Origin of the sequence: Flaviramulus multivorans, assembly GCF_021728415.1 — a bacterium.
GTDB classification, from domain to species: Bacteria; Bacteroidota; Bacteroidia; order Flavobacteriales; family Flavobacteriaceae; genus Sabulilitoribacter; species Sabulilitoribacter multivorans.
Map to the genome: position 1 here is coordinate 1 of NZ_JAKKDV010000005.1, position 115,343 is coordinate 115,343.

General features: G+C 32.8%; 105 protein-coding genes and 1 pseudogene (1 of these 106 running past the window's edge). 33 read left to right on the plus strand and 73 right to left on the minus strand.

Going from position 1 to position 115,343, the window contains the following annotated elements:
• A pseudogene (locus L3X39_RS11455) lies at positions 1–151 on the plus strand (fructose-6-phosphate aldolase); the annotation flags it as partial.
• A gap of 348 nt (positions 152–499) precedes the next feature.
• On the opposite strand, the gene L3X39_RS11460 reads toward L3X39_RS11455, so the two are convergent.
• On the minus strand, positions 500–1,345 hold the full coding sequence (locus L3X39_RS11460; RefSeq protein ID WP_237231927.1) for an AraC family transcriptional regulator: 846 nt from the start codon (positions 1,343–1,345) through the stop codon (positions 500–502).
• A gap of 134 nt (positions 1,346–1,479) precedes the next feature.
• On the opposite strand from L3X39_RS11460, the gene L3X39_RS11465 reads away from it, so the two are divergent.
• The 5 genes from L3X39_RS11465 (at position 1,480) to L3X39_RS11485 (ending at position 8,143) form a co-directional block, all read left to right on the plus strand.
• Positions 1,480–2,403, plus strand: a complete 924-nt coding sequence (locus L3X39_RS11465) for a dihydrodipicolinate synthase family protein (RefSeq protein ID WP_237231928.1) — start codon at positions 1,480–1,482, stop codon at positions 2,401–2,403.
• A gap of 101 nt (positions 2,404–2,504) precedes the next feature.
• Positions 2,505–4,088, plus strand: a complete 1,584-nt coding sequence (locus L3X39_RS11470; RefSeq protein WP_237231929.1) for an aldehyde dehydrogenase (NADP(+)) — start codon at positions 2,505–2,507, stop codon at positions 4,086–4,088.
• 75 nt (positions 4,089–4,163) lie between these two features.
• Positions 4,164–5,894 (plus strand): DUF885 domain-containing protein, encoded by a 1,731-nt coding sequence (locus L3X39_RS11475; RefSeq protein WP_237231930.1) that lies wholly within the window; start codon positions 4,164–4,166, stop codon positions 5,892–5,894.
• Entirely contained in the window at positions 5,887–6,894 is a 1,008-nt protein-coding gene (locus tag L3X39_RS11480; RefSeq protein ID WP_237231931.1) for a 4-hydroxyproline epimerase, read from the plus strand. Before L3X39_RS11475 ends, L3X39_RS11480 begins: the two co-directional genes overlap by 8 nt.
• Before the next feature lies 1 nt (position 6,895).
• Complete coding sequence (locus L3X39_RS11485) at positions 6,896–8,143, plus strand: NAD(P)/FAD-dependent oxidoreductase (protein WP_237231932.1); 1,248 nt, start codon at positions 6,896–6,898, stop codon at positions 8,141–8,143.
• Between the two features lie 117 nt (positions 8,144–8,260).
• Here the strand turns inward: L3X39_RS11485 and L3X39_RS11490 are convergent, their stop codons facing one another.
• The 4 genes from L3X39_RS11490 to L3X39_RS11505 all read right to left on the minus strand — a co-directional run bounded on the left by L3X39_RS11490 (position 8,261) and on the right by L3X39_RS11505 (position 11,955).
• Positions 8,261–8,989 carry a head GIN domain-containing protein gene (locus tag L3X39_RS11490; protein ID WP_237231933.1) on the minus strand — a complete coding sequence of 243 codons (729 nt, stop codon included), beginning with the start codon at positions 8,987–8,989 and terminating at the stop codon, positions 8,261–8,263.
• Between the two features lie 104 nt (positions 8,990–9,093).
• The gene (locus tag L3X39_RS11495; RefSeq protein WP_237231934.1) at positions 9,094–10,893 is read right to left on the minus strand and encodes a PspC domain-containing protein; all 1,800 of its coding nucleotides are present in this window, start codon (positions 10,891–10,893) and stop codon (positions 9,094–9,096) included.
• Positions 10,890–11,231 carry a PadR family transcriptional regulator gene (locus L3X39_RS11500; RefSeq protein WP_072402494.1) on the minus strand — a complete coding sequence of 114 codons (342 nt, stop codon included), beginning with the start codon at positions 11,229–11,231 and terminating at the stop codon, positions 10,890–10,892. Before L3X39_RS11500 ends, L3X39_RS11495 begins: the two co-directional genes overlap by 4 nt.
• 277 nt (positions 11,232–11,508) lie before the next feature.
• On the minus strand, positions 11,509–11,955 hold the full coding sequence (locus L3X39_RS11505; protein ID WP_237231935.1) for a DUF4870 domain-containing protein: 447 nt from the start codon (positions 11,953–11,955) through the stop codon (positions 11,509–11,511).
• A 159-nt stretch (positions 11,956–12,114) separates the two neighbouring features.
• Between L3X39_RS11505 and L3X39_RS11510 the strand changes: the two genes are divergently transcribed.
• The 3 genes from L3X39_RS11510 to L3X39_RS11520 all read left to right on the plus strand — a co-directional run bounded on the left by L3X39_RS11510 (position 12,115) and on the right by L3X39_RS11520 (position 13,757).
• Positions 12,115–12,570 carry a DUF4442 domain-containing protein gene (locus L3X39_RS11510; RefSeq protein WP_237231936.1) on the plus strand — a complete coding sequence of 152 codons (456 nt, stop codon included), beginning with the start codon at positions 12,115–12,117 and terminating at the stop codon, positions 12,568–12,570.
• Between the two features lie 66 nt (positions 12,571–12,636).
• Positions 12,637–13,437 carry a TIGR00266 family protein gene (locus L3X39_RS11515; RefSeq protein ID WP_237231937.1) on the plus strand — a complete coding sequence of 267 codons (801 nt, stop codon included), beginning with the start codon at positions 12,637–12,639 and terminating at the stop codon, positions 13,435–13,437.
• Between the two features lie 122 nt (positions 13,438–13,559).
• Positions 13,560–13,757, plus strand: a complete 198-nt coding sequence (locus L3X39_RS11520) for a hypothetical protein (protein WP_237231938.1) — start codon at positions 13,560–13,562, stop codon at positions 13,755–13,757.
• 26 nt (positions 13,758–13,783) lie between these two features.
• Here L3X39_RS11520 and L3X39_RS11525 read toward each other — a convergent pair whose 3' ends face one another.
• The 8 genes from L3X39_RS11525 to L3X39_RS11560 form a co-directional block, all read right to left on the minus strand.
• A complete protein-coding gene (locus L3X39_RS11525) occupies positions 13,784–14,725 on the minus strand; it encodes a LysR family transcriptional regulator (RefSeq protein ID WP_237231939.1) in 942 nt (313 codons plus the stop codon).
• 157 nt (positions 14,726–14,882) lie between these two features.
• Positions 14,883–15,305 carry a DUF2141 domain-containing protein gene (locus L3X39_RS11530; protein WP_237231940.1) on the minus strand — a complete coding sequence of 141 codons (423 nt, stop codon included), beginning with the start codon at positions 15,303–15,305 and terminating at the stop codon, positions 14,883–14,885.
• A 131-nt stretch (positions 15,306–15,436) separates the two neighbouring features.
• Complete coding sequence (locus L3X39_RS11535) at positions 15,437–16,768, minus strand: DUF58 domain-containing protein (RefSeq protein ID WP_237231941.1); 1,332 nt, start codon at positions 16,766–16,768, stop codon at positions 15,437–15,439.
• A gap of 44 nt (positions 16,769–16,812) precedes the next feature.
• Positions 16,813–17,169 (minus strand): DUF805 domain-containing protein, encoded by a 357-nt coding sequence (locus L3X39_RS11540; RefSeq protein WP_237231942.1) that lies wholly within the window; start codon positions 17,167–17,169, stop codon positions 16,813–16,815.
• A gap of 26 nt (positions 17,170–17,195) precedes the next feature.
• Positions 17,196–18,263: an AAA family ATPase gene (locus L3X39_RS11545; RefSeq protein WP_237231943.1), complete on the minus strand. Its 1,068-nt coding sequence runs from the start codon at positions 18,261–18,263 to the stop codon at positions 17,196–17,198.
• 2 nt (positions 18,264–18,265) lie between these two features.
• Positions 18,266–19,471 (minus strand): DUF4350 domain-containing protein, encoded by a 1,206-nt coding sequence (locus tag L3X39_RS11550; protein WP_237231944.1) that lies wholly within the window; start codon positions 19,469–19,471, stop codon positions 18,266–18,268.
• The gene (locus L3X39_RS11555; protein ID WP_237231945.1) at positions 19,471–20,196 is read right to left on the minus strand and encodes a hypothetical protein; all 726 of its coding nucleotides are present in this window, start codon (positions 20,194–20,196) and stop codon (positions 19,471–19,473) included. The genes L3X39_RS11550 and L3X39_RS11555 overlap by 1 nt, the downstream gene beginning before the upstream one ends.
• Positions 20,193–21,182, minus strand: coding sequence for a stage II sporulation protein M (locus tag L3X39_RS11560; protein WP_237231946.1), 990 nt, complete (start codon positions 21,180–21,182; stop codon positions 20,193–20,195). The genes L3X39_RS11555 and L3X39_RS11560 overlap by 4 nt, the downstream gene beginning before the upstream one ends.
• 158 nt (positions 21,183–21,340) lie before the next feature.
• Between L3X39_RS11560 and L3X39_RS11565 the strand changes: the two genes are divergently transcribed.
• Entirely contained in the window at positions 21,341–22,060 is a 720-nt protein-coding gene (locus L3X39_RS11565) for an RDD family protein (RefSeq protein ID WP_237231947.1), read from the plus strand.
• Positions 22,061–22,142: 82 nt separating this feature from the next.
• Entirely contained in the window at positions 22,143–22,745 is a 603-nt protein-coding gene (locus tag L3X39_RS11570; protein WP_237231948.1) for a trimeric intracellular cation channel family protein, read from the plus strand.
• Between the two features lie 136 nt (positions 22,746–22,881).
• Here L3X39_RS11570 and L3X39_RS11575 read toward each other — a convergent pair whose 3' ends face one another.
• Positions 22,882–23,394 carry a VOC family protein gene (locus L3X39_RS11575; protein ID WP_237231949.1) on the minus strand — a complete coding sequence of 171 codons (513 nt, stop codon included), beginning with the start codon at positions 23,392–23,394 and terminating at the stop codon, positions 22,882–22,884.
• Between the two features lie 156 nt (positions 23,395–23,550).
• Here L3X39_RS11575 and L3X39_RS11580 point away from each other — a divergent pair, with 156 nt between their 5' ends.
• Complete coding sequence (locus tag L3X39_RS11580) at positions 23,551–23,820, plus strand: winged helix-turn-helix transcriptional regulator (protein WP_237231950.1); 270 nt, start codon at positions 23,551–23,553, stop codon at positions 23,818–23,820.
• Positions 23,821–24,079: 259 nt separating this feature from the next.
• Here the strand turns inward: L3X39_RS11580 and L3X39_RS11585 are convergent, their stop codons facing one another.
• Complete coding sequence (locus L3X39_RS11585) at positions 24,080–24,592, minus strand: hypothetical protein (protein WP_237231951.1); 513 nt, start codon at positions 24,590–24,592, stop codon at positions 24,080–24,082.
• A 159-nt stretch (positions 24,593–24,751) separates the two neighbouring features.
• On the minus strand, positions 24,752–25,456 hold the full coding sequence (locus tag L3X39_RS11590) for a peptidylprolyl isomerase (protein ID WP_237231952.1): 705 nt from the start codon (positions 25,454–25,456) through the stop codon (positions 24,752–24,754).
• Between the two features lie 3 nt (positions 25,457–25,459).
• Here L3X39_RS11590 and L3X39_RS11595 point away from each other — a divergent pair, with 3 nt between their 5' ends.
• Positions 25,460–26,101 (plus strand): NUDIX hydrolase, encoded by a 642-nt coding sequence (locus L3X39_RS11595; protein WP_237231953.1) that lies wholly within the window; start codon positions 25,460–25,462, stop codon positions 26,099–26,101.
• A 50-nt stretch (positions 26,102–26,151) separates the two neighbouring features.
• Positions 26,152–26,955, plus strand: coding sequence for a lysophospholipid acyltransferase family protein (locus L3X39_RS11600; protein ID WP_237231954.1), 804 nt, complete (start codon positions 26,152–26,154; stop codon positions 26,953–26,955).
• Positions 26,956–27,079: 124 nt separating this feature from the next.
• On the opposite strand, the gene L3X39_RS11605 is transcribed toward L3X39_RS11600, so the two are convergent.
• From L3X39_RS11605 to L3X39_RS14740, 4 genes are all read right to left on the minus strand, one after another.
• Entirely contained in the window at positions 27,080–29,320 is a 2,241-nt protein-coding gene (locus L3X39_RS11605) for a TonB-dependent receptor (protein WP_237231955.1), read from the minus strand.
• Between the two features lie 10 nt (positions 29,321–29,330).
• Entirely contained in the window at positions 29,331–30,623 is a 1,293-nt protein-coding gene (locus tag L3X39_RS11610; protein ID WP_237231956.1) for a tetratricopeptide repeat protein, read from the minus strand.
• Positions 30,624–30,710: 87 nt separating this feature from the next.
• Positions 30,711–31,268 (minus strand): DUF4331 family protein, encoded by a 558-nt coding sequence (locus L3X39_RS14735; protein ID WP_262910984.1) that lies wholly within the window; start codon positions 31,266–31,268, stop codon positions 30,711–30,713.
• Between the two features lie 25 nt (positions 31,269–31,293).
• Entirely contained in the window at positions 31,294–31,944 is a 651-nt protein-coding gene (locus L3X39_RS14740; protein ID WP_262910985.1) for a DUF4331 family protein, read from the minus strand.
• Between the two features lie 156 nt (positions 31,945–32,100).
• Here L3X39_RS14740 and L3X39_RS11625 point away from each other — a divergent pair, with 156 nt between their 5' ends.
• The 3 genes from L3X39_RS11625 (at position 32,101) to L3X39_RS11635 (ending at position 35,052) form a co-directional block, all read left to right on the plus strand.
• Positions 32,101–33,273, plus strand: coding sequence for an LETM1-related biofilm-associated protein (locus L3X39_RS11625; RefSeq protein WP_237231957.1), 1,173 nt, complete (start codon positions 32,101–32,103; stop codon positions 33,271–33,273).
• A gap of 60 nt (positions 33,274–33,333) precedes the next feature.
• The gene (gene lpxD / locus L3X39_RS11630) at positions 33,334–34,326 is read left to right on the plus strand and encodes a UDP-3-O-(3-hydroxymyristoyl)glucosamine N-acyltransferase (RefSeq protein WP_237231958.1); all 993 of its coding nucleotides are present in this window, start codon (positions 33,334–33,336) and stop codon (positions 34,324–34,326) included.
• Between the two features lie 93 nt (positions 34,327–34,419).
• Complete coding sequence (locus tag L3X39_RS11635; protein WP_237231959.1) at positions 34,420–35,052, plus strand: Pr6Pr family membrane protein; 633 nt, start codon at positions 34,420–34,422, stop codon at positions 35,050–35,052.
• A gap of 58 nt (positions 35,053–35,110) precedes the next feature.
• On the opposite strand, the gene L3X39_RS11640 is transcribed toward L3X39_RS11635, so the two are convergent.
• The 5 genes from L3X39_RS11640 to L3X39_RS11660 all read right to left on the minus strand — a co-directional run bounded on the left by L3X39_RS11640 (position 35,111) and on the right by L3X39_RS11660 (position 38,643).
• On the minus strand, positions 35,111–35,866 hold the full coding sequence (locus L3X39_RS11640; RefSeq protein WP_237231960.1) for a LytR/AlgR family response regulator transcription factor: 756 nt from the start codon (positions 35,864–35,866) through the stop codon (positions 35,111–35,113).
• A gap of 116 nt (positions 35,867–35,982) precedes the next feature.
• Positions 35,983–36,297: a 2TM domain-containing protein gene (locus tag L3X39_RS11645; RefSeq protein WP_237231961.1), complete on the minus strand. Its 315-nt coding sequence runs from the start codon at positions 36,295–36,297 to the stop codon at positions 35,983–35,985.
• Position 36,298: 1 nt separating this feature from the next.
• Positions 36,299–36,646 carry a 2TM domain-containing protein gene (locus tag L3X39_RS11650; RefSeq protein ID WP_237231962.1) on the minus strand — a complete coding sequence of 116 codons (348 nt, stop codon included), beginning with the start codon at positions 36,644–36,646 and terminating at the stop codon, positions 36,299–36,301.
• A gap of 12 nt (positions 36,647–36,658) precedes the next feature.
• Entirely contained in the window at positions 36,659–38,005 is a 1,347-nt protein-coding gene (locus tag L3X39_RS11655; RefSeq protein ID WP_237231963.1) for a histidine kinase, read from the minus strand.
• Between the two features lie 14 nt (positions 38,006–38,019).
• Entirely contained in the window at positions 38,020–38,643 is a 624-nt protein-coding gene (locus L3X39_RS11660) for a tetratricopeptide repeat protein (protein WP_237231964.1), read from the minus strand.
• A gap of 154 nt (positions 38,644–38,797) precedes the next feature.
• Between L3X39_RS11660 and L3X39_RS11665 the strand changes: the two genes are divergently transcribed.
• A complete protein-coding gene (locus L3X39_RS11665) occupies positions 38,798–39,196 on the plus strand; it encodes a hypothetical protein (RefSeq protein WP_237231965.1) in 399 nt (132 codons plus the stop codon).
• Between the two features lie 74 nt (positions 39,197–39,270).
• Here L3X39_RS11665 and L3X39_RS11670 read toward each other — a convergent pair whose 3' ends face one another.
• Positions 39,271–40,002: an energy transducer TonB gene (locus tag L3X39_RS11670; protein WP_237231966.1), complete on the minus strand. Its 732-nt coding sequence runs from the start codon at positions 40,000–40,002 to the stop codon at positions 39,271–39,273.
• 164 nt (positions 40,003–40,166) lie between these two features.
• Positions 40,167–40,643 carry an Hsp20/alpha crystallin family protein gene (locus tag L3X39_RS11675; RefSeq protein WP_237231967.1) on the minus strand — a complete coding sequence of 159 codons (477 nt, stop codon included), beginning with the start codon at positions 40,641–40,643 and terminating at the stop codon, positions 40,167–40,169.
• A gap of 273 nt (positions 40,644–40,916) precedes the next feature.
• On the opposite strand from L3X39_RS11675, the gene L3X39_RS11680 reads away from it, so the two are divergent.
• Positions 40,917–42,746, plus strand: coding sequence for a glycoside hydrolase family 2 protein (locus L3X39_RS11680; RefSeq protein WP_237231968.1), 1,830 nt, complete (start codon positions 40,917–40,919; stop codon positions 42,744–42,746).
• A gap of 3 nt (positions 42,747–42,749) precedes the next feature.
• On the opposite strand, the gene L3X39_RS11685 is transcribed toward L3X39_RS11680, so the two are convergent.
• Positions 42,750–44,903: a TonB-dependent receptor gene (locus L3X39_RS11685; protein ID WP_237231969.1), complete on the minus strand. Its 2,154-nt coding sequence runs from the start codon at positions 44,901–44,903 to the stop codon at positions 42,750–42,752.
• Positions 44,904–45,376: 473 nt separating this feature from the next.
• Between L3X39_RS11685 and L3X39_RS11690 the strand changes: the two genes are divergently transcribed.
• Together L3X39_RS11690 and L3X39_RS11695 are read left to right on the plus strand one after the other, a co-directional pair.
• Positions 45,377–45,871 carry an RNA polymerase sigma factor gene (locus tag L3X39_RS11690; RefSeq protein ID WP_237231970.1) on the plus strand — a complete coding sequence of 165 codons (495 nt, stop codon included), beginning with the start codon at positions 45,377–45,379 and terminating at the stop codon, positions 45,869–45,871.
• Positions 45,872–45,878: 7 nt separating this feature from the next.
• On the plus strand, positions 45,879–46,520 hold the full coding sequence (locus L3X39_RS11695; RefSeq protein ID WP_379840376.1) for a DUF8845 family protein: 642 nt from the start codon (positions 45,879–45,881) through the stop codon (positions 46,518–46,520).
• On the opposite strand, the gene L3X39_RS11700 is transcribed toward L3X39_RS11695, so the two are convergent.
• The 8 genes from L3X39_RS11700 to rsfS all read right to left on the minus strand — a co-directional run bounded on the left by L3X39_RS11700 (position 46,517) and on the right by rsfS (position 54,289).
• Positions 46,517–47,074, minus strand: a complete 558-nt coding sequence (locus L3X39_RS11700; RefSeq protein WP_237231972.1) for a pseudouridine synthase — start codon at positions 47,072–47,074, stop codon at positions 46,517–46,519. The two genes, L3X39_RS11695 and L3X39_RS11700, sit on opposite strands and share 4 nt — an antisense overlap.
• A 19-nt stretch (positions 47,075–47,093) precedes the next feature.
• On the minus strand, positions 47,094–49,385 hold the full coding sequence (locus L3X39_RS11705; protein ID WP_237231973.1) for a type IA DNA topoisomerase: 2,292 nt from the start codon (positions 49,383–49,385) through the stop codon (positions 47,094–47,096).
• An 86-nt stretch (positions 49,386–49,471) separates the two neighbouring features.
• On the minus strand, positions 49,472–49,738 hold the full coding sequence (locus L3X39_RS11710; protein ID WP_237231974.1) for an acyl-CoA-binding protein: 267 nt from the start codon (positions 49,736–49,738) through the stop codon (positions 49,472–49,474).
• Entirely contained in the window at positions 49,728–50,387 is a 660-nt protein-coding gene (locus tag L3X39_RS11715) for a phosphatidylserine decarboxylase family protein (RefSeq protein WP_237231975.1), read from the minus strand. The genes L3X39_RS11710 and L3X39_RS11715 overlap by 11 nt, the downstream gene beginning before the upstream one ends.
• A complete protein-coding gene (locus L3X39_RS11720) occupies positions 50,377–51,198 on the minus strand; it encodes a phosphatidate cytidylyltransferase (protein ID WP_237231976.1) in 822 nt (273 codons plus the stop codon). The genes L3X39_RS11715 and L3X39_RS11720 overlap by 11 nt, the downstream gene beginning before the upstream one ends.
• 1 nt (position 51,199) lies before the next feature.
• The gene (locus L3X39_RS11725) at positions 51,200–51,808 is read right to left on the minus strand and encodes an LUD domain-containing protein (RefSeq protein WP_237231977.1); all 609 of its coding nucleotides are present in this window, start codon (positions 51,806–51,808) and stop codon (positions 51,200–51,202) included.
• Positions 51,809–51,928: 120 nt separating this feature from the next.
• On the minus strand, positions 51,929–53,908 hold the full coding sequence (ftsH, locus tag L3X39_RS11730) for an ATP-dependent zinc metalloprotease FtsH (protein ID WP_237231978.1): 1,980 nt from the start codon (positions 53,906–53,908) through the stop codon (positions 51,929–51,931).
• A gap of 9 nt (positions 53,909–53,917) precedes the next feature.
• A complete protein-coding gene (gene rsfS / locus L3X39_RS11735) occupies positions 53,918–54,289 on the minus strand; it encodes a ribosome silencing factor (RefSeq protein WP_237231979.1) in 372 nt (123 codons plus the stop codon).
• Between the two features lie 93 nt (positions 54,290–54,382).
• On the opposite strand from rsfS, the gene L3X39_RS11740 reads away from it, so the two are divergent.
• A complete protein-coding gene (locus L3X39_RS11740; protein WP_237231980.1) occupies positions 54,383–55,111 on the plus strand; it encodes a biotin--[acetyl-CoA-carboxylase] ligase in 729 nt (242 codons plus the stop codon).
• Here L3X39_RS11740 and L3X39_RS11745 read toward each other — a convergent pair.
• Together L3X39_RS11745 and pyrE are read right to left on the minus strand one after the other, a co-directional pair.
• Complete coding sequence (locus L3X39_RS11745; RefSeq protein ID WP_237231981.1) at positions 55,108–55,503, minus strand: SRPBCC family protein; 396 nt, start codon at positions 55,501–55,503, stop codon at positions 55,108–55,110. The two genes, L3X39_RS11740 and L3X39_RS11745, sit on opposite strands and share 4 nt — an antisense overlap.
• 80 nt (positions 55,504–55,583) lie before the next feature.
• Positions 55,584–56,228 (minus strand): orotate phosphoribosyltransferase, encoded by a 645-nt coding sequence (gene pyrE, locus L3X39_RS11750; RefSeq protein WP_237231982.1) that lies wholly within the window; start codon positions 56,226–56,228, stop codon positions 55,584–55,586.
• Between the two features lie 131 nt (positions 56,229–56,359).
• On the opposite strand from pyrE, the gene L3X39_RS11755 reads away from it, so the two are divergent.
• Entirely contained in the window at positions 56,360–56,941 is a 582-nt protein-coding gene (locus L3X39_RS11755; protein WP_237231983.1) for an NUDIX hydrolase, read from the plus strand.
• Between the two features lie 71 nt (positions 56,942–57,012).
• On the opposite strand, the gene L3X39_RS11760 is transcribed toward L3X39_RS11755, so the two are convergent.
• Entirely contained in the window at positions 57,013–58,749 is a 1,737-nt protein-coding gene (locus tag L3X39_RS11760) for a M14 family metallopeptidase (RefSeq protein ID WP_237231984.1), read from the minus strand.
• A 167-nt stretch (positions 58,750–58,916) separates the two neighbouring features.
• Here L3X39_RS11760 and L3X39_RS11765 point away from each other — a divergent pair, with 167 nt between their 5' ends.
• Together L3X39_RS11765 and L3X39_RS11770 are read left to right on the plus strand one after the other, a co-directional pair.
• Positions 58,917–59,306: a hypothetical protein gene (locus L3X39_RS11765; protein WP_237231985.1), complete on the plus strand. Its 390-nt coding sequence runs from the start codon at positions 58,917–58,919 to the stop codon at positions 59,304–59,306.
• A gap of 81 nt (positions 59,307–59,387) precedes the next feature.
• Positions 59,388–61,001 (plus strand): SulP family inorganic anion transporter, encoded by a 1,614-nt coding sequence (locus L3X39_RS11770; RefSeq protein WP_237231986.1) that lies wholly within the window; start codon positions 59,388–59,390, stop codon positions 60,999–61,001.
• A gap of 35 nt (positions 61,002–61,036) precedes the next feature.
• On the opposite strand, the gene coaD is transcribed toward L3X39_RS11770, so the two are convergent.
• Together coaD and L3X39_RS11780 are read right to left on the minus strand one after the other, a co-directional pair.
• On the minus strand, positions 61,037–61,492 hold the full coding sequence (gene coaD, locus L3X39_RS11775) for a pantetheine-phosphate adenylyltransferase (RefSeq protein ID WP_237231987.1): 456 nt from the start codon (positions 61,490–61,492) through the stop codon (positions 61,037–61,039).
• An 18-nt stretch (positions 61,493–61,510) separates the two neighbouring features.
• On the minus strand, positions 61,511–62,485 hold the full coding sequence (locus tag L3X39_RS11780) for a D-alanine--D-alanine ligase (protein WP_237231989.1): 975 nt from the start codon (positions 62,483–62,485) through the stop codon (positions 61,511–61,513).
• Positions 62,486–62,728: 243 nt separating this feature from the next.
• Here L3X39_RS11780 and L3X39_RS11785 point away from each other — a divergent pair, with 243 nt between their 5' ends.
• Positions 62,729–63,181 carry a PASTA domain-containing protein gene (locus L3X39_RS11785; protein ID WP_369411660.1) on the plus strand — a complete coding sequence of 151 codons (453 nt, stop codon included), beginning with the start codon at positions 62,729–62,731 and terminating at the stop codon, positions 63,179–63,181.
• Positions 63,182–63,183: 2 nt separating this feature from the next.
• Positions 63,184–64,224 (plus strand): RluA family pseudouridine synthase, encoded by a 1,041-nt coding sequence (locus L3X39_RS11790; RefSeq protein ID WP_237231992.1) that lies wholly within the window; start codon positions 63,184–63,186, stop codon positions 64,222–64,224.
• A 154-nt stretch (positions 64,225–64,378) separates the two neighbouring features.
• On the opposite strand, the gene L3X39_RS11795 is transcribed toward L3X39_RS11790, so the two are convergent.
• The 3 genes from L3X39_RS11795 to L3X39_RS11805 form a co-directional block, all read right to left on the minus strand.
• Positions 64,379–65,182: an anti-sigma factor gene (locus tag L3X39_RS11795; RefSeq protein ID WP_237231995.1), complete on the minus strand. Its 804-nt coding sequence runs from the start codon at positions 65,180–65,182 to the stop codon at positions 64,379–64,381.
• Position 65,183: 1 nt separating this feature from the next.
• The gene (locus tag L3X39_RS11800; protein WP_237231996.1) at positions 65,184–65,714 is read right to left on the minus strand and encodes an RNA polymerase sigma factor; all 531 of its coding nucleotides are present in this window, start codon (positions 65,712–65,714) and stop codon (positions 65,184–65,186) included.
• Between the two features lie 87 nt (positions 65,715–65,801).
• Entirely contained in the window at positions 65,802–66,371 is a 570-nt protein-coding gene (locus tag L3X39_RS11805; RefSeq protein WP_237231998.1) for a superoxide dismutase family protein, read from the minus strand.
• Between the two features lie 126 nt (positions 66,372–66,497).
• Here L3X39_RS11805 and hemN point away from each other — a divergent pair, with 126 nt between their 5' ends.
• Both hemN and L3X39_RS11815 read left to right on the plus strand, forming a co-directional pair.
• Complete coding sequence (hemN, locus tag L3X39_RS11810) at positions 66,498–67,862, plus strand: oxygen-independent coproporphyrinogen III oxidase (protein ID WP_237231999.1); 1,365 nt, start codon at positions 66,498–66,500, stop codon at positions 67,860–67,862.
• A 79-nt stretch (positions 67,863–67,941) separates the two neighbouring features.
• Entirely contained in the window at positions 67,942–68,775 is an 834-nt protein-coding gene (locus L3X39_RS11815; RefSeq protein WP_237232000.1) for a universal stress protein, read from the plus strand.
• A gap of 25 nt (positions 68,776–68,800) precedes the next feature.
• Here L3X39_RS11815 and L3X39_RS11820 read toward each other — a convergent pair whose 3' ends face one another.
• The 13 genes from L3X39_RS11820 to L3X39_RS11880 form a co-directional block, all read right to left on the minus strand.
• Positions 68,801–70,195 carry a TolC family protein gene (locus L3X39_RS11820; protein ID WP_237232001.1) on the minus strand — a complete coding sequence of 465 codons (1,395 nt, stop codon included), beginning with the start codon at positions 70,193–70,195 and terminating at the stop codon, positions 68,801–68,803.
• Positions 70,195–71,550: an HlyD family secretion protein gene (locus tag L3X39_RS11825; protein ID WP_237232002.1), complete on the minus strand. Its 1,356-nt coding sequence runs from the start codon at positions 71,548–71,550 to the stop codon at positions 70,195–70,197. The genes L3X39_RS11820 and L3X39_RS11825 overlap by 1 nt, the downstream gene beginning before the upstream one ends.
• Positions 71,543–73,213, minus strand: coding sequence for a peptidase domain-containing ABC transporter (locus L3X39_RS11830; RefSeq protein ID WP_237232004.1), 1,671 nt, complete (start codon positions 73,211–73,213; stop codon positions 71,543–71,545). The genes L3X39_RS11825 and L3X39_RS11830 overlap by 8 nt, the downstream gene beginning before the upstream one ends.
• A gap of 3 nt (positions 73,214–73,216) precedes the next feature.
• Complete coding sequence (locus L3X39_RS11835; RefSeq protein ID WP_237232006.1) at positions 73,217–73,891, minus strand: TetR/AcrR family transcriptional regulator; 675 nt, start codon at positions 73,889–73,891, stop codon at positions 73,217–73,219.
• A 228-nt stretch (positions 73,892–74,119) separates the two neighbouring features.
• Complete coding sequence (locus tag L3X39_RS11840) at positions 74,120–74,572, minus strand: pyridoxamine 5'-phosphate oxidase family protein (RefSeq protein ID WP_237232007.1); 453 nt, start codon at positions 74,570–74,572, stop codon at positions 74,120–74,122.
• A 79-nt stretch (positions 74,573–74,651) separates the two neighbouring features.
• Positions 74,652–75,353 carry a sulfite exporter TauE/SafE family protein gene (locus tag L3X39_RS11845; protein WP_237232008.1) on the minus strand — a complete coding sequence of 234 codons (702 nt, stop codon included), beginning with the start codon at positions 75,351–75,353 and terminating at the stop codon, positions 74,652–74,654.
• 2 nt (positions 75,354–75,355) lie between these two features.
• On the minus strand, positions 75,356–75,802 hold the full coding sequence (locus L3X39_RS11850; RefSeq protein WP_237232009.1) for a FixH family protein: 447 nt from the start codon (positions 75,800–75,802) through the stop codon (positions 75,356–75,358).
• A gap of 129 nt (positions 75,803–75,931) precedes the next feature.
• Entirely contained in the window at positions 75,932–77,356 is a 1,425-nt protein-coding gene (gene ccoG / locus L3X39_RS11855; protein WP_237232010.1) for a cytochrome c oxidase accessory protein CcoG, read from the minus strand.
• A gap of 92 nt (positions 77,357–77,448) precedes the next feature.
• The gene (locus L3X39_RS11860) at positions 77,449–78,372 is read right to left on the minus strand and encodes a cbb3-type cytochrome c oxidase N-terminal domain-containing protein (protein ID WP_237232011.1); all 924 of its coding nucleotides are present in this window, start codon (positions 78,370–78,372) and stop codon (positions 77,449–77,451) included.
• The gene (locus L3X39_RS11865) at positions 78,369–78,554 is read right to left on the minus strand and encodes a CcoQ/FixQ family Cbb3-type cytochrome c oxidase assembly chaperone (protein ID WP_237232012.1); all 186 of its coding nucleotides are present in this window, start codon (positions 78,552–78,554) and stop codon (positions 78,369–78,371) included. Before L3X39_RS11865 ends, L3X39_RS11860 begins: the two co-directional genes overlap by 4 nt.
• Positions 78,555–78,565: 11 nt before the next feature.
• Positions 78,566–80,755: a cytochrome-c oxidase, cbb3-type subunit I gene (ccoN, locus tag L3X39_RS11870; protein ID WP_237232237.1), complete on the minus strand. Its 2,190-nt coding sequence runs from the start codon at positions 80,753–80,755 to the stop codon at positions 78,566–78,568.
• 11 nt (positions 80,756–80,766) lie between these two features.
• Positions 80,767–80,952 (minus strand): cbb3-type cytochrome oxidase assembly protein CcoS, encoded by a 186-nt coding sequence (gene ccoS, locus L3X39_RS11875; protein ID WP_237232013.1) that lies wholly within the window; start codon positions 80,950–80,952, stop codon positions 80,767–80,769.
• A 73-nt stretch (positions 80,953–81,025) separates the two neighbouring features.
• Positions 81,026–83,401, minus strand: a complete 2,376-nt coding sequence (locus tag L3X39_RS11880) for a heavy metal translocating P-type ATPase (RefSeq protein WP_237232015.1) — start codon at positions 83,399–83,401, stop codon at positions 81,026–81,028.
• A 107-nt stretch (positions 83,402–83,508) separates the two neighbouring features.
• On the opposite strand from L3X39_RS11880, the gene L3X39_RS11885 reads away from it, so the two are divergent.
• Complete coding sequence (locus L3X39_RS11885; RefSeq protein WP_237232016.1) at positions 83,509–84,186, plus strand: Crp/Fnr family transcriptional regulator; 678 nt, start codon at positions 83,509–83,511, stop codon at positions 84,184–84,186.
• 39 nt (positions 84,187–84,225) lie between these two features.
• On the opposite strand, the gene L3X39_RS11890 is transcribed toward L3X39_RS11885, so the two are convergent.
• Entirely contained in the window at positions 84,226–86,166 is a 1,941-nt protein-coding gene (locus tag L3X39_RS11890) for a S9 family peptidase (protein ID WP_237232017.1), read from the minus strand.
• Between the two features lie 116 nt (positions 86,167–86,282).
• On the opposite strand from L3X39_RS11890, the gene L3X39_RS11895 reads away from it, so the two are divergent.
• Positions 86,283–87,410, plus strand: coding sequence for a vWA domain-containing protein (locus tag L3X39_RS11895; protein WP_237232018.1), 1,128 nt, complete (start codon positions 86,283–86,285; stop codon positions 87,408–87,410).
• A 3-nt stretch (positions 87,411–87,413) separates the two neighbouring features.
• Complete coding sequence (locus L3X39_RS11900; RefSeq protein WP_237232019.1) at positions 87,414–88,880, plus strand: MoxR family ATPase; 1,467 nt, start codon at positions 87,414–87,416, stop codon at positions 88,878–88,880.
• A 7-nt stretch (positions 88,881–88,887) separates the two neighbouring features.
• Here L3X39_RS11900 and L3X39_RS11905 read toward each other — a convergent pair whose 3' ends face one another.
• The 5 genes from L3X39_RS11905 to L3X39_RS11925 form a co-directional block, all read right to left on the minus strand.
• Positions 88,888–90,177: an OmpA family protein gene (locus L3X39_RS11905; protein ID WP_237232020.1), complete on the minus strand. Its 1,290-nt coding sequence runs from the start codon at positions 90,175–90,177 to the stop codon at positions 88,888–88,890.
• A gap of 18 nt (positions 90,178–90,195) precedes the next feature.
• Entirely contained in the window at positions 90,196–90,918 is a 723-nt protein-coding gene (locus L3X39_RS11910) for a hypothetical protein (protein ID WP_237232021.1), read from the minus strand.
• Between the two features lie 12 nt (positions 90,919–90,930).
• The gene (locus L3X39_RS11915) at positions 90,931–91,977 is read right to left on the minus strand and encodes a leucine-rich repeat domain-containing protein (RefSeq protein WP_237232022.1); all 1,047 of its coding nucleotides are present in this window, start codon (positions 91,975–91,977) and stop codon (positions 90,931–90,933) included.
• Between the two features lie 310 nt (positions 91,978–92,287).
• Positions 92,288–95,215: a response regulator gene (locus L3X39_RS11920; protein ID WP_237232023.1), complete on the minus strand. Its 2,928-nt coding sequence runs from the start codon at positions 95,213–95,215 to the stop codon at positions 92,288–92,290.
• Between the two features lie 185 nt (positions 95,216–95,400).
• The gene (locus L3X39_RS11925; RefSeq protein WP_237232024.1) at positions 95,401–95,976 is read right to left on the minus strand and encodes a YdeI/OmpD-associated family protein; all 576 of its coding nucleotides are present in this window, start codon (positions 95,974–95,976) and stop codon (positions 95,401–95,403) included.
• A 303-nt stretch (positions 95,977–96,279) separates the two neighbouring features.
• Here L3X39_RS11925 and L3X39_RS11930 point away from each other — a divergent pair, with 303 nt between their 5' ends.
• The gene (locus L3X39_RS11930; RefSeq protein ID WP_237232025.1) at positions 96,280–99,501 is read left to right on the plus strand and encodes a RemA C-terminal-like gliding motility protein; all 3,222 of its coding nucleotides are present in this window, start codon (positions 96,280–96,282) and stop codon (positions 99,499–99,501) included.
• On the opposite strand, the gene L3X39_RS11935 is transcribed toward L3X39_RS11930, so the two are convergent.
• The 10 genes from L3X39_RS11935 to L3X39_RS11980 all read right to left on the minus strand — a co-directional run.
• Positions 99,502–101,142 (minus strand): M1 family metallopeptidase, encoded by a 1,641-nt coding sequence (locus L3X39_RS11935; RefSeq protein ID WP_237232026.1) that lies wholly within the window; start codon positions 101,140–101,142, stop codon positions 99,502–99,504. It abuts the gene before it with no gap.
• A 1-nt stretch (position 101,143) separates the two neighbouring features.
• Positions 101,144–102,478 carry a M28 family peptidase gene (locus L3X39_RS11940; protein ID WP_237232027.1) on the minus strand — a complete coding sequence of 445 codons (1,335 nt, stop codon included), beginning with the start codon at positions 102,476–102,478 and terminating at the stop codon, positions 101,144–101,146.
• Between the two features lie 197 nt (positions 102,479–102,675).
• Positions 102,676–104,484, minus strand: coding sequence for an acyl-CoA dehydrogenase FadE (locus tag L3X39_RS11945; RefSeq protein WP_237232028.1), 1,809 nt, complete (start codon positions 104,482–104,484; stop codon positions 102,676–102,678).
• 21 nt (positions 104,485–104,505) lie between these two features.
• Positions 104,506–105,696: an acetyl-CoA C-acyltransferase gene (locus L3X39_RS11950; RefSeq protein WP_237232029.1), complete on the minus strand. Its 1,191-nt coding sequence runs from the start codon at positions 105,694–105,696 to the stop codon at positions 104,506–104,508.
• Positions 105,697–105,700: 4 nt separating this feature from the next.
• Positions 105,701–108,109: a 3-hydroxyacyl-CoA dehydrogenase NAD-binding domain-containing protein gene (locus L3X39_RS11955; RefSeq protein ID WP_237232030.1), complete on the minus strand. Its 2,409-nt coding sequence runs from the start codon at positions 108,107–108,109 to the stop codon at positions 105,701–105,703.
• Between the two features lies 1 nt (position 108,110).
• Positions 108,111–108,566: a MarR family winged helix-turn-helix transcriptional regulator gene (locus L3X39_RS11960; RefSeq protein ID WP_237232031.1), complete on the minus strand. Its 456-nt coding sequence runs from the start codon at positions 108,564–108,566 to the stop codon at positions 108,111–108,113.
• Positions 108,567–108,684: 118 nt separating this feature from the next.
• The gene (locus L3X39_RS11965; RefSeq protein ID WP_237232032.1) at positions 108,685–109,077 is read right to left on the minus strand and encodes a DUF1761 family protein; all 393 of its coding nucleotides are present in this window, start codon (positions 109,075–109,077) and stop codon (positions 108,685–108,687) included.
• A 130-nt stretch (positions 109,078–109,207) separates the two neighbouring features.
• Complete coding sequence (locus L3X39_RS11970; RefSeq protein WP_237232033.1) at positions 109,208–110,980, minus strand: AMP-dependent synthetase/ligase; 1,773 nt, start codon at positions 110,978–110,980, stop codon at positions 109,208–109,210.
• A 111-nt stretch (positions 110,981–111,091) separates the two neighbouring features.
• Entirely contained in the window at positions 111,092–114,754 is a 3,663-nt protein-coding gene (purL, locus tag L3X39_RS11975; RefSeq protein ID WP_237232034.1) for a phosphoribosylformylglycinamidine synthase, read from the minus strand.
• A gap of 144 nt (positions 114,755–114,898) precedes the next feature.
• Positions 114,899–115,343, minus strand: partial view of an endonuclease gene (locus L3X39_RS11980; protein WP_237232035.1) — the end only. The gene runs 542 nt beyond the window's last position; 445 of the gene's 987 nt are visible here — the last part of the coding sequence; the start codon falls outside the window, past its right edge; it ends in the stop codon at positions 114,899–114,901.

The window sequence follows — 115,343 nt, forward strand, 5'->3', positions numbered from 1 at the left end:
ACGTCATACAATGCACATTATAGATTGTGCTAAATTAGGTAGTGATGTTATGACAGGACCACTTTCAGCAATAAAAGGGTTATTAAAACACCCATTAACAGATATTGGTTTGGCTAAATTTTTGGAAGACTATAAAAAAGGAAATCAATAGTTAATTTTTGTAAAACCGTTACTTTACTCAAATTATAACAATAATATAATTAAAACTATTAGAGGAAAGTACTAGGTAAATAAATTTAACGTTTTTTATAACCATTTAACATCAATTGTATTACTTTTATATTAGAAAGCTAAAGAACTGTAAAAAGGTGTCTAAATAGGTGTCTAGTCATAAAAACAACAACATAACTTATTGAAATATAAATAGTTGTGTTTGTTGTTCTGAGGCTGTCATCCCGACAATCTAAAATGGAAGCCTTGTTTAGAAAGTTTACTCTCTTTAGCAAGGTTTTTACTTTAATTTGATATAAACGCGGCGTAAAGAGATGATAGCTCCATTTTACACACCAACTTTTCTGTATTTAGATGGCGAATGCTTTTTTATAAACTTAAACTGTCTGTTAAAATTCGAAATATTATTGAATCCAGATTGTTCTGCAATATAAGCTATCGATAAATCTTGGTTTTTAATTAAAAGTTTGCAAGCATTTTCAATGCGTAATTCGTTTAAAAATTGAAAATAGGTTTTATTAGTTCTTTTTTTAAAGTACTTGCAAAATGCATTTTTGGTCATGTTTGCAACGTCGGCAATGGTTTGTAATGAGATATCTTTTTCAAAATGGTTCATAGTATATTCAAATATATTTCGCATTCTTTCTCCTTCATTATCAGTATACTTTTTATTGTATTGAAAGGACGATAAATTTACGGACTTTGCGTAAGTACATATTTTTAAAATTTCTAGAAGAATAATAAACCTCTCTAGCTTCGAAACTTTGTGGAGTTTTGAAAAATAGTCAGCAAGTAATTTATTTCTTGATAAAACTTTAAACCCGTGAATGGCTTTTTTAAAAAGGGGTTTAATTTCCTTTAATTCTTCTAAATAAAAAAAATGATCTCCGAATGACGATTCAGTAAAAAAGAGAGAAAGCATATATGATTGTTCAGAAGCATTTAAATCACTTTTAAATACATGAGGTAAATTACCTCCAATTACCAAAACATCACCTTTTTTATAGTAGTTAACGCGATCACCTACCAGCAAAGTACCTTCACCTTCCACAACAAAACTTATTTGAATTTCTTCATGTTGATGCAACTTATCGTAAAATTTAATGTCTTTGTCAACTTGAAAAATTAAAGAATCTGAATCTGGTTTTGGTATTTTAAATGGCAATACTTTCATTTATATTATGCATATAATATTCAAAAATTTGTTAAATATACTATTAAAGGATAATATTTCATAAATATTGGATAATCATTCATTATTTCTGAAAGTTATTTACTTGTAATTTTGAAGAATTAAATTGCAAGACTATGAGTATGATATGGAATGGCGTAATGCCTGCGGTTACAACACAATTTACAGCTAATGATGAATTGGACCTAGAAATGTTCAAAATCCATATTAAAGCACAATTAGATGCTGGAGTCCATGGTATAGTTTTAGGGGGTACACTTGGTGAAGCTAGTACATTAACCGACGAAGAAAGGCGTATTTTAACACGTGAAGCCGTTAAATTTGTAAATGGGAAAGTGCCTGTATTAATGAATATTGCAGAACAAACCACTAAAGCTGCAATTAATTTAGCTAAAGTTGCCCAAGAAGATGGTGCTAAAGGTTTAATGATGTTACCACCTATGCGTTATAAGGCGAGCGACGAAGAAGTTGTTGAGTATTTTAAAGCTGTTGCAAATAGTACATCATTACCAATTATGATTTACAACAACCCTGTAGATTATAAAATAGAGGTGACTTTAGATATGTTTGAGGAACTTATAGATGCCTGTCCAAACATACAAGCAGTAAAAGAATCTACCAGAGATACTACAAATATCACCAGAATTAAAAACCGTTTTGGAAATAGGTTAGCCATTTTAACAGGTGTAGACACGCTGGCTCTAGAAAGTTTACTTATAGGTGCAGATGGTTGGGTAGCTGGTTTAGTGGATGCATTTCCCGCAGAAACCGTAGCTATTTACGAATTGCAAAAAGCCGGCAGAATAAAAGAAGCAATAGAAATTTATCGTTGGTTTATGCCTTTGTTAGAGTTAGATATAAACCCTAAATTAGTACAGTACATAAAGTTAGCATCGGTTTACACCAAAATTGGTTCTGAATATGTAAGAGCACCACGATTGGTTTTAAGAGGCAAGGAGCGCAAGAAAATTACTAAAATAATTGAAGACGCCATTGCGATAAGACCAACGTTACCAGAATATAAAAATTTAAATAATTAGGGTGTTCCCACGCGTAGCGTGGTCTGGCTTTCGGCGCTCACTTCCCAATAAATATTGTGAGAGCTCAAACAACTGCCTTAATCCCTAACACAAAAAAAACTATGATTACAGGAAAAAACTATATAGGAAATCAACTATCTGCAAAAGGAAGCAAAACATATAAAACGTTTAATCCGCAATTAAATAGTGAAAATAAGCACGTTTTTACTGAAGCAACCACCGTAGAAATTCAAGAAGCACTCAGTTTAGCTACGTCAGCATATAAAAAGTTTAAAGATGTCTCAGGACAAGATAAAGCGGAGTTTCTAAATGCCATTGCCGACGAAATTTTAACTTTAGATGATGCGCTTATAAAAGCCTATTGCGAAGAATCAGGATTACCAGAAGGTCGTGCGAAGGGCGAACGTGGGCGTACCGTTTTTCAGTTGCATATGTTTGCTGACTTAGTAAAAGAGGGCTCTTGGGTTGAAGCATGTATAGATACTGCTGTTCAAAATAGAGAACCAGCACCAAAACCCGATTTACGAAAAATGCTAATTCCTCTTGGTCCAGTAGTTGTTTTTGGAGCAAGTAATTTCCCTTTAGCTTATTCAACTGCAGGAGGCGATACAGCAGCAGCTTTAGCAGCGGGTTGCCCTGTTATTGTAAAATCACACCCTATGCATGCTGGAACTGGTGAGTTGGTAGCATCTGCAATTATTAAAGCAGCAGAAAAAACTGGAATGCCCAACGGAGTATTTTCAAACTTGAACAGTAGCGGTATTGAAGTTGGGTCACAATTAGTAAAGCACCCGCAAGTTAAGGCGGTTGGCTTTACTGGTAGCATAAAAGGCGGTCGTGCATTATATGATTTAGCTTCACAGCGCAATGAACCTATTCCAGTATTTGCTGAAATGGGAAGTATAAATCCCGTTATTATTTTGCCCGAAGCTTTAAAAGTACGCTTGGAGTCTATTGCTAAAACCTATGCTAGCTCTATTACATTAGGTACAGGTCAGTTTTGTACAAACCCAGGACTTATATTGGGTATAAAAGGAGAATCCTTAGATAAATTTATTAAAAATTTATCCGATGAGATTTTAAAAATTGAACCTACTTGCATGTTGCATTCAAATATTGCTCATGCCTTCGAAAAAAATAAAAGTAAAGCCTTATCTGAAAGCAAGGTACAGGTTGCGGCGAATTATGATTCTGATGTACCAGCAAATTATGCTAAACAAACGATTGCAACGGTTAATGGTCAAGTGTTTTTAGAAAATCCAACATTGCATCATGAGGTTTTCGGACCTTATTCTATAGTAGTTCAATGTGATAACGAAGTACAACTTAAAGATATAATTTCTAAACTTGAAGGCCAATTAACAGGTACTATGATTGCTGAAGAAAGTGAAACCTCTAAATATTCTGAAGTTATTTCAGCATTACAAAATAGAGTTGGACGACTTATATATAATGGTGTTCCAACAGGTGTGGAGGTGTGCCCTTCCATGACTCATGGAGGTCCATATCCAGCATCTACGGATAGTCGTTTTACAGCAGTCGGGATTCATTCTATAAAGCGTTGGGTACGACCGTTTAGTTATCAAGATTGGCCAAATTCAATGTTACCAAATGCTCTTAAAAATGAGAACCCTTTAAAAATTACAAGACTGATAAACAATAAACAAACCAAAGGCAGTTTATGAAATATCTGTTAATTAAGACCAATTAAAATAATGGTGATTAGAAATTATTATGACTTAAAAAATAAATATTTACAGATGAAATTTATAAAATTTATTCCTTTATGCTGTTTATGTTTAGTAATTAGCTGCGGAAAAGATAAACATAAAACTGAGTCATCTAGATTAGAAGCTATTATTGATAATTATCACGATCATAAAGGCTATGACGAAGAATTATATCCCTTGGGTATTTTTACAAAAGAATATTACAAAGCAGAGGCTGAATATGCTCAAGAAACTTTAAGCAAACTATCGAAAATAAACTCTGATTATCTAAGTGAAACACACCAAATTTCCGTTGAGCTTTTAAAATTTGTACTTCAGGACAAAATAGATTTTTATGAGTTTGAAAGGTATTTAAATCCCATTTTATCCGATGCTGGATTTCATAGTAATTTAACATACCAAGTAAGACCACTTACGAATTATCAACAAGTTAAAGATTATATTAATACACTTAATGCAATTCCAGAGTTTGTAGATCAACACTTTTCAAATTTGCGAGAAGGTTTAGAAAAAGGGGGCTCGCAACCAGTAGTTATTTTTAAAGGATATGAGTCTACTTATGATAATAATATCGTCGAAAATTATGAGGAAAGCTTTTATTATTCCCCATTTAAGGATTTGCCGAGTGATTTGTCTGAGTTTCAAAAGGATTCGGTGCTTGCAGTAGCTAAGGAGCTTATTGAACAAAAAGTAACGCCTCAGTTTAAGCGCATTAAAACATTCTTTGAAACCGAATATTTCCCAAAAACAAGACGAACTCTTGGTGTTTTTGAAACGCCTAATGGCAAAGCTTTTTACCAAAATAGGATTAATTTTTATACAACTAGCAGTGAATATACGGCTGAAGATATCCATCAAATAGGATTAAAAGAAGTGGCGCGTATAAAATCAGAAATGGAAAAAATTATAAAAGAATTAAATTTCGAAGGTAGTTTTGAAGATTTCTTTAAGTTTTTAAGAACGGATGCGCAATTCTTTGCAAAAACACCTGAAGAATTATTAATGATTGCGCGTGATATATCAAAACGTGCAGATGCGCAATTACCAAGATTTTTTAAAACGTTACCCAGAAAACCGTATGGAGTAGCACCTGTTCCCGATGCCATTGCACCTAAATATACTAGTGGACGATATATTGGAACTAAAAAAGAAAGCACAGATCCGGGGTATTATTGGGTAAACACTTACGATTTACCAAGTAGAACCTTATACACGTTACCAGCTTTAACGGTTCATGAAGCCGTTCCAGGACATCATTTACAAGGTAGCTTAAACAATGAGTTGGGTGATAGTATTCCAAAGTTTAGAAAAAACCTGTACTTATCCGCCTATGGAGAAGGCTGGGGTTTATATTCAGAATTTTTAGCCGATGAAATGGGTATGTATAGAACTCCTTATGAAAAATTTGGACAATTAACTTATGAGATGTGGCGTGCCTGTCGTTTAGTAGTTGATACGGGGATTCATGCCAAAGGATGGACTAGAGAGCAAGTTGTAAACTATATGGCGTCCAATACGGCTTTGTCGTTGCATGAAATTAATACCGAAACAGATCGTTATATTTCATGGCCAGGTCAAGCATTATCGTATAAAATGGGTGAGCTTAAAATTAGGGAATTACGAAAGCTTGCAGAAGCGAAATTAGGTTCAAAATTTGATATTAGAACATTCCACGAAGTTATTCTTGAACAAGGTACCGTGACATTGTCAATTCTAGAAAATCGAGTTCAAAATTATATTGAAAGAGTAAAAAATGAATAAGAGTACATTTGTTTGTATTGATGCGCATACTTGCGGGAATCCAGTAAGGGTTATAACTGAAGGAGGTCCAAAGCTTTTCGGTAAGAATATGAGTGAAAAGCGTCAGCATTTTTTAAAAGAATATGATTGGATTCGGAAGGGCTTGATGTTTGAACCTCGTGGACATGATATGATGAGCGGTAGTATTTTATATCCACCTCATAATCCTGAAAACGACTTTGCTATTCTGTTTATTGAAACTTCTGGATGTTTACCTATGTGTGGACATGGAACTATTGGAACCATAACAATAGCGATTGAAGAGGGTTTGGTAACTCCGAAAATACCTGGAAAAATAAAGATGGAAGCTCCTGCTGGTTTAGTAAATATTGAATACCAACAAACAGGAAATAAAGTAGATTGGGTAAAACTAACTAACGTTAAAAGTTATTTGGCTGCTGAAGAATTAACGGTTGAATGCCCCGAATTAGGTGAGATATTTTTTGATGTTGCCTATGGCGGTAACTTTTATGCAATTATTGATCCACAGAAAAATTTTGAAGGCATTCATGCGTTTTCGGCTTCAAAAATTGTTCAGTATTCACAAGTTATTAGGGAACGAATTAATGAGAAGTATTTAAATATGTTTGTACACCCAGAGAATGACTCTATCAGAGATGTAAGCCATTTGTTGTGGACAGGTAATACTATAGATCCAACATCATCAGGCAGGAACGCTGTTTTTTATGGTGATAAAGCTATTGACAGAAGTCCTTGCGGAACAGGAACTTCGGCACGTTTGGCTCAGTTATATTTTAAGGGTAAATTAAAAAACGGAGAACCTTATATTCACGAAAGTTTTATTGGTAGTAAATTTATTGGTTGTGTAGAGGAGGTAACCGAATTAAATGGAAAACCAGCTATTATTCCTAGTATTAAAGGTTGGGCAAAAATTTATGGACACAATACCATTACAATTGATGAAGATGATCCTTATGCTTACGGTTTTCAGGTAATTTAATATGAGTAAAAAAGTAATTGTTATAGGTGGCGGAATTATAGGATTATGTTCTGCATACTATCTTCAAAAAGAAGGACATCAAGTTATTATAGTTGACCAATCTAATCTTGATTCAGGAGCTTCTTATGTTAATGCGGGCTATTTATCACCCAGTCATATTATTCCTTTATCGGCACCAGGAGTTATGAGGAAAGGATTTAAATGGATGTTTAACCCTTCTAGTCCTCTCTATATAAAGCCTCGATTGAATATCGATTTTTTAAAATGGGTATGGGCTTTCAATAAATCTTGCTCCCAAAAGCACGTAAATAAAGCTATTCCGGTAATAAAAGATATTTCTGTATGGAGTCAAGATTTATATGACGATATAAAGCATAATGAACATTTTTCATTTCATTATGAGAAAAAGGGTTTGCTCATGTTGTGCCAAACGGATAAAATGCTTGAGGAAGAAATAAAAACGGCTCATTTGGCAAAACGGGAAGGCCTTGAGGCTACAGAAATAAGTTTATCTGAACTTAAAAAAATAGAACCTAAAGTTAATATAGATGTAAAAGGAGCTATTTATTTTAAATGTGATTCACACAGTACGCCACATGAATTTATGAAAGAGATGAAAGCATATCTAAAAGATGCAGGTGTTATTTTTTATACAAATGAAAAAGTTGAAGATATAGAAGTGACTAATAAAGCTATTGCTTCAATAAAAACAAATAAACAAGTTTTAAAAGCGGATGAGTTTGTACTGGCAGCAGGTTCGTGGAGCCCTATTTTGAGTAAAAAACTAGGTTTGAATCTTTTATTACAAGCAGGTAAGGGTTATCGAATAAATGTAGAAAGAGAAACGAATATTTCTATTCCAGCCATTTTATGCGAATCGAAAGTGGCAGTTACACCTATGAATGGATTTACACGTTTTGCAGGTACTATGGAAATTGCGGGTATTAGCCATGAAATTAATAAAGTTAGAGTGGATGCCATCGCCAAAGCCGCATCAAAATACTATCCTGAAATAAAAATAACTGATTCTGAAAAAGAACAGGCTCAATGTGGGTTACGACCTGTTTCACCAGATGGATTGCCATATATTGGCAAATCCTCAAAATGTAAAAACCTAACAATAGCAACGGGTCACGCAATGATGGGGTGGAGTATGGCTACAGCAACAGGTAAATTAGTTTCAGAGGTCATTTCAGAGACTAAAACTACACTAAACTTACAAACATTTAATCCAGACAGAAAGTTTTAATTAGTTATAATAACTCTCATTGAATTATTCTAAAGAGTGTCTTAACAGGTAAAATTATAAAAGGTTCAAATTAGTACTAATTTGAACCTTTTTTTGGTTGATTAATATGGTTGGTTTTTATTGTTGTCTTACACTACCTGACGAGCTATCACTCTTATTAACCTTTTCAGGGTTTCCGTAATATCTAACATCGCCGCCACTTGTAGCTTTGGCAGTTAACTCTTTTGAGGTATTTACCGTAATATCAGCACCACTCGTAGCTGTAACTTCACTCGATTCTGCAATTAAATCAGCTGCTTTAATATCACTACCACTAGTAGCTGAAGCTATTAATTTAGTGGTTTTGCCCGATAATCGCATATCGCTTCCGCTAGTTGACTTGCAATTTAAAACAGATGTGTTTACATCTAATTTCATATCGCTACCGCTTGTAGAAGTTAATTGTAAATTTTCTACACTTATAGTATTTGTAGAATAAACGTCGCTTCCACTGGTTGAAATGATACTTGAAATATCTTTAAAGCTTACCTTAACTTTTTTAGAAGAAGCTTTACCGATGTTTTTTTTGGTGTGAATTTTTAAAACACCATTTTCTATTTCAGTAAGAATCAAATCATGTAGGTTTTCATCAGCTTCAACAGTTAAACTCTCACTATCACTTTGCGTTAAGTAAACATCTAAACCTTCAGAAGCAGATATGGTACTAAAAGGCTCATTTAAGGTTCTGTTTTCTGTTATTACATCGCCGTTTCCTGTAACTCCCGAGTTAAGGTTAATATCAAAATTGCATGAAAAAAGCGTTAAGCTTAATACTGCGGCTACAATGAATTTAATTAGTGTTGTCATAATATTTTTGTTTTGATTGATTTTATTTGTAATTCAAATATCTTATAAATTGCGTTTGATGAATAACTTAAATATCTGAATTGTTGTTTTTTAATGATGAACTGTTAATTATCTGATTTTATTTCAATGCCGTTAGAATCGATATTCACTTTTACATCTTCGGATTTTGCTTTTAGGCCTTTTCCGTCAATTTTTAAGCTACCATCTTCTGACTTAACTTCAACACCTTCTTTATTGATTTTTAATCCAGGTGTATCAACGTTTACATTAAAGTCATCTTCAGGACAATCTAAACATTCGGCCTCATCAAACAGAATTTTCATGTAATGATTAGTGTTTTCTCTCGAAATAATATTGCCTTCATAATTTCTGTAATAAAGAAATGGTTTTGTACTGCTATTAAAATAAACCACACTGTTTTCAGGTAAATATAAAACCACGTCTACCTCTTGATCACTAAATTTATTTTCAGGGTTTGTTGTAAGATATGAATCCAATAATAACGTATTATTCCTAAAATCGAAATTGTAATTTATATTTTTAGCACGTTCTCTAGCAATTTCATAACTCCTACCATCTGCGCTTTTTTCAATAGCGATAGTTGCGACAGAATCTGTAGTAGATTTAACTCGGATATCTACATCTGATGAGTATATAGTTTTATTACCATCATCGTCATGCGCAAGTTTAAAACTATGATTGTTTCTGTAAAAGTTAGGGTTAAAATTGTCATTACCTACCATTCTAATGTTTAAGGTATCATTAGCCATAATAGGCAACTCTGTTTTTTCAATATAACTTTCATCAAAAGCATATTCACTAGCTTGTCTGATTCCTACTATAATTAATGATATAATTGATATTAACCATATACCTAATAAGGTAAACTTTGCAATATTGCCTATGGATTTTAGGTTGTTTATTAAAATTTTTAAGCCTAAATAGAATAGGAAAAAGAACGGAATTCCTACGACAAAAAACGCTAATAAAGATATTAACCAAATAGGTGTGTTGCCTGCATTAGCAATATCAACTAAGTCTAAACCTGGAACATGAATAATGTCCGCAACTCCTACTGAAAACAGACCAATAATCAACCCAATTAAAGCTGATGCGCCAACGATGATAAGTATGATGCCAATAAATTTGGCAAATACTTTAAAGAAAAACATAATAATATCACCTATAGTATCAAAAAAAGTTCTTGAGGATGATTTTATACTATTAGCTCCTTTTTTTACATCGATACTTTTAGCTGCACTTGATACTGATTCTGAAACATTTTTTGCTACATCGCTAACCGTTTCAGTAACGTTTTCTAAGCTATCTTTTATTTTTTTTTCAATGTTACTAATGTTCACTGGCTCACCAGTCATCATTATTTTTTCGGCAGTGGTTTTGGCTTCGGGTACTAATATCCAAAGCAAAATGTAAAGTAAAATACCTGTACCTGCTCCAAAAATTAAAAGAATCCAAGCTAAACGAATCCATATGGCGTCAATACCAAAATAATGCGCTAAACCAGACGAAACACCACCTACATAAGAATTGTCGGTATCCCTAAAAAGTTTTCTGTTGGATGTAGATGAGGATGATTTTTTTGAATACGATGCATTTGGCTCATCTTCAAATATTTCGTCATCAACTAAGTAGTCTTCGGGTTGTCCCATAATAGAGATAACTTCATCTACTTCCTTTATACGTATAACTTGTTTGTCGTTTTCTACACGCTCGCTAAAAAGTTCTGCAATACGAGCTTCTATATCTGCTATAATTTCAGATCGACCTTGAGAGTCAGTGAATGAACGTTTTATAGCCTCAAGATAGCGCTGCAATTTTAAGTATGCATCTTCATCTATATGAAAAAATATACCTGCTAAATTTATGTTGACTGTTTTATTCATTTTTTTGTTGTTTTTTGGCTTGTTACTATTGTTACTGCATTGTGTAATTCACTCCAAGTTGTATTCAATTCTTTTAAAAACAGCTTACCTGTTTCTGTTAAACCATAATATTTTCTTGGAGGTCCCGAGGTCGATTCTTCCCATCGGTAATTTAAAAGACCTGCATTTTTAAGTCGTGTAAGTAGCGGATAAATGGTTCCTTCTACTACTAGCAACTTAGCGTCTTTAAGTGTGTCTAAAATTTCTGCTACATACGCATCTTCATCTTTTAAGACCGAGAGTATGCAGAATTCTAAAACGCCTTTACGCATTTGTGCTTTTGTGTTTTCTATCTTCATAGTGTCATTCGTTTAATGTGGTGAAACTGTTCATTTTTTGATTGATTTGATTGATGATTATTGATGAAATTCTTATTGTCTTGTCATTTCGAGTGATTCTGATTTTTATCAGAATTGTATCAAGAAATGGGCGTTACACTATCGGGTCGGGCTTTTATTCATGCTTTATTATTTTATATTTTTGAATTCATGAACATAAATGTTACGCTATATCTTTTTCTTGTTCCTTAAAAAAGGATGTCGCTTCAATCCCTAACGCATATTTTAAACATTACTATTATTTTAAAAAATTAATGGTTAATGGGTATTTATAAACTTCACCATCCCTCGCTTTTAAACTGGCTATTACAATTAAAACCAATTCAATAATAAAGGCTAAAATGGCAAAAGCACCAAGTATACCACCTATATATAGTAATGGTGATGGCTTGCCAATATTTATGCTAAAATTTTCAAAACCATGAAAATCTATAAAGTCAATACCGTTAAAAATTTTAAAAATGAAAACCGGAATAGTTAAGGTTCCAATAATAATGGCGTAGAGCAAAATACTCATTTGAAAATTTATTACCTGCTTTCCATTAGCATCTATAAACTCCGATTTGTCTTTATTTGCAACCCATAATATAATAGGACCTATAAAGTTTCCAAACGGAATAAAAAACCTACTAAATGTAGAAAGGTGAATAAAAGTGGCAATGTTTTTTTGATGATTGTCTAACATGATTTTTTTCGATTGATTTAAAACATATAATAGTTTCTTATACAAATATATGTCTAAAAACAGGTACTTTGTTACACATAGTACTAAAAATTAACATATATTTAACATTTTAAGATGAAAGATTATTTCATAACTTAGTCAAAAAATTAACCAGTAACAATGAAAATAACTCCCAGAAAACTTAACACTTTTACTATTTTTAAATTACCATCAGCTTATTTCTGTGGTGTAAGAACTAAACATATTGATGATAGCAAATGTATTGTTACAGTAAAGCATAAATGGATAAACCAAAATCCATTTAAATCTATGTTTTGGGCAGTTCAAGGTATGGCTGCGGAGTTTTCAACAGGCGCTTTAATGATGAGCAAAATTAAAGAATCAGGAAAACGTATATCAATGTTGGTAACTACTAACAACGCAACATTTACAAAAAAGGCAACAGGCAGAATTACTTTTACGTGTAATGACGGACACTTAATTGACGAAGCCATAAAAAAAACCATAGAAACTGGTGAAGGACAAACTTTGTGGATGCAATCTGTAGGAGTAAACGAAGAAGGTGTTGTGGTTTCTACCTTTAATTTTGAATGGAGTATAAAGAAGAAAAGTTAGCTTTATTTTTTGTAACAAAATTTAAAATAATTCAACATATAAAAGAATCAACAAAAAACATATAAAATGACAGCACACGAAATAGATTATAGAATCTACGGCGAAGAAATGCAATACGTAGAAATAGAATTAGACCCTAACGAAGGCGTTGTAGCCGAAGCAGGAAGTTTTATGATGATGGACGATGGTATTAAAATGGAAACTATTTTTGGAGATGGTTCTCAAAAGGATTCCGGGTTTCTTGGTAAAATATTGGGGGCTGGAAAAAGAATCTTAACAGGGGAAAGTTTGTTTATGACAGCCTTTTATAACACCGTAGTTGGTAAACGCAACGTGTCATTTGCCTCACCGTATCCTGGAAAAATTATACCCATTGATTTAACGGAATTTGGTGGTAAATTCATTTGTCAAAAAGACGCCTTTTTATGTGCCGCAAAAGGAGTAAGCGTTGGCATCGAATTTTCAAAAAAACTGGGACGTGGACTTTTTGGTGGCGAAGGGTTTATTATGCAAAAATTAGAAGGTGATGGTATGGCCTTTGTTCATGCTGGTGGTACCATGGCAAGAAAGGAATTAGCAGTTGGCGAAACGCTTCGAGTTGATACTGGATGTATCGTCGGGTTTGATCAAACAGTGGATTACGATATTGAATTTGTCGGTGGTATTAAGAACACGGTGTTTGGTGGCGAAGGCTTATTTTTCGCAAAACTACAAGGCCCAGGGACTGTTTATGTGCAATCTTTACCATTTAGTAGGCTTGCTGGTCGTGTATTAGCATCGGCTCCTAGAGGTGGAGGAAAAGATAAAGGAGAAGGTAGTATATTAGGTGGTTTAGGAGACTTATTAGATGGAGATAATCGATTTTAAATGTTAAATATCCCATAATTTAAAGGTGGCAAACAATTTTTTATTAAATTTAACAGTTAAATAAAAAAAGGAGCCTATACCAAATTCTACTTTTACATTACAAACCTAAACCTTAAAATAACATGGCTAGAGCAATGCTTGAGTATACCAAAACTGTACTTAATAAAGTTAGTTTTGACGCTACGTTGTTTTGCAAAGAAGTACAAAAGGCCTTAACCCGTTTATTGCCTTATGAGATTGAAGAGCTTAAAATATTTATTCGTTCTCTTGTACAGCAAAACCCAGAATTAAATCAATGTTTAATTTATTTAAAACCATAAAAAAAAGCGACCAATTGGTCGCTTTTTTATTTTGTTGGTAATGGACTAATAATTTTTACATCCTGAAACGCAATAGCACCTCTAATAATACCAGATATTACATCTTGTAATGATTCTATAATTTGCATTTTTAACTCGCTTTTATGGTATATAATACTTACCTCTCTGGCGGGAGCAGGATCGTTGAAATAATGCAAGTTCTCTTTTTCTTCATCATTAATATCTAAAGTATGTAAATAGGGAAGAAGTGTCATACCTAATCCTTCGTTTGATAACTTTACTAAGGTTTCAATGCTACCACTCTCTAGTTGAAACTTGTCATCTAAATGGTTTTTAAAAACCTTACAAATATTTAGTACACCATCACGAAAACAGTGCCCGTCTTCAAGCAATAGCATATCATCAACATCTAAATCATCTACATTTATTTTTTTGTTTGTATAAAGTCTATGCCCTTTAGGTATGTAACTAACAAATGGTTCAAAATATAGAACCCGTTCTTTAATTGATTCATCTTCCAAAGGCGTTGCTGCAATGGCAGCATCTAAATGACCTTCTTTTATCCTTGCTATAATTTCTTCGGTAGTTAACTCCTCTATTTTTAGTTTTACCTTCGGGTGTTTTTTAATAAAAGTTTTTAAAAACATAGGCAATAGAGTAGGCATTACTGTGGGTATAATACCTAATTTAAATTCACCACCAATAAACCCCTTTTGCTGGTCTACAATATCTTGAATTCTATACGATTCATTAACTATATTTCTTGCTTGGTTTACAATTTTTTTTCCAACATCTGTAAGCTCAATGGGTTTTTTACTTCTATCAAAAATTTGCACATCCAACTCGTCTTCTAGTTTCTGAATTTGCATACTTAATGTAGGTTGCGTAACAAAACATTTTTCAGCGGCTTTAGTAAAGTTTTGATTTTCAGCAACTGCTAAAACATAGTATAGTTGAGTAATAGTCATATGTATCAATTTAGGTTATAAAATTACAAAAACTATCAATAATACTTATGGAAACAGATGTTAATAATAAATTAAACTTACTCACTTTGTTGGTAATCGAGCATAAAAAAAGCGACTCTCAAAGTCGCTTTTTTTTTTTTTAATGCTGTTTAAAGGCTTAGAAAACAATTTTCATTTCCAAATCTTCATTTTTTAAATCAAATTTCGCTTGAGCATATTGCGGTGGACCATAGCTTATTGGATTGTTCGACATGCCATATGACTCTTTAGGCATACCGTTTTCTTCAAAATCCATACGTCTATTTTCATTAACGTCATGTAATGCCATAATCGCATAAGTTCTAGGTTCTACATTATCAAAAGTGATAGAAATTTTGCCATCAACAATTTTGCTTTCTAAGTTTTGAATTCCCGGACCTTTCATAAAGGTTTCTTCAGTGTGTAACGATAGCAATACGTTGCCATTGTTGTTAGTAATGTTTTCGATAGTGACAGTGATGGATTGTCCCGTTTTTTCTTCTTGCGAAAAACTAAAAGTTACTGATAATAATAGTGTGATGATTAATGATAGTGCTTTCATGATATATGGTTTATTTTGTTTAACAATTCAAATATCTAACACTAAACTTAAGTTCAATAATTGTTATTACTGAACTGTAGATTTAGTATGATGAAATGTTGTTTAAAGATGAAAGTAAATGCAAATAACTACTAAAGAAGCCCTCGAGCCTTAATTTCCAGATATTTATTAATGGTATCAATAGTTAAATTCTCTGGTGTTGTTAAGATAGAATAGATGCCATATTTTTTTAGCTCATTCACAATAAGGCGTTTTTCAAAAGCGAATTTTTCTGCAATTACCTTATCGTAAACTTGTTGTAAGGTTTCTGCTTTATTTTTAATTAAATCATTCAGCTCGGTATTTTTAAAGAAAATAACGACCAATAAATGGCTTTTTGCAATAGCTTTTAAATAGGGTAGTTGTCGTTCTAAACCATCTAAAGTCTCAAAATTAGTGTACATTAAAATAAGGCTACGGTGTGTAATATGCCTTTTAATATTGCTATATAATCTACTGAAATCGCTTTCAAAAAAATCGGTTTTAACATTGTAAAGCGATTCCAAAATAAGTTGCATTTGCGAGCTCCGTCTTTCTGCAACCACAACATTTTCAATACGTTTAGAAAATGAAAACATACCAGCTTTATCATGCTTTTTTAAAACCACATTACTGATAACTAAGGCGGAATTTATGGCATAATCTAAAAGACTTAATCCATTAAAAGGCATTTTCATGATGCGTCCTTTATCAATTATAGAATAGACAGGTTGCGATTTTTCGTCCTGAAACTGATTTACCATTAGTTGGTTTTTTTTGGCTGTGGCCTTCCAATTTATCGTGCGTAAATCATCACCTAAAACATAATCTTTAATTTGTTCAAACTCCATAGAATGTCCCAAACGGCGCACCTTTTTAAGTCCGTATTCCAAAGAATTTTGATTAATATTTAATAGTTCAAACTTTTTCAATTGCTTAAAACTAGGGTAGGTTGGTACCATAGCACCATTTTCAAAAGTGAAACGTTTTGCTACTATATTTAGAACAGACGAGGCATACACATTTAAATTGCCAAAGTAATATTCGCCACGTTCAGTTGGTTTTAGGCTGTAGCTTATTGACTTTGATTTTCTAGAAGAAATGGTGTCTTTTAACTTGAAATCTCGAACCTGAAATTGCTCAGGTATTTCATCAATGATTTCTAAATGAATAGTAATTGGGTAATTGTTATTGAGATGTAATTTTACCAAATTATTATCACCATTAGAAAATTTATCTGGTAATATTCTGCTGGCTTCAATTTTGTTCTTACCAACAAATATTATAAGGAAATCTAAAACAAAAAGAAGTCCTAAAACTAAAATTGAAAGTTGTGCAATATTAAATAACACTGGGATGAAATAACTTAAAGCAAACAATACCACAATGCCAATACCAGCATAAAAAAAACGGGGTTGTATGTAAAAGGGTTTAAAAAATTTCATTCTAGTTGTTATTGCTTTTTCTTGTTTAAAACGGAATAGTTTTATTAGTTTTCAATAGGTTTTCCAATCTCGTCTATATCTTCATGATTTCCGTGACCTTTTGGATTAGCCCCGTATTCATTAGCGCCATAGTCACTATCTCCAAAAAGCATCCAAAGTCCATAAAATGGTATGATTTGAAACCATCCACTGTTACCTCTATCATGACATCGTTTCGCTCCTTGCGCCAAAAGGAACCATAATAATGGTATCCATATAAAAAAGATTAATATGGAAAAGGAATCATCTAAATTAGCAATGATTGATCCTCCTCCTATGTAAATTAACAAGTAAATTAAATAACTTAATCCGTATTCTGTTCTTCTTATTCTTCCGGTAAATGAAAATGGGTTTTTAAACATGGTTTTTGGTTTTCTTTGGTTAGTATCTATCGTGGTATCTCAACCGTTTCAATAATTTGTTTTATAATTTGTTTGCTAGTTACACCTTCCATTTCACGCTCTGGTGTAACTATAACTCTATGATGTAACACAGGAATAGCCGCTCGTTTTATGTCTTCTGGAGTTACAAAATCACGACCAGACATGGCTGCAAATGCTTTACTAGCTTTTAAAATGGCAATAGATGCTCTTGGTGAAGCGCCTAAGTATAAAAAAGGATTGCTTCTTGTGGCAACAATAAGTTGTGCAATATATTTAAGCAAATGCTCCTCAACCAAAATTTGAGCCACTAAGTGTTGATATTCCGAAATTTGTTTTGCTGTTAAAAACGAGGTGATTTCATCCGTTTTAACTTTGTCTTTCAATTGATGTTCTCTTGTAATAATCTCAATTTCATCATCTAAATTAGGGTAGTCCACATCTATTTTAAACAAAAAACGGTCTAACTGCGCTTCAGGTAATCTGTAAGTTCCCTCTTGTTCTATAGGGTTTTGTGTTGCTAACACCATAAAAGGTGAGTCTAACATAAACTTGTTACCATCAATAGTAATTTGTTGTTCTTCCATAACTTCAAATAAGGCTGCTTGCGTTTTCGCCGGCGCTCTATTAATTTCATCAATCAAAATCATATTGGAGAAAATAGGACCTTTTTTAAACTCAAATTCCGAGTCTTTTAAATTGAAAACCGAAGTTCCTAAAATATCGCTAGGCATTAAATCTGGTGTGAATTGGATACGACTAAATCCTACGCTTAACGATTTTGCCAACAATTTCGCGGTAATGGTTTTTGCAACTCCTGGAACACCTTCAATAAGCGAATGCCCTTTAGCTAAAAGCGATGCGATAAGCATATCCACCATATCTTTTTGCCCAACAATAACTTTTCCTACCTCTTGTTTTATGTTGTTGACACTTTGTTGAAGTTCGGATAAATCCAATCGGTTTTTAAATTGTAAATCCGCATTGTCATCTAAAGCACTGCTATCGATAGATGAAAGCAACTCAGATTCTGGTTTTGTGTCTTTCGGGTCCTGTGATTCTTTATTTTCGTCCATAATTATTTTGAATAAAATGCTTCAATATGTCTGTTTAATTTTACTAAGTTTTCTTCAAAAAACTCGTTTTTAGATTTCAACCAATTTATAAAATCCACAAGCTTTTTAACATCCTCGTGTTTCTTTCCTGTTTTTAAAGTGAGTTTTTCTGTAAATACATCGTCTAAAACGGAAGTGTCTAAATTATAATCGTTTCTTATTTTTTCTAAAAAGTACGTTATTTTTTTATCTATTAGGTTTTTGTGATCTTGAGTTTCGAAGTAAAGATTTGATACCGTTTTAACAAAAGCCACCGTCGTATTTTGTAAAGGTTTAATGATTTTTATGATACGTTGTCGGCGCTTCGCATTAAAAATCATGAAAAGGATTCCGAAAACAAGGGCTGTATACCAAGCCCATTTGAAAGATAATTGCTCTAAAAACCAACTCAGGTTTGATTCTTTTTCAACGTCACCATCATATCCAGTTTGTATCTTAGTATAAGAATCAAAATACACATCGTTTGCGGGTAAATAAGACATTACACCTTCTACATATTTATATCTATCTTCTTTTAAAAGGTTGTAATTAGTAAAGACTTTTGGTTCTAAATGCAGATAAATATTACCATTACCAAAAGGAACTTGTAAAAAATTTGGATGTAAATAATCTATTTTGGAATACCCTAGAATACTATAATTAATTGAATCAAAACTAGAGAAATACATATCACCTTCATTTCTATCAATCAAAATATCATCTATGTTCACATATTTTAAAGATAAATGAGAGATGCTATCTTTCTCGTTTTCTATAAAATCGGTACTTATATAAAGCGTGTCATGCAATTTTTGAGAGAAGCTATAATCTGAAATGAACAAAGTATTACCAGCATCAACAAAATTTAATAACTCGTCAACCGAGTCATCTTCTAAATAATCGGAATTTCCTATAATAATAAAACTCCCTTCGGCAACATGCTCACCATAACCATCTTCCGAATTGGCGATTAAATAACTAGCGGGTTGGTGGTAAACGGTTCTTACTTTATAATCTTTAAAAAGTTTCGGTAATTCCTTGTAAAAAACGCTCACACCATAAGGTTTGTTACTTTTTTCATCATAGGATTCTTCCCAATCAACCGTTTTTGTCCGTTTAATACTAATGGCTAATGACGCCGTAACTATTAAAGCAACTATTATGATAAGTATAGGCAAAACTTTTTTCATTATTTCACCTGATTTAAAAGGGTTATAAAATTGCTTTTCGCTTTATTATACTGCTCTAAATTAACCGAAAATTCACCATACCAAATATAATTGTAGAGGTATGACGTATAAACAAACTTATCATTAAAAGGCGTTGTGCTTACTTCATTTAGATATTCACTATTGGTCTTGTCGTCTTCAAATTTTATGTAGCTTTTTAAACTTAAATTTTTTAAAACCAGTAAGTAATAGTATCTAATGGCTAGCCTGAAGTTATTATTGGTTTCCGCATCTTTTATTAAAGCATCGATATCGGCATTCTCAATATTTTCAGCGGTTATTTCCTCAAAACCATTTACTTTTTTGTGTTGTTTTGATGAAAATAAGCCAGAACCACCTTCATTAAATAATATGTATGCCAAATAAATAACGGCTAATGCTATGGCTAAATAAAACAACCAACTTAACGGACCAAGATTTATTGAAAAATCATCTTGATTATTACGCTCTTTTCTTCGGTCTTCAGCAGTTTTATAGGCTTCATATTTACCAGAACCGGATGGTGTATTGGTTACAATGGCATCACCCTCATAATTATATTTTTCACCTGAATAACGTTCTTTGAAGTCGTTTTCAAACTGTCTAATTTGCTGAGGTTCTTGCGATGTGTTTGCACAGAACAAGCTTTGATAATGACAAAGCATTAAAACCCAAAACCATACTATATGTAACGTTTTTATCTTCAAGAATTAGACAAGATTAGGTGCGGATTTTGAGTAATTTCTTTTTGAACTTTAAAAGGATATATAAGGTAGTAATAACTAATAATGCTTAATGTAATGAGGATAATTCCAACCGATAACCAATGTGGCATAATGTTAGAATAACGTGTAACAAAGCCTTCTAAAAAGCCAGCGAAAAAGGTAAACGGAAAGGTGCTTATTAAAATTTTAATGCCAGTTTTTGCACCCATTTTAAACGATGTATACCTTGAATGTGTTGCTGGAAATAAGATACTTGCGCCCAAAATTAAGCCCGCTGCGGCTTCAATAACAATAGCAAATATTTCCATGGAACCATGAATCCAAATTCCACGAACACTTTCCCAAAACACTTCTTTTTCATAGAAGAAATATTGAAAAGAGCCTAACATAATACAGTTTTTAAACATAATGTATAAGGTGCCAATTCCTAAAAAAACACCAAAAACAAAGGCTATAATGCCAACCCGTAAATTGTTTATGGTAATACCAATAAAGCTGCCCCAATTACTACCGCTTTTATAGACCGCAACGGGGTCGCCTTTTTCAATATTTTCTAAAGACATATTAACATAGTTGTCTCCTAAAACCGAACGTACAAACTCACCATCGTTGGCTGCCGAAATAACACCAATAAACGTAAAGGAAAAAAAGATTATAAACGCTATATAAATAAATTTTCGGTATTGGTAGCAAATTAAAGGCACTTCAGTTTTCCAGAAACCAACAATTCTATTGGTGTCTTCCCGTTTAGTTTTATAAATTTTTTGAAACGCTTTAGCTGCTAACTGGTTAAGGTAAACTATTACTTTGCTTTTAGGATAGTAGGTTTGTGCGTAAGCTAAATCGTTTATTAAATGAATGTATTGCGAAGCCAATTCATCGGGGTCTTTAAAATCATTATTAAAGACAGCTTTTTCAAAGCTTAACCATTTTTCCTTATTTTGTTTGATGAATGAAACTTCCCTCATATATTTCTTCTGTAAAAAACTGAATTTTGCATCTAAAAAACTACAAAATTTAGTTTCACTTCAGCAACCACTTCGTTAATCTATGCAATTTATTCATGCATTCTTTTTAAATTTCCAAATGAATAAATTCATGTATTTTTGATAAATTAAAATATAAAATGTCAGAGTTACAAATTAACACGACCCAAAATGTAAAAATAATGTTCAATGCCGCAGGAGCAGGTGAACGTTTGTTGGCATTCCTAATTGATACCGCTATAAAAATAGGGTATATGCTGGTTTTAAACTGGACGGTTGGCGCTTTTGATAATATGGATGAATGGTCTCAAATTGGCATTAATACCATATTAAGTTTCCCGGTAATGTTTTATACTTTGGCGTTGGAATCCTTATTACAAGGACAAACCATTGGCAAGCGCGTTATGAAAATTAAAGTGGTGAAGATTGATGGCTATCAAGCCTCTTTGGCCGATTATGTAGTAAGGTGGTTTTTTAGAATTGTAGATATATATATATTTGGATTGGGCTTTTTCGTGATGCTTTTCAATAAAAAAACACAACGATTGGGCGATATGGCAGCAGGAACAGCCGTTATCGGATTAAAAGATAGCGTAAATATTAGTCATACCATTCTTGAAAACTTGAAAGAGGACTATAAACCTACCTATCCTAATGTTATAAAATTATCCGATAACGATGCACGTATTATTAAAGAAACGTTTACGGTGGCAAAAGCCTCTAAAGACTACCAAACCCTCATAAAACTCCGGTCTAAGATTATGGAAGTAGTTGGTATAAAAACCATTAAACATAAAACGGATATGGAGTTTATAGATGTAATTTTAAAAGACTATAATTTTTATACCCAAGATATGTAAGCAGAGATCCAATTTTATTAAGCAAAATTGTGTGAATCGCTTATCCTGAACTTTGTCTCAGGATCTTATTAATTAAAAAACTATGTTTTATACTATTGATATTTTAGGAACCATTGCTTTTGCAATTTCAGGTGTTTTAGTAGCTATTCATAAAAAAATGGACTTGTTTGGAATACTCATCATTGCCTTTGTTACTGCCGTTGGGGGTGGAACACTTCGAGATTTATTAATAGGCAATACACCAGTAGGTTGGATGCAAGATATAACGTTTACCTATGTTATTTTAGCATCAGCCATATTCGCTATCCTATTCCGTAGCAAAATTAATTACCTACGCACCTCATTATTTTTGTTCGATACTATTGGTATTGGGCTGTACACTTTAATAGGTATCGAAAAAGGTATCAATGCCGGTTTGCATCCTATAATTTGTATTGCTTTAGGAACCATGACAGCTAGTTTTGGCGGTGTTATTCGCGATATTTTATGTAACGAAATTCCTGTCATTTTTAGAAAAGAAATCTACGCAACCGCCTGTATCTTGGGTGGTATCACCTATTTTTTATTAAGCAAATCACCTATAGAAAACAATATCGTTTTTATAATCGCGGGCGTTGTAGTTATCGTAACCAGAATACTAGCTGTAAAATTTAAAATAGCCTTACCAACTATTTATAAAGAGTAAAATTATTTTGGCGTTACCTAAAGGTCGGGCTTTTTGCGTTCCGCGGTAACTTGCTTCAATCCCTAACGCAAACACATAGAAACTTTTGTTTTATTATAAAGCGTAATTAAATATATACCGCGTTGCCTCTTGGATTTTATTTTGAATAGGCACCTGAAGAATATGTCAGTTCGTAACTATGAGTGTAGATTTCAAAAACAATTCCAAAGGGGTCTTCAACATAGCACATTTTAAAAGGCTTTTCATTCGGATAATATTCTCTGATTGGCATCCTTTGTTTTCCTCTATAAGACAAAATTTTATCAATGAGTTCTTCAATATTTGGGTCTTGTACACAAAAATGAAAGAGACCAGTATTGAAAGGATTAAATTCAGGTGCTTCTTTAATTCCGTTCGGGAAGGAAAATAATTCAATTCCAATACCGTCCGAAGTTGCTAAATGAGCAATTTCAAATTCATCCCAATCGTTGCCAAAAACGTCAATACACATTTGACCAATAGCAGTTTCCTTTTCTTTTTTAACTTTTGAAGGTTGCATAATTATATACCAACCCATTACTTCTGAGTAGAATTTTACTGCTTCTTCGATGTTAGGAACTGTTATCCCTATATGTGAAAATGATTTCGGATAATTTTTATTAATTGTCATAAGTTATATTTTAGATTGCAAAAATAATCTATATTTGTCTAATTGGCAATAACTTACTAAAAAGTAGTATAGTTACCTAAACGAGTAAAATGCAGATAATCAATAATATATAGTTTAATTTTGAATAAAGATAATAGCTGTCCATTAAATTATACGATGAATTTAATAGGAACAAAATGGAAACCTTTAATTTTATTTCATTTATTAGAAGGCGGTTTACGTTCAGGAATATTACAGAAAAAAATTCCAGGGATTTCAAATAAAATGTTTACACAAACAGTAAGAGATTTAGAAAAGGATGGACTTATTTCCAGAAAAGTTTTTCCAGTAGTGCCTCCTAAAGTGGAATATAGATTAACTAATAGAGGAAAATCTCTTGAGGATATTTTAAGACGTTTAGATAAATGGGGTTCTGATGACTATTAGAATTAATTGAGTAGTCTCGATTTCAAATATGTTAACTACATAATATAACTTTTTTCAATCTGAAATAAGTTCAAGATAAACGGGGTCGGGCTTTCTGCGTTACACGGTAACTCGCTTCAACCCCTAACGCGATGCAATCATGTAATCGTATAATTTGGAATATTCGTTTAACGGTCTCGGCTAGAAGTAGTTGCGAGGATTTTTGGAAGTAGGCGATAACAAGCAATTACTTATAGCCATTGTTGGCAACTGGTTTTTTTTAGTCCATTTCAAATCCGTAAATAGTGGTTTGCATTCCAGCAATTTTCCATTCTCCATTTATTTTCTCCATAAGTCTAGTTTCACGTTTTAGTCCTCGAATCGAGTCCTGCTGCTCATAAGTAACCCAAGCTCCATTTCCGTATAGACGTACATTGATTTTGTTCAATAGTTTAGGGACTGGTTCGGGTTCGGGATGTTCCTCTATGAATGTTTTCACGAATTGACTTATCTCTTTCCATCCGATTGATTCCGAAAAAGTGCTGTCCACAAAATTCATATAGACTTTAGAGATGCTTGGGTCGTGTACCCAGTTTTTAGTCCAAGCCTCATAATCTCTTTTGAAGGCATCTTTTGTTTCGTTATTCAGTCTATCCAAAATCGCTTGTTTTTCCAATTCAGGATTTATTTGCTCACCAACAGCCCTATTAGTTTCGGAGTTTTTCTTTTCATTACAACTTGCGAAGATGAAAAGTGTCAATAGTGAGAATGGTAATATATTTCTGATTTTCATTTCCTTGGTTTTAACTTGTTGCCAATGTAATGATATGGACTTTTTTAATACTGAAACAAGTTCAGCACAAGTAAACGAAGCTATAATTTTTTTCTGACAAAACCAAGTGTGTTTTAAGTTTAACAACACAATCTTTTTAGGTTTTGGTGTAAATCCTATTTAATTAATAATTTCAACCTTTCTAATATAAATATTTCGCAAAGGCCAATCGCCATCTTCCGTTTCTACAGCAGCAATTTTATCAACTACATCCATACCATTTATAACGCGTCCAAAAATAGTATAGTCGCCATCTAAAAAATGCGCACCACCTTTTTGGCAAACAATAAAAAACTCATAAGGTGATGCCAATTTATGAGGGTTATCAATTTCACTACTAGGCATCGAAATAACACCTCTGTCGTGTTTAAAACCACGTTTTGTATCTGGTGGCAACAGGTATTTACCTATTTTTCCTCGTTTTCTGGCAGTTTTTCTATCATCACTATTACCACCTTGGATAATAAAATTATCAATTACCCTGTAAAACTGCGTGCCTTCAAAATACTTTTGTTTGGTTAAAAAAATAAAATTAGAACGGTGAAATTTGGTTTCATTAAAAAGTAAGATATCTATGTTCCCAAAATCGGTAACAATGCGTACTTTGTTCTCTTTGTGCTTTTTATCGTATTCTAAAAAAAACTCCATCGCATTTTTTGAGTTCAGTTTAGGAAAGTCACTTTCTTTAGCCTTAACCACTTTTTTGGGAAGCTCTTTTTCAACCGTTTTAGTTGTGTCAATTTGTTGTATTGTTTTCTTTTTAGTTTGTTTATCTTCACAATTCATAAACAATAAAAAAACACTTAATAGCAATATATATTTCATATAATGGATTTCGATATTTTTCTACAATCGCTATCAAAAATAAAAAATATAGAACTACCAGCCGAAACATCTCACTTTAAAATGGTGCCTCCGTTTCGGCAAGAGTTATTAAAGCAGCAATCGTTAGCTATTAAAAAAGCTAAATATGCAGGGGTTTTAGCATTGTTTTATCCCGATTTTAATAAAAAAACAAACTTTGTTTTAATATTAAGAAAAGCTTACAATGGCGTGCATTCTGCACAAGTAGCATTTCCGGGTGGTAAATTGGATAAAGAAGATAAGTCTCTTAAAATAACCGCATTGCGAGAAACTTATGAAGAAGTTGGTGTGCCCATGGAAGCTGTTAGCGTGGTTAGAGAACTATCACAAGTTTATATTCCACCAAGTAATTTTTACGTGCAACCTTATATTGGTTTTACTAATAACACACCCAATTTTATTAAGCAAGATGATGAGGTTGAAGCGGTTTTAGAAATTGCTTTAGAGCATTTTTTAGATGATGCATCTATGATAACGAAAAGAGTGTCAACTTCATATAGTGTTGAGGTCGAGGTGCCTGCATTTAAGTTAAACGGACATGTAGTTTGGGGTGCCACAGCAATGATGTTAAGCGAAATTAAAGACCTATTAAAACAACTTATTTAGTTTTAAGATTTATTACATTTGTAGCAACTAACCAATTTGAAGTGTGATTTATGGGATTATTTAAACGAAATCCATTCGGACATATATTATTTGTAAAAAAGTGGCTCATCAGAATTTTAGGTGTCATGACACACCGACGTTTTAGAGGGTTTAACGAATTGCAAATAGAAGGCTCGGAAATCATAAAAGATTTGCCCGATACCAATGTTCTTTTTATATCAAATCACCAAACCTATTTTGCCGATGTTGTATCGATGTTTCACGTGTTTAATGCGAGTTTAAGTGGGCGTGTAGATTCTATTAAAAATGTAGGTTATCTTTGGAATCCTAAGCTTAATATTTATTATGTAGCGGCTAAAGAAACTATGAAAGCAGGCTTGTTGCCAAAAATATTAGCGTATGTAGGTTCTATAAGTATTGAGCGCACGTGGAGGGCAGAAGGTAAGGATGTAAACCGACAAGTGAAGATGAGTGATATTTCGAACATAGGAAAAGCACTAGATGATGGTTGGGTTATTACATTTCCGCAAGGAACCACAACGCCTTTTAAACCTATTAGAAAAGGAACAGCGCACATAATTAAACGCTATAAACCTATTGTAGTGCCCATTGTTATTGATGGCTTTCGTCGTTCGTTTGATAAAAAAGGACTTCGTATAAAAAAGAAAAACATCCTTCAATCGATGGAAATTAAAGCACCATTGGAGATTGATTATGACAACGAAACTACAGAAGAGATTGTTAAAAAAATAGAGTACGCCATAGAGCAACATCCTTCCTTCCTAAAAGTGATTCCACAACATGAAATAGAAGCTTTGGAAGAGTTGAACAAACTTCGAAGATGGAAGAATTAGTAATAAAATAGAAAACACTTGATTATATTGCTATAACCAAGTGCTTTCACCTAACAAAAAACCTAAAAATCAAACACTTCACTTAGGTTTCAAAAAAATATTATTAACTAATCAAATACTTCCTTTAAAATTTATATGACAGCATTCCTTTAATGTAAAATGGTGTGCCTGGTGTAAAATGAATTTCTTCAACAGGTTGTGTTTCATTTTGTAAACGAGATTCCGTTGCAAATTGCGTTTCATTCCACGCTACATCAAATAAATTTTCAACAACCATCCCTAATGTTACGTTACCTATACTGTAATTAAGGTTAATGTCTGTTACAAAATAACCCTCAGCTACAATACTATTATCTTCATTTGCAGGTCTATCATCAATATATCTATACCTTAAGCCTCCAGAAAAGTTATTCAGATTGTTAACCGATAAACCACCAGCAATAGTAAAATCTGGAGCCAAAGGAATGTAATTTTGTCCATCTAAATCGTCAACGCTTCTTGCCTTTGTTAATGTTGCATCACTATCAAAAAACAACCAATTGTTAAACTGATATCGCAATCCTAAATCTAATCCATAGCGCTCTGTTTTTCCACTTGGTTCAACAATTCCAGCATCTCCTACATACACAAATTCTTGTTCTAAAAATAAATACCACACTGCGGAATTAATCACCAATTTTGAACTGGGTTTCCAAATATTACCAAAGTCTAAACCGTAGGCTTTTGGTAAAATATCTTTTCCTTGATTACTCAACACAACTCTCGTATCGTTTGAATGAAACCCAACACCAGATTTTAAATAGAGTTGCAAGTTATCTTTCGCGTTAAAAAAGAAATTAAGTTTAGGGCTTACAATACTTTTACTTTCCGATAATAGCGTGTAGTTTGTTTGTAATTTATCGTTGTACAAAAACTTAAAATAATCTAAGCGTAAGCTAGGAGATATGGTAAGTTTTCCAAATTCAAATTCAGCATTAACGTAGGCATTAACATTAGTTTGGTTAATATCTCCTAATTGAATATTTTCCAGAGTTGTTTTTCTATTCAGCGTTTTTGATAATTCCGTATCCTTCGTAATATCATGTCTAAAACCCAAACCTGAATTTAATGTAACAGCTGTATTACCTAAATAAGTGTTATATGTTAGGTTGCTATTTAACCCAAAAATATCTCTATTTTCTTTTTGTTTTATCTGGTCGCCATTAATAGGGTCTTCTAAAAAAAACGTGAAATTTGAATACAGCTCAAACTCATAATGTGAATAAAATGCATTGGTTTTTAAGGTTGTATTATTTGAAACATATTTACTGTACTCCACGTTAAAATTTGTACGCTGTGTTGTACCACCTTCGGTATCATCAATTGCTCCAAAGCGTGATATATTTCCATTATCTACTTCGCGTTGTGGTATTTGACCTGAGGCATCCCATCTACTTGTAAAATGCGATGCGGATAAAGAAAGTTTATCGTTCTCTGGTGAAAACATAACATATTTACCAAACAGATTTAATCTGTTAAAATTTTGAGGTGACTCAAAAGGTCCATCATTTGATAAATACTCAACTGCCATATAAGCATTCTGGTTTTTCGTTTTTTCGAGCAAATCAAACATCCCTAAAGTTCTTAAAGAATTAAATTGCCCTACAGAAAACAAGACCTGACTTTCCTTTAAATAATCCTTAGTTGAAAAATCTACATACCCTGCTGTATTAAAATCACCTTGTTTAGCGTAGTATGGTCCTTTTCCAAAATCAATTTTATTGACCGTTTCTGGTATTAAAAAATGTAAATCGCTATAACCTTGTCCATGCGCGTGGGATACCATATTTACTGGCATACCATCAACAGAAATAGAAACATCGGTACCATGATCAATATCGAACCCTCTTAAAAAAAGCTGTTCTGCTTTTCCGCCTCCTGCATGCTGTCCGATAATTAATCCAGGAACTTTTCGTAAAACTTCTTGCGATGAGTTAACAGGACTTGTTTGTAAATCGAGTCTTGTTATAGTGCTTAAAGCATTTAGCTCTTCTCTTATTACCATTTCATCTAACTGGAATAATTTTTCTTCTAGGATAACAATCAATTTTGAATTGATATGTTGCTCATCAAGAAGGATGGTTTTGTTTTTATAACCCAACAATCCTATTCTTATAGAATCACCTATTTTAGTGTTATCTATAATAAACACGCCATTTTCAGAGGAATGCGCATGACTTTTAGAGTTTAAATTATAAATATAAGCAGCATCAAGAGGTTGCTCTAATTCATTTTTAACAATACCTTTAATCTGTTGCGAAAAGGAAAAACTGTTATTGAAAAAAGCTATTACCAAAAGAAATAGTGCAAATTTTGAATTTTTCATCATGATTTTTTTAGATATCATTGACTTTTTTCGCCATTAATGGACCAAGTTCAAAAATACTTTCTTGCAATTCCTTTTTTAGATTTTTAACCTCTTTAAGTTTCCCGTTAGCCTTGTATATGTGAGCTAAATGAAACAATACTTCAGGTTCAAAAGTTTTTCCAACCACGTGTTTTTCTACAACTTCTAAAGCTTCTTTTGTATCGCCATGATTGTAGTAAGTCCATGCCAATAAATCATAGGATTGTGGAGTAGGTCTGTTTTCAATTTCCGTATTTGCAATTCTTAAAGCTTTTGCAGATTCTTTCGGATTATCAACAAATAAAAGTAGGTTGTATTTGTTATACATAGCACCATACAATGGGTTGTTAACCGCACCGTTATACAGATTTAATTCCGTTTCTTTTAAGGTTTCATCACCTTTAAATTCTGCTATTTCAGCTTTTAAAAGATGGTAGTCTGGGGCATTATACGTTTTAGTAATAGTGTTTAAAATACGAAGTGCTTCATCAGGATTTTTTTCATAGGAATATACTATCCAAGCAATCCCTTTTTTAGCGTATGCATCATTGGGGTCAAGTTCTAAAGCTTTTAAATAGTGATTGTAGGAGGCTTCTATATTTCCAGCATGTCCATAATAATCAGCAAGATTGGTATAAACCCATTGTTTTGTTGAAGGTATATTTGATGCTTCAGCAATATCTCTGGCTTGCTGCATATATTTAATAGCAGCATCCAAGTTTCCTCTATGATCAGACCATTTTGATAAGCGAATTAAGTAATCGAAATCTGATTCTTTTCTAACTTTTTCAAGATAGGCTTTAGCTAAATCAAAGTTCCCAAGCTCTAAATGCACATCAAATAACATTTTTTCTGTGCTTTTTAAGTTTTCACCATTAACTTCAGCTTTTTCAAGAAGTTCTAAGGCTTCTTTAAATCGGTGTTGTGAGATATAATTTCTGGCTAAACCTCTTAAATAAGCTGGCTTATTATAAGACGTTCTTTCATTAGCTTTAATTAAGTTTTTCTCAGCTTCAATTAGTGCTTTAATATTTCCAGTTTTACCGAATATTTGAGATTGAGATGCTGCAATTTTAGCATAATACGGAAATTGATTTGGTTCTTTTTCTAGCTTTTTTTCCCAAAATTGTAGGTCTTCCGTAACTAAATGCAACATCTCGTTCTCGCTAGCCACTAAATAAGTATTGTAATCGTCAGCGCTTGTTATATTTTTATTTGAATTGTTACAACTTACTATAAGCAGTAAGAGTAACATATATGTTAATTGTTTTATAGGTTTCATTGTGTTTGTGTTTTATTTTTTTGTGTAGGTACTATATTTTAATACTCTAAAACAGAAGTTAAACTCCTGTTTTAGAGGTTGTAAATTCTACCAAGGCGATGCTAGGTAAGGAAATGAGGTCAAAAAGGGTTTATCATTGCCATCTACATTATCATTAGATAATCCAGGGTTTTCAGAGAAATCTTCACCTCCAAAAATCAATAATAGTTCAACCGTAATAACGTCATCGGCTAAGGCTCTACCTGTTAAAACATTAGTGCCATCATAAAATGTTGTTGTTCCGTCTAAGGATACATTTAAAACATCAGTAGCTAAAAGTCCTGTAAAAGTTGCTGCATCTAAACCAAGAGCATTAGTATCTCCAGGATTTGCATAAGCTGGACTTAAGGCTGTTAAATTAGCTTCAAACATACTTTGAAATGCTGCGTTTTGTCCTGAAGGTACAGTTGTGTTAAACATATCTTTACTTCCAGAAGACACAAATACTGTATTTACAGCTGGTCTACCCATTTGATCTTCCTGAGTATATGTTCCAGAAAAATCTGGTGCTTCAGGGAATGTTGGTTGATTGTCATCATTATTCGAACAGTTGAACGTGAATAATGAAAGTGCGCATGCTACGCTTAATATTTTTATAGTTTTCATCTTTATTATCTTTAAAGGTTAATTATTATTTTCTTTTTGATTCTACCCACGTATTAATGGTTCCTGAACCACCAATCATAGATTTAGGTACTTCTACTACAATAGACATTACGTTACTTCCAGCAAAGGTGTCTGCTCCAGGCATATTAAAACTTGTTGCATTTCCAGCAATAATTTCTGAATACTGAGCAAAGTCCATAAAGAATGGGTCATCACGTGGTCCAGCAAAAAAGCTCATACCACCATTACTAGATACATTTGCACTTGATCCGTAAGCTGTGATATCAACGATACCACCTACTAAAGCCGATGTTTCTACGACACTATTAAGACCTGTTTGTGAAGGCGCTATAGGTCCGAAGAAATACATTCTACCATCTCTTGGAATAGCTTGAATGACTAAATCTTCAACGTTGTCACCAGTGTTATCAATATTAAATTCAATTAATACGTTTTCATCAAACGTAGCTGAACCTGTTGCGGCGGGACTTAATAGTCCTTGAATATTTGCAACAAATACTAAGTTGCTTGAATTTTGCCCTTGAAAGGCATAAAAATCAGTAATATCACTATTACCACCTTGTACTGCAGGAGCATCAATATGATCTGCTGCTAAAATGAAGAATGCTGCTGCTGCAACAACTCCAATTCCTAAAACTTTCTTTAAATTTTTCATGATTTTTGAGATTTTTGTTATTTATTAAATTTTTACTCTCAACCATACCTACGCAAAAAAGGAAATAGCGGTTTTGTTAAAATTTTGTTAAAGAAAAAAATATCGATTAAATTTTTAAATGCATTACTTTTATACCCGCATAACTAATGACGAACAATGAACCCATCAGCCGCAGGTTGGATTAAAAAATTTCTTAAGGAGTTAGGAGATAAAAAGACCTTCTTTAATTTTGAAGAAGAACAGTTTTATGATGCCTTGAGGCATTGTGGTTTTATATATGGTAGTAATATTGAGGTTGCATCGAATATTATCGGCAAAAATGATTTAACCGAAGAGGAGCTAAGTAAACTTAATTTAACCCTAGCTTTTTTATACATACATAAAAATTCAGCTTCTGAAATTCCTTTTATTGATTCAGTAACACAGTTTTATACGGATATTAATGAGCATAAAACAACGTTTTTAGATGGACTTTTAAGTGGTAAAAAATCAACTGATCAGTTTGAGAAAATAATACACAAGCGTATTCAAATTGACGCTAATATCATTACGAAAAACTTTAACTATTTTATAATTAATGCCCTTTTGTTTGTTGATGTTCTGGCTTTTAAGAAGTTTTTAGATGACCATACTATATCCATCGATTATTTAAAAAACATGGAAGCCTCAATAGCATCCATTTCTTTAGATGTATTAAATTCTAAAACTGAAAAAAATCAATATGACGAAAGTTTAATTAAGTTATTTGAATCGTCCTTGCGTTATTTTGAAAACATAGATGTAGATTATAAAACAGCCATTGGTTTTATTGAAAATAAGCTAGAACAGTATTATGTTTTAGACCTAGCTTGTATGGCTACTTGGAGCGATAGGTTTATTGATGTGGAAGAACAAAAATTTTTAAAGAAACTAGGAAACGATTTAAAATTAAGCACCAACAGGATACAGCAATCTATAAAAGCCGTTAACCAATTTTATACCGATAATAAGGATAACATTGCTTTATTAAGCTCCAAAAACATTGTACAGAGTTTTTATAATAACTCGAGTAAAATGGTTACAAAACTTATTTCTAGAAATAAAAAACGCCTCTATAGAGAACTTCTTGATAGCAAGGAGCTTATGGTATTGTTAACCCAGTCCACTGTTAGAGATTTAAATAAAGAAGAACAAAAAAAAGTACAAGAACAACTATTAGATATTTTTAAATCTATACCAAGCTTAGCTATTTTTATGTTACCCGGTGGCGCATTATTGTTACCATTAGTAGTTAAATTTATACCTAAATTATTGCCTTCTGCCTTTGATGAAAATAGGATTGAGGATTAAAAAAACTGTTTTTTATTTTATTTCAGTTAGCTTTACGAACACTAACTAAATAAACTGAAAATGGCATCTTACACAATTGGTGAAATAAACAATATTTTAAAAGGCGAATTAATTGGGAACACAACCCAACAAATTGAAGGTCCGGAACAATTACAAAACGCCAAAAGCAATCATATTACTTTTATTGGAAGCGTAAAATATGTTAAGTATTGGGCAGACTCCAAAGCTTGTGCAGCCATTGTAAATGATAATTTAACGGTTGAGCCTGGAGAAAATCGTGCTTTAATCAAAGTGAAGAATGCCGATTTAGCCATGGCTAAAATTTTAGAGCTTTTTCAACCCTCGACACCAGAATTTGAAACGGATATTCATCCAACAGCGGTTATTCATAAAACGGCTACTATTGGTAAAGGTTGTAAAATTGGTGCCAATTGTTATGTTGGTAAAAACGTAGAATTAGGAGATGGCGTTATTCTGTATCCTAATGTTTGCGTGTTTGATGAAACCACCATTGGAAATCATACTACTATATGGTCTGGAACGGTAATACGCGAACATTGTATTATTGGGAGTCACTGTATTTTTCATACTAATGTAAGTATTGGAGCCGATGGATTTGGATACCGACCTAGTGATGATGGTAGAGGACTTGTAAAAATACCGCAAATAGGTAATGTTATTATTGGGCATTATGTTGAAATTGGTGCTAACTCTTGTGTTGATAGAGCCAAATTTAGCTCTACTATTGTGGGTGATGGTTGTAAAATAGATAACCTGGTACAAATAGCGCATAATAGTGTTATGGGTCGTTTTTGCATTATGGCAGGACATAGCGGACTTGCAGGTTCTGTGACTTTAGGCGATGGTGTTATTATTGGAGGAAGCGCTTCTATAAAGGATCATACTACCATACATTCTGGTGCTACCGTAGGAGCAGGCTCGGGTGTTATGAATGATGTTAAAGCAGGCGAAACCGTTTTGGGGTATCCAGCACAAGATGCCAGAGATATGTTAAAACAATGGGTAGCAATGCGCAGGTTGGCTAAAAAGTAATGCTTTATCTAAAAAAACATATTTAGTTTGTAGGTTTTAAACTTGTTTTATAATTTAATCTTGTAGAATTCGCTTAAATTAATAAAGAATAATATGAAAGTAAAAATTGAAGTATTGGGGCTAATCATGGGTTGGTTTGCCATTATCACTCAATTTATTTTAATGATTGAAAATAGGCAGACAGATATTTTAGAAACAGTTTTTCGTTTTTTTAGCTTTTTTACCATTCTCACCAATATTTTAGTAGTATTATTTTTTACTGCGACTGCATTAAAGTTATCAGGGTCTATTTTTAAAATATTTTCTGCAAAAGGAACCATTACAGCTATTACGGCTTTCATTCTAATTGTAGGATTAGTTTATCAATTTGTACTAAGAAAGATATGGACGCCAACTGGTTTACAATTTGTTGCCGATGAACTTTTACATTCTGTTATTCCATTATTTATGCTTGGGTATTGGTTCTTTTATTTTAAGGCCAACGACCTATTGATAAAGCCATTGATTGCTTGGTTAATTTATCCATTTACATATGTTACATTAATAATTATTAGGGGTTATTTTTCTGGATATTACCCCTATCCGTTTTTAAATATTGAAGACTTAGGATTTACTAAAGTTTTGTTTAACGTAATAGTTATTTTCGCTCTTATAATTGCTATATTAAGTTTGCTAACTATTTTTGGAAAATATTTTATTAAAACAGCATCTGCTAATCGTAATTAGCTTTAGGTATATTTCTTTAAACTATAATTTATAGACTCAGGAAACAAAATTCTAAAAACTACTCCAACCAAGCTTTAAAATCTTTTACACGCTCTCGGGCTACAATAACCTCGTCGTCATTATAGGTTTTTAGTTTTATTTGTAAACGCGAGTTGGTATAGCTTACCATATCTTTTATGGCATTAATATTGACAAAAAATTTGCGGTTTATGCGGAAAAAGGTGTGAGGTTCTAGCTCATCTTCAAGTTGCTCTAAAGTCGTGTCTAGTAAATAGTTTCTGCCTTCGTTAGTGTATAAATAGGTGCCCTTGTTTTCGCTGTAAAAACATTCAATGTCGTCAATATTTATAAGTTTTAAATGTTGTCCTACTTTTACCGAAAAGCGTTTTTTGTACTCACGATCGATAGGATTTACTAGGAGTTTTTTAATATCATTAAAGTCTAAAGTAACAGCTTGCTTTTTTGGTGTACGCTCTTGATATTTTTTTACGGCTTTGGCCAAATCGTCTTCGTCAATTGGTTTTAATAGATAGTCGATACTATTTAGCTTAAAAGCTTGTAGTGCATACTCATCAAAAGCGGTGGTAAAAATAACGGCGCTTTTAATATTTATGGTTTCAAAAATTTCGAAAGACAACCCATCACTTAGTTGAATATCTAAAAATATTAAATCGGGATGTTCATTATTTTGAAACCATTGGATGGATTCTTCAACTGAATGAAGCATAGTTTCAGTTTCAATATTTAAATGACTTAGCATACGCTGTAAGCGGCGTGCTGATGGTTTTTCGTCTTCTATAATAATTACTTTCATTGTTGATTGGTTGATGTTTTTTGCGTTAGCGATTGGAGCTAGCTACCATGTAGCGCGTAAAGCGCGACCCGTTTATCCTGAACTTGTTTCAGGAACGAGGGTAACGCCCAAATAATTTATTCCCAGCGTTTGGTGTCTTCTTTATTTATAAACTCTTTCATTTTACGTTCTTCCCATGATTTTTTGAATACAATTCTGCCTTTAAATACATGCCAACCGTGGACAAAAATAAAAACAGACCATGCTGCAAGTATGATAATATCGAACCAAAAGAAAAACTCTTTGTGTGGACCTGCCATTATATACAAATTATATAACAATAGTGCGACTACTATTGAATACCCGACTAAATGAATATAGAAAACCTTGATGTTATAGACCTTTTTCTTAGCTTTTAAAAATTGCTCTTGAGTGTCTTTTTCTTTACTCATCTTACTCAAATTTACGGGTGTTTTGTTCTTTATCCATATACTCTTTTATTTTACGTTGTTCCCAGTTTTTACCAAACATAAAGTCTGGACCAAAAACACCTAAAAAATGAAAGAATAAACCAATACCCCAAAATAATGCTGTGGCAAACGTGCCAAAACTGAATAACTTACCGCCATTTGAAACTATAAGAATAATTATAAATAGGTTTACTACTACGTAACTAGCTAGATGCCAATAAAAACCTATTAATTTTTTTACTTTTTCTTTGGCTCGCAGGTACGCTTTTTCTCTGAAATAGTCTTCTTCAGGAGTGTCGTTATTATAAGGTTCAATGTTGTAATTTTCCATGATACTTTAATTTTATCTCCAACGGTTTTTTTCCTCTTCGCGCATAAATTCCTCTATTTTACGTTTTTCCCAATTTCTACCAAAAGCTCCTTGGTTTACAAATACTCGGAAAGCTTGAATTGCCAACCCAATACCCCAACCAAACATTGGGAACCAGAACCACTGAAAATGCCATGAGGTTTTATAGTTTATAAAGATTAGAAAAGGGATTACTAAAAAATATGATGCTAGGCTATAATAAAAGCCTTTAAGTTCTTCTACATAGTTGCGTGCGCGCACGTAACTATCGTCAAATTTTGATTTTGATTCTATCGGTTTCATAACTGATATTTGTTTTGTAAGCATTGGTATTGCGACTGCAAAACGGGTTGCTTCTTTATTTATGTTTACTTTTTTGTTGGTTAATAATTGGTAGCGCTGTTTTATATTATCTAACCCAACACCACTACTCTTTTTTACTATTTGTTTGGGTTGTAAATTGTTTTCTACCACCAAATTGTCTTGGTCTTCATAAATTTTAATATGAAGTGGATTATTTGTTGTTACCATATTATGCTTAACAGCATTTTCCAGAAGTAACTGTAAGGATAGCGGTACCACTTTACTTTCTGGGTTTATTGCTTTTTCTGGCATGGTAAAAACAATACTATCTTCAAAGCGCATTTTTAGCAAAGACATGTAGGTTTTTGCAAACTCTAACTCTTCATCAACCGTAACCAACTCTTTATTTTTTTGTTCTAGAACATAGCGATATACTTTTGATAACGATGTGGTGAATTTTTGAGCGCTTTGTGGGTTTTCTTCAATTAAACTCGTTAATACATTTAAGCTATTGAATAGAAAATGGGGGTCTAATTGGTTTTTTAAGGCATCAAATTTAGCACTTGCTGTACCAGCAATTACCTTTTGTTCTTTTACTCTGTTTTGTTGGTATTTATTATAAAAATAAATAATATGAAATACACTAACAATGGTTAAGGTTATCCACAACCCGAATTTGTAATATTTAAACTTTTCGTTAGCTAGAAACTCGTAAAAAGTTTTATCGGTGTATATAAAAGTTGTGAAAGCCCTAAGAATAAACAGACCAATTAATGTAACAATAGTGGCGCCTAAGATGCCAATAACAATGCGCTTTACGGTATCATTTTTTTTCCAATTACGACGTTCCATATAAGCGAAAAAATACATATTAGAATACCCCAAGACAAAAGAATAGAGTTGATAGAATGCAAAATCGACTAAAGCATCATTGAAATTTTCATAGGTTCCAAAACCACCAGACAGCATTGTTCCAACAACAAATACAATACAACCTATTATAAACGTGATGATGATATCTTTAACCGACTTTGTCATAATTATTACTTAATTTATTTGCCACAAGTTTCTAAAACCTGTACTACACGATCTTTACCCCAATTTGGATGAAATGGTGTTTCAGGTTTAAAGTTAGCAAAAAGTTCTAATGCCCTTTCTAAATCTTTACAAAATGGTGCGGTATCTTGTCCAAAATACTTTGCACCACCTATATTCCATTCTGCTTTGCAGTAAACAACTCTTGGGTTTTCAGGTGCTATCTGTTCTGCTTTAGTGTATAATTCTACCACTTTTCCCGATAAAGTCATGCCGTATGTTGCTCCATCAAAAGCTACCCAAGCAGTATGTAATAAGGCTTGAAGGACTAAAATTTCTGGATTGTTTTTGGAAATTGCAGTAGCATCATTAATTAAATCTTGTGCCTTTTTAAGTTTGGCACTCAATTTTTCTTCGTCTTTCTCACCAAAACTGTGCATAATATTTACTTGTGCAGCATAATAGGGTGGAAGCCAATTGTCTGGTTCTGCCGTGGCAATACGTTCAAACAAGTTGGAAGCTTCAGTAGGATTGTTTTGTCCCCAAAGTTCAAAGGCTTTTTGCATACCTTTTTCATAGTTAGTTTGTGCATTTGTTAATGCCGAAACTAATAGTGTTGCGATGATGATTAAATGTTTCATAAGTGTTCGTTTTTAATTACATAGCAAATATCAATAGGAATATTAAGGTTTTAAAAAGAGGATTACCGAACTGTTATTTTTTGTAGATGAAATGTTAAACCTGTATTATTTAGCAATTAAAATGATTAATTTGGGTGTAATAAAATTTTATAAAATGAAAAAGTGTGTGTTTATTCTGCTAGTTTTTACGTCCTTAATAAGTTTTGGTCAAACAGAAAAAGTTTCAATGATAGATTATGTAGAAGTGCTAAATGGAAATAAAGAGGAAGCTCTTTTTTATTATCAAAATAATTGGGAGCAACTAAGAAAAAAAGCTATTGCAAAAGGGTATATAGACTCGCATCAACTATTAGAAACTGTGCCAACAGCAGAAACACCTTTCACGTTTATTCTAATAACCACTTATAAAAACAAGCGGCAGTATGATAACAGTGAAACACATTTTCAAGAACTAATTGAAGAACGTGGAGAATTAAAGCTATTGAACTCAAAAAAACCTCCTGAATTCCGAAAAGTTATTTTGCATAATGATTCAGTTTTGCATTGGAATTAACGACCGTATAAATAAAAGGCAGTTTAAATATTATTTAAACTGCCTATATACATTGATAAAAAACCTATTTTAAACTATGATCCTCCTTCAAACTTGAAAAAAATAGGTACAGCATAAGAAACCTTAACGGGTTTACCACGTTGTTTACCAGGTTCCATTTTTGGTAATAAACTAATAATACGTTCTGCTTCTTTTTCTAAAATTTTATCTGGACCTCGAGATCGAATACTTGTGGTGTTTCCTTTAGAATCTATAACGAAAATTACAGATACACGACCTTGGAGGCCTAGTTCTAAAGCGGTTTGAGGATAATTAAAGTTTTTTAATATATGCTCTTGTATTTTTTGTTGAAAACACGCTTTAGACTTAGCTTTATTTAACCCTTCGCAACCGGGAAACACAGGAACATTTTCAATAATTGCAAAAGCAACTTCTACTTCTTCTTCAACCTCCTCAACAGTAACTTCGCTCACTTCAACAACGCGTTCTTCAATAGCATCATCTTGACCAGTTTCGGTACTTTCAATAATGGTTTCTTGAATTTCTTCAACATCTTCTACTATTTGAATCGTTTCTTGAATTGCGACAGGAGGTGGTGGTGGCGGTGGCGTGTTTGTATTTATTATAGGTATTTCTTCTTCTATGTTTTGTTCTACGTCAACAATCTCCATAACAAAATCACTTTTTTCATAAGTCTTAAATTCTAAGGCACGCCATGATAAAAATAACATCAAGTTTAAACCAATAGCAAAATAAATACTGCTATTACGGCCTACTTCAACTTTTGGGTTTTTTTTAGCTTTCATCACAAATGATTTAATAACTTAAATTTATTACAATCATTTATAAATAAGAATGACATTTGTCATGTTACAACAAAAGGGTTATTTACTATCAAACAATAAATAAAAAAAGCTGTCTATAAAAGAGACAGCTTTACATTAAACTTAACTTAAATTAATTCAATCTATCATGAAATTTTAATTGCTCTAGGAGGTTTTTGTTTTGCTTCTTCTTTTTTAGGAAGATGCACGGTTAATATACCCTCATTATAAGTTGCATTTATTTTACTGTCATTTACCGTTTCTGGTAATGTAAAGGTTCGCTTAAATGAAGAATAGCCAAACTCTTTTCGAGTGTAATCATCATTTTTTTCTTCATTGTTCTCTCTTAATTCTGCTGAAATAGATAAAGCATTGTTTTCTAGGTTAATATTAAAATCAGATTTCTTTAATCCTGGGACTGCCATTTCCACTACAAAAGCATCAGCAACTTCCTTAATATTTACTTTAGGAAGCGACATGCCAGTGTTAAAATTTGAAGAGAATAATGCTGGAAAATCGTTTAATGAAAAATCATCAAACCAAGTTGAAAATGATGGGAAATTTGAGACTCTATTTGGTTTTGCTAAATTTCCATTTTTCGGTAATGTTGCTAAATTGCTCATTGTTAAAAAATTTTAAATTAGACATTTATTTTATTGTTATTCAACTTATTAAATGCAATTAAAATGCCAAATCAGGTATTGTGATAAGGTGTCCTATTCTTTAATAATTCTTTAACATATTTCTGTCATTTTTTCATTTTTTTGCTCATAAAAAGTGTCAATTTTTCGGTTAGACTGCATTTGAATTTATATAAAAATTACTCTACCTTCGTTAGAAGGTTTTCGTTATTTAAAAAACTATTTAAAATTTAATTTATTAAAAACAAATCAGTTATGAAGTTTAGTTGTTTTTGGGTTGTATGTCTTTTTTTAGTTACCGGAGGTTTAGTTGCACAAGAAAATTTACTTATTAATATATACAATAGAGAGACCAAATCGTTAAATGGTTCATGGAAGTATATTGTTGATCCCTATGAAAATGGTTATTATAATTACAGGTATGAACCACTTGAAAACTTTGAAAACCTTTGGAAGTTGGCGTTTTTTACAAATGCAAAGCCTGAAAACAAATCCGATTTGGTAGAATATGATTTCGATAAAAGTGATTCTATATTAGTGCCAAGTGATTGGAATACACAAAAGGAAAAACTGTTTTATTATGAAGGAACGGTTTGGTATAAAAAATCATTTGATTATCTGGTTAAAAAGAAATCAAACCGTGTTTTTGTTTATTTTGAAGCTTCAAATTATCAAACGGATGTTTACTTAAATGGTAAAAAGCTAGGAACTCATTTAGGGGGATTTACCCCGTTTAACTTTGAAATTACGTCGTTACTAAAAGAAAAACATAATTTTTTAATTATTAAGGTAGATAACAAGCGCAAAAAAGAAGGTGTGCCTACACTTAATACCGATTGGTGGAATTACGGTGGTTTAACAAGGGATGTGAAGATTGTTGAAACTAGTGCTAATTTTATTCAAGATTACTTTATTCAATTAAATCAAGAAAACAACAAGAAAATTAAAGGAACAATAAAACTTAATGGACAAAATCTTAATAGCAAAAAAGTACAGCTTAGTATTCCTGAATTAGGAATAAAAAAGGAGTTTGTAAGCAATGACATTGGTGAGGTTTCTTTTGAAATAGAATCTGAGACTATTCAATATTGGTCGATTAACAATCCGAAACTGTATGAGGTAATTATTCAATCAGATGAAGATAAAACAATAGATCAAATAGGTTTCCGTACCATAAAAACGGAGGGTTCTAAAATTCTTTTAAATGAGGAAGAAGTGTTTCTTAAGGGGATTTCAATACATGAAGAGAGCCCCATTCGTGAAGGACGAGGGTATTCCCTGAAAGATGCAGAGCAATTGTTACTATGGGCTAAAGAATTAGGGTGCAATTATGTAAGGTTAGCCCATTATCCACATAACGAACATATGGTTCGACTCGCTGATAAAATGGGTATTATGGTTTGGGAAGAAAACCCTGTTTATTGGACTATTTCATGGGAAAACGAATCTACTTTTTTAAATGCAAAAAATCAATTAACGGAATTAATTCAAAGAGATAAAAACAGAGCATCAGTAATTATTTGGTCTATGGCTAATGAAACGCCCGCAACAGTAGCTCGAAATAGTTTTTTAACCAGGCTTGCAAAACATACAAGAGCACTTGATAATACACGATTAATTAGTGCCGCATTAGAGCAGAGTAGTGTTGAAGGCAATTCAAATATTAGAACTATTGATGACCCATTTGCAGAAGTAGTAGATGTATTAAGTTTCAACCAGTATATTGGTTGGTATGAGGGGCTGCCTGAAAAATGCCGAAGTATAAGTTGGAACATTGAGCATAACAAACCGGTACTGATTTCCGAGTTTGGAGCTGGTGCTAAAAAAGGATATTATGGCGATAAGGATACCAGATGGACTGAGGAGTTTCAAGAAAATTTATATACAGAAACACTGAATATGATTGATGGTATAGAGCAGTTAAAAGGCTTTTCTCCTTGGATTTTAGTCGATTTCAGATCGCCGAGGCGAGTTTTACCAAATATTCAAGATGGGTGGAACCGTAAAGGGCTTATCTCTGAAGATGGCCAAAAAAAGAAAGCCTTTTTTGTTTTACAAAATTATTATAATAACAAAGCAAATTAACCATTATAAATTATCCAACTGATTGCTGGTTTTGTCTTCGCTAATTGTCCAAAAGAAACCTATAAAAAAGAATTGATCGGTGGCGGGTAACAAGGCTTGTCTGTTAAAACTGCCATTCATGTCTGGAGTGTTGGCGTATTGGTATCCATTAATATTTTTAAATCCTAAAACATTATTAACAGATGCATAAAGTATTTTTTGTGGACTTATTAAATATGCCCAATTTATACTTAAGCTATTGTAAGCTTTTGTTTTGTCATTTAAAAAACCTGTTTTATTGGGATTTGTATATGTTCTACCTGATGCGAAAGCATAACTAAAACCTACTTGACTTCTCCAATCGTCAATCCAATATTTACCAACTAAAGATACATTATGGGTATTTGCAAAATTTGGTTGTGCTTTTGTTGGATAGTTTTTATAATCACGTTCAGCATCTAACAATGAATAGCTTATCCAATAATCAACATTTTTAATGGTTTTGCTATCGCGCCAAAAGAAATCTATTCCTTTCGCAAAGCCTGATCCATTACTATTAAAATTACTATCAAAACTGGCAAATTCAGTATCGTACTTTATTAAACTGTTGTATTTTTTGTAATAAGCTTCTGCTCTAAAAATTTTTCTATCAGCATTGTACTGATAATTTAAAATATAATGTGTTGTATTTTGTGCTTTTAAGCTTTGATTAAATTTTAAAACATCACTTGTAGGGTTTTGGTAAAAATTACCATAAGCTAACGACATTTGGCTTTTGCCTGAAGTTTTATAAGCTAAGGATAATCTTGGAGCCAACGTGAATTCACTAAACAATGCGCTATACTCACCTCGTAAACCCGTTTTGAACGCTAAGTTTTTTGAGATAAAAATATCGGCTTCGGCAAATGCTGCAGCAAGGTTATTATTAAAGCCATAATTGGCATTGGTAATAGTTTCATCATTATAAACTTCATCATAAGCTGTAGCGAAATATTCTGCACCAAAATAAAGCTTAAAACGATTACTGATACGGTTTTTAAATTTCAACTTAGTGTGTATGGAGTTCTCAGTTCCATTGATTGCGCTCTCCATAATATTGAATTTATTGTTGGCATGTGTATAGCTAAATCCACCTTGTATGGTCCAAGTATCGCTTAAAACACCTTGATACGACCCGTTGAAGTATAGGTTTTTGTTGTTTAGTTTAAAATAAACACCTTCGTCATAATTAATATCTTCTTGGGTAAGCTCAAAATTTGTAGCGTCAAAAGCACCATAGAGTTTCAATAAGCCTGAATTCGTTTTTTTTCTAAAAACTGTTTCTCCTGAAATGGTTTCAAAAGGTTTAATCCAATTATTTCTGTTTTTAAATATGACATTGTAGGGAGCTAAATTGATGTAGGACGCATTAACACTAATAGAACTTTCTTTCCATTTTTGCGTATTTCCCAAGGTAGCGCCTACACTCATAATACCAATATCAGTTTTCTCTTGGTCAGGTTCGTCAATCGTGTTTAGTAATAGCACGCTAGATAATGCTTGTCCGAATTCAGCAGAATAACCGCCTGTTGAAAATGTGATGCCATCAAACAAAAATGGTGAATATCGACCGCGGGTAGGGGCATTATTGGTTGTTGGCGAATACGGCGTAAATACACGTATACCGTCTATGAAAATTTGAGTTTCTTCAGCATCACCACCTCTAACAAATAAGCGTCCATCTTCTGCAACCGTTGTGGTTCCTGGTAGGGTTTGTAAAGCACCTACAAAATCGCCTAAAGCACTTGCAGTGGTAACTACATCAAGTGGTTTTAAAACATTTACTTTGCTATTGTCACCTGCTTGAAATGTGCCAGCTGAAAGCACAACAGCATCTAAAGTGTTAACATCTTCACGCAACTTAATTGCTAAATCTGTCATATACGAAGTGTCACCCAACATGATAAATGTTTCATATGATAAATAAGAAATTATTAAAGTAACACTTCCAGATTCCGAAGTGGTGAACGAAAAATTTCCGTTATCATCTGAAGTGGTTCCATCGTAAGTGCCTTCTAAATAAATGTTGGCTCCAGCAATGGGTTCATTTCTCGTATTATAAACCTTTCCGTTAATTGTAGTTTGTGCATGAAGTTGAATATAAATAAGTGCAATTATAAAACTGATTAGTTTTTTCATGGTTAGTATTTTTTACTGTTCGTTTTTTTTGATAAAGCAAATTTGCGATAGAGAAAAGGAAGATTAAATTTTAAATAACCGAACTGTAAAATTTATATGATGAATTGAAAATTAACACTAGAACGAAAAAAATAAAGGCTAAGTTTTTTCAATAAAATAGTGTTGGAGCTAAAAATTTTAAGGCTAAATTTTAATTAATAATTTTTTATATCTTCGCTAAAACATTGGTTAAAAACACTAGAGTTTTAACTCAAAAACACCTTATAGATTTTATTTATAGTGGTTATTTAATTACCTCATAATCAGGTGTAAATAGAAGTTGTTTAAACAATAAATTTAAATCTGTAATTATCCTTTTTAAACTTTTGCTTGTTATTGATTTTTTAAGCAAAAACTATAATAATGAAATTAATTTTCAGTCTTTGTAACGTTTTCATTAATAAAGCTACTTACATGGTAACTAAACCATCAATTTGAAGAAAGAACTAGAACATAGTTTTATTGAATTGCTAGAAAAGCATCAAAATATAGTGCACAAAGTTTGTCGCTTGTACACCAATAATTATGATGCTCATAACGATTTATTTCAAGAAATAACTATCCAACTTTGGAAAGCATATCCAAAATTTAGAGGCGATTCAAAGTTCAGCACTTGGATGTATCGTGTGGGATTAAATACAGCCATAACACTTTATAGAAAATCGAAGAGAAGGATTTCAACACAAGATTTTGAAGGTGTTGAATTTAAAATTAAAGCTGAAAATTATGATGATACCGAAGAGCAACAATTGAAGATACTCTACGAAGCAGTACACCAACTAAACGATATTGAAAAGGCACTTGTTTTCTTGTATTTAGAAGATAAGGACTATAGAGAAATTAGTGAAACTTTAGGTATAAGCGAGGTTAATGCCAGAGTGAAGATGAATAGAATAAAAACCAAACTTAAAACCATTTTAAATCCGTAAGAACATGATGGATGAATTAGATTTATTAAAAAAGGATTGGAATAAGGATGACAACAAGTATCCGAAGCTAACATACAATGAAATTTATAAAATGATTTTGAACAAATCATCTTCCATAGTCAAATGGATTTTCATTATTAGCTTATTGGAATTTGCTTTTTGGACGGTTATATCGTTTCTATTAAAAGATACGGAAAGTATGAAGCGTTTTGAACAATATGACGCAGATGCTGTATTTATACCATTGATGATTTTTGGGTATATTATTTTGGCGTATTTCTTTTACTTATTTTTCAAGAATTATAAAACCATTTCAGTTACGGATAATGCTAAAGTGCTGATGGAGAATATTCTTAAAACCAGAAAAACGGTAAAGCAATATGTGGCATTTAATTTAATATACTTAGTAATTTCGACTGTAGCGGTTTTGTATTTAGAGTTTGAAAAGGATCAGCAAATAATAAATCAAGTACAACAAGCTACTGCCAATGGAGAAGTTTTTAAATTTTATGCAACAATTATAATTACTACAGTTTTATTATTAGCAGTAGCAATAGGCATTTTGTTGTTATTTTATTGGCTGGTTTATGGTATCTTACTCAAACGTCTTAACAGTAATTATAGAGAGCTTAAAAAGTTAGATAGCTAAAAGAAACTGTTTTTAACTTCAATAACATCGCCTATCTGCATGCTATTTAATTGAATGTTGCCAATGCGTACACGAACCAATCGTAATGTAGGAAACCCAACGGCAGATGTCATTTTTCGTACTTGTCGAAATTTACCCTCGTTTAATGTGATTGACACCCACGATGTAGGCCCATGTCTATCATCTCTAATTTTTTTTGAACGCTGAGGCAAATTCGGCAGAGTATTCAATTTAAAAACTTTACAGGATTTTGTTTGGTATTTTTTGCCTTCAAAACCAATTTCAACACCTTCCGAAAGTTGTTTAATAGCTTCTTGAGAAATATCGCCATCAACGAGTGCGTAATATTCTTTTTCGACTTTTTGACTGTTTATATAATCACTCAGTTTACCATCAGTAGTAAGAAATAATAAACCTTCTGATTTTTCATCTAATCGACCGATAGACATTGTGTCTTTTGGAAAGTTATGCAATTCCCCTAAAAACCTTTTATTTTTCTGTTGCGTTGAATTACTTTGAAACTGACTTAAATACCCGTAAGGTTTGTAAATCATAAAATGCTTATGATCACTTTTAAACATTTCCGTTCAAAATATTATACACTAATTCCTTAGTAGGGTTTTGCCCATTTATTTTAATTTTAATAGCATCAAATGTCATGATAAAATCACAACCAGATTTATAATCACTACAACCATAAGCAGTTTTTCCTCTTAGTATGTTTCCTTTTTTACACTTCGGGCAAAGTAATGTATCTTTTTTTGCTTTTGGAGGAGTTTTTTTAATTTCTAATTTTAGTTTAAAATTTTCATCAAACCTAAGTAAACCTTCGATGGTTCCGAATTGGGTTTTAAAGCCTTTTAAATTCACCGTAGAGCCTTTTTTAAGCAAACGAATATATTGTTTTTCTGATATTTTTTTACCCATGTAAGAGAAGGGTAGAACAAGGTCACACCCCGATTTAAAGTCACTACAGCCATATGCTTTTTTCCCTTTAATAAGGTGTCCTTTTTTACATTTTGGGCAATTTTCAGCGGTTATTCCTTTTGTCTTTTTATGATTTTCTTTTTGCTTGCGGTTTTGTAAAACGGCAGTCTGAGAGATGTTTGCGCGTATAGTTTCGCTTCGCACTTCATAAACCAAAGCGTCAACCATGTGCTTCATGTTTTTTATAAAAGAGGAAGCACTAAACGTTCCTTTTTCTATATCTTTTAGTTGCTTTTCCCAATAACCCGTTAATTCAGCAGATTTCAACAAATCGTTTTGAATTATATCAATTAACTGAATCCCTGTAACCGTTGGTAGTATTTGCTTCTTGTTACGTTTTATATATTGACGTTTAAAAAGTGTTTCAATAATATTGGCACGGGTAGATGGACGACCAATGCCGTTTTCTTTCATTAAGTCACGCAATTCATCATCATCTACTTGTTTTCCAGCAGTTTCCATGGCCCGTAATAGCGACGCTTCGGTAAACTGATTAGGGGGTTTAGTTTCCTTTTCTAAAAAAGTGGGTTCGTGCGGTCCTTTTTCGCCTTTTACAAAAGTTGGTAAAACATCTAATTCTTTTTCTTTAGAATTCGGGTTTTCGAAAACTACTCGCCAACCTTTATTCAAAATTTCTTTACCAGTGGTTTTAAACGATACTTCAGCTGCCTGACCAACAACGGTTGTATTGGCAACCAAACAATCGTCATAAAAAACAGCAATAAATCGTTTTGCTATAATATCATATACTTGCTGTTGATTATGTTGTAAACTAATTTGAATTCCAGTAGGTATAATAGCATGATGATCAGTAACTTTTTTATCATTAAAAACCTTATTTGATTTTTTTATCTTTTTGCCTAAAAGGGGTTGTGTTAAATTAGAATAATTAGTCAATTTTTGAAGAATACCCGATACTTTAGGATATATGTCGTTAGGTAAAAAAGTAGTATCTACTCTTGGGTAAGTCACTACTTTTTGTTCGTATAGCTTTTGAACAATTTTCAATGTATCATCAGCCGAAAAACCAAATCTGTTATTACAATACACCTGAAGCCCAGTTAAATCAAATAGTTTGGGGGCATATTCTTTCCCTTTCTTTTTAGTGATAGCTTCAATTTCAAAATCACTTTCCTTTACTTTTTTAGCTAAAGTTTCTCCGTCTTCTTTTTTAAGAAAACGACCGTCTTCATAACTAAAAAGTACATCTCTGTATAAGGTTTGCAACTCCCAATAAGGTTGTGGTTTAAAATTCTCTATTTCTTTAAAACGATTAACCACCATTGCTAGAGTAGGGGTTTGCACTCTTCCAATGGATAAAACTTGTTTATAGCCACCATGCTTTACAGTATATAGCCTTGTTGCGTTAATGCCTAATAACCAATCACCAATGGCTCTTGAGAATCCTGCATAATACAAATTATCATAATCAATGGATGGTTTTAGATTATCAAATCCTTCTTTGATGGCTTCAGTTGTTAAGGATGAAATCCATAAACGTTTTACTTCGCCTTTGTAATTTGCTTCATTCAATACCCAACGTTGAATGAGTTCTCCTTCTTGTCCGGCATCCCCACAGTTTATAACTACTTCGGCTTTATCAAACAAATTTTTGATAATTTTGAATTGCTTTTTAATCCCAGAATTTGGAACCACTTTAGTTTCGAATTTTTCAGGAAGCATGGGTAAATTGTTTAGATCCCAACTTTTCCAGTATGGTTTATAATCGTTAGGTTCTTTTAAAGTGCATAGATGCCCAAAAGTATATGTTACAGCATAACCATTCCCCTCGTAATAACCATCACGTTTAGTGTTTGCGCCTAAAACAGACGCAATTTCTCTTGCAACACTTGGTTTTTCAGCTATACAAACTTTCACTTATAAATAGAAATAAAGGTTTGCAAAATAAAAATTTTAGCATGTTTTTTAAAAAGGAATTGTTAGTAGTTATTAACCAATAATATCTACATTCTATATAAAAAGTAATTTTTCACTAAATCAATATACATACGCTTTGCCTCGTCTTCACTAACGTTTTTTGCTTGAAAGAGAGCGTTCGTTTTAAAAGCGTTTATTATAGGCTTTTTACTACTAGGTTTGCTGTAATTATTAGTGGCTTTCTTATAATATGCATAAAGCTTTAAAAGGGTGTCGGCAGGAAAAGGCTCGGTGTGCGCATTTACCCTTGCCACAGCTTCTTCAAACGCTTTATTTAAATCGTTATCCTTCATTCATCTCTGCAATGATACTTACTCCACCAATGACTTTTTGATTAAGTTTTACTTTTACCTGAGTGTCTAAAGGTAAAAACAAATCTACTCGAGAACCAAATTTTATAAAACCAGATTCGCCGCCTTGCACTACTTTATCGTTAAGTTTAGCATAGTTTACAATACGTTTTGCAAGTGCTCCTGCTATTTGTCTGTGTAAAACTTTACCGTAAATTTCGTTTTCAACTACCACTGTTGTGCGTTCGTTCTCTTCACTAGCCTTTGGGTGCCATGCAACTAAATATTTTCCTGGATGATATTTGCTAAAAATAACATTTCCACCTACTGGGTAACGTGTAACATGTACGTTTATAGGCGACATAAATACACTTATTTGAAGTCGTTTTTCTTTAAAATACTCTTTCTCATAAACCTCCTCGATAACCACAACCTTGCCATCTACAGGAGATAAAACCTGTCTGTCATTTAAAGACGAAAGGCGTTTGGGGTTTCTGAAAAATTGCAGGATTAATAATAGAAAAACTCCCAAGGCAATCATAATTAAGATTTTTAGCCATGAGATGTTAATGAAATTGTCGGCTAATATAAAACCTGCAATAACAATTATGAATGTTATGATAATTATTTTATGACCTTCTTTATGAAACATAATTTAAAACTCTTAAAAACAAATATATAAAAGGTGCTGCAAAAATAATGCTGTCTAACCTATCTAATAAACCACCGTGTCCGGGCATAATTACACCACTGTCCTTTACGTTTGCTTGTCTTTTAAACTTAGACTCTATTAAATCTCCTAAGGTGCCAAAAACGCTAATAATAATACTTAAGATAAGCCAACTTGTGAAATCTAAAGTATTTGTAAAGGTAGCAATAAAATAGCTTCCTAAGCATGAGAAAAACAATCCTCCAAGAAAACCTTCAACTGTTTTTTTTGGAGAAATTTTTTCAAACAATTTTTGTTTACCAAAATTTTTTCCGACCAAATATGCGAAAGAATCATTTACCCAAACTAAAATAAAAGAACCTAATAATATATTTGCATTATAAGGCTCATGATGGCTTGTAATTAAAATTAAAAACACAAAAGCGCTGGATAAATAAAACGTTGTTAAAATAAAGCGTTTGGTTGCAAAAAGCGGAATGGTCTTTTCTGAAAATAAATCTTTTATCAAGAATAAATTAACAAATATTGATAATACCATCAGGATTTGAATAATTTCACTTAATCCTTGATCAGTGTTTAATATTTTTTCCCAATAAACAAAAACCGCATATAATAAAATAAAGATTAAATACGGAATATAACTTTTAAGCTGAATTAGTTTTTTAAACTCACCCATACAAATCAATCCAAATACAAAAAATAGAACAATTAATGCGTGTTCAAAATTTAAGCATATAATTAATAGAGAAACGTATAATAATCCTGAGAGTGATCTGATGAGTATATCTTTCATACTATAAATCTTCTAGAAGCAGCAGATATAAGTTTTTAGCACTACTACCATAACTTAAGAAATCTTTTTCATCACCCGATTTAAAATGTTTTATAGTTGTAATATTAGTTGGAATTTTTTGTCTGTTTTTAGATTTTATGCCTCTTAAACCTTCACCTATGTTTTCAACAATTTGACTAGTTGTCGCGAAAACCACAAAGTTTACAGGTAGTTCGGGAAGTTTTTTTTCAAAAATTTGTTTAGATGAAATAAGCAAAGACCCATCATTTGCTATTAAATTTTCGCATGTTGTTAAGAAAAAAGTAGATTCGCTAATCTTTCTTGTGGGCAATAAGCCCGAACTATTAAACTTATTTTCTAAATTTTCATCAAGCACTAAGGCCTTCTTTTCTTCCCAGCTATTTTCAGTAATAATAAGCTCTAAGTTTTTTAAAATTTCGTCTAAGTTTTCGCAATACAAGAACTTTCCACCATTTGCTTTAAAGTTTATTGTAAACCTCTCGTCTATTGGCAGTTTAATTTCAGGCATATATTTGCCTCTATCGCTAGATTTTAATTCCTCGCCTGAACGGTCAGATTTAGAACCAAAAATTTTTCTAAAAAGACTCATTTAATTTATTGCTATTATCAGAATTCTTTTGAGGGTTATCAAATATAAAAAATCTTAAATTAACCGTACGGTTAATTTAAGATTTTTACTAAAAGCTTAACAAATATTCACTTTTTCGAATTATTCTTCCAAAGTTTTATTTTCTACTGTTTCGCTTTTTTCTTTTTTAGTTTCGGGTTCTTCCTTTTCGAAAGCTCGTTTTCCAAATATTTTTTCAAGATTATCTTTAAAAATTACTTCTTTTTCTAGAAGAACTTCGGCAAGTTCTATTAGCTTGTCTTTATGCTCTTCAAGTAACTTAATAGCTCTTTTATATTGCGTTTCAATAATATTTGATATTTCCTTATCAATAATTTCAGCTGTTTGTTCGCTATATGGTTTTGTAAAACCGTATTCATTTTGCCCTGACGAATCATAGTAAGTTAAGTTACCAACTTTATCGCTCAAGCCGTAAACAGTAACCATTGCTCTGGCTTGTTTAGTGACTTTTTCTAAATCACTTAAAGCACCAGTAGATATTTTATCAAAAATCACTTTTTCAGCTGCTCGACCACCCAATGCAGCACACATTTCGTCTAACATTTGCTCAGGACGAACAATTAAACGTTCTTCAGGTAAATACCATGCTGCACCTAATGAGCGCCCGCGTGGTACAATAGTAACTTTTACTAAAGGCGCTGCGTGTTCTAGCATCCAACTTGTTACTGCATGACCAGCCTCATGGAATGCTACCGCTCTTTTTTCGCTTGGTGTAATAATTTTATTCTTCTTTTCTAAACCTCCAATAATCCTATCTACGGCATCAAGAAAATCTTGTTTATCTACTGCTTTTTTACCTTGTCGAGCTGCAATTAAAGCGGCTTCATTACAAACATTTGCAATATCAGCTCCTGAGAAACCAGGCGTTTGTTTTGATAAAAAATCTAAATCTAAATCTTTTGCTTTTTTAAGCGGGCGTAGGTGAACCTCAAAAATTTCTTTACGCTCACGAACATCGGGTAAATCCACAAAAATTTGTCTATCAAAACGACCTGCACGCATTAAAGCTTTATCTAAAATATCAGCCCTATTGGTTGCTGCAATTACAATGACGTTTGTATTGGTACCAAAACCATCCATTTCAGTTAATAACTGATTTAATGTGTTTTCGCGCTCATCATTACTACCAGACATTGCATTTTTACCTCTGGCGCGACCAATGGCATCAATTTCGTCAATAAAAATGATAGAAGGTGATTTTTCTTTTGCTTGTTTAAATAAGTCTCTAACTCGAGAGGCACCAACTCCAACAAACATTTCAACGAAATCTGACCCAGACAACGAAAAGAAAGGAACCTTTGCTTCACCTGCAACAGCTTTTGCCAGTAAGGTTTTACCAGTTCCTGGAGGTCCTACAAGTAATGCTCCTTTAGGGATTTTTCCACCTAATGTGGTATACTTTTCAGGGAATTTTAGAAAGTCTACAATTTCTTGTACTTCTTCTTTAGCACCTTCTAAACCGGCTACATCTTTAAAGGTTGTTTTTACTTCAGTATTCTGATCGAAAAGTTTAGCCTTTGATTTTCCAATATTGAAAATTTGACCACCAGCACCTCCGCCAGCACCACCAGACATACGACGCATGATAAATATCCAAACACCAATAAGTAAAATAAAAGGTAAAATACCCATTAAAAGATTACCCCAATCGTTCGTTTCAGTATCAAATTTTACTATGGGTTTTACAGTTAAATCTTCCGTTGTCTCATTTAACCTATTTTCAAAGTTTTGGAGATCACCAAATTCAAATTTATAATTTGGAAGTTTTGTCGCACTCGGAATAAAGGATTGTGGGATAGATTTTTTATGTACCTCTTTGGCTTCAGCATCTTTGGTTAGGTATACTTTTGCAACACGGGTGTTTTTTATAATATCTACCCTTTCAACATCACCAGCTTCTAAATATTTAAAAAAGTCTGCTGGAGTTGTTAGATTACCATCTTGATAGCTTCCGTTGTTAAATAACTGAAAGCCTAAAAAAATGGCTATTAGTATACCATAAATCCAATACGGACTAAATTTTGGTTTCTTTTCTTTTATATTTTTATTATCGTTTGCCATTATAATTTTTTAGTAACTCGTTTCAATAACTGTTGTTTTTGCATCTCCCCAAAGACTTTCAATATCATAATACTCTCTGATGTGTTTTTGAAATACGTGCACCACAACATTTACATAATCAATTAAAACCCATTCAGCATTATCTAAACCTTCAGTATGCCAAGGGTTATCCTTAAGTTCTTTACTTACTTTTTTTTGTACGGAATTAACGATGGCATTTACTTGCGTATTTGAAGTTCCTTCGCAAATTATAAAGTAGTCACAAACAGTGTTTTCAATATCTCTTAAATCTAGAATATTTATTTCTTTACCCTTAACATCTTCGATGCCATTTATTATAACTGATATTAATTGATCTGCGCTTGTATTTTCTTTCGCCATTAATTTTATTTAATTTGTGCAAAGTTATTATTTTTTTAGTTCTTTATACTTTAAAATAATCATAAGATTTTTAAGTGTTTTAATAACTTCTATATGCCTATAATCAAACTTAATGCCATTGACTCTACAAATTCATTTTTAAAAGAAATGGTTTATAACGAGGTGGTTGAAGATTATACCGTTGTTATTGCAGATTACCAAACAAAGGGACGTGGGCAAATGGGTACTACTTGGGATTCTGAAAGCGGTAAAAACCTTATGTTTAGCTTGTTTAAAGATTTAAGTATACATGATGTTGAATTTCCATTCTATATAAGTATGGCGATTTCTTTGGCAATTCTTAAGGCATTAAAAGCACTAAATATTCCTGATTTACGTATCAAATGGCCTAACGACATTTTGTCAGCAGATAAAAAGGTTTGCGGTATTTTAATTGAAAATGTCATAAAAAACAGACTTACCTCTACGATTATTGGTGTGGGAGTAAACGTTAATCAAACAGATTTTGACAACCTACCTAAGGCCTCATCCCTAAAAAATATTACGGGTATACAGTATGATTTAGATGAGATATTGACTAGCATTATAAATTATACAAAAGAATACTCTACAATTTTACAACAGGGAGACTACGACGCAGTCAAAAATGAGTATGAGGACAATTTGTTTAGAAAAAACAAACCTTCAACATTTGAGACCGTTGAAGGTGAATTATTTTCAGGGTTTATAAAAGGCGTTACAAAGTATGGTAAGCTTTTAGTGCTCTTAGAAGATGAAATTGTTAAGAAATTTGATCTTAAAGAGGTCAATCTATTATATTAAATAGCTTTCGGAATACTGGTAGCCAGAGTTTCAATAAATTTGGTGATAGGACCTTTTATCATCATTGCCATCATAGGATTAAAATCACCTGTAAATTCTAACTGTACTTCACTTGAATTATCATCAACTTTTACAATATTCCCTATTAATGAAAAGTCTATTTTTCCACCAGCAGCTCCTAAAACAATCTTGTTAGGTGGTATAACTTCCTTCTTTTTTAAAATTATTTCTGGCATACCCTTAAGTGCAAATAAAAACTTATCTTCTTCTAACACTTCAAATTTACTAATGTTTTCAGGCATTAAAGATTCGAAGTTTTTAACATCTGATAAAAAATCAAACACTTCTTGAGGAGATTTACTAACACTTATTTTTGGAGATTCTAAATTCATAATATTGTTAAGTTGTTATTCGTTAAGGTGTTTAGTCGTGCGTCTTAACAGCTTTATAACTAAACTACATACTTTTGTTATCAATTAGCGTTCCATTCACTTGGATTGCTGTTCCATTCGGATAGGGTTTGTAATTCTTTCTTAGAAATGTATTTAGTATCTAAAGCCTCTTCTAACAAACTTTGGTAATCACTTAAGGTATGCAAGGTTACGTTTTCCTTTTCAAAATTATCAGTAGCAACATCAAACCCATAGGTAAAAATAGCAACCATTCCTTTTACATTTATTCCCGCTTCTTTTAAAGCTTTTACGGCATTTAAACTGCTTTTTCCTGTGCTAATCAAATCTTCTACTACTACCACATTTTGTCCACTTTCAACAAATCCTTCAATTTGGTTTTTACGTCCATGACCTTTAGCATCAGGTCTCACATAAATAAATGGTAATCCTAAATATTCAGCAACCAATATGCCAATACCAATGGCTCCGGTAGCCACACCTGCAATAACATCTGGTTTTCCGTAGTGTTTTTCAATGTGTTTTCCCATAATTTCTCGAATGTAATTTCGAATGGGCGGGAAAGATAAAATAATACGATTGTCACAATAAATAGGTGATTTCCATCCTGACGCCCAAGTAAAAGGCTCTTTTGGGCTAAGTTTTATGGCATTTACTTGCAATAAAACTTCGGCTGTTTTTTTTGCGGTCTCTTTGTTAAAAATCATGAATGCAAAATTACACATTAATTTAATTTTACATAAGACTCACAGATGAATTAAAATATTTTTTTCAACAATGGTAAGTTTGAAAGTAAAAATGATATTTTTACGACATTGAAAATGATAATATACAAGATATGTATAAAGTTTTTGTTGGCGACAAACCAATAATTTTAACTACGGTAGTAGAAAAAGAAACCAACTTTAAAAATTATTTGCTTAATACAGCGAATGTTAGGAAAGTTATACGAAAACTTAATACAACATCCTTACAAGAGGCTAGGTTAATTCATAAAAATAAAGACAAACTTTTAAAAAAGTTTTTAAAAAAGCTTCCTAATGTAATAGCTGGTGGGGGTAAAGTTTATAATGAACAAGGTGATGTGTTATTTATTTACCGTAATGATAAATGGGACTTACCAAAGGGTAAAGTTGACGGAAGAGAAACCATCGAATATACAGCTTTACGAGAAGTAGCTGAAGAGACTGGTGTTGCAGGACTACAAATTACAAAGCCCTTAGAAACTACCTACCATATTTTTAAGCGTAACGGACGCTATAAAATTAAAATTACCTATTGGTTTGAAATGAAAACTAGTTTTAATGGTAATTTATACCCACAAATTGAGGAAGGCATAACAAAGGTGGAATGGTTAAATAAAAACCAGATTAAAGAGGCACTTGAAAATTCTTATGCTAATATAAAGATGTTGGTTTAATGTTGTTACTTATTCCAAATTTTAAAGAGCCAATTTTTAGAATAGATTATTAGTTGAAAGACTTGTTTTTTTTAGTCTAAAACCCTATATATTGGATATTGCAAATGAGATTTTTCATAAAACTCGGTTTGTTTATGCAACCAGTCTAACTGTTCGTACCAATTGTCCGCAAATGTTTTATCATAAGACTTTTTTACATTAAAGGCAATTTGTAATCTTGGGTTAGCAAATAGTAATTCGGCTATTTTATCTTCCCAAACATAGGGTGAAAATTCTTCTTTTTGTTGTAAAATAGTGTCAAAAAAATTCCAATTAAAAAATGAATCAGGAGCTTGAGGTTCTAATGTTTCTAGCAAATATCGTAAAGCGTTTTGGTTGGTACTAATTAGGAAGTCACCCTTTAAAAACTGTATCGGTTTCTTTGTTGTTTCAACGGTTGTATTATAATGTTGATAATGCCCTTCGTAAGGCATTTGTCTTGTTTTGTAATCTGCTATTTTACAAGACTCAACAGTGATGGTTGTGTCCTTCTTAAAACGTGTCATTTCCACTTGATTCAGTTTTAATAAGTCAATTACATTAAACCAACCCTGAGGTATTATATAAGCTTTAGGGATTTCAACTTCTATAATAGGTGTAAAATAATTTTGATAAGCAACTTCTTTCTCAAACGGTTTTGCTCTATCGTATTTCAATCTGTCAAATCCTGTAACACTACTTTTTACAATAGTACCTTCAAATCCTTTGAAATTTAAAGCAGTAGTTCTATTAGTATCCACCGTCCAATCTAAAGAATAGGTTTCTTTATTTCGAATTTCAGACATAGCATTTTTTCTCAATCTCGAAATTTCTTCACCATGTTCTTCAGTAATTTCAATCATGCTTTTCATAAGCTCATAGGTGCCTTCAACACGTTGTTTATAGGGTTTTAGCATATGAGTTTCAACCATCATTCCAAGGGTATTGAATAATGTGGTATAACCCGTAGAGTACCTTGGGTAATCCATAAATTGTGAAAATCCTTTTTCTGGAACTTGATTAAAAACATTTACATAAGGAGTGATATCCCAGTTTTTATCTGCTAATTTTTTTTCTAATTGAGGCATCATTTTAGAATGCATAAATGATCCCAAACTGCCACCCATTTTATTGTGTTGCGTAAACAAATGCGTAAGCGTGTATTGGTAATCAGCACCGTTGCTTACATGATTATCAATAAAAACATCGGGTTTTATTAAATGAAAAATTTCAGTAAATGTTTTGGCATTTTTTGTGTCGCACTTTATAAAATCGCGGTTTAAATCATAATTTCTTGCATTACCTCTAAAACCATAATTCTTTGGACCGTTTTGGTTGGTGCGCGTCGTTGAATTTCTATTTAAACTACCACCCACATTATATATAGGAATAGTCACTAAAACCGTGTTTTTTGGAACTTCAATGTTGCCTTGTGCAATATCTCTAAACAGCATCATGGTGGCATCAATACCTTCCGATTCTCCAGGGTGAATGCCATTATTTATGAAAAGAATACGTTTGTTTTTTCTGATTTCTGAAAAATTAAATTCACTATCTGGATTTAAAATAACAAGGTGTAAAGGTTTCCCAGAATCAGTTTCGCCAATTGAATCTATTGAAATTTGAGAGTACGTTTCGGCTAAATTCTTATAGAATTGAATTGTTTGTTGGTAGGTAGCTGTTTCTAAACCATTCGTTTTTTCAAAATGAGTTTCAAAATCGTAAAAAGGTTTTTTATTCGAGGTGTTACAAGCAACCACAAAAACGAACAGATAAAGAATTCTTTTCATGAGTATAAAATATTTGATAAATCTACAATTTCTCAAGAAATTATCATTTGTCTAGGCTCAACTTAAATAAAATCATTAATTTTAGAGTTGAAGCTTAAATTGCTGTTTCGGGTTAATATCTTTGAAGTTGTTTATAATTAGTTGAATCTCTCTCAAAAAGATTTTATATGAAAAGTTATAAACTGTCATTCGCTACTGTTTTAATTTTAAAAAATAACTTAGCTGAAGTTATTGTTGATGATGGTATAGAAATGAATACAACCCACGCTAAAGAATACCTTAATTTCTTATCTAACAATCTTGAAGCTCCTTATTCTTTAATCATAAATAGAAAGCATTCTTACACTTATACATTTGAAGCACAAAAGTTAATTGTAAACAATCCTAAAGTTAGAAATTTGGCGGTTGTTGTTGCTAGTAGTAGCGGATTGATGGCTTCAAAATCCATATTAAACTTAAATAAAGATAACGGTTGGAATACAAAATTTTTTAGAACCAGAGAGGATGCCGTGTCTTGGATGAATAAAAAAGGACACAATCATTCTCAAACGATTTAGTATTATTAAGAGCATTTATATTTTATACTTCTTGTACATCTGTTTATTAACCGTAAATTTGCACCTTCAAAAAAGCTTATCATGACCGAATTTATAAGAAAGCGTGCAGCCAATGCTAAAGATGATATTTTAAGTGGAATTACCGTAGCTTTAGCTTTGGTTCCCGAAGCAGTAGCTTTTGCTTTTGTAGCTGGGGTAGATCCTTTAGTGGGCTTGTATGCAGCTTTCATGATTGGGTTGATAACCTCTATTTTTGGTGGTCGTCCAGGAATGATTAGCGGAGCTACCGGCGCGTTAGCTGTAGTGATGGTTAGCTTGGTGGCCGAAGGTAATGCCATGGGTACGGTAGGAGAGCAACTAGGGCTGTATTATTTATTTGCCACTGTAATTTTAATGGGAATTATACAAATGTTAGCGGGTGTTTTAAAACTTGGTAAGTTTGTTAGACTGATTCCGCATCCGGTAATGATGGGGTTTGTAAACGGGTTGGCCATTGTAATTTTTCTATCGCAATTAGGAATGTTTAAAAATGCAGATGGTGATTGGTTTACAGGAACACAACTATGGATAATGCTTGGCTTGGTAGTATTAACCATGGCAATTATGTTTGGGTTGCCAAAACTTACAAAAAAGTTACCCGAAGCTTTAATAGCTATTTTAGTGGTTTCTGCAATAGTTATCTTTGGAAACTTAGATGTTGCAACCGTTGGAAGTTTTATTCGTGATGGCGGTGGAGAAGGTTTAAAAGGTGGGTTGCCACAATTTCAAACCGATATTTTTAGTAAAGTGCCTTTTAATTTTGAAACTTTAAAGTTCATTGGTCCATATGCATTAATATTGGCCGCTATTGGTTTGATTGAGTCGTTAATGACACTTAATTTAATTGACGAATTAACCGAAACACGTGGAAACACCAACAAAGAATGTATGGCTCAAGGTGGTGCAAACATTGTTACAGGACTCTTTGGAGGTATGGGTGGTTGCGCCATGATTGGACAATCATTAATTAATATAAAATCTGGTGGTCGCACACGTTTATCGGGTATTGTGGCAGCAGTTTTATTATTAATTTTTATTCTTTTCGCATCATCTTATATTGAACAAATTCCTATTGCAGCCTTAGTCGGTGTAATGTTTATGGTTGTTATCGGAACCTTTGCATGGAGTAGTTTCAGGATTTTAAATAAAATACCCCTTAGTGATGTTATAGTTTTAGTATCGGTGTCCGCACTAACTGTTATTTTCGATTTGGCAATTGCTGTTGTTGCAGGTGTTATTATAAGTGCCTTGGTATTCTCTTGGGAAAATGCAAAGCGGATCCGTGCGCGTAAACGTATGAGAGAAGATGGCACTAAAGTTTACGAAATTTGGGGACCTCTATTTTTTGGGTCCATAATTGCTTTTAACGATAAATTTGATGTAAAAAATGACCCAGATAAGGTTGAAATAGATTTTATCGAGTCTCGAATAAGCGATCATTCTGCTCTAGAAGCTATTTTTAATTTAGTGAATAAATACGAAGAAGCTGGTAAACAAATTAGACTAAAGCATTTAAGTGAAGATTGTAAAATACTCCTTTATAAAGCAAGCCCTAAATTTAGGGAAGTGATTGTTGAAGATATTGACGATCCACGCTATCATTTAGCCGAAAACCCTGAGGCATTCACTAAAGGGCTTTCAGAGTATAAATTTTAATTTTGTTAAAGTTGGATAGGTTTTTTTAAATTGAGTTATTTAACTCTAACACTATCAGGAACCAGTTTCGTATAATCACCACTATTTCTAATCACATCACGCACAATAGAGGATGCAATATAGGACGTGCGAGCGGAGGTTAGCAGAAAAACGGTTTCAATAGGAGCAAGGTCTCTGTTGGTATGTGCAATGGCTTTTTCAAACTCAAAATCTGCAGGATTCCTTAGGCCTCTTAAAATAAAACCAACATCAATTTTTTTGCAAAAATCTACGGTTAAGCCTTTATATGTTACTACTTTTATTTTGGGCTCATCTGCAAAAGCTTCTTCAATAAACTTCTTGCGCTCTTCAAGCGAGAACATGTATTTTTTATCGGCATTAACCCCAATAGCAACAATAACTTCATCAAAAAGAGTGACCCCGCGTTTTATAATATCGTAGTGACCAAGTGTTAAGGGATCAAAAGACCCTGGAAATAATGCACGTTTCATAATTTAAAATTACAATATTTATTTCAAAGCCTCATCAATGGCGCTATCAAATAATTCACTTAGGGTTAAACCTGCAGCAGCAGCTTGTTGGGGTAATATACTTTCTCTGGTTAATCCAGGTACAGTGTTTACTTCAAGTAAATGTGGTTCACCATCTTTAAAAATGTATTCACTTCGACTGAACCCAGTCATTTTTAAAACGTTGTAAACTTGTTTTGCCAATATGTTAACTTTATTCTCTTGATCTTTGGTTAATCGAGCTGGTGTTATCTCTTGTGACTTTCCTAAATATTTGGCTTCGTAATCAAAAAAATCATTTTCACTTACAATTTCTGTAATTGGCAATACTTTGGTTTTACTTTTATAAGTAATAACACCCACTGAAACTTCAGTACCATCTAAAAATGATTCTATTATAATTTCATCATCTTCTTTAAAAGCCACATCTATGGCATTTTGTAAATCTTCTTTTTTATGCACTTTGGTTACACCAAAACTGCTACCAGCTTTATTGGCCTTAACAAAACAGGGCAGTCCTACTTTGTTTATAATAGCATCTTTATCAACCGTATCACCTAAATTTAAGTAATAGGATTCAGCAGTTTTTATGCCATAGGGTTTCAACACGCTTAAACAATCTCTCTTATTAAAGGTTAAACTTGCTTGGTACATGTTACAGCTAGTGTGCGGTATGTTAAGTAACTCAAAATACCCTTGCATAAAACCATCTTCTCCAGGCGACCCATGTATAGCGTTAAATACACAATCAAATGTAATTTTCGAATTATTTACTGTTGCCGAGAAATCATTTTTATCAATTGGGAATTCTTTATCATTAGCATCTACATAAACCCATTTATTTTTGAAAATATGAATACGATATGCGTTATATTTTGAGGCATCAAGCGTTTCGTAAACAACGTTTCCGCTCTTTAAAGAAATTTGATATTCGCTGGAATATCCTCCCATAATTATGGCTATATTTTTTTTCATTAAAAATGAATTAAGTAAATATCAATCTAAAACCAACAATAAAACGTATCTATAATTAGTTAAGCTAAAATATCATATAAATTGCAAAAGAAAAAACAGTTCTGTTTTTATATATTTGCCTAATTGAAAATTCTTTACATGAGCATTATTAAATTTCTATCCAGTAAAACCTTTTTAAAACAAATTTTATTGGCAATTGCGGCAATAGTTGTGCTATGTTTTATCTTTTTAAGGTGGTTAAACATGACCACTAATCACGGAGATTTTGAAACCGTTCCTGATTTAAAAGGGAAATCTATTAATGTTGCTCAAGTAGAATTGGAGGATAATAATTTAGTGATGCAAATTCAAGATTCGGCTAATTACAATCCAGATTATCCCAAGTTTTCAGTTATCGAGCAAGACCCTGTTGCTGGGGCAAAAGTTAAAGAAGACCGAAAAATATACATTACTTTAAATCCCTCAGGTTATAGAAAAATAAGGGTTCCCGATGGATTGATTGATAAAACCTACCGTCAAGTAAAACCAACGCTTGAAGCTTTAGGTTTTAAAGTAGGGAAAATAACCTATGTTGATAATATTGGAAAAGACATGGTTTTAAAGTTATCACATCAAGGAACTACAATAGAATCTGGCGACAAATTACCTAAAACGTCTGTAATAGACTTGGTTCTAGGAAATGGTAACAGACCCTAACAATGGAAGACAATACACAGCAATTTCCAGATGAAGAAAGCGACCTTTATGAACATTATGCGTTTACAGTAGAGAAAGGCCAAACACCACTTCGAATAGATAAATATTTGATGAATTTTGTTGAAAATGCTACTCGAAACAAAATTCAGGCAGCTGCGAAAAACGGAAGTATTTTTGTTAATGGTGTTACCGTTAAATCAAATTACAAAGTAAAACCTCTTGATAATATTCGTGTACTTTTTACGCATCCTCCATATGAAAACTTATTAATTGGAGAGGATATTGATATAGATGTAGTGTATGAAGATGACACGCTTTTAGTGGTGAATAAACCTGCCGGTATGGTGGTACACCCTGGTCATGGAAACTATTCAGGAACTTTAATAAATGCATTAATTCATCGGTTTGATAATTTACCGAACAACTCCAGTGAACGACCTGGTTTGGTACACAGAATTGATAAGGATACAAGCGGACTTTTAGTGATTGCAAAAACCGAACATGCTATGGCAGAGTTATCATTACAATTTGCCGAAAAAACCAGTGAACGCGAGTATGTAGCTTTAGTTTGGGGAAATATAGAAGAGGACGAAGGCACTATTGAAGGTAATATTGGGCGTCATCCAAAAAACCGATTGCAAAACACGGTGTTTCTAGATGATGATGCAGAAAAAGGCAAACCAGCTGTTACCCATTATAAAGTTTTAGAACGTTTGGGTTATGTAACGCTAGTTTCATGTAAATTAGAAACTGGGCGTACACACCAAATTCGAGTACATATGAAACATATTGGGCATACATTGTTTAATGATGAGCGCTATGGTGGTGATAAAATATTAAAAGGAACCACGTTTACAAAATACAAGCAATTTGTAGAAAATTGTTTTAAGGTATTACCAAGACAAGCATTACATGCTAAAACATTAGGGTTTAAACATCCTAAAACAGGTGAGTTTTTAAGGTTTGATACACCAATTCCAGAGGATATGCTACAGTGTATTGAAAAGTGGAAAATTTATTCGAAACATCAAGAGTTAGAGTAAATACTTAATAGGTATTGAATGCTAACGAAATAGGTAAAGTAATCCTTTTTTAAAAGTTATTTTTTAGCACAATATTTTAATCCAAAGTCTTTGAAAAAGAGGTAGAATATTAGTTGTATCTTCAATAACTAAAATATGATTTTAGAAGATTGTTTTATGATGCACTAACAACACCAAGTGTGTAAAGTTGCTCCATGGTAGGTGTTTCACTTCCACCAGCTGGCTCTAATGTAATACCAAAGGCTTCACTTTCGTTGGCATTTTCAATTTCAAAAATCTTATTAGTGTCGGTAACAAAATCATCAATAGTTCCTAAACTTGTTGGTGTAAGTGGACTCAATTTCAAAGACCAAACTTGGTATACTTTTCCTTCTGGAGGTTCTGGCAGTCCTTGTGCATCTAAGAAAATACGATTAGAATTCTTATCCCAATATACTCGCGCATAAGTACTTTCAAAATTACCTTGACCCGCCAATGGCACTTTTATAATATTATCATCACGTAAAACAGATATTAGAGTATTGGCTTCTTCCAAACTATTTTTAGCATTTTCAATTTGAGTTTCTAATAACTCTTGCTGTGTTTCGGCAATTTGAACATCAGATTTTAATGTGTTATTCTGATTAATTGTCCATAACAATCCAAGTCCTAAAACAATGGATGCTGCCCATCCTGTGTAAGTCAACCAGTTATATTTAGTTTTCGCTATGGAGATAACTTTAGTTTCATCTTCACTAAAGCCTAATTTGTTTTTTATATTTTGGAAAGTATCGATATTTGTTTTTTGTGATACCGAAGCAGTTAATTTTACTATAGAACCTTCAATTTCTAAAACTTCTTTGCGTATTTCAGGATATTGTTGCATCAAATCATACACTTCCTTATTTTCTTTTTCAGAAAGTGCCCCAGCTACGTACAGCTCTAAAATTCCAGATTCTATGTAGGCTTTAATATCCATTTTAATTTAACACCAATTTTCTTAACTCACTTATACAATTTCTGTTCCTAGTTTTTATTGTACCAATAGGCATATTTAGTTCTTCAGATGCTTCTACCTGAGTATATCCTTTAAAGTATAAAAGTTCAATAACTGCTTTACATTTTTCAGCAAGTTTACTAACAAACTTTTTTATACCAATGGCGTCGGTTGAATTATCCAAACTTTCACTAGTTTCAAGTATATCTACGAAAAAATCTGAATTAAGGTTTTGTTTTGTTTTTTTGAAGGCCTTTGAGCGCGTTTTATCTATAGCTGCATTTCGCGCAATATTTAAAATCCACGTAAAAAAACGTCCTTTTTCAGCTGAGTAATTACTAGCATTATGCCATGCTTTTATAAAAACATCTTGCATCACTTCTTCAGCTATATCATTATCTCGTACAATATTGAATATAACTCCCTGCATACTTTCACGATACATGTTGTATAGTGATTCGAAAGCTTTTTCATCTTTCTGTTTAAATTTTTCTACGAGAGCTTCTAATTGCATTTAATAAAATTATTTGTCGAAAATAACGAATATAAAATATAAAAGCTACAAAATTTTGTAGCTTTTATATTTAGTTTTTTTTGGAGATTACTCAATAATGCCTGCGCAACTAACTCTTCCACCGGCATCGCCAGTTGGTTGGGTTGTAAAATCGTCCACTCCAGCATGTACAATGATGCCTTTTCCAATAATGTTTTTGGTATCATCATCACAACCGATGCACCATGCATCTGTAGAAAACTCGACCGTAGCATTACCATTTTCATCAGCAGTAAAATTACCTATATCACCTTTGTGGTATCCTGTTTCTGCGCCCCATTTTCCATGTGGTTGCGCAGTAGGGTTCCAATGGCCTCCAGTTGATGTTCCATCAGGAGATGAGCAATCCGAAGATGCATGAATATGAATAGCATGAACTCCAGGTTCTGCACCAGTTATTGATGCTACCATGTTTACAGTACCGTTTTCTTCAGTAAAAACAACACTTCCACTTACATTGCTATCACTTTTAGGGCTCAATCCAACAGTAAGGGTTTTGGAAATATTAGTTTCAACTTCTATAATTTCATTTTCAACAACTTCAGTGTCTTTTTTATTTTGTTTACATGCCACAACACTTAAAGCTAAGGCTAGTAAAAGAAGACTTATTTTTTTCATTTTTCTTTTATTTTTTGATTTATCCGAAAGTTAAGAGAATAATATACCAATTGCAAATATTAGACATGACATATATCATATTTTTAGATTTTATAATCATATAATTTTGAATTATAAATGTAAGGTATGTTAAATTCTTTAGTAAATAAATACAATGTAGCGGGTCCTCGCTATACAAGTTATCCAACGGTTCCCTATTGGAATCAAGATATGTTTTCATTAAAAAAGTGGAAATCTTCTTTAATAGAATCATTTAAGGAAAGTAATAGTAAGGAAGGAATAAGCATATATATACATTTACCTTTTTGTGAAAGCATGTGTACTTTTTGTGGATGCCATAAACGCATTACTAAACAACATAGTGTTGAAAACCCATATATTAAAGCTGTTTTAAAGGAATGGAATTTATACCTTAAACTATTTAACGAGCGTCCTATTATTAAAGAATTACATCTTGGAGGTGGAACACCTACGTTTTTTAGCCCTGAAAATTTAAAATATCTTATTTCTGAAATTTTAAGGACTTCGAGTTTAGCCGAAAATTATGAATTCAGCTTTGAAGGACACCCAAATAATACCACAAAAGAACATTTAAAAGCCCTTTACGATGTAGGATTTAGGCGGGTAAGTTATGGTGTGCAAGATTATAATGAAACTGTACAAAAAGCTATAAATAGAGTACAACCTTATGAAAATGTAAAACGAGCCACTGATATAGCTCGAGACATTGGATATACCTCTGTAGGGCATGATATTATTTTTGGTTTACCGTTTCAAACATTAGACCACATTAAAGATACCATTTTAAAAACCAAAGCATTACTCCCAGATAGGTTGGCATTTTACAGTTATGCCCATGTGCCGTGGATAAAAGGAAATGGCCAGCGAGGTTTTAGAGATGAAGATTTACCTACACCTCAATTAAAACGAGAGCAATATCAAATAGGGAAACAACTTTTATCTGAAGTAGGATATGTTGAGGTTGGGATGGATCATTTTGCACTTCCTACAGATACCTTGTATCAATCTATGGCTGAAGGGAATTTACATAGAAATTTTATGGGTTATACCGCCTCAAAAACTCAGCTAATGGTTGGGTTAGGTGTCTCCGCAATTAGTGATTCTTGGTATGGTTTTGCTCAAAATGAAAAAGGTATTGAGGCTTATTATCATTTATTAAATGAGAATATTTTACCTGTTTTTAGAGGGTATATATTAAATAATGAGGATTTAATCATACGCAAGCATATTCTTAATTTGATGTGTCGCTTTAAAACCTCATGGACAGATAGAAGCCTTTATTTTAAAGAACTACCCGAGGTGTTAATTCGATTGGAGGAGATGAAAAAAGATGGTTTACTCAATATAAACCCTAATAGTATTGAAGTAAGTAAAAAAGGTCAGCCCTTTGTTAGAAATATTTGTATGGCTTTTGATTTGTTATTGCAACGAAAACAGCCCCATACCCAATTGTTTTCAATGACTATTTAACTGAGGAAATCCGAAAGTCATTTTAGTAAAGGGCATATTAATTATTCTCATAAAAGAGAGAATCTAAAACCTAGAAATCATGAAAAAAATTATTGTACCAGTAGATTTTAGTGAACACTCTGAATATGCATTAAAGACGGCTGCTAAACTTGCCAAAAAATATGATGCCGAGGTTTTGGCTTTACATATGTTGGAAATGTCCGAATTAGTGCTAACCGCTTCAGAAGGACTTCAATATGAAAAAGCAAGTTTTTTTATTAAACTATCAGAAAAGAAATTCGAAACCTTTTTAAATAAACCGTATTTAAAGGATATTAAAATCACTCCAATTATTAAACACTTTAAGGTGTTCAGCGAAGTTGATGAGGTTGCTAAAAAACATGATGCTAACCTCATAATAATGGGCTCTCATGGAACAAGTGGTATCAAAGAGCTTCTTATTGGGTCTAATACAGAACGTGTTGTTAGGAGTTCAGAAATTCCTGTTTTGGTTGTTAAAAACAAAAATATAGATGTGAATTTTGAAACGGTTGTGTTCGCTTGTGATTTTTTAGAAGAGTCTATTAAACCTTATATAAATGCTGTAAAAATGTTTGATAGTTTAAATGCGAAAATACATTTTGTTTATGTTAACTTACCCAACGAACGTTTTCAAAGTTCTTTAGAAATCGAAAGAAAAGTGGTGAATTTTTTTACCAAAGCTGAGGGTAATTTAGATAAAATGAGTGATGTGCATTATGTTTCAGATTATACAGTTGAGGAAGGGATTTTGAATTTTTCTAATAAAATGGGTGCTGATTTAATTGCAATGCCTACCCATGGGAAAAAAGGGTTAGCTCACTTTTTTCACGGTAGTGTTGGTGAAGATGTTGCTAATCATGCCACTTTACCGGTTATGACATTCAAGATTTAACATTTAGAAAATGCCTTAGTGAATGTTATTCAATAGGCGGTGCTAAAGCATTAAATAAAATGGCTTTGGTATTGAAAAAATCGTTTTCTAGTTCTATTGCTTTTAATTTAGCTTCTATAAGTTTAGACTCTCTAGAATTAACTAAAAACAACGAGCTTTCACCTAAGAGGAATTTGCGTTCCTCTGCTTTTAGCATTGTGTCATAGTCATTAACAATTACTCTAAGAAAATTATTCTGAGATGCAAAGGATTCTAGCTCTTGGCTTATTGCATTAATTTTATTTTTTAGAGAAACTTTGGTTGTTTGAATTTCAAATTGAGTATCCTGTATTTTGATTTTAGCCAATTTTAAATCACCACGTTCTTTTCTTAAAAAGAGTGGAAAGCTAATGCTTAAGCCACTTTTATAAGCAGATGTGCTAAATGATCTTGCTATTTCGGGTGTTTCAGACAAAAAATTATATTGTAAATCTACTTTTGGTAGCAAGTTATTGAGTTTTAATCGCCTTTCAATATTTAAACTTTGAAGTTTGTAATCTAACGATTGGAGTTTTGGATGATTAACAATATCCATATTTTCAAGGTTTAAATCGGAAGTATTTAACGTTGCGTCTATAATTTGGACAGTATTTACATCTGGAATCACATAATCATTAATTTCAATAGGTGTATCATCCTTAAGCCATAAATAATTTGATAGTTCTAATGACGATTTTATAAATTTTATTCTCGATTTTTCCAAATTAAGCTTTCTATCATTTAATGCAATACGAGCTTCAATAGTATCTATAGCAGACATTTCGCCAACTTCATAATTCTTTTTAATACCCTTAAATCGTATTTCGGCATTTATTAAAAAATCCTCATAAACGCGTTTTTCATTATAAGTTTTCAACCAATTAAAATAGGTTATTGTTGCTTCGTATAAAATGTTGTTTACTAGCAATTGTCTGTCTGCCTGTGCTTGATTCACATATAATTTGGATTGTCTAAGCATAGCCATTCGCTTATTTGTTAAAAAACCACGAGCTATAGAAACGGATACGCCCATACTGTATAAACCTTCATTGGGTAAGTTGGCTTCGGGGTTTAAGAAAACCCCATCATTCTCCTCAAAATTACCTTTGAATTCTACACCATACCAAGTGGGTATTTTGAAAGCGGCGTTTAGCTTATCATAATACTCCGTATTTTTAAACTTCTTCCTATCGTAATCAACTTCTAACTTAGGGTCGAAAGCGCCTCTAGCTTTTAAAAGTTCGGCTTCGCTTTCATTGATTAATAGATTAGCTTGTTTTACAATAGGATGAAATGTTTTTACATACCCTAAATACTCTGATAAGCTAATAACTGTTGTACTATCTTGGGCAATTACAGCTGTGCTAAAAAATAATATTATTTTTAAAAGAAATAGTCTCATTATCTCGTGTCTTTAAGGCTTGTTAGGTCGCTTTTTTGTGGTTGATAATAATTAGGCGGAAAACTATTTATTTGTCTCCACAACTCAAACCAGATAGGTACATCTTCAAGTAAAGCAATAGTGTAAGCTCCAGAGCCAACACGTATGGCTTTTGGCCATTCTTGTTCTGTTTCATCCGGGGCCAATAGAATTCTATATTTACCATTTGGACTAATAAAATTTTCAATTGCTACTATTTTAGCACCATAAGTACCATAGCTTACATTAGGCCACCCACTAAATACTATAGCAGGCCAACCATCAAATTGTACACGTACTTTTTCATTAATATGCATTAATGGTAAATCTATTGGGCGAATATAAGTTTCAACTGCTAAATCGTATTCTGGCATGATATTAACCAATTCTTCACCTTCTTTAAATGTGATTCCGACACCACCTCTTAGCACTTTATTAATATATCCACTCTGTGGAGCTGTAACATAAAGCAAACTATTTCTAACCTTATAGTTTGTGTAATCATTTTCTAATTTAGTAACCTGTGCTTCTGTATCATATTGGCTTGATTGCGCTGTGAACATATCACTCTGTGCTTTCGATATTTTATCAGCATACTCTTGGTTGATTCTTGAAAGCTCAATTTGAGCATTAATCACTTCATTTTTACTTGCCAAATATTTATTTTCTTGAGAAAGAAGTTTAGCCTGTGTTTCTTGAAGTTTTAAACGCTTTTCTTCCACATCTTTTACTGCTTTTAAGCCTTCATTTTGTAAAGTTTGAATTCGGTTAAACTGTGTTTCGGCAATTTTAATATTCGTTTTGGCAGCTTCAAAATCAATGCTATCACTCTGTACTTTTAAACGTGCTTGCATCAGCTTGTTTTTAGTTTGTTCTAACTTTAACTTTTGCTCGTTTCTTAAAGCTGATACTTGCCTATTTAGAGCCTCAACTTTTGCTTGATAAGCTCCAACGGACAATGTTTTAGATTGTATTTGATTATTAGTTCTTTCAACTAACTTATCGTCAAAATATTCGCTTTTAATTTCAGAAATTCTTAGTATGGTATCGCCAACTTTAACCGAATCTCCTTCTTTTACAAACCATTCTTCAATACGACCAGGTATTTGAGATTGTATGGTTTGCGGACGCTGATTGGGTTTTAGAGTTGTTACTATACCTTGTCCAGAAATGTTTTGGGTCCATGGTAAAAACAATATTAAAACTATGATAATTGCGGCCACTAACAAGAATTTGTTGAACAGCTTATAGTAGTTTTTATTAAAAATATCTTTTCCAGATTTGTAACCGGATAAATCTACTTTTTTGTTAACTGCGTTATGAGATATATTAAGCATGATTCATATTTTTAATTTCACCTTTTTCTAGTTCAATAGTTTGAGTACATTTCTTTTTCCAAATGTCGTTTCCACTAACCGCAATAAGTGCCCAAGGTCTATCTTTATGTGTTAAATAATCTATTATAGCATTTGTTTCATCGAAGTTAAAACGATCTAAAGCATCTTCTAAAATCAAAACTTTAGGTTTTTTTAAAATGGCTCGTGCCAAAATAATTTTTTTAGATACTGTATGCGACATTTGTTTACCGTCGGGATTTAAAATAGTTTGTAAGCCCTTTGGCTGTTCTTTTACAAATTCCATAAGTCCAACTTTAACCAATATCTCAAAAATGTCATTATCACTAATGTTAGGATTTCCAAATGTTAGATTTTCTTTTATAGTGCCTTCAAATGGTGATTCTTCGGTTAAGGATAGCCCAAGTTGCGAACGGTAATGGTTAAGGTTTAAACTATTAATTGTAAAGTTATTAATGTATATATATCCTGCAGTAGGTTCAGTAATACCAGAAATAAGTCGTAATAAGGTTGATTTTCCTGAACCACTTTCGCCAAGAATTAATATTCTACTTTTTGAAGTTATATTAAATGAAATGTTATATAAAATTGGTGAATCTCTGTCTGGGACTCTATATGAAACCTCGTTTAACTCGATAGTAATATCACCTTTAAATATCGGTTTTTCCCCTTCTTGTTCTTCCAGAGGTTTGTCTACAATTTGACCTATTTTTTCTATAGATGTAAGTACATCATAGAATGACTCTAAACCAAGTATCAATTTTTCGACAGAAGCGATAACTAATAAAATAATAATTTCAGCGGCAACAAACTGTCCAATGTTCATCTCTTGATTTAATACTAAAGCCCCACCAATTAATAATAAGCTGGCAGTAACAATTACTTTAAAACTTATCATTTGAATGAATTGAATCATTAAAATCCTAAAATGACTTTCCCTGGATTTTAGATAATCATTAACGAGCTCATCATTTTTGGTCATTCCTAATTTAGTACTTCCTGAAAGTTTAAAACTTATTACAGAACGTGCTATTTCTTGAATCCAATGCGCTACTAGGTATTTGTTTTTTGACTCTTTTAAACTTGTTTCGAGCCCTTTTTTTGCTGTAAACTTAAAAACTATGAAAATGAGCCCTAATAAAAGTATGCCGAATATTATAAAAAATGGATGGTAAAATGATAGGAGTATGAGGGCAAACAGAATTTGTAAAATAGCCGCAGGAACATCTATAAGAATTTTTGAAAGCCCTTTTTGAATAGTTAATGTGTCAAAAAAACGATTGGCTAATTCAGGCGGATAAAAGTTCCGAAGCTCAGACATTTTTATTTTTGGAAAGCGGTAACTTAATTCAAAAGAGGATCGAAAAAATATACGTTGTTGAATAGTTTCTATAATACGTAATTGCATAAGTTGTAAGGTTCCAGAAAAGGCAACACCGAGTGATACTAGTACGACTAAAACAATCCAAGATGTTGATATTTGGGCTCCTTGAATTAAATTTATAATAGCTTGAATTCCTAGAGGTAATGATAGTGCCACAATTCCAGCAAAAATTGCATAATAGAATATTTGTAAAATATCTCTTTTTTCTAGTTGTAATAAGCCAATAAAACGTTGCCAAGGTGACAATTGTTGATTTATCATATATTAAAATTTAAGTGCGTTTTGTGTTAAGTTTATATAAAAATCGGAAGGAGAAATGTCTTCATTACAATCTGTAATTGAGGTAAAGTGGTCTTTTAAGAAATGCTGATGCAAACTACCTTCTATAATAGTACTTGCCAAACTTAAAGCGTATGTGTAATCAGGCCTTGTTTCATTTATTATAGAGCTTAGTCTTTGAACAACGCGCTTATAAATTACAAAATATCCATCTTTGTTTTCTTGATCTACTTCTTTAGTTAAAAAGGATTTGGAGTTTTCATTTATAATAATTTGATTTAATAAAACCTCATTAATATGGGTGAAATTTGAATCTTCAATCGTAGTTCTAGAAACAATTTCTATAGCTTTTATAAGCTTTTCTTTTTTGTCTGAAATACTATGGGTTTCAAAAACCAGTTGGTACTCAATCCAAGCCCAATACCATGATGATAAATATAAAAGTAACTTGTGTTTACTTTCAAAATAACGATAAATTGAACTTTCGTTTGAACCAATTAAACTCCCAAGCTTTTTAAATGTAAAAGCATCAAAACCTATATCGTTAATTAAAACAATGCTTTGTTCTATTATACGTTTTCCTAATGTGGAAGACTCAGGATCTTTGACGTAAATTTTTTCTGGAACAGCAATCTTTAAGTTTGATAGTAAATTTTTCATTTTTAATCAATTAAAGCGCAAATATAATAGTATTACTATTAAAAATGAAAATAAAACTATTATTTTCATGAAAAAATTGAGTTTTTAAGATTTTATAAAGAAAATATTAGCTGCAAGTGCTTTAAACACCGGGTTAGCGGTATGTTACGTGTTTTGAGAATAATTTGAAAAATAAGAAAATATTCTAATTGAGATTAAGGTGATGTTTTATTAATAAGTCGACATAAATTAATTTTTACGTCTCATTTTACCTGTCATTTCTTTAATATTAATTTGAAAAATTATGGGAATATCGTCTTTATCAATTTTTGCAGAAAATTCACTAATAAAGTTTAAATCTTTACGTTCTTTTTTCATAACGATGTCTTTTATACCTAATGAAAATTCATGAAGCATAGCTCTGGCAGTACTTCCTTCTAATTCTTCATATTTACCATGCACAACCACAGACTGCCAATGGTTAATTGTATCTATTTCTGCAACCTCCAATGCAACATCCGGATGCATTCTCATGGCATTAATTTTATGTCCTTCTCCAGAGTAACAGATAATTTTGTTATTACTATAATAGTAGGTAATTGGAATTAAAAATGGCGCATTGCCATATATGTAGGCTAAATGCCCAACGTAATTATGCTTAAGAATAAATTCGCATTCTTTTTTCTCTAGATTTTGTATCATGACTATTTCTTTTAAATGTTTGTTATCCTAAAATAGTAATTGCGCTTCACAATTATTATGATAAATGTCAGTATCATTACTAATGACATTCCATCGTACTTGTTGCTATTTCAAGTATTGGAGCAGGAGATAGGTAAGGAATACCAAGACCTAAACCACGCAGAATAAATAAGGCACCAATAATAACCACAAATACAGGAATAACTTTCTGTATTTTTTGGCGTATAGATCCTTTTAAAATACCACTTAAATAAACAGCTGTTGTCGTTAAAGGAATAGTTCCTAAACCAAAAACTACCATGTACAAACTGCTGCTTAAAGTATTTCCTGTAGCAATGGCTGCAAAAACAGCCATATAAACTAAACCACAAGGTAAAAAACCATTTAAAAAGCCTATGGTTAAAAAAGTATCGGTTGTTTTTTTCTTTAAAGCTACTCCTAAAGCAGACTTAACTTTAAAAATGCCTTTATAAATGGGCTTTGAAGCATTATATTTATTAAAGGTTTTTTGAGGAATTAAAACAACTAAAACCATTAATACTCCGATAACAATAGATAATTGTTGTTGAAACCCGAAAAGCGTTAAACTCTTTCCTATAAGACCAAAAAGTAACCCAATAATAGAATATGCTAATAGTCTACCAATATTATAAATAGTAATTTGAAACACTTTTTTATAAGCATTTGTTCTATCAACAGGTAGCATAAAGACAATGGGTCCGCACATACCGATACAGTGAAAACTACCTAATATACCTAAAACAAATGCCGAAATAAGCATGCTCAATAATTTATAGATTCTTTAAACAAATATGATTGATTGTTATATTGCCAATCAATTTTTATGTTCCATCGACCATCTACCAAACGATTGTCAGGTATGAGCAAATATGGTTTAGATAATGAAAGTGGAGTTTCAAAATCTAACTGTTTGTTAGATGGTCTGTATAGAAACATATGTCCGGTAATTTTTTTAAAATCAACGTTGCTAGGAAAATAAATAACCAAGCCTTCAGGTATGCGTTTGTACGTTATATTTTCACTAAGGGTATTAGCATTTTTAAGCTTATCAATATCGTTTTGGTATTGTAATTCTTCAGCATAATAATCCTCCACAACTAAATCATGATTATATTTATCATTTACATTCATTGTAATAATAAAATACATTATAAAGCTTATAAACCCTATAAAAGCCAGAACAATTCCAGTACCCCAATTAATTTTCATAATTTTTGTTTTTATGGCATTACCCTTTAGGGTCGGGCTTTTCGCTATATCTTTTTATGTGTTCTCGATACAATGCTTAGCATCACTAGAACTGACATAAAAAAGGATGCCGCTTCAATCCCTAATGCCTTATCTATAACTTCTCGGTCCTAAAAAATTGGCCGTAGTCGTTTCTATAAGTTTATCACCCTGATAAACTCCAATTTTAATGTTATTTCTGTCACCTGTTAAGGCCGCGTTATTAATTTCAATAAAAATAGTCCCTTCAGCAATGCTTTGACTAGGTACTACAAAACTATTGCTAGTAGATACCAACTTAAGTTCTCCTTTATGCGATATTAATTTTAAACTCACATTATCAATATCACTGGTTGTTTTATTAACCAATTTATAGGTATAAACATTACTGATAATGTTATTATCTTTATGCTCATAAAGTTGCCCAGGTAATCTTAAAATTCTTGCTTCAACGTCATTTCTTAAAAACAACATACCCGATAATAAACCAGTCAGTATTACTAACACTGCTATATACCCTTTTATCCGTCCCGTTAATTTAAAAGGAAGTTTCTTTTCAATATTATCTTCACTGGCATATCTAATAAGCCCTTTAGGTAAATTAATACTCTCCATAATGTGGTCGCACTCATCTATACAAGCCGTACAATTAACACATTCTAGTTGTGTACCATTTCTAATATCTATACCTGTTGGACAAACGTGTACACATTGTAAACAATCTATGCAATCGCCGTAACCAAGTTTATTTCTATCTTCATTTTTTCTAAATTTTTTTCTACCCTTGTCGCCTTCACCACGCTTATAATCGTAAGCAACAACCACCGATTTGTTATCTAATAAAACTCCTTGTAACCTTCCGTAAGGGCAAGCTATTATGCAAACTTGCTCTCTAAACCACGCAAATACAAAATAGAAAACTGCAGTAAAAATTAAAAGTGGGAAAAGTGTTCCTAAATGTTTAAATGGTCCGTCAATCACATATTGTAAAACCTTATCGCTTCCAATTAAATAGGCTAGAAATACATTGGCTATTAAAAAAGAAATGATTAAAAAAATAAACCATTTTATAAGACGTTTTCTTATTTTTTCTGAATCCCATTTTTGTCTGTCTAGTTTGCGTTGTTTGTTTCTGTCACCTTCTATCCAATATTCAATACGTCTAAAAACCATTTCCATAAAAATAGTTTGCGGGCAAATCCACCCACAAAATATTCTACCAAATGCTACTGTAAAAAGTGTAATAAAAACAACACCAATCAACATTGAAATAACAAACAAGTGAAAATCTTGTGGCCAAAAAGGAGCCCCGAATATATTAAAACGACGTTCCAATATATTGAACATTAAAAATTGGTTGCCATTTATTTTTATAAACGGGGATAAAAGAAAAAATGCTAATAAAAAAGAACTAACCCATTTTCTATACTTATAAAACCTTCCACTTGGTTTTTTTGGATACACCCAGGCACGTTTTCCATCTTCGGCGATAGTGCCAATAGAATCTCTGAATATTTCATTTTTTGGGGTTTCCATGTTTCTTTGTTAAAATATATCCTGTTCAGACTTTTGTTAGTTAAAATTGTCAAATGTTCCTGTAAAATTGCGACTCTTGAAAGGGTATTATATTAATTTGTAATAGTTGTATCTATTTCAATTGTTGTAGTTTCTATCTTAACATTGTCGTTTTCCCATATGTCGCCTTCTGCAACTTTCGGGTTTGCAGGTGTTGTACCTTGAAATGTTAGTACATAACTTGATACTTGTGCCATTTCAAGAGGTTTTAGTTGCTGTTTCCAAGCAATCATACCCTTTCCTGAACGCCCTCCTTCTGATACGGTTTTAAAAACACCTTTAATATCTCCTCCTAAAATCCAATATTTATCGGTTAAATTAGGACCAATGCCACCACCTCCATCTGCCATATGACAGGCAACACAGTTAGTTTCAAAAATGGTTTTACCAGCTGATAAGTCGGCAGCATCAGTAAGTAGAGTTACTGTGTTAACATCCACCAAGTTTTTTGCTGTTTTTTTGTAAGCTTCAATGTCTATTTTGGCTTGTGCTAATTCTGTTGCTAATTCATCATACTGATTTGCACCATCAAAAACATGAAATCTAAGTAAGTATATGGCACCAAATATTATAGAAGCATAAAAACCGTATAACCACCAAGGGGGCAGGTTATTGTCTAATTCTTTTATACCATCATAATTATGGTCTAGAATAATTTCACCTTCTTCTTCAATCGGTTTGCCACCAGCCAACTTTTTATAAAGGTTAGTTATCCAAGTAAATTTATAAGTGTGTTCTTTTTTGGCTAAAAAGCGTGCTTTTGCTTCTTCATCTAATTTATGAAGCATAATGTTTTCTAAGGCACCAATAATAGCTTCAATTGCTATGAGTATTAGTAGTACTAAAAACAGGAATAACAATACAACCGGATATTCCATGAATGCTGGTTTTTCTCCTGAATCTATAAAGAACTCTACGGCTGCAAAAATGATAAAGAATACGAATGGAACTCGAATCCATGATGGGAAATATTTCATAATATATCGTCGTTATGGTTGTCTAATGGTATGTTACTAACTTTTTCTATGTAGTCTTTTTTGGCAGTGAATACCCACCAAAAAAGCACAACAAAAAAGATAAAAAAGATGAGTAGAGAAATAATAGGGTATATTTCTATCCCAATAATGCTCTCCATATGATTTTTTACAAACTTTAGCATGATTACTGTTTTTATGGGTTATTAGTTGCTGTTTCCACTTTTATATCGGTACCTAATCGCTGTAAATAGGCGATTATAGCAACAATTTCTCTATTTCTCATTTCTACGAATGTTTCACCGTTTTCAGTCGTGTATTTTTTATCTGCTTCATATGCTTTAACAAAATCGGGGTCGGTATAGAGGTTTTCTTCTATTTTTGTTCCTTGGATTAGCATACTTTCTTGAGCATTTAAAATATCATCGTCAGTATAAGGAACCCCTAATGTTACCATGGCTTTCATTTTGGCTTCAATTTGCGATTTATCCAATTCATTATTTATTAGCCAAGGATAACGTGGCATGATAGAACCTGATGATGTGCTCTGTGGGTCATACATATGGTTAAAGTGCCAATTGTCTGAGTATTTATTGCCCAATCTATGTAAATCAGGACCAGTGCGTTTGCTACCCCATAGGAAAGGATGATCGTAAACATATTCACCTGCTTTTGAATATTCTCCGTAGCGTTCTACTTCACTTCTAAAAGGACGAATCATTTGGGAATGACATCCTACACAACCTTCACGTATGTAGATATCTCTACCTTCAAGTTCTAAGGGTGTATAAGGTTTTACACTGGCTATAGTAGGAACATTTGATTTTACCATAATGGTTGGTATAATTTGTACAATACCTCCAATTAAAATGGCAATAGTAGCTCCAATGGTTAATTGAATAGGCCTACGTTCCAACCAAGTATGCCAACCTTCGCTTGAAGTGCGCTTTTTTGTAACACGTTCAAGAGCTACAGCTTCGGCCAGTTCATCTTCAACTTTACTACCTTGTTTAATGGTTACAATAATGTTATAAACCATTATAAGCATCCCTATAATAAACAACGTTCCGCCAATGGCGCGCATCCAATACATAGGAATAATTTCAGTAACCGTTTCTAAAAAGTTTCCATAGGTTAATGTTCCATCAGGATTAAACTGTTTCCACATACTGGCCTGTGTAAAACCAGCTACATACATTGGCAATGCATATATTATGATACCTAAAGTACCAATCCAGAAGTGTAGATTTGCTAATCCTAAAGAGTATAACTTAGTCTTAAATAATCTTGGAACTAAGAAATATATCATACCAAAGGTTAAGAAACCATTCCAAGCTAAGGCGCCTACGTGAACGTGCGCAATAATCCAGTCTGTATAGTGCGCAATAGCGTTTACATTTTTAAGGGATAGGGTAGGGCCTTCAAAAGTTGCCATACCATAACCTGTAATAGCAACTACCATAAATTTTAAGACAGGGTCTGTTCGTACTTTATCCCAAGCACCACGAAGAGTTAAAAGCCCATTAATCATACCACCCCAAGAAGGCATTAAAAGCATTACTGAAAATGCTACACCTAAGTTTTGAGCCCATTCAGGTAATGCAGTATATAATAAGTGATGTGGACCTGCCCAAATGTATATGAATATTAAAGACCAAAAGTGAACAATGGATAACCTATATGAATAAACAGGCCTATTCGCTGCTTTAGGAACGAAATAATACATGAGTCCTAAAAACGGTGTAGTTAAAAAGAAAGCTACAGCATTATGCCCGTACCACCATTGTACTAAAGCGTCTTGTACGCCAGCATATACTGAATAACTTTTTAAAGCACTCACTGGTAGCTCTAAACTATTAAATATATGAAGTACCGCAACCGTAACAAATGTTGCAATGTAGAACCAAATGGCTACATATAAATGACGTTGACGACGTTTTAAAATAGTACCAATTAAGTTCCAACCAAAAACCACCCAAATAACTGCAATAGCAATATCAAAAGGCCATTCTAACTCAGCATATTCTTTTGATGTGGTGTAACCTAAAGGTAAGGTTATTGCGGCTCCTACAATGATAAGTTGCCAACCCCAAAAATTTATTTTGCTTAATGTATCATTAAACATTCGTGCTTTTAATAAGCGCTGCGTTGAGTAGTAAACCCCAGCAAAAATTGCATTACCTACAAAGGCGAATATAACAGCGTTTGTATGTAACGGACGTAATCTTCCAAAACTTAACCACGAAACACCGTCTGTTAAGTTTGGAAATAAAAACATAAAAGCCAGTAGTAAACCTACCAACATACCAACAACACCCCAGAGCATGGTGGCGTAGAGAAAGTTTTTAACGATTTTGTTATCGTATTGAAATTGTTGCATATCCATTGTTTTGAGTATCAATCTTTTTTGGTTAGTATTGTCTTATTGGGTTTTTCTTTAACGATTTCATCTTCAAAAAGCATTCTTACCGAAGGTGTATAGCTATCATCATACTGCCCTTTTTTTACCGCCATTATAAATGCAATAAAAAAACCAACAGCCACAACAATGCTTATAGCTAATAAAATATATATAACACTCATACCTATTTGAAGTTATGGTTCAAAAGTACTGGGATACTTTTTTTTAAAAGATGACTTTTGTCATGTTCTGTTATTAATCTAGTTTTCGCCCAATAATGTTCGTAGCAATGGTTGTAAAAGCTACTATACTAATCGAGCTTAATGGCATTAAAATAGCTGCAACTACTGGTGCCAATTGTCCTGTTATTGCAAAATAAAGCCCAATGATGTTGTATAAAAACGACAGTAAAAAACTCCATTTAATAATTTTAATAGCCGATTTTGAAATTTTTATATAATGATGTAATTGATCAAATTTTGAAGCATCTAAAATAGCGTCGCATGCTGGAGAAAACACATTTACGTTTTCCGAAATGGCAATACCTACATCACTTTGTGCTAAGGCGCCAGCATCGTTTAAACCATCACCAATCATTAAAACTTTTGCTCCTTCTGTTTGATGATATTTAATATATTCTAGTTTATCTTCAGGTTTTTGATTGAAAATCAATTTGGTTTTAGTTGGAAGCAACTTTTTTAAATTAGCTTTTTCACCTTCATTATCACCTGACAAAATCACTAAATCGTAGTTGTTTTTTAAGTTGTTGAATAATTTTGAAAGCCCTTTTCTATACTTATTATAAAAAGTAAATGTTCCTTTATACTTATTATTACTACTTATGTGTACCGTAGTATTTAAGGTAGTTGTATTAGAAGTAAAACCTATAAAAGGTGCTGAACCAATTTTTATCTTACGGTTATTATAAACAGCTTCAATACCTTTCCCTAAATGCTCTTCAAAATAATCAAGCGAAACAATATCATGCTCATTTAATAATTGATAAAGCGACCTGCTTAAGGGATGGTTTGATCCTCTTAAGGTGTTTTTTAACAGAGATTCTTCATCGATAGAAAGTTGAGAACCTTCATAGCTAATACTAGTTTCTTTGTTCGCAGTAATAGTACCAGTTTTATCAAAAATTATGGTGTTTATTTTAGCTAATTGTTCAATAACTGAGGCGTTTTTTAGATAGAATTTCTTCTTACCTAAAATCCTTAAAATATTTCCAAAAGTAAAAGGAGCAGAAAGCGCAATGGCACACGGACAAGCAATAATTAGCACCGATGTAAACACATTAATTGCTTTGCTTGAATCGAATATTAACCAATAAGCTGTAGCTAAAAAGGCTATAAGTAATATTGCCATAGTAAAGCGTTTACTTATACTGTTTGTAATGTTAGTGAACGACAATTCTTTATTTTTTTTAAATACGTCGTTGCTCCATAGTTGTGTTAAATAACTTTGCTCAACGGTTTTTAAAACATCAACTTCTATACTACCCTCTAATTGTTTTCCGCCAGCAAACAATTTATCACCAGATTGTTTTGAAACTGTTTTAGATTCGCCAGTGACAAAACTGTAATCAATTCGTGCTTTACCTTTTATTAGAATGCAATCAACAGGGATTAATTCTTCATTTCTAATTAAAAGGCGGTCGCCTTTTTTTATGTCGTAAACTTGAATGGATTCCTCATTCCCTTCAGAAGAAATTTTGGTAATTCCTATAGGGAAATAGGATTTATAATCGCGCTCAAAGGATAAAAAAGTATATGTTTTTTGTTGAAAGAACTTCCCGAGCAATAAAAAGAAAATAAGTCCTGTTAAGCTATCAAAAAAGCCAGAACCTACATCAAAAATGATTTCTGTAGTACTTCTTATAAATAATACAACAACTCCTAAAGCTATAGGTACATCGATATTTAAAATTTTAGATTGAAGTCCTTTAAAAGCTGAAACAAAATAATCTTGAGCTGAGTAAAAAACTACTGGTAATGAAAAGAAGAACATCAACCATCTAAACAAATGTTTGTATTGTTCCAACCAAAATTCACCCACTTGAAAATACTCGGGAAAAGATAAAAACATCACATTTCCAAAAGCAAATCCAGCAACACCTAATTTGTAAATTAACGACCGGTCAATATGTTTTTTACCAATGCTATAGTCATCTAAACTGATAAAAGGTTCGTAACCAATACTACTTAATAGTGTAACGAGGTTTTTTAGTGAAAGTGTTTCTGAGTTATATGTAACTCTGACGTTCTTCTTACCAAAATTAACGATTGACGAACTAACAGCAGGATTTAACCGGTTTAAGTTTTCTAAAATCCAAATGCAAGAACTACAATGAATATGAGGTATATATAAAGAAATAACTTGAGTTTCACCATCATCAAACTCTAACAGTTGTTCAATAATTTTTGCGTTTTCTAAAAAATTGTATTTGACTTCAATATCCTTTGGAGTTGCTCCTGGTGCTTGTTGTAAATCGTAATAGCAAGTTAAATCATTTACACTAAAAATCTCGTAAACAGTCTTACAACCATTACAACAAAATGATTTTTCATCAAAAATAATTTCAGAAGATGATGAATCTAACCCACAATGGAAACATGTTTTATGTCCCATAATATTTGCTCGTTTATACCTGAGTGCAAAATTGAAAAAACAAGTGATTTTAAAATATGATATATGTCATGTTTTCTATATTTTTACTAAATCTTCAAATATTTAGTATGAGCAAATGTGAACAATGTATAATAAAACAATTTAATTCACTTAAGTCTTTAACCAAGGATGAACTTATTCGTATTTCTGGTTGTAAAACAACCATGATTATTAAAAAAGGCACAGTGATTTTTGATGAGGGCGAAACAATAAATGGGGTTTATTGTGTTAAAGATGGTATTTGCAAATTATCTAAACTGAGCGAAAACGGTAAAGACCAAATTGTTAGAATAGTAGTAAAAGGAGATTTACTTGGTCAGCGTTCGTTAGTAACCGATGAGAGTTCCAATTTACAAGCTACTGCTCTTAATGATATGGAAGTTTGCTTTATACCCAAGAGTGAAATTATGAATGATTTGCAGAATAATTCAAAATTTTCATTCGATGTACTTAAGGATATGGCTCATGATTTAAAAGAAGCTGATGACATTATCGTTAATATGGCTCAAAAGTCAGTGCGTCAGCGTTTAGCCGAAACTTTAGTTTATATAAATGATAGTTTTGGAGTAAATCCAGATGGCACCTTAAGTGTTTTATTATCTAGAGAAGATTTTGCAAATATTGTTGGTACTGCTACTGAGTCTGCCATTCGTATTCTTTCTCAATTTAAAAAAGAAAAACTTATTTCAACAAAAGGAAAGCATATAAAAATTGAAAGCCTAACGGGTTTGAAACAAGTTGAATAAAATAAAAAAAAACCTCTGAAATTTCAGAGGTTTTTTGCTTTAGGGAGTTGCTTCTATTTCTTTAACAGGTATTTCACCATCAATAGGCTCCTTTTCTTTTTTAAGGTATACATCAAGAAAGTTTAGAATTTTTGTGTAAGCTTCAATTTGATTTTCTTTTTTCACAAAACCGTGGCCTTCGTCTTCAAATAAAACATATTCAACGGGTACTCCGTTTTTACGAACACCTTCAACAATTTCGTCTGATTCTACTTGAAGTACGCGTGGGTCTTTAGAGCCCTGAAGAACAATTAATGGCTTAGTAACTTTATCAGTATGGAAAAGCGGTGAAATACGTTTTAGTCGAACTGAGTCTGCTGAAAACGGATCACCTAATTCTAAATACAGAGCTTCTCTGAACGATTCCCAATAAGGAGGAATACTTTTAAGTGTACGCATCCAATTGGTAACGCCAAATAAGTTTACACCTACTGCAAATTCTTCAGGTGTATAGGTCAATGCTGCCATGGTCATATATCCACCGTAAGAGCCTCCAATAATTCCTATTTTACTACCATCAATTTCTGGTTGTTCTGCCAACCAATTTTTACCTTCTACACAATCTTGTAAATCCTTTTCACCATGGTTTTTGTCATCCATTTTGTAAAATGTTTTTCCGTAGCCACTACTACCGCGATTATTTACAGCCAAAACTGCATAACCATGATTTACCATATATTGAATTAACGAGCTAAAACCTTGACGTGTTTGTCCTCCAGGTCCACCATGTACCCAAACCATAGCGGGTACTTTATTGGTTTCAGAAGCTTGATGCGGCAAGTAATAAATAGCAGGAATTTCAGTGCCATCAAACGATTTGTATCTTATTACTTTAGCTGTAACTAAATCTTCAGGATTAATTTCATCATTTAAAACATCAGTTAATTTATACTGTTCTTTAGTTTCAAAATTATAAGTGTATAAATCTGAAGGTGTATTAGAGCCACCAACATACATACGCATCCACTTTTCATCGTCACTAAAACCAACACTCGTGATGCTTTTATTACCAAAATCAGGTAATTGAATAGGTTTCATTGTTTTTGTATCTAAAACTTCAATGGCATTTTTCCCATCTTCATTAACATAAACGACCATATAAGTGCCTTTAGAAGTAAAACCACTTCCCATAATATCCCAAGATTTTTCAAGTACTTTTTTCTTTTCTTTTGAATTTATATCATAGGACATTAAATAAGAAAACTCACTGCCATCATCCGTAGTGTAGTAAAAAGCACTGCTATCTACTGAAAAATCTTGTGCAGAGTTTCCACTTTGATTATCATTAATTTTAATCATTTCTTTAGTTTTTACATCATAAAGAAACAAGTCATTATCGTTTGTGTTAATAGTTTTGGATAATGCGAAATAGTTTTCATCGTTTGATATACCATTAAAGTTTAATCCATCATTGTTTTGATAAATCATTTTAGATGAGTAATCTTCAACAGATAATTTGTAAACATCAAAAAATTGAGGATTTCGTTTATTTGAACCATAGTATAAATATTTGTCATCATCAGACCACCCGTAAAAATTCGATTTTGCTCCTTTATCAGGAGTTATGTCTTTGATAGTTCCGTCCAATTCTCTGACAAACAAATGGTCAATTTCATCACCATTACCATCGGCGCTCATTAACATTCTATTGTCATTTGGAAAATAAGATTCAGCAAAAATAGATGTGCTGTCAGAGCTCGTTATAGCAGTCATTTCTCCACCCTTTACAGGAACCGTGTATACATTGTAAATTCCCGAACGATTACTTGATACTAGTAAATTACTATTATCAAATGAAAAACTACCACCACCAACAGCTTCATTATCCATAAACTGTTCAATGGTATAATTTTTTAAACTATGGACAGATTTTTCTGTTTTTTGATTGTCTTTACAAGCAATAAATAAAATCAAAAGAACTAATAATAAGATTTTTTTCATTTTTGATTGATTAATGGATTTATGCCATTAAATATAATGAAAACTTATGGTCGAATTATTTAAATAGATGTTAATGTTAATAACCATATACCAAAATATAGTATTTTTATAGTGCTATGATAAATAATAAGACTCACAGAAAAGGTTTTGTATTTAAAAAATATGAAGCACCAAATCAGTCACCTTTCGAAAAACTTTTTGACATTTTCAAAGAACTGATTACCCATACTTCGGGTGATTTTGATGAAGCTATTGATTGGTTGCGTGAGCTCGATAAAGAATACAATCTTACTACAGCAGAATACACTATTGATGATTTTATTGAAGACCTTAAAAAGAAGGGGTTTATAAGAGAAGTTATTGATAATGACGGACAAGGTGGTATGGCGATTACTGCAAAAACCGAACGCGCCATTCGGCAACAAGCTTTAGATCAAATTTTTGGAAAAATTAAGCGTAGTGGTCAAGGAAATCATAAAAGTAAAAGCCCAGGAATAGGCGATGAGCATACAGGCGATTTTAGAAACTACCAATTTGGTGATGCTTTAGACAAAGTATCGATGACTGAAAGTTTAAAGAATGCTCAGATAAATCATGGCATTTTAGATTTCACTTTATCGGAAGATGATTTGGTGGTTGAAGAAACCCTGCATAAATCGCAAATGAGTACGGTTTTAATGATTGATATTAGTCATAGTATGATTTTGTATGGAGAAGATCGTATTACACCTGCCAAAAAAGTAGCCATGGCGTTGGCTGAACTTATTACAACCCGATATCCTAAAGACACTTTGGATATTTTAGTTTTTGGTAACGATGCGTGGCAAATTGAAATTAAAGATTTACCATACTTAAAAGTTGGTCCGTATCATACCAACACGGTTGCGGGGTTAGAATTGGCTTTGGATTTGCTCAGACGGAAACGTAATACTAATAAGCAAATATTTATGATAACCGATGGTAAACCCAGTTGTTTACGTTTATCAAATGGAGAGTATTTTAAGGATAGTGTTGGTTTAAATCAACGAATCGTTAATAAGTGTTATATGATGGCACAACAAGCTAGACGATTACACATTCCCATTACTACTTTTATGATTGCTCAAGATAGCTATTTAATGCAATTTGTGCGTGAGTTTACTTATGCAAACCAAGGAAAAGCCTTTTATACGGGATTGAAAGGTTTGGGTGAAATGATTTTTGAAGATTACGAAACAAACAGAAAAAAAAGAATTAGAGGATAATTTATGAAAATAGAAAACATCAAAACTTTAGGAGCGTTAAAAAAAGCTGGATATCAAAGTAAGTCCATAAAAGACGAATTAAGAGATAATTTAATCCATAAAATAAAAAATAAAGAAACCACTTTTGAAGGTGTTCATGGTTATGAAAATACAGTAATCCCTGAATTGGAACGCGCTATTTTATCACGTCATAATATTAATTTATTAGGATTGCGTGGGCAAGCCAAAACGCGATTAGCCCGTTTGATGCTTAATCTTTTAGACGAATATATTCCTGTAGTGGAAGGGTCTGAGATTAACGATGACCCACTAAATCCTATTTCTAGATATGCAGTAGAATTGATTAAAGAAAAAGGCGATAATACCCCCATTACTTGGTTACATAGAAACGAACGTTTTGCTGAAAAACTGGCAACACCAGACGTAACAGTTGCTGATATTATTGGAGATGTGGACCCTATTAAAGCAGCAAACTTAAAGCTAAGTTATGCAGATGATAGAGTTATTCACTATGGTATGATTCCTAGAGCCAACCGCTGCATTTTTGTTATTAACGAATTGCCCGATTTGCAGGCGAGAATTCAAGTAGCCTTATTTAATATTTTACAAGAAGGGGATATTCAAATACGTGGCTTTAAGTTGCGGTTACCTTTAGATATTCAGTTTCTATTTACTGCAAACCCTGAAGATTATACCAATAGAGGCAGTATTGTAACGCCTTTAAAAGATAGAATTGGTAGCCAGATTTTAACACATTACCCTGTTGACATTGAAACAGCTAGATTGATTACGGAGCAGGAAGCTAGGGTAGTCGAAGCTCAAAAAACAGCAGTTATTGTGCCAGATTTGGCCAGAGATTTACTAGAACAAATTGTTTTTGAAGCACGGGAGAGTGAATTTATTGATGCCAAAAGTGGCGTTAGTGCCCGATTGGGTATTACGGCTTTGGAAAACTTGTTGAGTACTGCTGAAAGACGTGCTTTATTAGCGGGTGATAAAATAACTACGGTACGGTTAAGTGATTTTGTTGGGATTATTCCATCTATAACCGGTAAAGTAGAATTAGTTTATGAAGGCGAACAAGAAGGCGCAGCGGTAGTAGCTTATAATTTGATAGGTGAAGCGGTAAAAAGTCTATTTGTTGAGTTTTTTCCAAAGGTGGAAAAATTAAAAAAGCAGGAAGATGAAGGTCCTTATGATGATGTTATTTCATGGTTTTTTAATCAAAAAGAAGGTTTTGAACTTTTAGATGAATTGAGGGATAAAGAATATAAAACCCTATTGGATGCTATTTCTCCATTAGATGATTTGATAGGAGCATATCAACCAAACCTATCAAAAAGCGATAGCTATTTTGTTAAAGAATTTATACTATGGGCACTCGTTGAATTTAAACAATTAAGTAAGTATCGCTTTTCGGAAGGTATTCAATTTAAAGATCCTTATGGTAGCTTTATAAGTGGTATTTAGTACTAATTTAAATTTTGATGAATTCCACTCTTCTGTTTTTCGCTTTCCCTTGGGTAGTAGAATTGTCTGCAACTGGTTGGCTTTCTCCTTTGCCTTCAGTTTCTAGTCTTTCACCCGAAATGTTATAAACTTTGATTAAAGCTTCCTTTACTGATTCTGCCCGATTTTTAGATAAAATCAAATTAGTTTCTTCTGACCCATCGGCATCTGTGTGTCCAATAATATTAAGATGCATGGATTCGTCTTGCTGTAAAGCTTGTGAAATCTGACGGATGATACCGTAAGATTGTGGTTGAATTGTGGCAGAACCAGAATCGAATAAAATACCATTTGTTGAAAAACGCCCTTTTTCAATCAATTGTTTACGTAAATCAACACCTCCTTCGACAACCTTTAGATTTCTTATAAAAAGCCGTTCTTTACCATCTTTAAACTGTAAAAGTTCAAATTTTAATGTTGTGGGTTTCGTATTCGATGGAATCATTCTTGGAATATCTACATACTTACCTTCATCTACCCAAAGACGAAACCGCTGTTTATTTACTGCAATTGATATATGTGGTTGATATAATACGTTCTCACGAATATCACCCTGTATAGAAGTATTTATATCACCACCATTTCTAACAAAGAATCCAACTGGAGCGTATTGACAAAATGGAATATCAACAGTAGCACGGTTTCCCCATGTAAAGCTGTTGTTATCAGACACTCCTACTCTAAGGACCGCAGTAGAACTTGTTTTTTGGTCAATACCATCAGCCAATAGGTCAAATTCTATCGTGTAATCTTCTGGTAAATTAGGTAAATCTGGAATATAGAAGATGTTATAACCAGGTCGCATTTGTAACCATTTATCTCCGTTATTGCCAATTTCGACTAACTCCCCGGAGCCATTGGTATTCCATTTTGAGGGGAAGTCGCCTATATAATCTTCCGAAAAATCGTCAAATAACAATAAGGTATCTCCTGGAACAAAGTCAAATTTTGAATAGACTTCTAAACTACTAGTATCTAAAGTTTCTTCATCTTCATAAAGGTCATTATCCTCTGAGCCATTTTCATGATTTTCAGAAGGTATGCTTTTTTTCTTTTTTTTAAGCTTTTTGTCAGCATCAAGAATGGTGTCCATAATTGTTCCAGTCTTTTCAGCAGCTTTTTCTTCTACTTTTTGTAATATGGTTTCTTTTGCAGCTTCTTCAGCTCTTTTTTTTAGTTTTCTAAGAAGTTGAGCTTCTGTTGTTTCTATACTTCCAAAAAGAAATAATCCTATAATAATAAGCACTGTTGTTTTCATAATTTTATTGAATTATAATTATTCACAAAAAAACAGCTTATTGCCTGAAGTGTATACGCTGGAAACCCTCTCAAGCCTGTTCATTTTTACAAACCCTTCAAATGCTTTTGCCATTGCTGCTTTATTTTGAGGTAGATTTAAAATTTTTCGTGTTTGTTTTTCTATCTCATTTTTTAATTTTATTTCAATGGCATTTAACATGGGTATTAAAATGTCAAGTTTACCACCCATTTCAAACTTTCCGATGAGGTCTACTTTTTCAACATTAAAAGCAATGGAACCATTGTAGGCAATTGGTTTTAACCTTATTTTTGCAATTCTTGGTGATTTCCAATTAAAATCAGGTGCTCTTTTGTCACGACGTCCTTTCATGCAACCGGGGCACTTTCCTTTAATTTCACTTTCATTACCTTCAAACTCTATTGTAAGATAAAATTGTCCGTTTTCATAGCTTAGGTTATTTTTTCCTCGAATTGACTGTACGTCATTTACATAATAAATCCATTTGCGAGCAGGACCTTGTACTTCATGCTCTCCCATATCGAACTTGATCGTTTGATTGTTTAATTTGATGTAGGAATCGGTTCTGTTTAAAACAATTTCCATAGTTGCTATTTGTTTTCTTAACACTGGTAGTGCCAATCGGTTTGCATCTATTGCTTTACAATTTTGCGAAAATGAATGCCCTGATGAAAGAAGCAGAACAGTAAGTAATACGAGTAAAATTTTTAAATTTTTCATAATATTAAAGTTTTAATTAATAATGATTTTATGTATGGTTTGTTTACCAGATACTGTTTCAATTTTTATAAAATAGATGCCCGCAGAATAATTTGAGAGATTAATTAATGTTTCAGTTTTTATATCTTTTAATTGACCCAAGTTGTTGTATATTTTTACTTCTTTTAAAGGTTCGGTAGTAGAAGTAATGGTAAGTATATATTTTGTTGGATTAGGGTAGATTTTTATTGTTTCACTTTCATTTTTTTCTAGACTTAAAGTGCAACTTTCACTATAGTTTGCAGTGGTATCTTTAGTCCAGTTTATTGCCGAATTTGAATACCCAATATTATCAACACAAATAAGTTCTAGATTTGGATTTCCTCTGGCATCCATGGTATGGATATTCGTATTGTTTCCATTGCGCAGATCTAAGAAAGTAAGCTGATTATTTTCAAACCGAAGTGTAGCCAATGCTGGAGCTGTTGTTAAATCCAGATTTGTTAATTGGTTATTATAGCACCAAACTATCTGTAGGTTGTTTTGTGTTGAAGGGAAAGTGATGTTGGTTAGTTCGTTGTCGTGACAAACTATTTGATATAATTCTGAATTGTTGGTTAGGTCAAGTACTTCAAGTTGATTGTTATAACAGCTTAAAGTACTCAGCATTGTATTGTTTGATAGATTTAAGGTCGTTAAATCATTATCCATACATGCGAGTTGTTCAAGCATAGTATTTGCACTTATATTAAGATTGTTAAGTTGATTTCCATTACAGTCCAAAATGTTAAGATTTGTATTATAAGTAAGGTCTAAGGTAGTTAATAGGTTATCCTCGCAATCTAACATTACAAGGTCTACAAACGCCTCAATGCCAGTTAAATCAGAAATGCCTTTATTTCTTAAGAATAAATTAATTACACCTTCAGTATCCGAGTTTAATATATTGCCAGTCATACCGTTAGTATCTATTCCCGAAGCTATTAGTTCACTTTCAAAAACTGGATCTGGTATGGCGGTGGTTTGGGAATTAACAAGAAATGGCATTATTAGGAATGCTATAAACATATGGGTTTTCATGATTATTTTTTTATAAAATTCGTTGTCTTAACAATTTTGTTTTTATGTATAATTTTAAGCTTGTATTTACCTTTTTCTAAATGATTTATATTTAAGTAAATTTTATAAGTTGCTATTTTTTCTATGCTACCCTCATATCTTTTTTTTTTCATGATGTAGGGAAAAATATTTAGGTTTTATGGCACCCAAAGTAAAGTGATGCGGATTTGCTTTAACAAACTTAAATAATGAAAGTATAGTGGATTATGACGGATGTATCGAAGACTATAAAATATGTAACAAGGAGTGTAATAATCTGATATACAGATTATTATGTTTTGTTATTATGATATTCGGAAGGAGAACAACCATAAGCCTCTTTAAAGCACTTACTAAAGTAGGCATGATCGTTAAAGCCTACTTTATATGCTATTTCAGAAATGTTAACATCAGATTTTTCAAGTAAAGAAATAGCTAATTTTAAGCGTTGAGAACGGATGAATTCTGAAGCTGATAAATCGGTTAGAGCCTTTAATTTTCTATGCAATTGCATACGGCTCATGCCTACTGCTTTACTAAACTCCTCGGAAGTGAAAGACGATTCGATTAATTTTTCGTCCAGTACGTTTTGTACTTTTTCTAAAAACTGTTCATCTAAATTAGTGATGACTAAATCTTTTGGTTTTAAAATAACCTCTTGACTATACCGCTCTCGTAGATTCCTTCTAGAATCAATAAGATTTTGTACTCTAGTTTCTACTAAACGTAGTTTAAATGGTTTTGTTATGTAGGCGTCTGCACCCGTATCCAGTCCTTTGTATTGGTCTTCTTCACCTGCTTTTGCCGTCAATAAAATAATGGGTATATGGCAAGTTCGTTCATCTTCTTTAAGATGTTTACAAAGCTCCATTCCATCTATTTCTGGCATCATAATATCAGAAATGATGATATCTGGTATAAATTCTAGTGCTTTTTCTAAACCAATTTTCCCATTTTCGGCTTCTATAACCTTATATTTTTCAGAGAACGAATTTTTAATAAAACTTCTTACATCAGCATTATCCTCAACAATTAAAAGTAACGGATTATCCTCATTTAAAAGCTCATTTTCATCAACATCTGTAATTACATTTTGCTGTTGATTGGTTTTTGCTAATGAAAAATCATCGTCATGATTTTCAATGGAAAGTTCTTCTATCTTAAAGTCTTTCTTTTGAACTGGTAAAACGACTTTAAATTGAATGTTCTCATCTCGTTTATTTTCAACGGTAATGCTACCATTTGAAAAACTCACTAATTCTTTTACTAATGACAATCCAATTCCAACACCTTCAGAAGAATCGTCGCCTTGATAAAAGCGGTTAAAAATTTTTGCAACTTTATCCTTTGTAAGAAGCGCTCCATTATTTTCAACGAGCATTACCAATTTATCATTTTCTTTTTTGGCATTAAAACTCACTTTACCATTTTCAGGAGTATATTTAAATGCATTAGAGAGCAAATTAATTGTTGTTTTTTCTATAACATCTCTATCAAACCATGCGCTTTCAAAGTCTTCAATTTGCACATTGTATTTAATCTGTTTTTGCTCAGCTAAATGAGAAAACGATGATGTGATTGATTTTAGTAGTTTTGTTAAATTCCCTTGTTTTACATGTAATTTTAAACTACCTGATTCTAATTTCGAAAGATCAAGTAATTGATTTACCAAGTTAAGCAATCTAGCTGAATTTCTTTGAACCATTTCAAAGTCCTTTTGATCGGTATCATTCAGTTTTTTTGAATTTAATTTCTTTTCAATAGGTGCTGAAATTAAAGTTAAGGGTGTACGAAATTCATGCGAAATGTTTGCAAAAAAGTTGGATTTCAGTTTATCTATTTCCTTTAACTTTTTGTTAGTTTTTTGTCGATTTTGGTATAAAAAGAAGAAAAACATACCTGCAAGTGACGTTAATCCAATACCGGCAAGAAGTAAATTTCGTTGATTTTTTTTCTGTTGTTCAATTAATTCATTTTGAGAGGTCAATAGTGCTATTTCTTGTTCTTTTTTTTTGGTTTGGTATTTGGTTTCCAGTTCATTGACTTGAGTTCGTAGTTTAGCATAGTCGAAAGAATCTCTCAATTGGACATAATTTTCCCAATTTTCGGATAAATCTTTGTAATTGGCTAATTCTTTATTCGCCTTAATCATGACCTTGATTGCTAAAAGTTGACTTCTTAGATCTTTCCTATTTTTGGCAAGATTGAATCCTTGCTGTGAATATAGTAAGGCTTTTTTATAATAGTTTATATTGTAATAAAAATTTCCAAGACTAATATTTGCACGACTGATATAGAAATTGTTCTCTCTTTGTTTAGCCATTTCTAGAAACTCTAAATAATCTTTTTCTGCTAAATCTAGTTGGCCTAAATTGTAATAAATATTACCCCTTTCTGGCAAAGCTTGAATCAGATTTACATTATTGGGCATCTCTAGTCTATAGTATTTTATTACCGGATCAATATAATTTAAAGCTTCATGATATTTTTTTTGCTCTCTATAAATTCCGCTGATCAAAAAGTTAATATCGTTTAAACCATCTGGATGCCCTAGGAATTCATGTATTGATTTAGCTTCATAATAATATTTTTTAGCTTTTTCAAATTCAGTCAAATTAAAAAATAGATTACCTATTTTTTCATAGATGTCTGCACATTTTCGACTATAGTAGGCGTTGTTGTTTGTTTTACATATACTATCACCTTTGAGGTAGTTAATTAAGGCAGACTCATGAGTATTTTTACCTGTAATTTTGTTTTGTCCGCCCATAATAATAGCGGTAAGCATTACACTTGGGTCTTTACTTTTAAAGGCTAAATCAAAGCCTAAATTTTTGTATTTAGTTGCAGAATCAAGTTCTCTTTCTCGAGCATATCTATCGCCTAACCTTAAATAGTGATTTGCAATACCTGGGAGAAAATCATATTCATGAAGCTCTTTAATTGCTCTTTTGAACGTAACCAAAGCTGAATCACTATTTTCATAACGGTTTTTCCAAATAGCTATATTTACCAAGCTATGTGAAATACCCTTTGGAAACCGTTTTTTTCTGGATAATATGAGCGCCTTTTGATAGTATTTATAGGACGAATCTTTATCTGAAAATAGGTTGCCCAATTCTAAATATTCCAACACCTTGGTTGAATCTATTGCAGTATTTGCAATGATGTTTTTAAGCGAATCAATTTTTCGTTCCTCTTGACCATAAAATGTAAACATGCATAATAATAGTATATATATGACAGAGGGTTTCACTTTTCAAAGTTTTCGAATAATTATAAATATAGTTATTTTAAAAACACTTACTAAAATTAAATTTTGGAATATTGTAACAATTTATGTTACAATAATTACGACGCTAAATATGAAATTGCTCAATAACTTTGATTTTGTAGAGATAAGTTTTACCAATCACCTTTGCTCTTTATATTATTTGCACACAATTCAATAATTTCATTAATGCGCTTTTGTCTGGTAGTTTCACGTTTGGCTTGATTTAACCAATACAAATAACTTTTTCTGTATGAAGGAGCAAAGTTTTGATAGTTTTGAAAAGCAACATTATTGTTATCAAATTCTAATTGTAAGTCATCAGGAATAACACCATTTTCAACATCGTCTAAAGCAGTCCAACTACCATTTTGCTTAGCAATTTCAATGGTTTTTATACCACTTTCATGCATTAAGTTTTCAGCTATTAACACTTCAATATAGTTTTTATTAAGTGCACTCCAAACACTTTTTGGGTTTCTGGGGGTAAAATATTGTCTGCGTTTCCCATTGCCTAAACTTTTTACCGTGGAATCTATCCATCCATAGCATAAGGCTACTTTAACAGCTTCTTCCCAACGCATGCTATCATTTTCATGAGCCACTTTGTAAAAAATTAAATAAACACCTTTTGATGTATTATGGTTTTCGTGCAACCACGTGCGCCATTCTTTATCAGATTTAAAATAATGTTCCTCGATATTCTTCATGGTGAACAAATATAAAATAAAAGTACTCATCCAACATATTGCCCTATTATCGTTTTTAGAAAACCTCATCAAGCATTTTTTCGTAGGTATGGTGTAGACATGAATCTCTTTTGATTTAAGTAAACATTAATTAATCTTAAAAATACTTCTCATAATAGTTAAGTATTATCCCTCAAAGAAGCACTAACTGTTTATAGAATAATTATTCTATATGTAACGGTCGTAAATTATTGAAGTTTATAAAACATTTAAAATCAGATAATTAAATCTGAATATTGAGGAAAATAATATAAAGCTATTATCATGAAAAACATTACTCTTTTAAAATATACAATTTTTATATTGTGTTTTTTTGCATCGTTAAACAATCATGCACAATTACACTCTGAACCAGCATGTGGTGAAAATTTCACTTTAGATTGGTCCAGAAATCCATCGGCTCCAAACGAGTATAATTGGGCTCCAGGATCTTTATCTAACACTTTTAATAATGTAGATAATTCTGGTATTGATATTAATGTTCAGTTTACAGGTGATACATATGCATTAGGAGTTTGGGATGGTACTCAAACCCCAAAAGTGGGCAACTCTTCTAGTAACTTATTTGAAGGGTTAGACTTATATACCAGAGGGTTTTCATCAACTGGAATTACTTGTACTTTTACTTTTAGTTCTCCTATTTATGCACTCTCTTTTGATATGCATCATGTAAATCAATCTGGACCAAATGGAGATAAGTATACTATTTATGCTCAAACTACCTCAGGGGCAACTATTAGACCAACGTTTACAAATTCATCCAATCCATCTTATACCTCTAATAATACTACTGGTGTGGTAGATGCTAATTCAAGTTCAACTAGTGGTACAAATGCCATTGTTGGAGTAAATTTTTCAGATACAGATTATATTACCAGCGTTACTTTTGTATGGCAAGATTGTTCAATATGTAGTCCAAATAATATTCATGGGTCGGGTTTAGGCAATTTCAGTTTTTGTTTACCGCAAACATTAGATTTTGATGGCGTTAATGATTATATAAATAGAACTGCTTTTTTAGGAAGTAAACCTGAAGCTACAATGATGTCATGGATAAAACTAGATAGTAATTTTGATGGTGGCGATATTATGGGTCAGCGAAATTTCAGGTTATTTTTAGATAGTAATAGACGCTTAAAAGCATTTGTTAAAACAAGTTCTGGTGGTACCTCTGAAGCAACTACACCAAATGCAAATGCACCTGTTTTAAATACTGAATTATGGTATCATGTCGCAGTCATTTACAGCGGAAGTGACCGAAGCCTAGAACTGTTTTTAAATGGAACTTCTGTATGGAAATTTACAGGATTAACGGGGACAAGTCTGAGCAACCAGCCTTCTTGGAATTCTGTTCATGAATTTGAGATTGGTAGAAATAGTCAAAATGATAATAATTATTTTGAAGGTTCCATTTATGAAACCAGAGTTTATAATAAAGCACTTAATTTAAATCAACTTCATCAGCAAATAAACCAAGAAGTTGAAAACCATTTGGGTAACGTAAGAGGGTCTGTAATACCCTTAGATATTGAAGGTTTATTATGGAGTAACCTAGAGCTTTATTACAAAATGGGCATTATTGAAACTGGTTTTACACCTGATGCATCAAATGCTGGTGTCGCTGGTAAACTAAATAACATGAGAACCTACCAAGAACGAACAGCTCCTTTACCTTATGTAACTACTGAATCTTGTAACGGGGATTGGTCTAACCCTAATAATTGGGAATATGGTAATGTCTGGGATATTACTGGGGTACACCCAGAATCCGCCATTGTTCAAATCAAAGGAAATTTAGAAACTAGTACCACGCACAAAACTTTGGGCTTAATTGTAGACAACGACGCTCAACTTAAAGTTATCGGCGATGTAGGCTTTTACAATTCATATTATATAAAATTAAACGGTAAAATTGATTTAGAAGGTGAATCCCAATTAATTCAATCAACTGGGAGTATATTAGATTCATCAAGTTCAGGAACTTTAGAAAAAGATCAACAAGGAACTGCTGATACTTACACCTATAATTATTGGTCATCGCCAGTGGGTAAATCAAATAATTCAACAAATAACAACAGCTTTAAAGTAACAGATATTTTTACGAATGTTGGATTTAAAACTACCGGATATAATGGTAGTTCTTCTCCACTACAAGTTTCAGATTATTGGATTTGGAAATTTAATAATAAACAAAGTGATAACTATTCTCAATGGCAACATGTGAGAAGTACAGGAACATTAAAAGCAGGAGAGGGGTTCACAATGAAAGGTCCAGGAACGGGCTCAATAAATACAAATCAAAATTACCTTTTAGAAGGTAAACCAAACAATGGAGATATTAGTTTAACTATAAATGCTGGGAACGATTATTTAGTAGGTAATCCATATCCATCAGCGATTGATGCAGAACAGTTTATAAGAGATAACGGACCAACGATTGCCGGAACAGATATTGGTCCAATAATAAATGGAACACTTTATTTTTGGGAACATTGGGGTGGTGGCACCCATAATTTGAGAGACTATCAAGGAGGATATGCTACGTACACACTCTCGGGTGGAGTTCCTTCGGCTTCAAAAGGAACTAATGATCCTGATGTGGCTACTGGTGGAACACCGACCAAAACACCAGGACGTTATATACCTGTTGGACAAGGTTTTTTTGTAACAGCCGAAACAAACGGAACGATAAAATTTAATAATGGACAACGAGTTTTTCAAAAGGAAGATGGCACAAATTCACTTTTTGTAAAATCGTCAAACAGTAAAAATAAGAATGTTAAAAATGAGGAGTCTTTAGATAAAAGAACCAAGATAAGACTTGGTTTTAATTCAGTAAATGAAATTCATCGCCAGCTTTTAGTAACGGTTGATAGCAGTGCCACAAAAGGGAAAGATTGGGGTTATGATGCACCTTACAATGATACGCAAATTGATGATATGTATTGGATGCTAGATAATGAAAAATATGTAATACAAGGTGTAGATGAAATAAATGAAACTAGTGTTTTTCCATTAGGATTGCATTCAAAATCGGATGGTATAAATACAATTACAATTGATAAACTTGAAAATGTAGACGAAAGTTTAAATATTTTTATTCATGATAAAGACTTAAATGTTTATCATAATCTTAGAGAAAGTGATTATCAGGTTACACTTACTAAGGGTGAACATTTAAATAGATTTGACATGGTTTTCTCAAATCAAAAAACATTAAGTAACGATGTTATTGCAGAAAGCATGAAAGGTCTTGATGTTTATTTTGACAATGATACCAAAAGTTTGAATATTAATAACCCCCAATTAAAAACCATTAAATCCATTAAAATGTATAATATTTTATCTCAGTCAATTTACGATGATAAAATGGAGTTTAAAGGAGATAGATATAGCAATAAAATTACTGGCTTAATTTCAGGTGTTTATATTGTTAAACTAGAATCAGAATATGGGGAAATTTCTAAAAAGGTTTTAGTGAACTAATTAAAGCTCTTTAGTATATACATAAAAATCACGATCTACAATTAACGTAGTATTATTAGAGTTCAATGGCATCGTTTTCCAATCCGCTTTGGGGTACAGCCATTGTTCTTTTTCATCTATGGTTACTTGAACAGGCATATCAAATTTATCAACAATGTTTGTCCACCTGTATTTTAGCTCTTTGTTTTCAATTTTATATTCTAAAGTTGGAATACGAGAATCTCTTAAATATTGATCAAAAAACTCGGTTAAATCGATGCCAGTTTCTCTACTTAAAAAATCTTCAATTTGTTTAGTGGTAACTGTTTGATGATAAAATTCAACATTCATTTTACGTAAAATTTGTCGCCATTTTTCATCGTCTTCAATAAGCTGGCGAAGTGTGTGTAGCATGTTAGCACCCTTGAAATACATATCTGCCGAACCTTCATCATTTACATTGTAAGTGCCAATAATAGGTTTGTCATTTTGAATATTGCTTCTGGTTCCTATAACATAATCAGCCGAAGCTTCTTTCCCATAGTAGTAATCTAAAAACAGGTTTTCTGAGTAAGCTGTAAACCCTTCATGTATCCACATATCTGCAGCATCTTTGTAAGTGATACTATTAGCAAACCACTCATGGCCTGCTTCATGGATTATTATGAAATCAAATTTTAAGCCCCATCCTGTTCCTGACAAGTCGTGTCCTAAATAGCCTTTTTTGTACTGATTACCATAAGTTACCGAACTTTGATGCTCCATGCCTAAATAAGGGACTTCTACCAGTTTAAAACTATCAGCGTAAAACGGGTATTGACCAAACCAATGCTCAAAAGCTTTCATCATTTTTGGTGCATCTTTAAAATGTTCTTTTGCTTTTTCAAGGTTATCTCGCAGAACATAATAATCCATATCTAAGTTGCCAGCCATTCCATCATATACTTCAGAAAAATTTACGTAGTCACCAATGTTTATGTTTACTCCATAGTTGTTAATCGGGTTTTTTACATACCAGGTGTAGGTTTTTGTATCACCAATTTGTTCAACTTTACGTAATCTACCATTTGAAACGTTCATCAATTTATCAGGTACGTTAACACTTATTTGCATGCTATCCACTTCATCATACATATGATCTTTACAAGGCCACCAAACACTGGCACCTAAACCTTGACACGATGAGGCTACGAAATGGTTACCATTAGCGTCTTTTTTCCAAGATATGCCACCATCCCAAGGTGCTTTAACAGCTTCTTTTGGGTTGCCTTCGTAATATATATCAATGCTATTTATTTCGTTTATATTTTGACTATCAACCAATGTTATAAAGTGCGCATTACCCTCATGTAAAATATTTAATTCTTTACCGTTTTGAATAGCTTTTGTTAGTTTTAATGGTGGCTGTAAATCAATTTGCATCACAGAGTGCTCTTCCAATACTTTATATTGAATCGTGTTTTTTCCTGAAATATATTTTTCGTCAGGGTTCACTTTAATATCTAAATGATAAAAGGTTAAATCCCACCATGCACGTTCAGGTGTAATACTGCCTCTTAAAGTGTCTTGCCTTGTAAATTTCGATGTTTCAGAATATAAATCCTGAGCATTTAATGTAAGAGAAATGATAAACAGAGTTATTGTAATTAAGTTTCTTTTCATTTTAATTTCTTATTATTTTATTAGGAAATACAACAACGCTTTCAAATCCATCGTCACCTATTGAAGCTACCCCAAAATAGTAGTTGTCAATCACGATACCTTCAAGCGTAAATTCTGAAATATCACCAACATATCTACTATTATCCCAAGTGGGCGAGGTGGTATCTCTCCAATAGATTTTATATCCTTTTGCACCATCTACTTTATCCCATTTTAATTTTACTGAAGCTTCAACAATACCTCCAATAGCAACATTTTCAGGAGCGGGTGGCGCCCAAGCTAAACTAGCCAAGTTAATGGCATTTACAGCAGTTAATTTTTTTGCATAATCAAAGTTAACATGTTCAATCACATCACCATATTTAATACCATTTTCTTCTCGAATATCTTGATGTTGTTGGGTGTAATTTTCATGAGCTTCCATAATTCTTACTCCAGCAAAGCCTAAATCGTTAAACGGACGATGGTGACCACCACGACCAAACCTATCTAATCTGTACACCATCATTGGGTTCATTTCTGGCATATAGGTTTTTACATTTTTATGAATGTAGCGAGCAAGCTGCCTTGAAATGCCATCAACTTCACCACCATATTTTCGACGGTTTTCACGTTCTTCTTCAGATTCTGTAGGTGGGATGGGTTCAGAGAAAATTCTAAAGGTTCTATTATCAATGATGCCATCTACACCAGTAATATTGCTAATCATATCATTATTGAGAATTCCAACCAAATTCCAATTATGATCTAGTGCATATTTGGCTAGACCTTTTCCTCCAAATAAACGCTGTTCTTCTCCTGAAAGACCCACATAAATAATACTGTTTTCAAATTTGTATTTTGAAAGAACACGAGCAGCTTCAATGGAGCCTGCCATTCCAGAGGCATTGTCGTTAGCTCCAGGTGAATCCGATTTGTAATTATTAGGGTCAGAAACACGAGAATCGATGTCACCACTCATAATAATGTAATTGTTTGGATATTTTGTGCCTTTTTGTATAGCTACAACATTTACCACCCAAACATCTTTAATAATACGGTCACTTGCACCTTTTTTTATAAAATTCTTTTGATAGAACACATCCAAGCAATTGTTGCAGGACTTTGAAATCGTTTCAAATTCTTGCTTTATCCAACGTCTAGCAGCACCAATTCCACGCGTATTTGAAATGGTATCGCTTAAGGTGTGTCTCGTTCCAAAGTTTACCAAAGTTTGTATGTCTTTTTCTATTCTTTGAGCTGAAACGGCATCGATAATTTCATAAATTTTCTCGCTAGTTTGGGCACTAACTAAATAACTTAAAAGTAAAAGGGTACTAAAAATTAATTTCTTCATCTATTTAAAATTTTACTAATCGGTAATAATCAGCGTTTTAGTTATATCGGTTGGTATTGGTTGCCATCTTTTAAATACCCATTATGGGCTTTCATAATTTAAATTTCAACTAAAATAATGAAAATAAAAAACGCCTCGAAATTTATTTCGAAGCGTTTTTACAAATTTGAGTTAGTCACAACATTTTTGAGTTATACTCAAAAACAATATTTATTTTCAGCTTTCACCTTTTCTGCAATTTCAATACGTAAATCTACAATATCTGGATAGTTTACATATTTAGTAAATCGCTTAAGACCCATAAGTAACATACGTTGTTCGTCGCCTTCCGCAAAAGATATTATACTTTCTTTTCCTTTTTCTTCAACAATATCTACAGCATGATATAAGTATAATTTTGCCATCGCAATTTGAGCAGATTGTGATTCAGCACCAAAACGTTTTGCATTTTTTTCGGTTCTTAAAATTGCAGATTCCGCTAAATATATTTCGATTAAAATATCGGCCGCAGCAATTAATAGTTGTTGATGGTCTTCTAGTTTAGGGCCGTATTTTTGAACGGCTCCGCCAGCAACCATTAAGAAGGTTTTTTTAAGCTTTTTAATCATCTCCTTTTCTTCTGAAAATAATTCAGAGTAATCAGGCGTGTCAAAAGAAGGAATTCCAGTTAATTCTTCTTGTACCGCTTGTGCAGGACCTAGCAAATCAACATGACCTTTCATAGCTTTTTTAACTAGCATTCCAACTGAGAGCATTCTATTAATCTCATTTGTGCCTTCGTAAATACGAGCAATACGTGCATCTCTCCAAGCAGCTTCCATAGGAGTTTCTTCAGAGAATCCCATTCCACCAAAAATTTGGATACCTTCATCTGCACAGTTTTGAACATCTTCAGATACTGCAACTTTTAAAATAGAACATTCAATGGCATATTCTTCAACACCTTTAAGTTCGGCTTCCTGATGTGAATTACCAGCTGCTTCTCGCAATGCAATACGGTCTTCAATATTTTTTGCAGCTCTATATGTGGCAGATTCCCCTGCATATGCACTTGCAGCCATTTCAGCTAATTTTGTTTTAATAGCACCAAAATCTGCAATAGGCGTATTAAATTGTTTACGCTCGTTTGCATACTGAACAGCAGTAGTTAAAATTCTTCTTTGAGAATCTAAACAGGCTGCAGCTAGTTTTATACGGCCAACATTTAAAGCATTCATCGCTATTTTAAATCCTTCACCACGACCAGCCAACATATTTTCTACAGGAACAACAGTATCGTTAAAAAATACTTGACGTGTAGAAGACGCACGAATACCTAATTTATGCTCTTCTTCTCCTAAAGTGATTCCGTTTGGATTAGCGGCATCGTATTCAACTATAAACCCAGTAATATTTTTATCATCTTCAATACGGGCAAAAACTATCATCAAACTACAGAAACCTGCATTTGAAATCCACATTTTTTGTCCGTTAATCTTGTATGATTTACCATCGGCAGATAATTCAGCAGTTGTTTTGCCCGAATTGGCATCAGATCCCGCTCCTGGTTCTGTTAAACAATAAGCACCAAACCATTCACCAGTGGCTAATTTCGGAACATATTTTTGTTTTTGTTCTTCAGTTCCATATAAGGTGATTGGCATAGTTCCAATACCGGTGTGAGCACCAAATGCGGTACTAAACGAACCTGTACCACTTGAAATATAATCACATGTTAAACAAGTAGAAACAAATCCCATTCCTAATCCACCATAAGCTTCAGGAACAGCAACACCTAAAAAACCAAGCTCTCCAGCTTTACGCATCACTTCTTCAGTTAATGCATAATCTTTAGCTTCAAATCTAGGTTTGTGTGCAATGATTTCACGTTCATTGAATTCCATTACCGCTTCCTTCATCATCTTTTGTTCTTCCGAAAAATCTTCAGGAGTAAATACGTCCTCGCATTTTGTTTCTTTAACTAGGAACTGACCTCCTCTTAAGATGTCTTTTTCAGTTGCTTCCATTTTTATAATAGTATTAAGTTTTTAATTTAAAAATTCGAATATTCCACAGGCACCTTGACCCGTACCAACGCACATAGTTACCGCACCATACTTACCTTTCATATTACGTTGGCGCATTTCATCAAATAACTGAACGGATAGTTTAGCACCTGTACATCCAAGGGGATGACCCAATGCAATAGCACCACCATTTACGTTAATGATATCAGGGTTTAAGTTTAATTCTCGGATTACAGCTAGTGATTGAGAAGCGAAAGCTTCGTTTAATTCAATTAACTCTAAATCTGCTTGTTTTAAACCTGCTTGTTTTAGCGCTTTCGGAATGGCTTTTACGGGACCTATACCCATAATCCTAGGTTCTACACCTGCCGCAGCATAATTTACCAATCGTGCGATGGGTTCAAGCTTTAGTTCTTTTACCATATCTTCACTCATAATCATAACAAAAGCTGCACCGTCACTCATTTGTGATGAATTTCCAGCGGTTACACTCCCGTTTGCCGCAAATACAGGACGTAATTTAGCCAAGGCTTCAATACTGGTTCCTGCTCGTGGACCTTCATCTTTTGTTACGGTATATTTTTTAGTTGCTTTTTTTCCGTTTTCATCAAGGTATGTTTGCTCTACTTCTATAGGAGCAATTTGGTCTTTAAAGCGATTTTCGGCTTGCGCTTTTAAAGCTTTCATGTGTGAATTGAAGGCAAACTCATCTTGATCCTCACGAGATACTTTGAATTGTTTCGCTACAGCTTCGGCTGTGTTTCCCATACCCCAATAATAATCTTCATGACCCGCTTTAACGGTATCATAGTTTAACTCTGGTTTAAACCCTGTCATCGGCACAGCGCTCATGCTTTCTGCCCCACCTGCAATAATACAATCTGCCATTCCTGCTTGAATTTTTGCCGTTGCTACTCCAATAGTTTCGATGCCTGAAGCACAAAAACGATTTACAGTAACACCAGGAACATCAACACTATCTAATCCTATTAAAGAAATAAATCTTGCCATATTCAGTCCTTGAGAACCTTCAGGCATGGCGTTGCCAACTATAACATCGTCAATTCGTTTTTTGTCTAACTCTGGCAGTTCTTTCATCATATACTGAATAGTTTCAGCAGCTAATTCATCAGTTCTTTTAAAACGGAACACACCTTTTGGAGCTTTTCCAACGGCCGTTCTATATGCTTTTACTATATATGCTTGTTTCATTTTCTTAGTTTCTTAATGGTTTTCCTTTAGTTAGCATGTGTTGGATACGTTCTAAGGTTTTTCTTTCTGTACACAATGATAAAAAGGCTTCACGCTCTAGGTCTAGCAAATATTGTTCTGTTACAAGTGTAGGTTCAGATAAATCGCCACCAGCCATTACATATGCTAATTTGTTTGCGATTTTCTTATCATGTTCAGAGATATAATTACTATCTTCCATAGCATCAGTTCCAACTAAAAACATACCTAATGCTTGTTTACCAAGTACTTTTATATCTTTACGTTTAACTGGTTGTGTGTAGCCTGCATCTGCCATTAATTTTGCATGCGCTTTGGCAACAGCTATTTGCCTATCTTTATTTACAACTACTAAATCTTTTCCTGTTTGAAGTACACCTAAATCAAATGCTTCGTATGCTGAAGTTGATACTTTAGCCATACCTATTGTTAAGAAGTACTCTTGAAGAATATTCAGTTCAACATCACCCTTTCGAAATAAATCCTGAGCTCTTAATGCCATTTCTTTAGAACCTCCACCACCTGGAATAACACCAACACCAAACTCAACAAGCCCCATGTAAGTTTCAGCCGCCGCTACAACTTTATCAGCATGCATAGATAACTCACAAGCGCCTCCTAAACTCATACCATGAGGAGCAGAAACTGTCGGAATTGCTGAATAGCGCATACGCATCATAGTATCTTGGAAGTATTTTATAGCCATATTAAGCTCGTCGTATTCTTGCTCTGCAGCCATCATAAAAATCATACCAATATTGGCACCAACTGAGAAGTTTGCACCTTGATTTCCGATAACTAATCCTGCAAAATCTTTCTCCGCTAAATCTATTGCTTTGTTTAATCCAGCTAAAACGTCACCACCAATAGTGTTCATTTTAGATTGAAACTCACAATTTAGGATGCCATCCCCTAAATCTTCAATAACAACTCCTGAGTTTTTAAATACTTCATTTGATTTTCTGATATTATCTAAAATAATAAACGCATCTTGACCAGGAATTTTAGTTTGTATTTTTGATGGAATATCATAGAAATAGGAAGCTCCTTCTTTAACTGTATAAAAAGAGTTGGTACCTGAAGCTAACATTTCAGTAACCCAAGCTGAAGGCTCTAACCCTTCAGCTTTCATTAACTCGATACCTTTTTCTACTCCAATAGCGTCCCAAATCTGGAAAGGACCGTGCTCCCAACCAAAACCTGCTTTCATAGCGTCATCTATTTTGTAAAGCTCATCTGTAATTTCTGGAATTCTGTTAGAAACGTATGCAAATAGTGCAGCAAAACTTTTACGATAAAATTCACCTGCTTTATCTTTTCCGGACACTAAAACTTTAAAACGATCAACTACTTTATCAATAGTTTTAGTAAGTTCTAAGGTTGCAAATTTCGCACGCTTGTTTGGTCTATATTCTAAAGTATTGAGATCTAAAGAAAGTATGTCTTTACTGCCATCGGCGTTTCTAACTAATTTATAAAAACCTTGTCCTGTTTTGCTTCCTAACCATTTATTTTCCATCATGGTATTGATGAAATCTGGTAGTTTAAAAAGTTCTAAACGTTCGTCGTCAGGACAATTTTCTCTTATTCCGTTTGCAACATGAACTAAGGTGTCTAAACCAACAACATCAACAGTTCTGAAAGTTGCAGATTTTGGACGACCGATTACAGGTCCTGATAATTTATCGACTTCTTCAATAGTTAAGTCTAAGTCTTTAACAGCGTGAAATAAACTCTGAATACTAAAAATTCCAATTCTATTGCCAATAAAAGCAGGCGTGTCTTTAGCAACTACCGAGGTTTTACCTAGGAATTTTTCGCCGTATTCATTTAAGAAATTTAAAACAGAAGCATCAGTTTTTGGACCAGGAATAATTTCGAATAATTTTAAGTATCGCGCAGGATTGAAAAAGTGTGTTCCACAGAAATGTTTTTGAAAATCGTCAGAACGTCCTTCACTCATAAACTTAATAGGAATACCTGAGGTATTACTTGTAATTAAGGTGCCAGGAGTTCTGTATTTTTCGAGTTTCTCAAAAACTTGTTGTTTGATATCTAAACGTTCAACAACAACTTCCATAATCCAATCTACATTGGCAACCTTGGCAATATCGTCTTCGAGATTACCGGTTGTAATTCTGCTAGCAAAGGATTGATGATAAATAGGAGAGGGTTTAGATTTTAATGAAGCAGTAAGTGAATCGTTAACAATACGATTTCTTACAATTTTGTCTTCGAGTGTTAAGCCTTTAGCTTTTTCAGTATCATTTAATTCTCTTGGAACGATATCTAATAACAAGACATCAACACCAATATTGGCGAAATGGCATGCGATACCGCTTCCCATGATTCCAGAACCAACTATGGCTACTTTTTTAATTCTACGTTTATTCATTTTATTTTAAACTACTATCTGTTTGATTGTATATTTTTTTGTTTGAAATCATTTCATTTATAAGTTCAGAAACTTCAAAAAAGTGTTTTAACTTTTCTTCTGAAACATTTTTTTTAATGGTTTCATTAAATGTGAGAACTTTTTCTTTTGAATATGCTCTTTTCTCTCTACCAAAGGGTGTTAACCTAATAATTACTCCACGACCATCTTCAGGGTTTGGATGCCTTTCTATTAAATCATTTTTTTCCATAGTTTTTAATATTCTCGATAGGCTTGTTGCTTCCATTCCCATTTTTGGACCCAAGGCTGTTGATGAGGTTCCTTTCTCAGGATCTATACTTAATAAAGTAAAACCTGTTGCCATTGTACTTTCAAATTTTGCAGCTTCTTCGTTATACATTTTTTGAACTGCGAGCCAAGTGGTTCTTAGTACATATTCAATGGTTTTGTCTTTCATAAGGTTTGATTAGTGTGTTCAAATATAATAAAAATTTATTATGCATGCATAATAAATGTGCAAAAAAATACACCTCTGAGATAAGAGGTGTATTATTAATATGATTTTTTTAAAAGTGTTATTGTGTTTTGCCAATAACCAGCGCTATAACAGCACCAATAATGGCAGACATAACAATTGATATTGCCATATCTATAGCTACTAAACCAAATGCAGCATCAGGGTTAAAGGCTAAATCAAAAAAGTGATGAAATAGACCAACAAATAGCCCTATTATGGCTCCCGCTTTAGCACCGGTAACAGCTGTTGAAATTTGGGCCCACTGTGTAAAAATATAAGATACAAATAACCCAAAAGTTAAACAACCGAGAAAGATGAATAACATGGCTTGAGAGTTTTCATCTGGCTGAGGAAATGTATTTTTAAATATCATTCCATAAAATAACCACCCTAATAAGAAATCGGCAATGCCGCCGACAACACCTGCAATTAAGAAACTTTTTGTTTTCATTTTGTTAAATTAATTAGTTAGTTGAAAATAAAAGTATAAAAAAAACACTAAATCTGTAAAAAATACTTGTATTTTTTACAGATTTAGTAGAAATTAAATATAATTGGTAAGGATAAGATATTGAACTTTTTTAAGTTCTATAAATTTTTTCAACAAGTTGTTGATACTTCGCTTTTATGATATCTCGTTTCATTTTTAGCGTTGGCGTAAGGTGTCCAGCATCTATAGACCAAATTTCAGGAGTTAATTCAAACTTTTTGATTTGCTCCCATTTACCAAACTTAGCATTGCATTTATCAACTTCTTTTTGGATTCGTGATTGTATGATTTCAGAGTTTGAGATATCTGCAATTGAATTTCCAATAGACATATTTTTCCGTTTTGCCCAATCATTAATAAACTCAAAATTAGGCTGTATTAAAGCTGCAGGCATTTTTTCACCTTCTCCAATAACCATCACCTGTTCTATAAAACGAGATTGTTTTAATTCGTTTTCTAATAGCGTTGGAATAACATATTTACCGCCAGATGTTTTAAACATTTCTTTTTTGCGACCAGTAATTTTTAAAAAACCATCTGCATCAATTTCGCCTTTATCGCCTGTGTGAAAATGATCACCAGTCATGACACTAGCGGTTTTTTCATCATCTTTATAATAACCCATCATTACATTTGGACCTTTTATTAAGATTTCTCCATCTTCTGCAATTTTTACTTCCACATTGTCTATGGGTTTTCCAACGGTACCAACTTTAAATAAATGACCTTCATATTTTCCAACAGAAACAACCGGTGAAGTTTCTGTTAAACCATATCCTTCCATAACATGCATGCCAGAAGCACAAAATATTCTTGCTAAACGAGGTTGCAAAGGAGCACTTCCTGAAACCATGGTGTATAACTCACCACCTAGTGCAGCACGCCATTTACTGAAAATCAACTTGCTAGCAATACTTAGTTTAAATTCATACCAAGCTCCATTTTGTCTGTAAGGTTCCCATTGCTCTCCTAAGCTAACAGCCCAATAAAACAATGTTTTCTTTAAGCCAGATAGTTCCTCAGCCTTAGCCATGATTTTGTCATAAACTTTTTCAAGCAACCTTGGAACAACACTCATTAGGTTTGGCTTTATTTCTTTGGCATTGTCACCTATTTTATCAATACTCTCAGCGAAATAAATGGAGGTTCCAGCATATTGATATATGTAAATAAGTACACGCTCAAAAATATGACAAATGGGTAAAAAACTTAAAACCCTAGTTTTATTATCTTTTAGTGGAACTCTTGGAAAACTATCTAAAACATTACTGGTTATATTCCAATGTGAAAGCATAACGCCTTTGGGTTTTCCTGTAGTACCAGAAGTGTATATAATGGTAGCTAAATCTTCAGGTTTTACGGCATTTTTTCTAGCTTCAACGTCATTTTGGTTTGATGTATCTTTACCTAATTCAAATAATTCTGAATAGTGCTTGCAGCCTTCTATATGATCAAATGAATAAACCTCTTTTAACTTGGTGTTGGCTTTTACTTTATTAACTTTTTCAAGTACTTCTTCATCAGAAACAAAGCAATAAATAGATTCACTATGATTAAGAACATACTCATAATCTTCAGCGCAAATAGTAGGGTAAATGGGGATGTTTTGCGCACCAATTTGTAAAACTCCAACATCCATTATATTCCATTCGGTTCTGTTATTAGATGAAATAACAGCTATTTTATCATTCTTTTTAACGCCCAATCTTAACAAAGCTCTACTTATACAATTAGCCTTATCAATATACTCTTGGGTTGAAGTTTTAACCCATTCTCCGTTATATTTTGTAACTAGCGCTGCTGCATTAGGTTTGTTTTCTAATTGATAATAAGCAAAGTCAAAAAGTCTTTTTATTTCAGTCATTCAATCTTTAGTATAGTTGGTAACGCAAAGTATGAAATTAAATGTTATTTTCAAATAAGGCATAAAAAAAGGAGTCTTTGCCAAAACTCCTTTTTTATATAAGAATACTGTTTAATTATTTTCAATCCACTTTCTAGCATTTACAAATGCTTCCAGCCAAGGCGTTACTTCGTCTTTTCTATTATCAGGATAATGTGCCCAATTCCATTGAAAGGTTGAACGCTCAATATGAGGCATAGTTACTAAATGTCTTCCTGTTTTATCACACAGCATAGCTGTATTAAAGTCTGAACCATTTGGGTTGTGTGGATAACCTTCATATGCATATTTAGCAACAATATGATATTTGTCTTCTGAATAAGGTAAGCTAAATTTTCCTTCACCATGACTAATCCAAACACCTAAAGTAGTTCCTGCTAGAGTGGATAACATTACAGAATTATTTTCTTGAACTTTTACAGATGTAAAGGCGCTTTCATGTTTGTGCGAATCGTTATAGGTCATTTTACCATGAACTTCGTGATCTGGATTTATTTCTTCAAGTTCCATGAATAACTGGCATCCGTTACAAATACCAACAGAGAGTGTGTCTTCTCTGTTAAAGAAGTTTTGAATTGCTTTATTGGCGCGTTCATTATATTTTATAGCACCTGCCCAACCTTTTGCAGAACCTAAAACATCACTATTACTAAAACCACCAACAGCTCCTAAAAATTGAATATCTTCTAGAGTTTCACGACCAGAGATTAAATCTGTCATATGCACGTCTTTCACATCAAAGCCTGCAAGATACATAGCGTTGGCCATTTCACGTTCAGAGTTGCTTCCTTTTTCTCGGAGAATAGCAGCTTTGGGTTTAGGTTTAGTTGTGCTTATTTTTGGTAAAATTCCAGTAAAATGTTTTGGAAACACATAGTTTAAAGGTTGATTTTTGTAGTTTTCAAATCTTGCTTTCGCTAAACCATTAGCTGTTTGTTTTTGGTCGAGTAGGAAAGAGGTTTTGTACCAGGTATCACGTAATCTAGAAACGGTCATAGTAAACACATCCGTGTCATTGATAATGCTTAATACGTCACTTTCGGTTGCTTTTCCTATATTGAAATATGTAATTTCAGCATCAGCTAACACTTTTTCTACTGAGCTATCTTTAGCTTGAAAAACTATTCCAGAGTTTTCAGCAAATAGAATTTTAAATAAGTCTTTTTGATTTAAAGCTGAGAGATCTAATTCTGCTCCAAGATTAGCATCAGCAAAACACATTTCTAATAAGGTGGTAATCAAGCCACCTGAAGCTACATCATGTCCTGCAACAATCTTATCATCTTTTATTAATTGTTGAATGATATTAAATGTGGATTTTACAAATTTAGAATCTGAGATTGAAGGCGTGTCGTTTCCAATTTTATTTATTATTTGAGCAAACGAACTTCCCCCTAATTTAAACTCATCTTGTGATAAATTGATATAATAAATATCACCAGCATTTTTCTTAAAAACGGGCTCTACAACTTTACTAATATCATTACAGTTTCCAGCTGCAGAAATAATAACAGTACCTGGAGAAATTACTTCTTCGTTAGGATATTTCTGTTTCATAGACAAAGAATCTTTACCTGTTGGAACATTAATTCCTAAATCTATTGCATATTCAGAGACGGCTTGTACCGCTTCATATAAACGAGCATCTTCGCCTTCATTTTTGCATGGCCACATCCAGTTTGCAGATAATGAAACCGATTTTAACCCATCTTTTAAAGGTGCCCAAATAATATTGGTTAATGCTTCAGTAATTGCATTTCTACTTCCAGCTGTTGGATTAATTAATCCTGAAATAGGAGCGTGACCAATAGATGTTGCGATGCCTTCTTTACCTTTATAATCTAAAGCCATGACACCAACATTATTTAGTGGTAATTGCAATGGTCCTGCGCATTGCTGTTTAGCAACTTTCCCACCAACACAACGGTCTACTTTATTCGTCAACCAATCTTTACAAGCAACAGCCTCTAATTGTAGTAATTGGTCTAAATAGTCGTAAAACTTGTCCTTATTATAAGTGATATCTCCATAATTCCTATCAACTGTTTTGTCAGTCATAATAGTTTTTGGCGAACTCCCAAACATATCTTCCAAAGCTAAGTCCATCGGTTTATCACCTTTAGTTTTAGATTCAAAAGTAAATCGATGGTTACCTGTAACATCACCAACAGTGTACATTGGAGAGCGTTCACGTTCAGCAATTCGGTTTAAAGTGTCTAAATGCTTTTCGGCAATAACCAATCCCATGCGTTCTTGAGATTCGTTACCAATAATTTCTTTAGCTGATAATGTTGGATCCCCAACAGGTAATTTATCTAAATTGATAAGTCCACCGGTATCTTCAACTAATTCTGATAAACAGTTTAAATGTCCACCAGCACCATGATCATGAATAGATACAATAAAATTCTCACCACTTTCTACCATGCCTCGTACTGCATTCGCAGCACGTTTTTGCATTTCTGGGTTTGAACGTTGAACAGCATTTAATTCTATTCCAGTTGAGAATTCTCCTGTATCAGCTGATGAAACCGCAGCGCCTCCCATTCCAATTCGGTAATTTTCGCCACCAAGAATGACGATTTTATCTCCAACTTTTGGTTTGTCTTTAAGTGCTTGGTCGGCTTTTCCATAACCTATACCTCCAGCTTGCATAATCACCTTGTCGAATCCAAGCTTTCGGGCATCTTCTTCATGTTCAAAAGTTAATACGGATCCACAAATTAAAGGTTGACCGAATTTGTTTCCAAAGTCTGATGCTCCATTACTTGCTTTTATTAAAATATCCATTGGTGTTTGATATAACCAAGGACGTTCTTCCATGTTTTGTTCCCAAGGGCGATTTTCTTCTAACCGCGAATAAGAAGTCATATATACAGCAGTTCCTGCTAGTGGTAATGATCCTTTTCCTCCAGCAAGCCTATCTCTAATTTCACCACCAGAGCCTGTTGCTGCGCCATTAAAAGGTTCAACAGTAGTAGGGAAGTTGTGAGTTTCTGCTTTTAAAGAAATTACAGAATCAAACTCCTCAGTTTGATAAAAGTCAGGTTTATCGGCAGTTTTTGGAGCAAATTGTTCTACTCTTGGACCTTTTATAAAAGCCACATTGTCTTTATAAGCTGAAACAATATCATTTGGATGTTGTTTTGACGTTTCTTTAATCATTTTGAAAAGTGATGTTGGCTTTTCTATTCCATCAATTACAAAGGTTCCATTAAAGATTTTATGACGACAGTGCTCACTATTTACTTGAGAAAATCCGAAGACTTCCGAGTCCGTTAGTTTACGACCTATTTTTTTTGCAACACCTTCAAGATATTCAATCTCTTCATCACTTAGTGCTAAGCCTTCTTTTTGGTTGTAAGCTGAAATATTATCTATTTCTAATATTGCGTCAGGTTGAATATTTATGGTAAACGATTCCTGATTTAATCTTTTGTATTTTTCAGAAATCATTGGGTCATAACCTTTAAAATCTTCAGCTACTGCCTTAAATTCTTCAATACGAATGATTCCCTCAATCCCCATATTTTGTGTAATCTCAACAGCGTTGGTACTCCAAGGTGTTATCATTGCCGCACGAGGACCAACAAAAAAAGCATCGAGAGATGCTTGTTCTATTTTTGGTTGGTTGCCAAATAACCATACTAATTTATTGATGGTTTCAGTTGATAATTCTTTTGTTGTTTGAACAGCAAATACCTTACTGTTTGTGTTTCCAAAGAAATGAATCATTAGGTCTTATGTTTGTGAGTTTAAAGAAAGTGCAAATTTACTTTTTTTCAACGTAATTACATCTAAATATGGTATTGAAAATTTAGAGTTATTCACTATGTTTTGAACATAAAAAAAGCGACTGTTTGGAGCCGCTTAAATTACTTATTGTTTTATGAGTTTTTTGGTGACTTGTCCATGTTCAGAAATAAGTTTCACTATATAAATGCCTTTTTTTAAGTTTTCAATATTTATATAATTCTTATTGATTGAAACAGTTTCTGTTATCACTTCTTTTCCTAAAACATTATATATTATTATATCTAAATCTGATTTGATTGAAAAGTAAACGATATTGTTCTTTACTGGGTTTGGATAGATTTTTAATTCGAGTTTAGAAAAGTCGTCAGTAGATAAAGTGCTCCATCTATTTTCGGCAGGTGTTCCACCCCAAATTACTGTTGCTATGTAGGGGTTGTCTATGAACGGGTTTCTAACTCCTTGTACTCCACTTATTACCTCATTACGTTGGTCTTCAAAGGGAGATACTGGGTCGATAGCATTCCACTCTAAAAACAAATTTAAATTACCAACATCTGTAAAAGGTTCA

Excerpts from the sequence above, each read along its gene's own strand:
- L3X39_RS11650 (WP_237231962.1), bottom strand. The coding sequence starts at position 36,646 with ATGGAAAATTACAACATTGAACCTTATAATAACGACACTCCTGAAGAA.
- L3X39_RS11475 (WP_237231930.1), top strand. The coding sequence starts at position 4,164 with ATGAAATTTATAAAATTTATTCCTTTATGCTGTTTATGTTTAGTAATT.
- L3X39_RS11585 (WP_237231951.1), bottom strand. The coding sequence starts at position 24,592 with ATGAAAATCAGAAATATATTACCATTCTCACTATTGACACTTTTCATC.
- L3X39_RS11740 (WP_237231980.1), top strand. The coding sequence starts at position 54,383 with ATGCCTATAATCAAACTTAATGCCATTGACTCTACAAATTCATTTTTA.
- L3X39_RS11955 (WP_237232030.1), bottom strand. The coding sequence starts at position 108,109 with ATGAATAAACGTAGAATTAAAAAAGTAGCCATAGTTGGTTCTGGAATC.
- L3X39_RS11785 (WP_369411660.1), top strand. The coding sequence starts at position 62,729 with ATGACCACTAATCACGGAGATTTTGAAACCGTTCCTGATTTAAAAGGG.
- coaD (WP_237231987.1), bottom strand. The coding sequence starts at position 61,492 with ATGAAACGTGCATTATTTCCAGGGTCTTTTGATCCCTTAACACTTGGT.
- L3X39_RS11595 (WP_237231953.1), top strand. The coding sequence starts at position 25,460 with ATGGATTTCGATATTTTTCTACAATCGCTATCAAAAATAAAAAATATA.
- L3X39_RS11920 (WP_237232023.1), bottom strand. The coding sequence starts at position 95,215 with ATGTTTACATTTTATGGTCAAGAGGAACGAAAAATTGATTCGCTTAAA.
- L3X39_RS11925 (WP_237232024.1), bottom strand. The coding sequence starts at position 95,976 with ATGAAGAATATCGAGGAACATTATTTTAAATCTGATAAAGAATGGCGC.
- L3X39_RS11835 (WP_237232006.1), bottom strand. The coding sequence starts at position 73,891 with ATGAAAAATTTACTATCAAACTTAAAGATTGCTGTTCCAGAAAAAATT.
- L3X39_RS11640 (WP_237231960.1), bottom strand. The coding sequence starts at position 35,866 with ATGAAAGTAATTATTATAGAAGACGAAAAACCATCAGCACGCCGCTTA.
- L3X39_RS11695 (WP_379840376.1), top strand. The coding sequence starts at position 45,879 with ATGGATGAATTAGATTTATTAAAAAAGGATTGGAATAAGGATGACAAC.
- L3X39_RS11710 (WP_237231974.1), bottom strand. The coding sequence starts at position 49,738 with ATGAAGGATAACGATTTAAATAAAGCGTTTGAAGAAGCTGTGGCAAGG.
- L3X39_RS11670 (WP_237231966.1), bottom strand. The coding sequence starts at position 40,002 with ATGAAAGCTAAAAAAAACCCAAAAGTTGAAGTAGGCCGTAATAGCAGT.
- L3X39_RS11815 (WP_237232000.1), top strand. The coding sequence starts at position 67,942 with ATGAAAAAAATTATTGTACCAGTAGATTTTAGTGAACACTCTGAATAT.
- L3X39_RS11460 (WP_237231927.1), bottom strand. The coding sequence starts at position 1,345 with ATGAAAGTATTGCCATTTAAAATACCAAAACCAGATTCAGATTCTTTA.
- L3X39_RS11790 (WP_237231992.1), top strand. The coding sequence starts at position 63,184 with ATGGAAGACAATACACAGCAATTTCCAGATGAAGAAAGCGACCTTTAT.
- L3X39_RS11565 (WP_237231947.1), top strand. The coding sequence starts at position 21,341 with ATGTCAGAGTTACAAATTAACACGACCCAAAATGTAAAAATAATGTTC.
- L3X39_RS11500 (WP_072402494.1), bottom strand. The coding sequence starts at position 11,231 with ATGAAGATAGAAAACACAAAAGCACAAATGCGTAAAGGCGTTTTAGAA.
- L3X39_RS11490 (WP_237231933.1), bottom strand. The coding sequence starts at position 8,989 with ATGACAACACTAATTAAATTCATTGTAGCCGCAGTATTAAGCTTAACG.
- L3X39_RS11480 (WP_237231931.1), top strand. The coding sequence starts at position 5,887 with ATGAATAAGAGTACATTTGTTTGTATTGATGCGCATACTTGCGGGAAT.
- L3X39_RS11725 (WP_237231977.1), bottom strand. The coding sequence starts at position 51,808 with ATGAGTCTTTTTAGAAAAATTTTTGGTTCTAAATCTGACCGTTCAGGC.
- L3X39_RS11765 (WP_237231985.1), top strand. The coding sequence starts at position 58,917 with ATGAAAAGTTATAAACTGTCATTCGCTACTGTTTTAATTTTAAAAAAT.
- L3X39_RS11840 (WP_237232007.1), bottom strand. The coding sequence starts at position 74,572 with ATGATACAAAATCTAGAGAAAAAAGAATGCGAATTTATTCTTAAGCAT.
- L3X39_RS11900 (WP_237232019.1), top strand. The coding sequence starts at position 87,414 with ATGAAAATAGAAAACATCAAAACTTTAGGAGCGTTAAAAAAAGCTGGA.
- L3X39_RS11485 (WP_237231932.1), top strand. The coding sequence starts at position 6,896 with ATGAGTAAAAAAGTAATTGTTATAGGTGGCGGAATTATAGGATTATGT.
- purL (WP_237232034.1), bottom strand. The coding sequence starts at position 114,754 with ATGATTCATTTCTTTGGAAACACAAACAGTAAGGTATTTGCTGTTCAA.
- L3X39_RS11795 (WP_237231995.1), bottom strand. The coding sequence starts at position 65,182 with ATGGATATTAAAGCCTACATAGAATCTGGAATTTTAGAGCTGTACGTA.
- L3X39_RS11685 (WP_237231969.1), bottom strand. The coding sequence starts at position 44,903 with ATGAAAAAACTAATCAGTTTTATAATTGCACTTATTTATATTCAACTT.
- L3X39_RS11470 (WP_237231929.1), top strand. The coding sequence starts at position 2,505 with ATGATTACAGGAAAAAACTATATAGGAAATCAACTATCTGCAAAAGGA.
- ccoS (WP_237232013.1), bottom strand. The coding sequence starts at position 80,952 with ATGAGTGTTATATATATTTTATTAGCTATAAGCATTGTTGTGGCTGTT.
- L3X39_RS11720 (WP_237231976.1), bottom strand. The coding sequence starts at position 51,198 with ATGAAAGATATACTCATCAGATCACTCTCAGGATTATTATACGTTTCT.
- L3X39_RS11940 (WP_237232027.1), bottom strand. The coding sequence starts at position 102,478 with ATGAAGAAATTAATTTTTAGTACCCTTTTACTTTTAAGTTATTTAGTT.
- L3X39_RS14740 (WP_262910985.1), bottom strand. The coding sequence starts at position 31,944 with ATGAAAAATTTAAAGAAAGTTTTAGGAATTGGAGTTGTTGCAGCAGCA.
- L3X39_RS11755 (WP_237231983.1), top strand. The coding sequence starts at position 56,360 with ATGTATAAAGTTTTTGTTGGCGACAAACCAATAATTTTAACTACGGTA.
- L3X39_RS11675 (WP_237231967.1), bottom strand. The coding sequence starts at position 40,643 with ATGAGCAATTTAGCAACATTACCGAAAAATGGAAATTTAGCAAAACCA.
- L3X39_RS11960 (WP_237232031.1), bottom strand. The coding sequence starts at position 108,566 with ATGAAAGACAAAACCATTGAATATGTACTAAGAACCACTTGGCTCGCA.
- L3X39_RS11880 (WP_237232015.1), bottom strand. The coding sequence starts at position 83,401 with ATGGGACATAAAACATGTTTCCATTGTGGGTTAGATTCATCATCTTCT.
- L3X39_RS11910 (WP_237232021.1), bottom strand. The coding sequence starts at position 90,918 with ATGAAAAATTTAAAAATTTTACTCGTATTACTTACTGTTCTGCTTCTT.
- ccoG (WP_237232010.1), bottom strand. The coding sequence starts at position 77,356 with ATGGAAACCCCAAAAAATGAAATATTCAGAGATTCTATTGGCACTATC.
- L3X39_RS11845 (WP_237232008.1), bottom strand. The coding sequence starts at position 75,353 with ATGCTTATTTCGGCATTTGTTTTAGGTATATTAGGTAGTTTTCACTGT.
- pyrE (WP_237231982.1), bottom strand. The coding sequence starts at position 56,228 with ATGATTTTTAACAAAGAGACCGCAAAAAAAACAGCCGAAGTTTTATTG.
- L3X39_RS11820 (WP_237232001.1), bottom strand. The coding sequence starts at position 70,195 with ATGAGACTATTTCTTTTAAAAATAATATTATTTTTTAGCACAGCTGTA.
- L3X39_RS11520 (WP_237231938.1), top strand. The coding sequence starts at position 13,560 with ATGGCTAGAGCAATGCTTGAGTATACCAAAACTGTACTTAATAAAGTT.
- L3X39_RS11970 (WP_237232033.1), bottom strand. The coding sequence starts at position 110,980 with ATGACTGAAATAAAAAGACTTTTTGACTTTGCTTATTATCAATTAGAA.
- L3X39_RS11700 (WP_237231972.1), bottom strand. The coding sequence starts at position 47,074 with ATGATTTACAAACCTTACGGGTATTTAAGTCAGTTTCAAAGTAATTCA.
- L3X39_RS11950 (WP_237232029.1), bottom strand. The coding sequence starts at position 105,696 with ATGAAACAAGCATATATAGTAAAAGCATATAGAACGGCCGTTGGAAAA.
- L3X39_RS11680 (WP_237231968.1), top strand. The coding sequence starts at position 40,917 with ATGAAGTTTAGTTGTTTTTGGGTTGTATGTCTTTTTTTAGTTACCGGA.
- L3X39_RS11915 (WP_237232022.1), bottom strand. The coding sequence starts at position 91,977 with ATGAAAACCCATATGTTTATAGCATTCCTAATAATGCCATTTCTTGTT.
- L3X39_RS11575 (WP_237231949.1), bottom strand. The coding sequence starts at position 23,394 with ATGACAATTAATAAAAATTATCCGAAATCATTTTCACATATAGGGATA.
- rsfS (WP_237231979.1), bottom strand. The coding sequence starts at position 54,289 with ATGGCGAAAGAAAATACAAGCGCAGATCAATTAATATCAGTTATAATA.
- L3X39_RS14735 (WP_262910984.1), bottom strand. The coding sequence starts at position 31,268 with ATGAAAACTATAAAAATATTAAGCGTAGCATGCGCACTTTCATTATTC.
- L3X39_RS11545 (WP_237231943.1), bottom strand. The coding sequence starts at position 18,263 with ATGGACGAAAATAAAGAATCACAGGACCCGAAAGACACAAAACCAGAA.
- L3X39_RS11850 (WP_237232009.1), bottom strand. The coding sequence starts at position 75,802 with ATGAAAATTAATTGGGGTACTGGAATTGTTCTGGCTTTTATAGGGTTT.
- L3X39_RS11665 (WP_237231965.1), top strand. The coding sequence starts at position 38,798 with ATGAAAAAGTGTGTGTTTATTCTGCTAGTTTTTACGTCCTTAATAAGT.
- L3X39_RS11655 (WP_237231963.1), bottom strand. The coding sequence starts at position 38,005 with ATGACAAAGTCGGTTAAAGATATCATCATCACGTTTATAATAGGTTGT.
- L3X39_RS11715 (WP_237231975.1), bottom strand. The coding sequence starts at position 50,387 with ATGTTTCATAAAGAAGGTCATAAAATAATTATCATAACATTCATAATT.
- L3X39_RS11905 (WP_237232020.1), bottom strand. The coding sequence starts at position 90,177 with ATGAAAACAACAGTGCTTATTATTATAGGATTATTTCTTTTTGGAAGT.
- L3X39_RS11530 (WP_237231940.1), bottom strand. The coding sequence starts at position 15,305 with ATGAAAGCACTATCATTAATCATCACACTATTATTATCAGTAACTTTT.
- L3X39_RS11505 (WP_237231935.1), bottom strand. The coding sequence starts at position 11,955 with ATGTTAGACAATCATCAAAAAAACATTGCCACTTTTATTCACCTTTCT.
- L3X39_RS11590 (WP_237231952.1), bottom strand. The coding sequence starts at position 25,456 with ATGAAATATATATTGCTATTAAGTGTTTTTTTATTGTTTATGAATTGT.
- L3X39_RS11635 (WP_237231959.1), top strand. The coding sequence starts at position 34,420 with ATGAAAGTAAAAATTGAAGTATTGGGGCTAATCATGGGTTGGTTTGCC.
- L3X39_RS11600 (WP_237231954.1), top strand. The coding sequence starts at position 26,152 with ATGGGATTATTTAAACGAAATCCATTCGGACATATATTATTTGTAAAA.
- L3X39_RS11560 (WP_237231946.1), bottom strand. The coding sequence starts at position 21,182 with ATGAGGGAAGTTTCATTCATCAAACAAAATAAGGAAAAATGGTTAAGC.
- L3X39_RS11660 (WP_237231964.1), bottom strand. The coding sequence starts at position 38,643 with ATGAAACATTTAATCATCATCGCAACACTATTAGTTTCGGCATTAACA.
- L3X39_RS11540 (WP_237231942.1), bottom strand. The coding sequence starts at position 17,169 with ATGTTTAAAAACCCATTTTCATTTACCGGAAGAATAAGAAGAACAGAA.
- L3X39_RS11570 (WP_237231948.1), top strand. The coding sequence starts at position 22,143 with ATGTTTTATACTATTGATATTTTAGGAACCATTGCTTTTGCAATTTCA.
- L3X39_RS11515 (WP_237231937.1), top strand. The coding sequence starts at position 12,637 with ATGACAGCACACGAAATAGATTATAGAATCTACGGCGAAGAAATGCAA.
- L3X39_RS11510 (WP_237231936.1), top strand. The coding sequence starts at position 12,115 with ATGAAAATAACTCCCAGAAAACTTAACACTTTTACTATTTTTAAATTA.
- L3X39_RS11780 (WP_237231989.1), bottom strand. The coding sequence starts at position 62,485 with ATGAAAAAAAATATAGCCATAATTATGGGAGGATATTCCAGCGAATAT.
- L3X39_RS11495 (WP_237231934.1), bottom strand. The coding sequence starts at position 10,893 with ATGAATAAAACAGTCAACATAAATTTAGCAGGTATATTTTTTCATATA.
- L3X39_RS11805 (WP_237231998.1), bottom strand. The coding sequence starts at position 66,371 with ATGAAAAAAATAAGTCTTCTTTTACTAGCCTTAGCTTTAAGTGTTGTG.
- L3X39_RS11965 (WP_237232032.1), bottom strand. The coding sequence starts at position 109,077 with ATGAAAACAAAAAGTTTCTTAATTGCAGGTGTTGTCGGCGGCATTGCC.
- L3X39_RS11580 (WP_237231950.1), top strand. The coding sequence starts at position 23,551 with ATGAATTTAATAGGAACAAAATGGAAACCTTTAATTTTATTTCATTTA.
- L3X39_RS11830 (WP_237232004.1), bottom strand. The coding sequence starts at position 73,213 with ATGATAAATCAACAATTGTCACCTTGGCAACGTTTTATTGGCTTATTA.
- L3X39_RS11465 (WP_237231928.1), top strand. The coding sequence starts at position 1,480 with ATGAGTATGATATGGAATGGCGTAATGCCTGCGGTTACAACACAATTT.
- L3X39_RS11550 (WP_237231944.1), bottom strand. The coding sequence starts at position 19,471 with ATGAAAAAAGTTTTGCCTATACTTATCATAATAGTTGCTTTAATAGTT.
- L3X39_RS11605 (WP_237231955.1), bottom strand. The coding sequence starts at position 29,320 with ATGAAAAATTCAAAATTTGCACTATTTCTTTTGGTAATAGCTTTTTTC.
- L3X39_RS11760 (WP_237231984.1), bottom strand. The coding sequence starts at position 58,749 with ATGAAAAGAATTCTTTATCTGTTCGTTTTTGTGGTTGCTTGTAACACC.
- L3X39_RS11885 (WP_237232016.1), top strand. The coding sequence starts at position 83,509 with ATGAGCAAATGTGAACAATGTATAATAAAACAATTTAATTCACTTAAG.
- L3X39_RS11645 (WP_237231961.1), bottom strand. The coding sequence starts at position 36,297 with ATGAGTAAAGAAAAAGACACTCAAGAGCAATTTTTAAAAGCTAAGAAA.
- L3X39_RS11890 (WP_237232017.1), bottom strand. The coding sequence starts at position 86,166 with ATGAAAAAAATCTTATTATTAGTTCTTTTGATTTTATTTATTGCTTGT.
- L3X39_RS11610 (WP_237231956.1), bottom strand. The coding sequence starts at position 30,623 with ATGAAACCTATAAAACAATTAACATATATGTTACTCTTACTGCTTATA.
- ftsH (WP_237231978.1), bottom strand. The coding sequence starts at position 53,908 with ATGGCAAACGATAATAAAAATATAAAAGAAAAGAAACCAAAATTTAGT.
- L3X39_RS11930 (WP_237232025.1), top strand. The coding sequence starts at position 96,280 with ATGAAAAACATTACTCTTTTAAAATATACAATTTTTATATTGTGTTTT.
- L3X39_RS11895 (WP_237232018.1), top strand. The coding sequence starts at position 86,283 with ATGATAAATAATAAGACTCACAGAAAAGGTTTTGTATTTAAAAAATAT.
- L3X39_RS11800 (WP_237231996.1), bottom strand. The coding sequence starts at position 65,714 with ATGCAATTAGAAGCTCTCGTAGAAAAATTTAAACAGAAAGATGAAAAA.
- L3X39_RS11825 (WP_237232002.1), bottom strand. The coding sequence starts at position 71,550 with ATGCTTAATATATCTCATAACGCAGTTAACAAAAAAGTAGATTTATCC.
- L3X39_RS11525 (WP_237231939.1), bottom strand. The coding sequence starts at position 14,725 with ATGACTATTACTCAACTATACTATGTTTTAGCAGTTGCTGAAAATCAA.
- L3X39_RS11935 (WP_237232026.1), bottom strand. The coding sequence starts at position 101,142 with ATGAAAAGAAACTTAATTACAATAACTCTGTTTATCATTTCTCTTACA.
- L3X39_RS11865 (WP_237232012.1), bottom strand. The coding sequence starts at position 78,554 with ATGCTAAAGTTTGTAAAAAATCATATGGAGAGCATTATTGGGATAGAA.
- lpxD (WP_237231958.1), top strand. The coding sequence starts at position 33,334 with ATGGCATCTTACACAATTGGTGAAATAAACAATATTTTAAAAGGCGAA.
- ccoN (WP_237232237.1), bottom strand. The coding sequence starts at position 80,755 with ATGGATATGCAACAATTTCAATACGATAACAAAATCGTTAAAAACTTT.
- L3X39_RS11535 (WP_237231941.1), bottom strand. The coding sequence starts at position 16,768 with ATGAAATTTTTTAAACCCTTTTACATACAACCCCGTTTTTTTTATGCT.
- L3X39_RS11770 (WP_237231986.1), top strand. The coding sequence starts at position 59,388 with ATGACCGAATTTATAAGAAAGCGTGCAGCCAATGCTAAAGATGATATT.
- L3X39_RS11945 (WP_237232028.1), bottom strand. The coding sequence starts at position 104,484 with ATGGAAGCAACTGAAAAAGACATCTTAAGAGGAGGTCAGTTCCTAGTT.
- L3X39_RS11860 (WP_237232011.1), bottom strand. The coding sequence starts at position 78,372 with ATGAAATATTTCCCATCATGGATTCGAGTTCCATTCGTATTCTTTATC.
- L3X39_RS11625 (WP_237231957.1), top strand. The coding sequence starts at position 32,101 with ATGAACCCATCAGCCGCAGGTTGGATTAAAAAATTTCTTAAGGAGTTA.
- L3X39_RS11745 (WP_237231981.1), bottom strand. The coding sequence starts at position 55,503 with ATGAATTTAGAATCTCCAAAAATAAGTGTTAGTAAATCTCCTCAAGAA.
- hemN (WP_237231999.1), top strand. The coding sequence starts at position 66,498 with ATGTTAAATTCTTTAGTAAATAAATACAATGTAGCGGGTCCTCGCTAT.